Below are 113,899 nucleotides of genomic sequence, written 5' to 3'. Positions count from 1 at the left end.
CTGCTGACCGCGCGCAGCTTGCCGCGCAGCGGCCCGGCCGCGGCTTCGCCGGCGGCAATCAGCAGGCGGTAGGCGGTGGGCGAGCCGGCCAGGTTGGTGATGCCGTACTTGTTGATGACGCGGCAGGTGCTTTCGATGCTGAAGGGGCCGTCGTAGAAGGTGGTCGGGTGGCCCAGCGCCAGCGGCCCGGTCACGGCGTAGTACAGGCCGTAGGCCCAGCCGGGATCGGCCAGGTTCCAGAAGGCGTCCTCGGGGCGCAGGTCGACGGCGTCGCGCATGTAGCCGGCGAAGGCGGCGATGGCCTTGAGCGGCACCAGCAGCGGCTTGGCCGGGCCGGTGGTGCCGGAGGTGAACATCATCAGGAAGGGGTCGTCGCCGCGGCGCATGACCGGCGCGAAATCGGCGGGACGGCGCTCGACCTCGGCCCAGAAGCTGAAGTCGCCGCGTACCAGGCCGCGGCCCTTGGCGCCGGCCACGGTCACCACGGCGGGGCAGCCCTCGACCTCGTCGAGCTTGGCGCGGTTGGCGCCGTCGGTCACCACCAGGCGCGCGCCCGAACTCTGCACGCGGTGCTCGATGGCCTTGGGCCCGAAGGCGGTGAACAGCGGCTGGTAGACCGCGCCGGCGCGCCAGGTGCCGAGGATGGTGACCAGCAGCTCGGGCGTGCGCGGCAGCAGGCCTGCCACGCGGTCGCCGGGCTGCACGCCCTGCTCCTGGAGGAAGTTGGCGAAGCGCGCCGAGAGCTGGTCGAGCTGGGTGAAGGTCCAGCTCTCGCTGCTGCCGTCGCGGCTTTCCCAGAACAGCGCGATACGCCCGGGCAGGGCATGGCGGCTGCAGCATTCGACGCAGGCATTGATGGCGTCGAGCGTGCCGCTCACCCGCTCGGCAAAGGCGTCCTGGTAATTGAAGCCGGCGATGGCCTCGGCGTAGTCGCGCATGATGGTCTCCACTGGGGTCGTCCCGGCCGCGGTCGGCGCGGGCGACTTGTCTGCTTTGTCGGTGGCCGACAGTGTGATTTAGCGCCGGATGGGGGGCAATGGCCGAAGGCTCCAGCTGTGGCGACCTGATTTGCCACTCCCGCTCCGCGCCGGCCGGCGGCCGTGGCGGCGCGGCGGTAAGATGCGGTATCCGGCGCCCCGCCGGCCCGGCCCGCCGTCCCCTGTGCCGGGTTTCATGTCCAGCCAGAGGAGAGTCTCCCCATGACCAGCAGCCAGCCCCCTTCCGACGCACGCCGCGTGGCGCCCGCGGCGGAGCGCAACCGGGATCCCATCCTGGAGGTGCTGCGGCGCGTGCTGCCGGCCTCCGGCCTGGTGCTGGAGATCGCCAGCGGCACCGGCCAGCATGCCGTGCATTGCGCCGGGGCGCTGCCGGGCCTGACCTGGCAGCCGAGCGATCCCGACGAGGCTGCGCGCGACTCGATCGCCGCCTGGACGGCGCATGCCGGCCTGGCCAATGTGCGCGCGCCGCTGGCGCTGGACGTGCGGCTGCAGCCCTGGGGCGTGGAGTCGGCGCAGGCGGTGGTGTGCATCAACATGGTCCACATCTCGCCCTGGGCCTCCACGCAGGCGCTCTTCCTCGGCGCCGGCCGCCTGCTCGCGCCGGGCGGCGTGCTCTACCTGTACGGCCCCTACCGCCGCGACGGCGCGCATACGGCGCCCAGCAACGCGGCCTTCGACGCCCAGCTGCGCGCGGCCGACCCCGACTGGGGCGTGCGCGACATGGAGGCGGTGGTGGCGCTGGGCGAGGGCGCCGGCCTGCTGCTGGAGGAGGTGGTAGCGATGCCGGCCAACAACTTCAGCCTGGTGTTCCGGCGCGCCTAGTCCATTGCGTCAGGGACAGCGCATCCGGGCGGCGGTGCATGCCGCTCGCAGGCCGGGTGCAAAGAGCCCGGAGGCGCTGTCGATCGGGGGCTCTGGAATGACGCGGTGGACCAGGGACCGCGATGCGCCCATCCCCCCACACCGCGCCCGCTCGATCATGCGGCCCCGGCCTGCCGGTGGCGACCCGTTTGCTGGAGCGTGGTGGCGCCGTCGGCGCCGCCGGATTGTCGGAGAGCCTTGGAGAGCCGCCCTGAACGGTTCGTTTGGCCGGCTCGTCGAACGCGGTTGCGGCCCTCCAGCAAGGACCGGGCGGGTTGGCCCTCTTCGTGCCAGCCCGCTGCGAAAAACCGCAAGATCTGCAAATCCAGCAAGGCTACATTGCTCCATAAGGAGCCCGCAATTGAAACCCCAGACCCGCACCCAATACGCCCGCCGCATGGACCCCGTCCTGCGCTGGCTGGCAAGCAACCCCGACGCCGCCCCGGATCTGTATCTGCTGGCCGACCTCGCCTGCTTGTCGCCGTATCACTTTCACCGCGTCTACCGTGCGATGATGGGTGAATCGGTGAACGCCACCGTGCAGCGCATCCGCATGCATCGTGCGGCGGTCGTGCTGGGCGGCACCGGGGTGCCATTGCGCGATGTCGCGCTGCGTGCCGGTTACGCGTCGGACGCCGCCTTCAACCGCGCGTTCGGCGCCACCTTCGGCATCTCGCCGGGGCGTTACCGCGCGGCCCGCTCCCGTCCCTTCAACCCCGAGGAGCTAGGCATGTACCCCATCACCATCGAAACCTTCCCCGGCACCGTGCTGGCCGCCTTGCCGCACCATGGCAGCTATCAGGAAATCGGTCCGGTCTTCACCCGCGTCTTCATGCTGGCCGCCGGCCGTGGCCTGGCCCGCCCCGATGCCATCGGCTTCGGCGTCTATTTCGACGATCCCGGGCAGGTGCCGGCTGGCCAGCTGCGTTCGATGGCGGGCATGCCGGTCGCGCCCGACGCAGACCTGGGCGACGAACTGGAACGCTTCGAGATCCCTGCCATCCGCTGCGCGATGCTGACCTACACCGGACCGTACAACGAGATGGACAAGCCGTACGGTTGGATGTTCTCCGAATGGCTGCCCCGCAGCGGCATGGAGCCCGCGGACTTCCCCATGTTCGAGCAATACCTGAACGACCCGCGTACCACACTGCCCGCCCAATTGCAGACGCGCATCTGCCTGCCACTGCGATAGGCTTCGCGCAGCCGGATGGATCCAGGCGGGGGCAAGAGGACCTCCCGTTTGCATCCCGTTGCCATGAAGAGGAATAGGAAGACGAATGCGAACAGGGCCGGGAGGCGCCAGCCAGCGCCGGTCACACAGCCCTGGAGCCTCCTCGGCGGACGGGCGATGACGGATAGGTCCGGCCTGGCGGGGCGGGCCGCCGCTTCCCCGCGCCGGCGGCCCGCCCCGGCCGGAACGTGTCAGGCGCGGGCGTGGCGCGCCAGCGCCGCCACCGACTGCAGCACCGCCACGCGGGTCTGGCCGTAGACCTGGCCTTTCCAGTCGGGGCTGTCGCAGTAGAAGGCGTCGCGCAGGCCTTGGCGGATCTCCGCGCGGGTGTCGGCCGGCACGTCGGGATGGCGGTGCATCCAGTGGTCCGCGCGCAGGGCCTGCATCACTTGCATCGAATCGAGGGTGCCGAACTCGAGCGCCATGATGGTCTTCTCGATGCCCGGGTACTGCGTGTAGGCGAGATTCACCAGCGCCCCTTCCACCACCGACGAAACCGAGCCCGGCGCCGTGATCGGCAGCACGTCGGCGCCCCAGGTGGCGTTGGCGCGTGCCAGCTCGGCGGCGTCGCTGCCGACGAAGATCTTCTCGCCGTGGCCGTACGGGCCCAGGCCGGTATGGACGTCGATCCACACCATCGCGGCGAAGCGCGGCAGGTGGCGCGCCAGGAGCTCGCCCATCTGCCGGGTGCTCCAGCAGGGCGCGCTGCCGCCGTAGAACATGCCGTCGGGCACGCGGTACTGGCCGCCGGTCATGGCGTCGCGCAGCGCCTGCATGCCGCGCGTGGCGATGAACTGGTTGAGCGCGGCCTGGTCGGCCGGGCCGGGAGGCCAGGTCGCCGGCAGCAGCAGCGGGTCGACTTCCAGGTAGGCCGGGTTGCTGGCGGCCGCCGCGGCGAAGTTGGCGCTGTTGCGGTTCAGGTCGACGTTGTCCTCGTTGACGCGCCGCAGGTGGGCAAAGCCGTAGGGGTTGACCGCATGCACCAGCAGCAGCGCCACGCGCGCCTCGGTGAGCTTGGTGAACAGCAGATCATCGCCGAGCAGGCCGACCTGGCAGCCCGAGCCGCAGAAGCCTTCGACGCCGTGCGTGCCCGAGGTGACGACCAGCACCGAGCGGGCGCCGTCCGGCGCGAACAGCGCGCTGTCGATCGACAGCGGCTCGCCGTCCGGGCCGGTTTGCCCGGGGTGGATGGCCCGTTCGATCTCCAGGCCGCGGGCGCGCGCGGCCGCGGTGAATTTCTCGCGGGCCTCGGCATAGGTCTCGGCGAAATGTCGTGCGACGTCCATCGGTCTGTCTCGCTTGTGTCGTGATGGGGAAGGGGCAGGGCTAAGGGGCAGGGCGGCGGCGCCGGAGTGCCGACGGCAATGATCGACCGGCACCGGCGCTTGCACAAGACAAGAATTCTGGAAGGCGATCAGGTTTTCTTATCACCCGCCGGGGCATGGCCTACACTGCGGCTTTGCCTTCTGTCTTCCGCCCACCGCCTGCCGTATCCCTCCGACCGCCTCAGGCGGGATGCCGGCGAGCCAGCGAGCCAGCGCCAGCGATGAAGCCACAGCAACTGCAGGTCTTTCTCTCGGTCGTCGAACAGGGCAGCCTGCACGGCGCGGCACGCGCGCTCGGGCTGTCGCAGCCGGCGGTCACCTTCACCCTGCGCGAACTGGAAAAGAGCCTGGGCGTGCCGCTGCTGCTGCGTTCGGTGTCGGGCGTGCGGCTGACCGAGTATGGCGAGGCCTTCCTGGTGCGGGCGCGGCTGCTGGTGGAAGACATGCGGCGCGCGCGCGAGGACCTGATCGCGATGCGCGACGGCGCCGGCGGCCATGTCACCGCGACGGTGTCGTCGGCGGTGGCGCGCGCGATGATTCCACAGGCATTCGCGGCGTTCCGGCGCGCCGACGCCAAGACCACGGTGAGCTTCCGCGAGGCGGCCTTGTCCCAGGCGCTGCAGGCCCTGCGCGACGGCCAGACGGATTTCGCCGTGGTCAACAGCGTGCCGGGCATGCGCTGGCCGGACTATGCGCAGCACCGCACCCTGCTGCCGATGCGCCTGCTGGTGGCGGCACGGCGCGGCCATCCGCTGGCGCGCGTGCGCACGCTGGCCAGGCTGCAGGAGGCGGAGTGGCTGCTGGCCAGCGAGCCGGGCGACGATTTCGACCGCGGTTTCGCCCGTTTCTTCGCCGACAACGGGCTGGCCGCGCCGGAACGCATCTTGCGATGCCAGTCGCTGGCGCCGACCGTGGCCCTGCTGAAGACCACCGACGTGGTGGCGCTGGTGACCGAGCCGACCTTCGCGCTGGAACTGCGCCAGCAGCCGATCGTGGCGATCGGCGTGCGCGAGGCGCTGCCGGAGATCGAGGCCGGCATCGTGGTGCGGCGCGACCGCCCGCTGACCTCGGCAGCGGCGCGCCTGCTGGCCTGCATGGAGGCGGCGGCGCAGTCGTTCCGCGCCGGGTGAAGCGGGGCGCGGATGCGTGGATGCGCGGAGGGGAAGTCCTGCCCCTCCGGCCGGCATGAACTGCGCACTAACCGAGAATTAACCGCGCGCCAGGATCGACATCGTGATGCGCGAGATGCAGACCGGCTTGCCTTCCTCGTTGCGGATATCGATGGACCAGACGTGGGTGGAGCGTCCGACGTGGATCGGCGTGGCCTTGCCGATCACGTAGCCCGAGGTGACCGAGCGCAGGTGGTTGGCATTGATGTCGAGCCCGACGCAGTAGTGCGTCTGCGGATCCAGGCACAGGCTGGCGGCGCAGCTGCCGAGCGTTTCCGCCAGCAGTACCGAGGCGCCGCCGTGCAGGATGCCGAAGGGCTGCACGGTGCGCCGGTCGACCGGCATGCGGGCGGTGAGCGAGTCTTCGCCGATCTCGAGAAACTCGATGCCGAGATGTGTCACGGCGGTGTCCTTGTGCAGGGCCTGCAGGTCGGCCAGGTTCGGTGCTGCTTTCCAGAGCATTGTCTTTGTCTTCCTCATGGTCTCGGGATGTGCCGGCCGCGGCCGGCGCCGGCCCATTGTACTGGGGGGCCGCGCGCGCTGCAGGGGCGCCGCCGGGGTAGCCGGGCCGGCTCAGGCGGGCCGCGTCGCGGCGCCGCCGGCTTCCCCCCAGCGCTGCTTGTCGCGCAGCGGCGGCGCGCCGAACAGGCGGCTGTACTCGCGGCTGAACTGCGAGGCGCTTTCGTAGCCCACCGCGCGCGCGGCGCGCGCCACGCCCACGTCGCCGGTCAGCATCAGGCGGCGCGCTTCCTGCAGGCGCAGGTGCTTCTGGTACTGCAGCGGGCTCATGGCGGTGACTTCCTTGAAATGGAAATGCAGCGAAGAGACGCTCATGTGCACGTCGCGCGCGATCTCGTCGACGCGCAACGGCTGCGCGAAGCGCTCGCGCAGCAGGCGGATGGCCTTGGCCACGCGGCTGACCTGGCTGTCGTGCAGCGCCATCTGGCGCAGCCGCGCGCCCTGGCCGTTCATCAGCAGGCGGTAGAGGATCTCGCGCTTGATCATCGGCGCCAGGATGGGGATGTCGCGCGGGGTATCGAGCAGGCGCAGCAGCCGCAGCACCACATCGAGCAGTGCCGGGTCGAGCGGGTGCACGTACATGCCGCGCGCCGGCTCGCTGCGCTCCGGCGGCGGCAGCTTGGCGTCGCCGATGAGGGCCCGGATCGCCTCGGTGTCCAGTTCCAGGCGCAGTCCCAGGTAGGGTTCGCAGGCGCTGGCCGTGGATACCTGCGCCACCACCGGCAGGTCGACCGAGGAGACCAGGTAGTGCATGGGGTCGTACTCGTAGGCTTCGTCGGCGATCAGCAGGCGCTTGGAGCCCTGCGCGATCACGGCGAAGGCGGCGGTCTGGATCGCATGGTGGGGCCCGGTGGGGTGCTGCATGCGATGGATGCGCAGTCCCGGCACGGCGGTTTCCCGCGTGCCTTCGAGCGTGCCGGTGTGGCGCTCCAGCAGTGCGACCAGCTCGCGGCGCGGCAGTGCCAGCGGGTCATGCGCGGCTTGCGCGTCGTGCGCGTCGTGCGCTTCATGCGGGGCTGGCCGGGTCTCCGGCGCAGTGGCGGGCTCGGCGATCGAGGCGGTGGCGGGGCGGTCGGGCAGGGCAGTCATGGCGCGGCGGCGGGACGGTACCGGTGCCAGCTTACTCCGTTCTTCCGGTTGCCTGTTTCTCCGGCGGCACAGGGTGGTGACAATCGGAGAATCAGGCAGGAATCCCGCAGGATCGGGTATGGCGCGACGGGCGCCGGAAGCGCGCCTGAGCGCGGGGCAGGAGGAAACATCACAACGGAATGGCTGTCCGTGCACATGCGCCCGCCCATGACGGGCGAGGTTCGCGCCGGCGCTCATCCCGGTGCGTAGGAATAGGCAGGAAAGCGCGAGAATCCGGCAGCGCCGGATCGGCTGACGGATTGCATAATCCTCCAGCGATGCAGCGGCCGCGGAACGCGCGGCACAGGCCGGCGGGAACCTGCCGGCACGCTGCCAGTCCTGCGCCCGGGCGAGCTCGTCCGGGCGCCAATCCTACGATCCAGGAGTCTCGACCATGCGTTACAGGAAACTCGGCAATACCGGCTTGTTCGTCTCGGAGCTGTGCCTGGGCACCATGACCTTCGGCGGGGAAGGGCAGCTCTGGAGCCAGATCGGCGACGTCCAGCAGGCCGACGCGGAGCGGCTGGTGGCGGCCGCGCTGGAGGCCGGCATCAACTTCATCGACACCGCCGATGTCTACTCCGAGGGCCGTTCGGAGATCATCACGGGGCAGGCCCTGAAGAACCTCAAGGTCAGGCGCGACGACGTGGTGGTGGCGACCAAGGTGTTCGGCGAGACCGGCAAGGGGCCCAATGCGCGCGGCTTGTCGCGCTACCACATCATGGAAGGCGTCAAGGCCAGCCTGTCGCGGCTGCAGCTCGACCATATCGACCTGTACCAGGTGCATGGCTTCGATCCGGCCACGCCGGTGGAAGAGACGCTGCGCGCGCTGGACACGCTGGTGCAGCAGGGGCACGTGCGCTACATCGGCGTGTCGAACTGGGCCGCCTGGCAGATCATGAAGGCGCTGGGCATCGCCGAGCGGCTCGGCCTGTCGCGCTTCGCCTCGCTGCAGGCCTACTACACCGTGGCCGGGCGCGACCTCGAGCGCGAGCTGGTGCCCATGCTGCAGAGCGAAGGCGTGGGGCTGATGGTGTGGAGCCCGCTGGCCGGCGGCCTGCTGAGCGGCAAGTACGGCCGCCAGGCGAAGGGGGAGGCCGGCAGCCGCCGCACCGTGTTCGACTTCCCGCCGGTCGAGCTGGAGCGTGCCTATGACGTGATCGATGCCATGCAGGGCATGGCCAGCGTGCGCGGCGTCTCGGTGGCGCAGGTGGCGCTGGCATGGCTGCTGCACCAGAAGGTGGTCAGCAGCGTGATCATCGGCGCCAGGCGCCTGGAGCAGCTGCAGGACAACATCGCCGCCACCGGCATCGCGCTGAGCGCCGAGGAACTGGCCGTGCTGGACCAGGCCAGCGCCTTGCCGTCCGAGTACCCGGGTTGGATGTTCCGGCGCCAGGGCGAGGTGCGGCGCCGGCAGCTGGCCGAGGCCGGCCTGGCCTGAGGCGGCGGTCGGCGGGCAGCGGCGGTGCGGCGGTGCGGCGGGTGGCGTCGCCTGCACGGCTTGCTGCATCGCAATATAATGACCGGCCTGCACTGCGGGCCGACCCGGTCCGCAGCCGCCCCGCCGGCGGCCGCCTGACCGGCGGGCCCGCCACATTGCGTTTTCCACAAGGCCCACCCCCGATGCAGCCCCCCGCACCAGCCCGCACCCCCGCCGATGTCCGACCCGAAGGCGCCACGGACCGCGCGCCGCCGCAGCGGGTCGGCCTGGTGCTGTTCGCGCTGGCCGTGGGCGGCTTCGCCATCGGCACCACCGAGTTCGCCACCATGAGCCTGCTGCCTGCCTTCGCGCAGAGCCTGGGCATCGACGCGCCGACGGCCGGCCACGTCATCAGCGCCTACGCGCTGGGCGTGGTGGTGGGCGCGCCCGTGATGGCGGTGCTGGGCGCGCGGCTCGCCCGCCGCACCCAGCTGATCCTGCTGATGGCCATGTTCAGCGTCGGCAACGCCTTGAGCGCCGTCGCCCCGGACTACCACTGGATGCTGCTGTTCCGCTTCCTGAGCGGCCTGCCGCACGGCGCCTACTTCGGCATCGCCGCCTTGACGGCGGCCTCGCTGGTGCCGGCCCACCGGCGCACGCTGGTGGTGGGGCGCATCTTCCTCGGCCTCACCTGCGCCACCGTGATCGGCGTGCCGCTGGCCAACTGGCTGGGCCAGGCGGTCGGCTGGCGCTGGAGCTTCGGCCTGGTGGCCGCGCTGGGCGTGCTGACCATGACCTGCGTGCGGCTGTTCGCGCCCAGCACGCCGGCAGATCCGTCCGCGAGCCCGCTGCGCGAGCTGGGCGCGCTGACACGCCTGCAGGTGTGGCTGACGCTGGGCATCGGCGCCGTCGGCTTCGGCGGCCTGTTCGCGGTCTACACCTACCTGGCCGACATCCTGGCCCAAGTGACGCACGTCTCGGCGAGCACGGCGCCGCTGGTGCTGAGCGTGTTCGGCCTGGGGCTGACCGCCGGCAATATGGTGGTGCCGCTGTTCGCCGACCGCGCGCTGATGCGCACCGCCGGTGTGCTGCTGCTGTGGAGCGCCGCCATGCTGGCCCTGTTCCCGCTGATGGCCGGCAACGTCTGGGCCATCTCGCTGAGTGTCTTCCTGATCGGCCTCGGCGGCTCGCTGGCCACGGTGCTGCAGACACGCCTGATGGACGTGGCCGAAGACGCGCAGAGCCTGGCGGCGGCGCTGAACCACTCCGCCTTCAACATGGCCAATGCGCTCGGGCCCTTCCTCGGCGGCCTGGCCATTGCGGCCGGGCATGGCTGGACCTCGCCGGGCTGGGTCGGCAGCCTGCTGGCCCTGGGTGGCTTTGCGCTGTGGGCGGCTTCCGCGGCGCTGGCGCGCAAGGGCCGACGCGCCGTGCCGGCGGCAGGCGACACGGCCCGCTGAGCGCGGCAGCGAAGCGCTTGTCCAGAGCGTCACGCTTCACCGCCTTCTCCTTCTCTTTGCTGCGGGTGGGAACCCGCAAACATCCGCATCGCACGGGCGGCCCTCGACCGCCCCGCCCGGGCCGCCGAGCACAGTGTCGCGCACAGTCTCGCGCACAGTCTCGCGCATGCAGCGGCAGCACGCCGCGTGCCGCGCCGGCCCTCTGAACCCCAGAGCCCCTGAGCCCCTGAATCACTGAGACCGCCCGGTGCCCGCGACCTCATGCGGGCACGCCGAGCCGTTGCCGAGGCGCACCGGCGTGCCGCCATGGCGGCCCATGCGCGCGATGCCCGGCGCCGCCCCGCATCGCATCGACCGCCTCTCCCTCATCCCCGATCTCCATGATCCAGCGGCCGGCCGCCGATGCCGGCGCTGCGTCGGGCGAGCCGGTGCCAGCCGTACAAGGCAATGTCCGAAGGAGGCGAATTTCTTCCGAGTGATTTTCAGAATGTCCTGATGGACGCGCCCGGAGGCCATCGCTGACCATTGTCCCCAGAAATTCCACCGCCTTTTCCGGCCCGTCGGGCCGATCCACCGTACCCACATAGCAGCACTGGCGGGCATCGCCAGCGATTCCAGATGGTCGCATTCTTCACTCTCGAGCGGCCGCGCGTACCGCCTCACGGCAGGGATGATTCCGGTGTTTCCTGAACACTTCGAACGCGAACTCGCCGTTCCGCATCCCGCTGTCAGCGGTGCCGTCGGCACCATCTCATTCCGCGTGAGCCTGCGTGGCTACACGCCTTTGCGCCCCCCCGCGCGTGCCGCGCGTCCGCCGGGCCTGTCGCTGCTTTGGCGGGCCGGCGTGGCGCTGCTGCTTCCCTTGCCGGCGCACGCCCAGGTGCCGAACGCCGGGCAGGCGATGCGTGACATCGAAACCGCTCGGCCAGTCCTGCCGGCCGCGCCGGTGCCCGAGATCAAGATCACAACCCCCCAGCCCGATGCGGATGTCACGCCGGACAGCGGGCCGCGCATGTTCGTGCAGGCATTCACCCTCGAAGGCAACCAGGTGTTCCATGCCGATGAGCTGCTGCCGCAGCTGGCGGACCTCGCCGGCCGCGAGCTGGGCTTCGCCGACCTGCAGCAGGCCGCCGCACGGATCACCGCCTACTACCGCGAGCGTGGCTACGTGCTGGCCCGCGCCTACCTGCCCCACCAGGAGATCGACGGTGGTGTCGTGCGTATCGCGGTGGTGGAGGGGCGCTACGGCCGCATCGTGCTGAACAACCGCTCGCGCGTCAGCGACGGCGCGCTGCAGCAGCCGCTCTCCGCCCTCCGGCCGGGAGCAGTGGTGCGCGGCGCCGACCTCGAGCGCACCCTGCAGTTGCTCGACGACCTGGCCGGCGCCACCGCGCGCGGCACGCTGCGCGCGGGCATCGAGCCCGGCACGACCGACCTGGTGGTCGATGTCGAAGGCGGGCCCCTCGTTACCGGATCGCTCGACTTCGACAACTTCGGCGACACGTCGTCGGGCCGCTATCGCTTCAGCGGCAGCGTCAACCTCAATTCGCCGCTGGGGCTGGGCGACCAGCTGAGCCTGCGCGGCCTCGCCAGCGACGAGCGGCAGAGCTACTACCGCGCGGCCTACCAGTTGCCGCTGGGACCGGTGTCGACGCGCGTCGGCGTGGCCTATTCGGAGATGCGCTACCACCTCACCGGCAGCTTCGCGGAGCTCGACTACCGCGGCAGCGCGAGCGTGCAGAGCGCCTTCGTCGCGCAGCCGCTGCTGCGCAGCCGCAATCTGAACGTCACGGCGCAGGTCCAGTACGACAACAAGGACCTGAAGGATACCTACGGCCAGTTCGACGTGCGCAACGACAAGAACGTCGGCCTGTGGAGCGTCTCTGTCAGCGGCAATGGCGAGGACGGCTGGTTCGGCGGCGGCCGCAGCGCGCTGTCCATGACGCTGGGCCTCGGCCGGTTGCGTGGCAATGATGCACTCGGCTCGGACCGGTACACCAAGGCCATGGGCAGCTTCACCAAGCTGAACGTGAGCGCGCTGCGCCTGCAGGCGCTCGGCCGCCGCTTCCAGCTCTACACGCAGTTCAGCGGACAACTTGCCTCGCGCAACCTCGACGGCTCGGAGAAATTCAGCCTGGGCGGCCCTTACGGCGTGCGCGCCTACGCGCTAGGCGCCGGCAGCGGCGACCAGGGCTGGCAGGCGAGCGCCGAGCTGCGCTACCTGCCCGCGCCGCGCTGGCAGCTCAGTGCCTTCGTCGACGCCGGCCAGGTGCAGTTCAACAAGCATCCGTGGACGCGCGAGCGCAACACCCAGCAGCTGCAGGCGGCCGGCGTCGGCGCCGGCTGGAGCGACGGCAAGCGGCAGGCCACCCTGACCGCGGCCTGGCCGCTCAGTTCGGCTGCGGGCTCGCCGGCGCGCGCGCCCAGCGTATGGCTTCAGGCGACTCAGTACTTCTGAGGCGCTCTGTCGTACCTCGTCCTGTGGACGGGATTCCTACTGACGTGAATGACAAGAAGGGAAACCAGCATGAACAAGACCTACGCATTGGTGTGGAACGACGCCCAGGGTACCTGGGCGGTGGTCGGGGAAACCGCGCGCCGGCATGGCAAGTCGGGCGGCGGCAAGCGGCTCGCGGCCGCCTCCCTGTCGCTGCTGGGGCTGGCGGCGCTGCCGGCCTTCGCGCTGCCGACCGGGGAAGCCATCGTGTCGGGGCAGGCGGACATCTCGCGCTCGGCGGACGGCAAGTCGATGTCGATCCAGCAGCAGACCGACCGCCTGGTCACCAACTGGCAGGACTTCAGCGTGGGCGGCGGTGAGCGCGTGGCGTTCCACCAGCCGACCAACCAGTCGATCGCGCTGAACCGCGTGATCGGCAACAACGGCAGCCAGATCCAGGGGCAGATCGACGCCAACGGCAAGGTGTTCCTGGTCAACCCGAACGGCGTGGTGTTCGGCGCGGGTTCGCAGGTGAACGTGGGCGGCCTGGTGGCGTCGACGAAGAACATCTCGGATGCGGATTTCCTGGCGGGCAACTACCGCTTCGCGGGTGCCTCGGGCCAGTCGGTGGAGAACGCCGGCACGATCACGGCGGCCGAAGGCGGCAGCGTGGCGCTGCTGGGCGCGCGCGTGTCGAACACGGGCGTGATCCGGGCGCAGGCGGGCCGCGTGGCGCTGGGCGCGGGTGAGGCGTTCCACGTGAACTTCGACGGCAAGGGCCTGCTGAACCTGCAGGTGGAAGGCGGCGCGATGGACGCGCAGGCCAGCAACGGCGGCCTGCTGAAGGCGGACGGCGGCGAGGTGCTGATGACGGCGCGCGCGGCCAACGGCCTGCTGAACGCGGTGGTGAACAACAGCGGCACCATCGAAGCGCAGGGCCTGAGCGCGCGTGACGGCAAGATCGTGCTGGACGGCGGCCTGGTGAAGGTCGGCGGCAAGCTGAACGCGGCCGGCGGCACGGTGGCGACGCGCGGCGAGCGCGTGCAGGTGGCGGACGATGCGCAGGTCGATACGCGCAGTGCCGCGGGCCGCACCGGCACGTGGACGATCGAGTCGGCGAACGCGAACGTCGAGGGCGCGGACAGCGCGATCGGCGCGCAGACGCTGTCGCGTGCGCTGGGCACGAGCAATGTGGCGCTGACCAACACATCGGGCGACCTGTCGGTGAACGGCGCGGTGAACTGGTCGAGCGACCACGCGCTGACGCTGACGTCGCAGCAGGGCGACGTGGCGCTGCAGCAGGCGCTGACGGCGAGCGGGGCGAAGGCGGGCGTGGCGGTGAACGCGGCCGGCGGCATCCGCGTGGACGACAAGCTGGCGCTGACGGGCGAGCAGGCCGCGCTGGCGCTGAACTCGGCGCAGGGCCACCGCTTCACGCAGGACAAGGCATCGGTGACGCTGTCGGGCCGCAATGCCTCGTTCTCGGCGAACGGTGACGCCTACCAGGTGATCCACGACGTGGCGGACCTGCGCAACGTGGACCGTGACCTGAAGGGACGCTACGTGCTGGGCAACGCGGTCGACGGCAAGGGCGCGGCGTTCCGGAGCATCGGCGCGCGCGGCGCCTTCGACGGCGTGTTCGATGGACTTGGCAACACCATCAGCGATCTGTCGGTTTCCAATCAGGGCAGCAATGCCGTCGGTCTCTTCGCCGTCAACTCCGGCCATATCGCCAACCTCGGTCTGGACAAGGTGTCGGCTCAAGCTGTCGTGCCGTACGGCTGGTCGCCGGCCAGCGTCGGCACGCTGGCCGGCTACAACACTGGCACCATCTCGGATGTGAAGGCGACGAACGTCTATGTGGGAGGCGAGGGGCGCACCTTCGTCGGCGGGCTCGTCGGCAGCAACTGGGGTGGATCGATCGAGCGCGCAGCCGTGATGGGGCGCGTCGTCGGTGGCAGGGATGCGCAGGCCGTCGGAGGCCTGGTCGGTGAGAATATCTCGTTCATGGCGCCGGGCTCCGACGACGCGATGATCCGCAACAGCCGTGCCGACGTGCAGGTCGTCAGTTACTCGACCGGCAACGCAGGCGGGCTGGTCGGGGAAAACCGTGGTGTCGTCGATGCGTCGACGGTCACGGGCACCGTGGCAGCGCTCGGCGCCGGCGGCCGCATCGGTGGACTGGTCGGCAGCAACGCCGGCGGCGTGGTCAAGGGATCGACGGGCTTCGCGGACGTGGAGGCCAGGCACATTGCGACCGTGGGCGGTCTCGTCGGCCACAATGCCGGACGGGTGGATGCGTCCGGGTTCAACGGGCTCGTGAAAGCTGGCGACATGGCTCGCGTGGGCGGCCTGGCCGGTGAGAATCGCGGCGTCATCCACGCATCGACGGCAGCCGGCAGGGTGACGGCCGGTGCGTCGAACGTCGGCGGCCTCGTCGGTGCCAATTTCGCGAGCCTGCGCGAGTTGACGTCCAGCGTCACCGTGGAGGCCGGTGCTGCCGGCGTGGCCGGGGGCCTGGTCGGGCATAACGCCGGCAAGGTCGACGCGTCGAGCGCAAGCGGCAACGTCATGGTGGGCAGGGGCGGCATCGCAGGCGGGCTGGTCGGCCGCAATGCGGCGAGCGGCGAAGTGCTCGCGTCGTCGGCTGGCGGCGAGGTGGTCGGGGGTGACTTCGCGACGGCGGGCGGTCTGGTCGGCGTGAACGACGGCGCGATCCGCGCGTCGTCGTCGCAGGCCAGCGTGATGGCCGGCATGATGTCGCGGGCCGGCGGGCTGGTCGGTGCCAATGCGGGCACCGTGAAGGCATCGGCGTCGACGGGTTCGGTCACCGGCGATTTCGAGAGCGTCATCGGCGGCCTCGCGGCGACCAATAGCGGCACCGTCGACGGATCAACTGCGTCGGGCAAGGTCCTGGCCATGTTTGACAGCGTCGCCGGCGGGCTCGTCGGCCGCAACACGGGTTCGGTGCTCGGCTCCGATGCGAAGGGCTCGGTCACCGTGGTGGGCTCGGGCAAGGTCGGCGGCCTGGTCGGCTTGAACGCCGGCCGCGTGTCGTCGTCGAGCGCATCCGGTGACGTCGCGGGCGACCAGCGCGCCTATGTCGGCGGTCTGATCGGTGAGAACTACATGGGCGCATCGGTGGAGAAGTCCAGCTCGACCGGTTCGGCGAGCGGAAGCCACAGCAGCCAAGTCGGCGGCCTGGTCGGCTTCAACGGCGGGGCGATCGCATCGTCTTCGTCGGCCGGCACGGTTTCCGGTGGCTACTACGCACGGCTGGGTGGCCTGGCGGGCGCGAATTTCGGCACGATCGAGCGCTCGACGACGACGACCCGCGTCGCGCAGGTGCCGGCTTACGCCCAGCAATATGGCACGCTCGTTGGCTTGAACTTCGGCCTCGTGAAGAGCAGCAGCTCGAGCGGCAATGCCGCGTGGATGCCGCTTGCCGGCGTCAACTACGGCAGCATCCGCGACTGACCGGCATCCGGCGTGCCGGACGCAGGGTGACGGCCTGAGCGGGACTGGCGGCCGTCGCCTTCGGGCACGTTGCCCGGCTGGAGCGGAGGCGGGCGAATCGCATCGCGCGCGCCGCTCCGGCCGGCCTCTTTCCCTGGGCCATTTCGTCCATTCGTCCTTTCGTCCTTTCGCCCTTTCACCTTGTGGTCGCGGCAGGCTTCGTCGCGGCGTAAGCCGCTCGCATCGAGGCCTGCCCGCGCCACGCACGAACGGGGCCGCCGCTCCAGGCCGCCCCGTTCGCCTATTTCCCTTCGATCACCCACAGCCGGGAGCCCGCAAGTCGGGCCGCCCGCTTCTTTCCGGGCAGCGTGTGGAGCGCAGGAAGATACAATGCGGCTGCGCGCGCTGCGCTCCTCCCGCAGCGCGGCCTTGTCGCTCCATTCCGCATCTCCCGCCATGTCCGATTCTTCCCGGGCCTTCCTGCTCGGTCCGCTCCTGAAGGGCGTCTCGCGCTCCTTCTACCTGACGCTGCGCGTCCTGCCGCATGGCATGCGCGATCCGGTCGGCCTGGCCTACCTGCTGGCGCGGGCCGCCGATACCATCGCCGACACCTCGCTGATTCCGCCGGAGCAACGGCTGGCCCTGCTGTTGTCGCTGCGCGAGCGGGTCAACGGCGCCGCCGACGACGGCACGCTGGTGCGGCGCCTGGCCGAGGAAGTCGGCGCCCAGCAGGCGCAGTCGGACGAGCGCGTCCTGCTGGAATCGCTGGGACCCGCATTGGACGTGCTGGCGCAGCTCGATGCCGACGACCGTCAGGCCGTGCGCGGGATCGTGTCCACACTCACCGAGGGCATGGAATTCGACCTGCGCACCTTTCCCGACGAGCGCTCGGGCCGCATCGTCGCGCTGCAGGCAGCGGCGGAACTCGATACCTACACTTACCTGGTGGCCGGTTGCGTGGGGGAGTTCTGGACCCGGATGACGTACGCTCACCTGCCCGGCACGCTCAAGGACGAACCGGCCGTCATGCTGGCGCGCGGTGTGCGCTTCGGCAAGGCGCTGCAGCTCGTCAACGTGCTGCGCGACTGCGGCAAGGACCTGCGCATCGGGCGCTGCTACCTGCCGCAGCCGATGCTGGCGCGCTGCGGCCTGCAGCCGCAGGACCTGCTGCAGCCGGAGGCGTCGCGGCAAGCCCGGCCCTTGCTGCAGGAGCTGCTGCGTACCGCGCTGGCGCATTTCCGCGCAGCGATCGACTACACGCTGGCCATTCCCGCCACCGCGCTGCGTCTGCGCCTGGCCTGCCTGTGGCCTATCCTGATCGGACTGGAGACCCTGGAGCTGCTGGCCGCCAATCCGGCCTGGCTGGATCCGGCCAGTGCATCCAAGCTGCCGCGCAGCGGCGTCTACCGCATCCTCGCCTGCTCGCTGCCGCTGGCGCCGCTGGATCCGGCCCTGCGCCTCTGGTTTTCCCGCCTGACGGCCCGCATCGAAGCGCAGCTGGACGACTGAGCGGCGCGCCGCTTTCCGGGCCGGCGCCGACAGGGTTCTCCGGGGGGCGCCCGCCATGCCGGTGCCGGGACGTTCACACCAGATCGGGCGCGGCGCGGCGGCATGGCATAGTGTCGCCCTGTCCGTTGATGCACGCCGGAGTGCGCCGCGCCATGACCCTGCTCGATCAGTTCCTGCCCCGTTTCGATTTCCACGAGCGCCACGCCATCACCATCGACGCGCCGGCAGGCATCGTGCTGGACCATGCCGCGCGCCAGCGCGCCCAGGACGATCCCTTCATCCGCACGGCCATCCGCCTGCGCGAACTGCCGACGCGGCTGTTCGGGCTGTCGCAGCGGCAGCCGCTCGACCTGGACGATTTCACCTTTCTCGGTCGCGACGGTGACCGCGGGCTCGCCTTCGGCCTGACGGGGGCGTTCTGGCGCCCCGACTACGGCCTGGTGGAGATCCGCTCGCCCGAGCAGTTCCGCATGCACGGCCGCAACGATGTGTGCAGCCTGGTGATGTGCTTCGACACCGGCAGCGACGCCGCCGGGCGCACGGTGCTGCGTACCGAGACGCGTGTGTTCTGTCCGACGGCGGCGGTGCGGCGTCAGTTCGCGCCGTACTGGTACCTGATCCGGCCGGTCAGCGGGATGATCCGGCGCCGCATGCTGGCGCGCGTGCGGCAGCATGCCGAGAGCGAGGTGGCGCGGCGCGGGCGCGCCGGCTGAAACGGGGCAGGCGGGCGGGGAAGGCCGCGCCGGCATCCCCGCGGGGCACCGGCGCGGCCTCGCTGCCGTGCCTCAGTTCTCTCAGTTCTTCTTCTGGCCGGTCAGGCCGCCCAGCAGGTTGGTGACCGGCGCCAGCGGGCTGGCGGTCGAGCCACTGCTGCTGCCACTGCTGCCGCTGCCGCTGCCGCTCAGGCCGCTGGTCAGGCCGCCGACCAGGTTGGTGACCGGCGCCAGCAGGTTGGCGGGACTGTTGGTGCCGCCGCCGCTACCGCTGCCGGCGCCGCTGCCGCCGGCCACCCCGCTGAGCAGGTTGGTGACGGGGGCGAGCGGATTGCTGCCGCTGCTGCTGCCGCCGTTCTGCAGTCCGCCGGTCAGGCCTCCCAGCAGGTTGGTGACCGGCGCCAGCGGACCGCTGCTGCTGCCGCTGCTCCCGCCGAGCGTGCCGCCGAGGCTGCCGAGCAGGCTGGTGACCGGTGCCAGGGGATTGCTGCCGGTGCCGCCTGTACCACCGGTGCCGCCGGTGGGCGCATTGAGCAGGCCGCCGAGCGATGCCACCGTGGCGCCGGTGGTGCTGACGACACCGCCCAGGGTGGAGACGATCGGTGCATTGGTCTGGGTGAGCTGGTTGCCGACCTGGCCGACCGCGCCGCCCACGGTGGTGAGCAGGTTGTTGACCGGCGCACCCAGTCCGGTGGCCTGGCCCAGGGTCTGGGTGGTGCTGACCAGCGCGGAGGTGAGGGGCTCGATAGCCTTGCCGACCGTGGTGGTCAGCTGGGTGACCGGGGCGGTCACGGACTGCGGGCTCAGGTTGCCGACCAGGCCGCCGACCTGGCTGACCACCGAACCCACCGGCTGGGTGACCGGCGCCAGCGCGCCCTGGCCCAGGTTGCTGACCGCGCTGCCGACGCCGCCGATGGTGGTGCCGAGCTGGTTGAGCGCCGAGGGGCCGGTGGCGCCCGTGGCGCCGGTGGAGCCAGTGGATCCGGTCGTGCCGGTGGACCCGGTGGACCCGGTCGTGCCCGATGGCCCGGAGGGGCCGGTGGCGCCGGTGGACCCCGTGGCGCCGGTCGGTCCGGTGGCGCCGCTGCCACCCGTCGCGCCGGTGCCACCGGTGGCGCCGGTCCCGCCGGTGCTGCCCGACGGTCCGGTCGCTCCGGTCGAACCCGTGGTGCCGGTGGTGCCGGTGGTGCCGGTCGCGCCCGAGGCACCGGTGGTGCCATTGCTGCCATTGTTGCCGGTGGCCCCGGTGGTGCCTTGCGGGCCTGCGTTGCCGGTGGCGCCGGTAGTGCCCTGGCTGCCGGCGGTGCCCGCCGTGCCGGCCGGGCCGGTTGCGCCCATGGCGCCGTCACTGCCGTTGGCGCAGCCGCCGAGCAGGACCAGGGTGCCGACAGTGATGCCGAGCAGGAGATGCGGATTGCGCACGGTAATTCCCCTCTAAGATCGTTGTTTGACTCGGAGAGGTCGGACTGCAATTGGCGTGCCCGTGGCCTCGGGCTGTCGCGCGGCGCCGGCCGCGCTGCCTTCGATTGCCCACAATCCCTTGTGGCGCAAGGATCCGCGGGTGGAGGCGGGGATTGGCACGGGCCGTCGCCGGAGCCCGTTCAGGGCGCTTCCCGCGTTACGGTGTCCGTAACGCGCCCGTAACGCCGTCCGCCATGCTGTCCGTTATCTCCCCTGTCCAGCGGAGCCTTCGTCACGTGGCGGCTCGGCCGGCCGGCTGGCGGCGCTGCGGCGCTTCCGTTCCCGCCCGCACTTGACAATGCCGGGGCGCGCTGACGGCTGCGAGCGGCGCCGGCGCCATCGCGCTCGGCACGCACCTGAGCGCCATCGCGCTGTCGCCTTGATGCCCTGAAATCCTGATGTCTTGATGTCTCCGGCGCGGCGGCCTGGGCTTCAGGGCCGCGCCTGCCCGGGACTCCCGCGATGTTCGCGGTATTCACTGGGGCTCAGGCCGGTGTGCGCGCGGAAGGCGCGGCTGAAGTGCGACAGGTTGCCGAAGCCCCAGGACAGCGCGATCTCGGTGATCGAGCGGCCCGCCAGCTGCGGCGCGCGCAGGTCGCGCATGCAGCCTTCCAGGCGCTGGCGCTGGATGCGCTCGGCGGGCGTCTCGCCGCTGCCGGAGAAGGCGTTGTACAGGTGGCGGCGGCTGCAGTTCAGCAGCTGCGCCAGCCGCTCCGGGGTGAAACCCGGGTCGCGCAGGTGCGCGCCGATGGCCTGGCGGATGCGGTCCAGCAGCAGCGCGCGCTGGCTGGGCGCGCTCTCCACGCCCTGCAGTTCCAGCAGCGACAGCTGCACCAGTTGCAGCAGCATTTCGCCGGCGCCGTGTGCGGCCGCATCGCTCATGTGCGGCAGCTCGCGGAAGGTGTGGCGCATCGATTCGAGCGCCACGCGCGAGATCCCGGCCGCGCCGCCGACCTGGCGCGCCATCAGCGCGTCGAGGCGCAGGCCAGAGGCGGCGATGCGTTCCTTGGGCACCATCACGACCAGGTGTTCGCACGCGAGCGGGTTCGAGACGGCGTAGGGCGCCGTGGTGTCATAGATGGCCCAGGCGCCGGCGCCCACCTGCGCGGTGCGTCCGGCCTGCTCGACCTCGGCCACGCCAAGCGCGGGCGCCACGATCTTCAGGTAAGGCTGCTCGCTCTGGCGGGCCAGGGCGCGGCTGCGCAGCACGCGGTGGCGGTCGGCGCGCAGGCGCGTGAGGATCACGCCGCCGGCGTGGCAGGCGCACAGGCTGCCGCGGAAGCCCGCGCTATCTGTGCGATCAGCGTGATCGGTGCTTTCGCCAGCGCCGTAGAGATCCGACTGCAGCCCGCCGAAATGCTCGTGCATCCACTGCCGCCACGCCGCAGCGCGCTCGCGCGGGGCGAGCGGTTCGGTGGTCAGGGTGGTGACGGTCTGCATGAGGATGGGCGTTCGTGGTGGCGTTCGCGGGGGCTGCCGTGCGTCCGGCCATGGCCGGATCCGCTGCATTATAGGGCTGCCCCGCGCACCGGCCGCGGCGGCCCGCTCGGGGTTAACCCCGGCCGGCTTGCACGCCGCGCACAGCCCGAAGTGCACGCCCGGCACAGCGGCGCGCGCCGGCCTTGCCTACCATCGCCTGCGTGGCACGGCACCGCCGGCCAGGGCCGGCGCAGCGTCGCGCCGCCTTCACGGCGCCATCACGAACCAGGAGACGAGGACAGCCATGCAGGATATCCAGATGCTGATCGGCGGCGCCATGCGCGCGGCCGCCAACGGCGCCACCTTCGCGCGGCGCAATCCGCTCGACCAGAGCGTGGCCACGCGCGCGCCCGCCGCCACGCCCGAGGACGCGGTGGCGGCGGTCGAGGCTGCCGCGCAGGCGTTCCCGGCCTGGGCCGCGCTGGGCCCGGGCGAGCGGCGCGCGCTGCTGATGCGCGCCGCCAAGGCGCTGGAAGCGCGCGCCGAGGACTTCACCGCCGCCATGGCGGCCGAGACCGGCGCGTCCGCCATCTGGGCCGGCTTCAATGTGCACCTGGCCGCCGGCATGCTGCTGGAGGCCGCCGCCCTGACCACGCAGATCGCCGGCGAGGTGATTCCCTCCGACGTGCCCGGCAGCCTGGCCATGGCAGTGCGCCAGCCGGCCGGCGTGGTCCTCGGCATCGCGCCGTGGAACGCGCCGGTGATCCTCGCCGTGCGCGCCATCGCCACCCCGCTGGCCTGCGGCAATACCGTGGTGCTGAAAGGCTCGGAGCTGTGCCCGGCCACCCACGGGCTGATCATCGAAGCGCTGCAGGAGGCGGGCCTGCCGCCCGGCGTGGTCAACTTCGTCACCAACGCGCCGGCCGACGCCGGCGCCGTGGTCGAGGCCATGGTGGCCCACCCGGCGCTGCGCCGCGTCAACTTCACCGGCTCCACGCGCGTGGGCCGGCTGATCGCGCAGACCTGCGCCAAGTACTTGAAGCCGGTCGTGCTGGAACTGGGCGGCAAGGCGCCGATGGTGATCCTCGACGACGCCGACCTCGATGCCGCGGTGGCCGCGGCGGCCTTCGGCGCCTTCGCCAATTCCGGGCAGATCTGCATGTCCACCGAGCGCATCGTGGTCGATGAGGCGGTGGCCGACGAGTTTGTCGCCAGGTTCGCCGCCAAGGCGCGCAGCCTGCCGCTGGGCGACCCGCGCCAGGGCCCGGTGGTACTGGGCTCGGTGGTGGACCTGGCCACGGTGGAGCGCTGCAATGCCCTGATCGACGACGCGCTGGCGCAGGGCGCCACGCTGGTGTGCGGCGGCAAGGCCGACAGCACGCTGATGCCGGCCACCGTGCTCGACCATGTCACGCCGTCGATGCGGATCTTCCGCGAGGAGTCCTTCGCGCCGGTCAAGGCGGTGGTGCGCGTCAAGGGGGTGGAGGCCGCCATCGCCACGGCCAACGACAACGAGTTCGGCCTCTCCTCGGCCGTGTTCGGCCGCGATATCGCACGCGCCTGGCAGGTGGCGGCGCGCATCGAGGCGGGCATCTGCCATATCAACGGCCCCACCGTGCATGACGAAGCGCAGATGCCGTTCGGCGGCATGAAGCATTCCGGCTACGGCCGCTTCGGCGGCAAGGCCGGCATCGATGCCTTCACCGAACTGCGCTGGGTGACGGTGCAGACGGCGCCGCGCCACTACCCGTTCTGACGTCCGGTGCGTTCGGGGCCGCCACGGCGCGGCGGCCTCAGCCGCGCACCAGCATCACCAGCGCGATCGCCAGCAGGCACATGGCGAACAGCGCGCGCAGGCGCCGCTCGGGGAGCCGGTGCGCCAGCGCGACGCCCCAGGAGATGGTCAGCATGCCGCCCAGCGAGAGCGGCAGGCCCGCCGCCCAGTCGACCTGGCCGGCGTGCGCGTAGGCGGCCAGCGCCACCAGCGCGCCCGGCGTGACCAAGGCCAGCGCCAGCCCCTGCGCGGCGGCCTGGCGCTGGCCGAACAGCCCCACCAGGGCCGGGGCCGCCACCACGCCGCCGCCCACGCTGAAGAAACCGGAGAAGGCCCCGCCCACCACGCCGACCAGCGGCAGCCAGCGCGGCGACAGCCGCGCCCGCTGCGCCGTGGCGGCGCGCCCCGGCAGCAGGCGCCACCAGAAGTAGAGCGCCAGTCCGATCAGGAAGGCGGCGAAGATGCGGCGCAGCAGCGCGGCATCCAGCGCGGTGGCCAGGCGTGCCGCGGCGTAGGTGGCGAGCACGGCCGACATGCCCAGCAGCAGCGCGGTACGCAGCGGGATCTCGGCGCGCCGCCGGTACTGCCAGAAGCCGATCAGCACATTGGGCGCGATCATCACCAGCGCCGTGCCCTGCGCCAGCTGCTGGTCCATGCCGTACAGCAGCCCCAGCGCCGGGATGGCGATCAGCCCGCCGCCGATGCCGAACAGTCCGCCGACCGCGCCGAGCAGGCCGCCGAGGGTGAAGAGGGCGAGGAAGGGCAGTATTGAATAGGTGGACATCGTCGGGAGATCGAAGCGAGGGGGCGCGCGGGGGGGGGCAGTGGACCGACATGGCCCCGGCGAGGTGGCGGGGCCGCCGGGCCGCGCGCTGAGCAGGGGCGCCGTTCGGCCTGGGTCAGGATCCAGGATTCAAAGTCTTAATCATAAAACATTGTTGCGCCGGAGCCGCTGCAGGCAAGCGCTGCGCTGATGCCGGGTGATGCCTGCTACCCGGATGACAGGCACGCGGCCGTGCTGCGGCCGGTGCGGCCGGTGCGGGAATGCGACGCGGCAACGTATTTCCTTGTCAGTTTGAAAGCTGTTTGTAATCATCTGCGGTTTAAATCTCGCAGGGACCGTCGGGCGCAGTCCACTCTGGCGAAATCCGCCGGAATTCCATCGCGTAGCCGGCGGATGGCGGCAGCTGGATGAAAATTCACTGCGAAGTGCGCCATACATCTCTTTAGTTTTGCGCGATCCCGCATCCACCTTCTGATTCGAACCCAAGCCTTCTGATCGTGCGTTTTTCCCTGACTTGTGCGTCTTCCGCCGCCCTGATCGCCGTCGCCGCCAGCGCGCACGCGGGCAGCGGGCCCCTGCCGCCGGACGGCCCCTGCCTGCCGCCGCCGGCCAAGGCCGCCCTGACCCTGGCCCAGGCCAGGCTCGACGCCTTGCGCTGCAACCGCGACATCATCGCGGCGCGCCGCGGCGAGGAAGCCAGCCAGGCCGATATCCAGGTGGCTTCGCAGCGGCCCAATCCGGTCTTGAGCCTGGGCATGGCCAACATCAACCCGCACCTCGGGGTCGGCAGCGGCGGCCCGCGCAGCAAGACCGTGGATTCCACCTTCCGCATCGACCAGCTCATCGAGACCGCCAACAAGGGCGGCCTGCGCGAGCAGACCGCCCGGCGCGCCAGCGCCGCCGCCGGCGAGATGCTGCAGGCCGTCACCGCGCAGCAGTCCACGGCGGTGGAGCAGGCCTTCTACGATGCGGCGGCCAGCCAGGAGCGCGTGGCCGTGCTGACGGAAACGGTGGCGCTGTACGGCCGCACCCAGCAGGCCAACGAGACCCGCCTCAAGGCCGGCGACGTGTCGCGCGCCGACGTGACCAAGCTGCAGCTCGACGTGCTGCGCGCGCAGGCCGACCTGCGCCAGGCCAGCGCCGACCACCTGCGCGACAAGGCCATGCTGGCGCAGGCCATCGGCGTGCCCGGCACGCTGCAGAGCAATCGCCTGGTGCCCGACTGGCCCGCGCTGGACGCACCGGCGCCGGCGGTCGCCCCCGACACCCTGGAACGCCGCCCCGACGTCACCGCGGCCGAGGCCCGCCTGGCCGCCGCCGCGTCCGCGCGCGACCTGGCCCGCGCCGGCCGCGTGCCCGATGTCACCATCGGCGCCCAGGCCGAGCACTACCCGGTGTCCGAGACGAATACCACCGGCAGCGGCAACAGCTATGGCGTGTTCATCTCGATCCCGCTGTTCGTGCGCCACAGCTTCGGCGGCGAGGCGCGCCGCGCCGAGGTGGATTACTACGCCGCGCTCGACGATCGCAACCGCGTGCTGCTCGAGGCGCAGAACGAGATCGGGCGCCTGCACGACCAGGTCGAGGCGGCGCGCCAGTCGCTGCGCCAGATGCGCGAGGCGGTGCTGCCGGCCGCCGAGAGCGTGGCCGCCAGCGCCGAGTTCGCCTACAACAAGGGCGCCTCCGGGGTGCTCGACCTGCTCGATGCGCGCCGCGCGCTGCGCCAGACGCGCCTCGACGCGGTCGGCGTGCAGAGCGAGTTCGCCAAGGCGCTGTCGGCCTATCGCGCCGCGCTGCAGCGTTCCAGCACGCCCCCGGCGGAGGCCGCCGGCACCACCAGCCCCGCCAGCCTGCCGAGCCAGGCCCTTCCTTCCACGAATTCCCAGGTCAGTACCGATGCGCCGCGTCCTTGATCCGCAGTCCCTGTCCCAACGCCAGCCCCAGCCTCGGCTCCAGCCGCTGCCGCCGTCGGCGCCGAGCGCCGCCGCCCGGCTGGCCGCGCTGTCGCTGGCAGCCCTGGCCCTGACCCTGGCCGCCTGCGGCAAGGGCGAGGCGCCCAAGGCCGACGATGAGCCCAAGGTCAGCGGCGCCACCGTGACCTTCCCGGCCAGCGTCAAGGCCCTGCCCGGCATCGCCGGCGAGGCGGTCAAGCGCGGCGGCGAACGCGTGGTGAGCCTGCCCGGCCGCCTGGTTTGGGACGAGGACCGCACCGTGCGCGTGGCCTCTCCCTTCGCCGGCCGCGTCACCGGGATCCTGGTCCAGCCCGGTACCACCGTGAAGGCCGGCGAGGCGCTCGCCACGCTGACCTCGCCGGATTTCGGCGCGGCCCAGGCCGACGCGCGCAAGGCCGCCGCGGATCATGCGGTGGCGGCCAAGGCGCTGACGCGCCAGCGCGAACTCTACGAGGCCGGCATCGTCGCCCAGAAGGAACTGGAGCAGAGCCAGGCCGACGCCGCGCGCGCCGCCGCCGACCTGCAGCGTACCCAGGCGGCCCTGCGCCAGTACGGCCAGGCCGGCGCCGACGTGGTCAACCAGCGCTTCGCGCTGCGCAGCCCGATCGCGGGCCTGGTGGTGGAGCGCAACATCAATCCCGGCATGGAACTGCGCCCCGACCAGCCCCCCGCCGCGCCGCTGTTCCTGGTGACCGACCCGACCGCGCTGTGGGCCCAGCTCGATGCCGCCGAGGCCGACATCGGCCTGTTCCAGCCCGGTGTCGACGTCAAGCTGGTGTCGGCCGCCTACCCTGGCGAGACCTTCACCGGCAAGGTGGTCAAGGTGGCCGACTATGTCGATCCCACCGCGCGCAGCGTCAAGGTGCGCCTGGCCGTGCCCAATCCGGACCGCCGCCTGAAGGCGGAGATGTTCGTCACCGCCAAGCTGCGCGCCGCCTCCTTCGACGGCATCGCGGTGCCCGCCAAGGCCGTGTTCCTGGCCGATAACCGCAACTATGTGTTCGTGCGCACCGCGCCGAATATCTTCGAGCGGCGCCAGATCCGCGTCGGCCTGTCGCTGCCCGGCATCACCGAGGTGCGCGAGGGCCTCAAGGACGGCGAGGTGGTGGTGACCGAAGGCAACCTCTACCTGCAGGACATCCTGCGCGACGCCACCGCGGTCAACGCCGCGCGCGCGGCGGAGCAGGGCCGGCCGGCCGCCGGCTCGGACGCGAAGCACTGAGGACGGCCGCCCCATGATTTCGCGCATCGTCAATTTCGCCCTGCACCAGAAGCTGTTCGTCTGGCTCGGCCTGCTGATCTTCGTCGGCGGCGGCCTGGCCGCCTTCAAGAACCTGCCCATCGAAGCCTTCCCGGACGTCTCCGACATCCAGGTCAACGTCATCACGCTCTATCCCGGCCGCGCCGCCGAGGAGGTCGAGCGCCAGGTCACCATCCCGATCGAGACCGCGCTGGCCGGCACCCCTAACTCGGTGCGGGTGTTCTCGCACACGCAGTTCGGGCTGTCCTTCCTGATGGTCACCTTCAACGACCGCGCCACCGACGTCACCGCGCGCCAGCAGGTGATCGAGCGCCTGCGCAGCGTCGACCTGCCGGACGGCGTGCATCCCGACCTGGCGCCGCTGTCCACCGCGATCGGCGAGATCTTCCGCTTCCGCCTGGCCGGCAAGGGCTATACGCCGCAGGAACTGCGCACGCTGCAGGACTGGGTGGTGGAGAAGAACCTGCGCCAGGTGCCCGGCGTGGCCGACGTGGTCACCATCGGCGGCAGCATCAAACAGTACGAGGTGAACCCCAACCTGGGCAAGATGCGCGATTACAAGATCTCGCTGGCCCAGCTCTTCACCGCGCTGCAGCGTGGCAACGCCAATGCCGGCGGCGGCGCCGTCGCGCACGGCCGCCAGCAGTACCTGCTGCGCTCGCTCGGCAGCTTCCGCACCTCGGCGGATATCGCCAACGTGGTGGTGGCGGAGAACAACGGCACGCCCATCCTGGTCAAGGACATCGCCGAGGTGAAGATCGGCGCGGCGCCGCCGCAGGGCCTGATGGGCCAGGACGACGAGGACGACATCGTCTCGGGCATCGTGGTGATGCGCAAGGGCGAGAACCCCTCGCTGGTGCTGGAAGCGCTGAAGAAGAAGATCGACCTGCTCGACGACCAGATCCTGCCGCGCGGCGTCAGGATCGTGCCGTACTACGATCGCTCCACGCTGATCGACAAGACCCTGCACACGGTGTTCGGCAACCTGGTGGAAGGCGCGCTGCTGGTGATGGCGGTGCTCTACCTGTTCCTGGCCAACGTGCGCGCCGCCGCCATCGTGGCGCTGGTGATCCCGCTGGCGCTGCTGTCGACCTTCATCGGCTTGACCTGGGTCGGCATTCCCGCCAACCTGCTGTCGCTGGGCGCGATGGACTTCGGCATCATCGTCGACGGCGCGGTGATCGTGGTGGAGAACATCTTCAAGCGCCTGGGCGAGTTCAAGGAGCAGCAGATCCAGGACAACAAGGCGCGCATGCACGCCATCCTGCAGGCCACCACCGAAGTGGGCCGGCCGACCGTGTTCTCGATGATCATCATCATCGCGGCCCATATTCCCATCTTCACGTTGCAGCGCCACGAGGGCAAGATCTTCGCGCCCATGGCCTACACCGTGACGGGCGCGCTGGTGGGCTCGCTGATCGTCTCGCTGACGGTGGTGCCGCTGCTGTGCTACCTGCTGCTGAAGAAGAACATCGCCCACGACGACAACTTCGTGGTGCGCTTCTGCAAGGGGCTTTATGAACCGATGCTGGCCTGGGCGCTGGACCACAAGCGCTCGGTGGTGGGCATCGCGGTCGGCCTGCTGGTGGCCACCGTCGGCGTGGGCAAGTTCCTCGGCAGCGAGTTCCTGCCCGAGCTGGACGAAGGCTCGATGTGGGTCAGTTTCGACCTGCCCGCCTCGGTCTCGCTCGACGAGGCGCGCGACCAGGCGCGCCGGCTGCGCGGCGTGATCCGGCAGACGCCGGAGGTCAACTCCACCATCTCCAAGGTGGGCCGCCCCGACGACGGCACCGACCCGAAGCTGATCAACACCGTCGAGATCCTGGTCGACCTCAAGCCGGACAAGCTGTGGCGCGCCGGCTACGACAAGCGCAAGATCATCAACGAGATCAACCGCAACCTGCGCCGGCTGCCCGGCATCGAGCCCAATTTCTCGCAGCCGGTGCGCGACAACATCCTGGAGAGCATCTCGCAGATCAAGGGCCAGATCGTCATCAAGGTGCAGAGCGACAGCCTGGAGCACAACAAGGCGGTGGCCGACCAGATCCTGGCCAATGTGCAGTCGGTCCGGGGCGTGATGCGTGCCTTCATCGACCGCGACGGCGAGCTGCCGCAGTATGTGCTCGACTTCGACCGCGCCCAGGCCGCGCGCTACGGCATCAACGTGGCCGACGTGCAGGACCTGATGGAGACCGCGCTGGCCGGCAAGGCCGCGACCGAGCTGTGGGAGGGCGAGAAGCACTTCAGCGTGGCCGTGCGCCTGAAGCCGGGCGAGCGCGAGCTGCCCAACCTGCCCAACATCTTCATGCAGACGGCCGATGGCGCGCAGGTGCCGCTGTCGCAGCTGGTGAGCTTCCGCGCCGCCTCCGGCGCGATGAACATCAGCCGCGAGAACGGCCAGCGCACCACCTCGATCGGCATCTTCATCCACGACCGCGACATGGGCAGCGTGGTCAAGGACATGCAGGCGCTGGTGGCCAAGAACGTCAAGGCGGACGACGTCAAGATCAACTGGTCGGGCGAGTTCGAGAACCAGGAGCGCGCCATGGCGCGGCTGTCGATCGTGGTGCCGCTGTCGGTGCTGCTGATCTTCCTGCTGCTGTTCAACGCCTTCAAGTCGTTCAAGAGCGCCACGCTGATCATCTCGAACATCCCGTTCGCCCTGATCGGCGGCGTGTTCGCGCTGTTCCTGACCGGCATTCCGCTGTCGGTGTCGGCCGCCATCGGCTTCATCGCGCTGTTCGGCCAGGCGGTGCTCAACGGCGTGGTGATGGTGACCTACTTCAACCAGTTGCGCGAGGAAGGCATGCCGGTCCGCCAGGCCGTGCTGACCGGCTCCATGGACCGCCTGCGCACGGTCCTGATGACCGCGCTGCTGGCCATGCTGGGCCTGTTCCCGATGGCCATCTCGCGCGCCATCGGTTCGGAGACCCAGCGTCCGCTGGCCATCGTCATCATCGGCGGCCTGATCACCGCCACACTGCTGACGCTGATCGTGCTGCCCACGCTTTACGAATGGATGGTCGGCCGCAGCTGGCCGGATGAGGAAGTGGGCGAACACAACCGCCTGTCGGGCGCGCTGCCCGAGTAAGCGCGGCGCGGACGCGGCGAGACCCGCCATTGCCCCCGGGCGATGGCGGGTCTTTTTCCATCGGGGCCGGGGAGGGCCGGGCACCGCCTCCGGCGCATGCCGCCGGCGGCTTCAGAGGAAAGGGTTCGCCAGCACCGGCCCGCCCTCGACGGCGGGGCCGTGATGCATGGCTTCGCTGTAGAGCGTCTCGCAGCCCTCGAGCGACGCACAAGCCACGATGCAGGCGTCATAGAACGCCAGGCCGTACCGCGCGGCGAGACGCCGCGCCAGGTCGTGCATGTCCACGGTCAACGGCGCGATGCGGCACAGGCTCTTGACCAGCGTTAGGAACTCGTCGACTTCGTCCCAGCGCATGCCGAGCTTGCGCACGCAGACGTGGGTGACTTCGTTCAGCACCTGGACGCTGATGACCGGCCTGCTGCGCAGCAGCGCTTCGGCGCGGTCGGCCTTGGCGGCATCGGCCGACAGCAGGTAGAGCAGGACATTGCTGTCAAGGAATCCTTCGGCCTTGCCGCGACCCGCTGCGCGGGAGGACTCAATCCCGCCCATCGCCCCGCTCGTTGGCATCGTCGCGGCTGAACTTGAAGTCGGCCGGGAGCCGGCCGCGGAATCGGCGCAGGCGCTGCAGCAGTTCATCCGTTCCCGGCTTCCTGCGGATGGCGAAGGTGCGGGAATGCTCGACCACGATCTCGATATCGTCGCCCTCGCGCAATTCCAGCGCTTCCACCACGCTTGCCGGCAGGCGCACGGCGAGGCTGTTACCCCACTTCGCGACTTGCATTGCAACCTCCTGCTTGGATATACATCCGGAATTGTATATCCAGTCCGGCGCCGGCGCATGCCGGCGCGGGCCTACATGGCGCGGAACAGGTCCGCGTACAGCCGGCTCACGCTCAGTGTGTCGCCATGGCCGCGCAGGTGCAGCGTGAGCCGGCCGGCGTCGTCGCGCACCGCGCTGGCGATGGCGGTGCAGCGCACGATGGTGCTGCGGTGGACCTGCCAGAACACGGCCGGATCCAGCCGCAGCTGTAGCTCGCGCAAGGTCATGCGGATCAGGTGCTCGTGCGTGGCCGTGACCACCCGCACGTACTTGTCGGCGGCTTCGAAATAGATGACCTCGTCGACGGGCACCAGGGAAATGGTGTTGCCGGCGCTGGCCTGGATCACCTGCAGCGGGGCCGGCCGCGCGGGCGGCTGCGCCACGCCGGCCTGCAGCAGCGCGCGCAGCTGGTCCAGCGGCGCCTCCCAGGCGGCGGCGCCTTGCGCCTGCGCGCGCCGTCCCAGCGCCGCCTGCAGGCGCGCGCAGGTCTTGGCCAGCCGCTCGGGCTGGGCCGGCTTGAGCACGTAGTCGGCGGCGGCGTGCTCGAAGGCGGGCAGGGCGTAGTTGTCGTAGGCGGTGACGAAGACGATCAGCGGGAACGGCCGGCCGCCGTCGGGCCAGTCCTCGGCCAGCGCCTGCGCGGCTTCCAGGCCGCTCATGCCGGGCATGCGGATGTCGAGGAAGAGCAGGTCCGGCTGCAGCGCCAGCGCGCGCTCGGCCGCGCTGGCGCCGTCGCCGACGGTCGCCACGATCTCCAGCCCGGGCCACAGCCGGAGCAATTGTGCGCGCAGGTCGGCGGCGAGCAGGGCTTCGTCTTCGGCGATGAGGGCGGTGGCGTGCATCGAAGGGTCAATGGCTGTTGTGAGGGGAGCGGGTGGCGTGGGCGGCGCCGGTGGCGCGCGCGGTCGCGGCAGGGCCAGGGTGGCGGGCCGCGCGGCCGTCCGGCGCGGCAGTGTCCGCCAGCGGCAGGCGCACGATGGCCAGCGTGCCGCCGTCGCCATCATCGGCCGCGCGCAATTCCAGCGCCGCGCGCTCGCCGAACAGGTGGGCCAGGCGCTCCCGTACCTGCGCGGTGCCGAAGCAGCCGGGGTCGGGCGGCAGCGCGCCCAGCCCCACGCCGGTGTCGCGCACGGTCAGTACCAGGCAGTCATCCTCGCGGTGTGCGGCGAGGCGGATCCAGCCGCCGCCCACGGCGGGTTCGAGCCCGTGCTTGATGGCGTTCTCCACCAGCGGCTGCAGCAGCAGCGGCGGCACCGGCAGCGCCGCCAGCGCGGGCGGCAGCTCGGTCTCGACACGAAGCCGCTCGCCCATGCGGATCTGCATCAGGGCCAGGTAGTCGCCGATGCGGGCGAACTCCGTGGCAAGCGGATGGGTGCCGGCGCGCGAGGCGTCGAGGGTGGCGCGCAGGAAGGCGATCACGTGATTGAGCATGTCCTGCGCGCGCTGCGGATCCTGGCCGATCAGCACGCGCAGGTTGGCCAGCGTGTTGAACAGCATGTGCGGCTCCAGCTGCGACTGCAGCAGCCGCAGCTGGGTCTCGGCGGCGCTGCGCTGCGCGGCCTGCGCGCGCGCCTCGGTGGCCGCCAGGCGTGCGCGCGTGTAGTGGAAGTAGGTGATGCCGAGCGACAGCGCCAGCACCACGCACAGGCTCAGCAGCAGCGCGCGCGGGTTGCCCTCGACCAGCAGGCTCGGGTCCTGGGCGCCGCTCAGCCAGGCGGCGATGGCATGGCCGCCGACGTAGCCGAGCACCCCGGACAGCACGATCCAGGGCAGCATCAGCTTCCAGTGCGGCCAGCTGCGCTCGCGCGCGGCGCCGAGCTCGACTTCGCTGCGGCCCGCTTCGAACCAGCGCAGGATGGCGAAGCGGCCGGCGCGGATCAGCAGCTGGATGGTGGCGGTGATGCAGGCCGCGTAGAGCAGGTTGGTGGCGAACGGCTCGCGGAACATTGTGCTGAAGAACAGCGCGCAGGACAGCGAGATGACCGCGCAGAAGACCAGCTCGCGCAGCAGCCGCATGCGCCAGGTGGCGGGCTGGAGAAGGCCGGCCATGCCATCAGCTCCCGCTCGGGCCATGTGCCGTCGCCGGCAACGCCGCTCCGGTGTGGCCGCTGCCCGCGATCGCGCCCGCACCCGCGCCGCCGGCATCGCGCCGCGCGCGCAGCGCTTCCGTGGTCTCGCCCGGGCCGTCGGGCGACCAGCCCGGCGGCAGGAACAGGTAGCCCAGCACGGCGCGCAGGCTGCGCGCTGCCGCCAGGTCGCGCAGCAGCGCGCGCCACTGGGCGAACTCGACGTGCAGCGGGTTGTAGCTGGTCATGGGGTGCACCAGGCCGTAGCGGCAGGGCAGGTCGGCGCGCTCCGGCACGTAGGTGCCGAAGAGCCGGTCGAACACCACCAGCACGCCGCCGTAGTTCGCGTCGAGGTAGTCCAGGTTGGAGGCATGGTGCACGCGGTGCGCCGAGGGCGTGTTGAGGATGCCCTCCAGCCAGCCCAGGCGGGGAATCCAGGTGGCGTGGAGCCAGAACTGGTAGAGCAGGTTGAGCGACAGCACGGCGAATACGGTGGCCAGTGGAAAGCCCAGCCAGGCCAGCGGCACGAAGAACAGGGCGGTGCCGCTGGCCTTGCCCAGCACACCGATGCGGAAGGCCGCCGACAGGTTGAGTTCGTTGGGCGAGTGGTGGACCGCGTGGTTGCACCAGAACCAGCGCATGCGGTGGGCGGCGCGGTGATACCAGTAGTAGCAGAACTCCTGGCCGAGGAAGAGCAGCGGCACGGCGGCCCAGTTGTCCAGGGGCAGCGTGGCGACGCGGTGCGCGTGGGCCGCGTGCACCAGCGGCGCCGCGATCGACAGCGGCAGGAAGATGCCGACCGCCAGCCGCGCCGCCAGGTCGAAGGTGGAGACGCAGAAGGCGCGCCAGTCGTAGCGCTGCCGGCGCGACAGCACGATGGCCTCGAGCAGCGCGAGCAGGAAGACGGCGGGAACGGCCGTATGGAGCAGGAAGCGGTCCAGGTCGTGCATGGTGGGCGGCTGGTCTCGTTGGGGGGGCGCGGTCCGTGGCGGCGGGATGGCCGGTGGCGGGCTGGGCGTCCGCCCGGCCCGCCCAGCCTGCTCAGCCCGGCAGGCCCTGCGGCAGCGCGCTGCGCATCAGCCTCCAGGCCTGCAGCCCGCGAGCCAGAAAGATACCGCTGACCCCACCATAGGCGAAAGCGAAGACAATCCCTAGGTCGCTGCGCAGGGCCAGGGCCGGGTCGCGCGCCAGGGCGACGCCGGCGGCGAAGCGGATGGCGAACAGGCACAGGATCAGCGCCAGCGGCAGCCAGCTGCCCGGCAGCAACAGGTGGCGTGCCGACGGCGCCCGCCGCATGCCGCGCCACAGGCCGAGCCCGCGCGCCAGGCCGAGGGCCGCCGCCGCGCTGGCGGCCCAGGCGGCCAGCGCCAGCGGCTGGTGGGGAAAGGCCGCCGCCAGGCCGCTCCCGGACAGCACCGCCATCACCAGCGGGGCCGCCATCGCGCGGGCGGCCGATACCTGCTTCGGCGTGGTCTGGGCCAGGCCGTAGGCGACCAGGGCCGCGAGCAGCAGCCAGACCCAGGCGGGCGTGTGTTGCAGGATGGCGATCAGCATGGCATGTCTCCGGGGTGGCGGCGCGCTCCCCAGGGCAAGGGAGGCCTGGTGGCGGGCGCCGTGGTGGGGCGATGCGGCATCATCGCCGGCCGGGCGCCACGGCGCCCGGCCGCTGCGACGGAATGCGGGCGGTTGTCGTGAAATGCGGAAGAACGGCGACGAAACGCCAACGAAACGCCAACGGGCAAGGCTGTGCAAGCCCGCCCAGAACGTGCTGTATCGGCAACCCTGCGTGCGCCGCGCCTGCCGCGCCTGCCGCGCCTGCCGCGCCTGCCGGGCCTGGCGTCCTGCCTTGCCCAGGCGCCGGCTCAGTCCGCCGCGAGCCCGTCGAGCGCCGGCCCGTGCCGCTCGCGGGCGGTACGGAACAGCCACGCGGTGAAGGCGCCCAGCGCGCGGTCGCCGGCATCGTCGCGGTACAGGCAGTGGTAGGGCGGTCCTTCCAGGCGCACCTCGGGGAACAGCGCCACCAGCCGGCCATGTTCGATGTCGTCCTGCACCACCGCGCGCGGTGCCAGGCAGACACCCAGCCCGCTCTGCGCGGCCTTGACCACCAGCAAGAACTCCTCGTAGAAAGGCCCGCGCAGGGTCTCGCCGGCGGCCACGCCGGCCTGGTGGAACCAGTACTGCCAGGCGCGCGCGATGCCGGCGTAGTGCAGCAGCGGCGCGTGGCGCAGATCGGCCGGGGCGCGCCAGTCCGGCAAGGCCGGGTGATGCGGCGAGCAGACCGGCACCGCGGCATTGGCCAGCAGGGGCCGCGAGACGAAGCCCTGGCGGCGCAGTTCGGGCGTGTAGCGGCGGATCACCACGTCGCAGCCTTCTTCGATGCGCTCGCTGTCGCGGTCGGGCGTGGCCACCACCTGGACCTCGATACCCGGGTGTGCCGCGTGGAAGCGCGCCAGCAGCGGCAGCAGCCAGCCATGCGCGAACGACACCGAGCTGTTGACGCGCACCTGGCGGCGGTCGGGGGCGTCGAACATCTGCTCGGAGGCCTCGGCCAGGCGTCCGATGCAGCTCGCCACGTCGACGTGGTAGTGCTGGGCGCGCTGGGTCAGGCGCAAGGAGCGGCCATCGCGCTCGAACAGCTTTTGGCCGAAGAAGGCTTCCAGTACGCGGATCTGCTGCGCCACCGCGCTTTGCGTGACGTGGAGTTCCTCGGCGGCCAGGGTCAGGCTGTTCAGGCGTCCGGCGGCTTCGAAGCTGCGCAGGGCGTTCAGTGGCGGCAGGCGTCGCATTGGGCGTGGTTCGTCGTTCCTGTGGTTGGCGGTAGTGGATGGCGAAGCAAATCTAAAGCGTCGGTCAAGAAAACTCGTTTGTGGCGGCCGGGGCGGCTCCCTATCATGGCGCGTCTGGACAGCCCCCGACAATCCCGATGCGGATCATATCGCCGTCTCCCGCGCCCGCGGCATCGAAGTGGCGCACCATGGCAGCCGGCGCAGGCCGGCGCGCCTGCCTGGCCGCCGTCATCCTGCTGGCCGCCTGCGCCGACCCACCCGCCAACGAACGCCAGATCGGCAGCGGCGGCAACCTGGTGCGCTACAGCTCCAGCCAGGTCGAGGTCGACCTGAGCGAGGCCGAGCGGCAGACCCTGCAGGGTCTGCGCGACCGCGTTTTCACCGGCGCCACGCCGGAGCGGACCCTCGACGCCGTGGCCGGTGCCCTGACCGCGCTGGGCTTCGCCCCGGTCTCGGTGGACAAGGAAACCGGGCTGGTGGAAGCGGGCCGCAGCCAGACCCTGTTGCCGAAATGGCGCCAGCTGCTGCGCGGCGCCATCAAGCAGCGCGCCGGCATGCTCCCGGCCAAGCCCGACCACGAGCGGCTGGCCGCCATCGTGCTGGTGCGCGCCGGACACGGCGGCCGTGCCACCCTGGTGCGGGCGCGCTTCGAGCGCACGGTCTGGGACAGCAATGGCGACTCCCGTACCAAGACGGTGCTCGAACGGGAGATCTACGACGGCTTCTTCGTGCAGACCGGCAAGGCGCTGTGCGCGCCGGCCTGCGCCGAGTGAGGCGCGGGCGCCGGCCGCGCGCCAGGCGTCAGGCGCCGGCTTCCTGCAGCCAGCGCGCCACCGCCAGCGGCGTGCGGTCTTCCAGCAGCGGCCCCACCACCTGCACCCCCAGCGGCAGGCCCTGCGCATCGGTGGCCACGGGCACCACGGTCGCGGGCAGGCCGGGCAGGGTGGCCAGCCCGGCCCAGGCGAGCTGCTCGCGGTAGAGCGCGGGCTCGCCGTCCAGGTCCAGCGTGGTGGCGTCCCAGTCGACGCTGTCGATGTGGGGGAAGGCGGCGCTGCCGAACGGTGGCATCAGTACCACGTCGAAGGCTTCGAACAGCCGTCGGCAGCGGTTCTGCCACTGCATGCGCCGGTCCATCAGGCCCAGCCATTCGTGCGCGGAGATGGAGGGCGGCGGGTTCGGGCCGCCGCGCGTGGTGATGGTGAACAGGATCCGGGCGTAGTCCTCGTGCAGCGCGGCCAGGTCGGGCAGCCATTCGCTGTGGCGTGCCACTTCGGCACCGCCGGTGGCGAGGCGCTCCGCGGCGCTGGCCACCGCGCCACGCACGGCCGCGCTGGCGCGTGCCAGCGGGTGGGCATCCAGGGCCAGCACGCGCAGGCCGCGCATGTCGCCGTCGCGGCGCGCCGGCGGCAAGGCCAGGCGGTAGGCGGCCGCGGCCTCGCGGTCGGGGCCGGCCAGTACCTCCAGCGCCAGTTCCAGGTCCGTCACCCGGCGTGCCAGCGGACCCGCCACCGACAGCACGTCGGGGGCGCTGGGGTAGCCGGGAAAGTCGTGGCCGCGCGTGGGTACCAGGCCGTGGCTGGGTTTGTGGCCGCACACCCCGCAGAAGTGCGCCGGCACGCGGATCGAGCCGCCGATGTCGGAGCCCAGTTCGAGCGGCACGAAGCCCGCCGCCAGCGCGGCCGCGGCACCCCCGGAAGAGCCGCCCGGCGTGCGCGACGGGTCGTGCGGATGGCGGGTGAGGCCGTAGACCGGGTTGCGGCTCTGGTAGTCGGCCAGCACCACCGGCACATTGGTCTTGCCCAGGAGGACGGCGCCGGCGGCCTTGAGGCGCGCCACGGCGACGGCGTCTTCGGTGACGCGCGCCTGTGGCGCGATGGCCAGGCCCCAGGTGCTGGGCAGGCCCGCCACCCCGAACGATTCCTTGACGGTGATCGGCACGCCCAGCAGCGGCCGGCGCTCGCCGCGCGCCAGCGCCGCGTCGGCCGCGCGCGCCTGCGCGCGGGCACGCTCGAAATCGCGCACCACCACGGCATTGATGGCGCCGTCGCCGGCCTCGATGCGGGCGATGGCGGCATCGCAGGCGGCGAGCGCGCTCACGTGCCCGGCGGCCAGGGCCCGGGCCAGTTCCGCGGCCCCGAGGGGGGCCAGGTCCGGCAGGCCGGCGCTGTTTGCTTGCATGGCATTCCCTCCGCGGGGATCTTGGCAAGCCGTCATCTTACGGTGGCGCCGAGGCGGCGCGCACCCGTCGCCAGCAGGGCATGCGCGGCGCCAGGTCGCCACGTGCAGGGGAAATCCCTAGGTAGCGAGTAAGCCATCTGTAACCGCGCGGAAAGGTCGCTGAAAGCTGTACTTGCGATAAATGCAGCACAAAAGAGAAAAGAAGGGAAGAACGCGTGTTGAAGCAGATGACGCCCGCCGGCCTGGCGACGGGGGTACTGGCTTTGCTGGCGCAGCTCGGCCAGCCGGCCTTTGCCATCGAACTGAAAGACGATACCGATCCTGCCGCCGTGATGCGCGGCGGCCGGAGCGCGCCGGCGAGCCGCGCTGGAGCGGGCCCGCTGTCCGGCTGGGACCGCATTGCCGCACCGGCCGCGCCCAAGGCGGCGACGACGACTGCGGCGGCAGCGGCCGACGGCGCCGCAGCGCGCGCGGCCGGGCGCCCCGCCGAGGCTGCCGTGCAGGATGCAGCCGCGGGCGTGATCGGCCCCGGCTTCTCGCTGTGGGAACTGACGCAGGAACTGCGCGCCAACAACCCGCAGCTGATCCAGGCACGCGCGCTGTACCAGGCCGCCAAGGCCCAGGTGCCGCAGATCGCCGCGCCCAACAACCCGCAGGTCGGCTTCATCTGGAACAACCTGCCCAAGAACAGCCCGCTGGCCTTTGCCCGCGCCGAGCAGTTCAGCTACACGCTGACGCAGTCCTTCCCCTTCCCCGGCAAGAAGGCGCTGGCGGCGGAGATCGCCGACACCCAGGCCGAGTCGCTGGACGCGCAGCGCGACGCGCTGTTCCTCGAGCTCTACGCCCAGCTCAGCACCACCTACTTCCAGTCGCTGTCGCAGAAGGCCCAGCTCGAGGTGCTGCGGCTCAACCTGAAGCGGCTCGAACAGGTCAAGCAGGTGGCGCGCATCCGCTACGCCAACAATGCGGCCGGCTATGTCGACTACCTGAACGCGCAGGTGGCGCAGAGCAGCGCGCAGAACGATGCCTTCACGCTGGAGCGGCAGTACGAGAACGGCCTGAAGTCGATCAACACGCTGATCGGCAAGGCGCCGGCCTTCCCGCTGGAACTGCGCCAGGACAGCAGCGCGACGCGGCTGCCGGCCGCGCCGCTGCCGGAGCTGGAGGAGATGGCGCTGCGCGAGCACCCGGGCGTGCGCGCCTCGCGCTACCTGGTGGAGGCCGCCGAGAAGGGCGTGCGGCTGGCGCGCAAGGCCTACCTGCCGGACTTCCAGGTGATCGGCACCTTCAACGGCAACAATCCGCCGCTGGGCTTCCGGCCGGCCAGCTACGGCATCGAATTCGACATCATCATTCCCCTGTTCTTCTTCACCAAGGAACGCTACGGGGTGGATGAGGCGGTGGCCAACAAGGTGGCCTCCGACGCCAACGAACAATCCGTGCGCCAGCAGACCCTGCTGGGCGTGAACACCGCGCACAACACCCTGCGCCAGGCCGTCAACCAGATGGAGTTCCTGCGCCGCCGGCAGCTTCCCGAGGCGATGGCCGCCTACAAGATGGCCTTCACCAACTACGCCAACAACAACGCCGCTTTCACCGACCTGCTGACGGCCAGCACCGCCTTGAAGAACGCGGAGCTGGCGGTGGCGCAGGCGGAGGCGGACGCGCGCCAGGCGTACTACACGCTGGCGGCGGCGGTGGGCCGGGAATCTCTTTGATGGAATGCAGGATTAGCGGGATCTGAGCGGATGAACAAGAACCTGATGATGGGCGCCGGCCTGGTGGTGGCGCTGGCATGCGGCGCCGTGGGCGGCAATTTCTGGGCGCAGCGCAATGCCGGACAGGTGCCGGGCGCTGCCGGCAAGCCGACGGCGCTGGCCGACGCGGCGGCCGGACAGGCCGCGCAGCCGCGCGCGCGCGCCATCCCCACCACGCTGGCGCTGCCCGAAGGCGGCTTCGACCCGAAGATCGTGCAGAGCGCGACCTTCAGCGCGCAGCCGGTGCGGGTGGACATGCCGACGCCGGGCCGGCTGGCCTACAACGTGCAGCAGGCCAAGCTGGCCTCGGCGCGGGTGGCGGGCCGGGTGGAACGCATCCTGGTGTACGAGGGCGCCAAGGTGCGCGCCGGCCAGCCGCTGGCCGAGCTGTACTCGCCCGACTACATCGCGGCGCAGAACGAGTTCCTGCTGTCGCACAATGCCTACCACACCTTGTCGAGCAGCGACCTGAAGGAGCTGCTGGACGATGCGCGCCAGACCATGCAGTCGGCCGAGAACAAGCTGCGCGTGCTGGGCGCGAGCAGCGAGGACATCGCGCGCATCCGCGAGCGCGGCACGGTCAGCGAGACGCTGACGATCCGGGCGCCGATCAGCGGCACCATCGTCAAGCGTGAGATGGACCAGGGTTCCTACCTGAACGTGGGCGACGCGCTGATGAGCGTGATCGACACCAGCTCGGTCTGGTTCACCGGCAACCTGTACGAGCACGATATCCGCAACGTCAAGCTGGGCCAGGCCATCGAGATCGAGACGGCGGCCTACCCGGGGCGGCGCTACACCGGCCGGGTGAGCTTCATCGCGCCGAACGTCGATGCCGACACGCATACGCTGCAGGTGCGCTGCGACGTGCCCAACCCGGACGGGCTGCTCAAGCCGGAGATGTACGCCACCGCGCGCATCGTGACCGGCAGCCGGCAGGCGCTGGTGGTGCCGCAGTCGGCCATCGTCAAGGACCAGGGCAAGCTGGTGCTGCTGACGCAGCCGGACGCGCAGCACGTGCGCCGGCAGGTGGTGCAGGGCATGCCGCAGGGTGACGGCATGTTCGCCGTGACCGACGGCGTGCCGCTGGCGCAGCCGCTCAAGGTGTTCACGCAAGGGGGCATGCTGCTCAACGAGATGCTGCTCAAGCAGGAGTCCTGAGATGGCCTTCTCGCCGATTCAAGCCATCATCAAGCGGCGCCTGATGATCGTCTTCCTGGCCGTCGCCTTGCTGGTGGCCGGGGTCCTGAGTTTCCTGCGCCTGCCGCTGCAGGCCTATCCCGGCGTGGCGCCGGTGACGGTGCAGGCCATCACGCAATGGCCGGGCCGCAGCACGGTGGAGGTGGAGCAGCAGATCACCATCCCGGTGGAGAACGCGCTGGCCAGCGTGCCGGACGTGCAGTCCTTCCGCTCGGTGTCGCTGTTCGGGCTGTCGGTGGTGACGGTGAAGTTCAAGGAGGGCGTCGACAGCTTCAAGGCGCGCCAGAACTTCGTCACCTACCTGTCGCAGGCCAACCTGCCGCAGGGCGTGCAGTCGGATCTCTCTCCGGACGGCGACGCCACCGGCGAGATCCTGCGCTACCGCATCGAAGGCAACGGCGTGGACGTCACCACGCTGAAGACGCTGCAGGACTACAGCGTCTACAAGGAGATCAAGCACGTTCCCGGCGTGGCCGACATCACGGCCTTCGGCGGCATGGTCAAGCAGTACCAGATCGTGCCGACGCCGGAGAAGATGCAGGCCTACGGCCTCACGCTCAAGCAGGTCATCGACGCGGTGACCAATGCCAACGCCAACACCGGCGGCGGGCTGATGAAGGCCGGCGAGCAGCAGTTCGTGGTGCGCGGCGTGGGCCTGCTGCAGACGCTGGACGATATCCGCAACGTCACCGTGGCGGCGACCAACGGCGTGCCGGTGCGCGTGCGCGACATCGCCGAGGTGCGCGAGGGCCATGCGCAGCGCCTGGGCATGGTGCAGTTCGACCAGCATGACGACATCGTGCAGGGCATCGTGCTGATGAAGCGCGGCGAGAATGCCACCGAGGTGCTGGCGCGCGTGCGCGACAAGATCGACGAGATCAACCGCAACGTGCTGCCGCCCGACGTCAAGGTCAAGACCTTCTACGACCGGCAGAACCTGCTCGACCTCACCATGGGCACGGTGGAGCATGCGCTGTTCGTCGGCATCTCGCTGGTGCTGGTGGTGCTGTTCATCTTCCTCGGCAGCTTCCGCGCGGCCGCGGTGGTGGCGGCGGTGATTCCGCTGGCGCTGTGCGTGTCCTTCATCAACATGGATCACTTCAAGGTGCCGGCCAACCTGATCTCGCTGGGCGCCATCGACTTCGGCCTGATCGTGGACGCGGCGGTGATCGTGATGGAAAACATCATGCGCCACCTGGAGGAGGGCAAGGCCAAGCCGCAGGACGCCATCGTCAAGGCCACCGGCGAAGTGCAGCGGGCCATGATCTTCTCCACCGGCATCATCATCGTGGCCTACTCGCCACTGTTCTTCATGGGCGGGGTGGAGGGCATCATCTTCAAGCCGATGGCCTTCACCATGGGCTTCGCGCTGCTGGCCTCGATCGTGCTGGCGCTGACCTTCGTGCCGGCGGTGACCTCCTTCGTCTTCAGCGGTTCGCTGCGGCCGCACTCGCCGCGCTTCATCGAGATCATCCTCAACGGCTACAAGCCGCTGCTGCGCGCCCTGCTCAAGCGCCCCGGCATGGTCTTCCTGGCCGCCGCGCTCGGCCTGGGCGCCACCCTGTACAGCTCGCGCTACCTGGGCACCGAGTTCCTGCCCACGCTGGAAGAGAACAACCTGTGGCTGCGCGTGACGCTGCCGGTGACCACCGACCTCGACTACTCGGCCGGCGTCGCCAAGGAGCTGCGCGCCTATTTCCGCGAGCAGCCCGAAGTCGCCACCGTGGCGGTGCAGATCGGCCGTCCCGATGACGGTACCGATTCGGGCGGTGTCTACAACCAGGAATACGCGCTCTACTTCAAGCCGCGCGACGCCTGGCCCAAGGGCACGACCAAGCAGCAGGTGGTGGAGCGCCTGAGCGCGCGGCTGGACCGCGTGCCGGGCATCGAGTACAACTTCTCGCAGTACATCCAGGACAACGTCAACGAGGCGCTGTCCGGGGTCAAGGGCGAGAACTCGGTCAAGATCTTCGGCTCCGACCTGCTTGCCCTGCAGGACAAGGCCAAGGAGGTGGAGGCGGTGCTGAAGAAGGTGCCGGGCCTGGCCGATGTGGGCATCTTCAAGGAACTGGGCCAGCCCACGCTGAACATCTCGGTGGACCGCGAGAAGATGGCGCGCTTCGGCCTCAGCGTCGACGACCTGCAGACCGTGGTGCAGTACGCCATCGGCGGCGACCCGGTCACGCAGATCCTCGACGGCGAGAAGACCTTCGGCCTGACCGTGCGCCTGAACGACAGCGCGCGCAGCAGCCCGGACGTGATCAACCGCCTGCTGGTGGACACGCCCGACGGGCAGCGCATCCCGCTGTCGATGGTGGCCAAGGTGGAGGCCACCGACGGTCCCTTCTTCATCTACCGCGAATCCGGCAAGCGCTATATCGCCATCAAGTTCAGCGTGCGCGAGCGCGATCTCGGCAGCGCGGTGGCCGAAGCGCAGGCCGAGGTCAAGCGCGCCGTGGCGCTGCCGGCCGGCTACACCATCTTCTGGGACGGCCAGTTCAACCAGATGAAGATCGCCCAGGGCAAGCTGGCGGTGATCGTGCCGGTGACCATCCTGGTGATCTTCCTGCTGCTGTACAGCACCTTCGGCAACTTCAAGGACGCGCTGATGGTGGTGCTGAACGTGCCGTTCGCGGCCATCGGCGGCCTGCTGTCGCTGCATATCGCCGGCGAGACGCTGAGCATCTCCGCGGGCATCGGCTTCCTGTCGCTGTTCGGCATCGCCATCCAGGACGGGGTGATCCTGATCTCCTACATCAACCGCCTGTCGCAGTCCGGCGCGGACGACTTGCATGAAGCGGTGGTGGAGGGCGCCTCGCTGCGGCTGCGCCCGGTGGTGATGACGGCCATGCTGGCCGGCCTGGGCCTGCTGCCGGCGGCGCTGTCGCACGGCATCGGCTCGGAGGCGCAGCGGCCGCTGGCGCTGGTGATCGTGGGCGGCATGGTGACCACCACGCTGCTGACGCTGCTGGTGCTGCCGGTGGTGTTCGCCTGGGTCAACCGCCGCCGCAATGGTGGTGGCAACGGTGGGGGCAACGGCGGCAACAACGGCAATCATGGTGGCGACTATGCTGGCGCCGAGCCCGGCGCGCTGGCGGGGGCCGCGAGCGCCTGATGGCGGCGGTGCCGGAGGCTTGCCGGCACCTGCCGGCACTTGTGCAGCCGCTCCGCCGGGGCCACCATCGGCTTGACGATCTTGCCCGCGCGCCCCACCCGGCGCGCGGGCCCGCAGGGAGAAGGAAGATGAACGGAACCAAGACGACGCCGGGACGCCTGGCCGTGGCCATGATGGCCTGCTGTCTCGCGTTGGCCCCGGCGCTGGCGGGGGCCTCGGCCAGGTCCGCCGGCGGCGGTGCGCAGAAGCCGGCCAAGCCGGCCAAATCGGATAACCGGAACTCCGTGCTGCCGGGCAATGCGCGCCGCTGAGCGTAGCGGAGCACGCGGCGGAGCACGCGGCGGAGCACGCAGCAAAGAGCGCGGCACGGGCAGGACGGCGGCGGATGACGGCGCCACGGCGCTGATGCACTGGCGCCCCAGCGTCGCCGACGAGGCGGCCGACCAGGCGCTGGCCGGCTTTCTCGAGGCGGCCTGGCGCCGCCTGCGCTCGGACAGCCGGCAGCCGCCGTCCTGCCCGCGCTGCGGCACGCAGGGCGCGAGCCCGTGCGGCCACGACAGCTCGGGCTTGCCGCAGTTCCTGTGCCACGCCTGCCGGCGCCGCTTCAACCGGCTGACCGGCACGCCGATGGCGCGGCTGCGTCCGCAGGACAAGCTGCGCGCCTTCTTCGGAATCGCCTCGCACCACTGGTCGGTCGCCGACGCTGCCCGCCAGCTCGGCGTGAGCAGCGAGACCGTGCTGCACTGGTCGCTGCAGACGCGGCTCTGGCTGCTGGAACTCGACCCCTCAGGCACCTGGGAGCGGCGCGTGCAACTGGGCGTGCACTACCGCTTTGTGCCGGCCACGGTCCCGGCCGTGGCCGGCTGCCGCTGCGAGCCGCCGGCCGCGGAGACTGCCGGCGCCTTGCAGGACGGGGGGCTGCAGCGCATCTGTCCCCTGTGCGAACAGGCGAAGCATGCCTGAGTTGTCTTGCGCCTGACACCTGGCGTGCCAGGTCTGCCTGGCGCACGCGGCGGCGTTGCGTGCCGCCTGTCCCTCGCCTAGATTGGTTGCATCCGGGCCACGTCCCCGGCCTTCGGCGTGGACGTGCCTGCGGCCCGGCATCCCGCGCGCCGGCATCTGCCGCGCGGCAGACGGGGACGGGAGGAGACCATGGCGCGCCAATCGAAGTGGTGGAACCTCCTGGCCGGCCAGCCGCTCGATCCGCTCGCCCCGGGCACGCGGCACGCGATCGCCGTGGTGCCGCTGCTGGCGTGGGTGGGACTCGGTGCCGACGGCCTGTCCTCTTCCTGCTACGGTCCCGAGGAAGCCTTCCTGGCGCTGGGCGCGCATACGCCGCTGGCGCTGTTCCTGGCGGTGGCCACCGCCACCACGGTCTTCATCATCGCCGTCGGCTACAACCAGGTCATCGAACTGTTCCCCAGCGGCGGGGGTGGTTACCGGGTCTCGACCGCGCTGCTGGGGCCGGTGCCCGGCCTGGTCTCGGGCGCGGCCCTGCTGGTCGACTACGTGCTGACGGTCAGCACCTCGCTGGCCAGCGGCGTCGACGCCTTCTTCAGCCTGCTGCCGGTCGGGGCGCAGGGTTTCAAGCTGGCCACCGAGCTGCTGATCGTGGTGCTGATGACCGGCCTGAACTTCCGCGGCATGAAGGAATCGATCCTGGTCCTGATGCCGATCTTCCTCGCCTTCGTCGTGCTGCACCTGGGCCTGATCGTCTACGGCGTCGCCGCGCACGGGCAGCGCCTGGCCGCCGTGGTGCCGGATGCGGTGGGCGAGGCCTCGCACCTGTCGCAGACCATGGGCACCATGGTGGTGGCGGCGCTGCTGATGCGCGCCTTCTCGCTCGGGGGCGGCACCTATACCGGCCTGGAAGCGGTCTCGAACAATGTCAACATGCTGGCCGAGCCGCGCGTGGCCAACGGCAAATGGACCATGTTCTACATGGCCAGCTCGCTGGCCTTCACCGCCGGCGGCATCATCCTGCTGTACATGCTGTGGCATGCCGCGCCGCAGGAAGGGCAGACCCTCAACGCGGTGGTCTTCCGCAGCGTGATCGGCAATCTCGGGCTGGGCTCGGACGCGCTCGCGCACGGCCTGCTGGCGCTGGTGCTGGCTTCGGAGGCGGGGCTGCTGCTGGTGGGCGCGCAGACCGGCTTCCTCGACGGGCCCGCGGTGCTTTCCAATATGGCGGGCGATTACTGGGTGCCGCGCCATTTCCGCGACCTGTCCGCGCGCCTGGTGCGCCAGAACGGCGTAGTGGTGATGGGCGTCGCCAGCCTGCTGATCCTGCTGTGGACGCGCGGCGAGGTGTCGGTGCTGGTGGTGCTCTACAGCATCAACGTCTTCCTGACCTTCAGCATGTCGCTGTTCGGCCTGTGCGTGTACTGGTGGCGCCATCGCACGCAGCCGCGCTGGCTGGTGCGCTTCGCGCTGTCGCTGCTGGGCTTTTCGGTGACCGCCTCGGTGCTGGTCATCACGCTGGTGGAGAAGTTCGGCGCCGGCGGCTGGCTGACGGTGCTGGTGACCGGGCTGGTGATCGCGCTGTGCCTGGGCGTGAAGCGCCACTACACCACCACCCGCGCCGAGCTGGCGCGCGCCGATGCGCTCTTCGCCGGCAGCGCGCCGCTGGTCGATGCCGAGCGCGTGCGGCCGCTGGACCCGGCCGCGCCGACCGCGGTGCTGCTGGTGGGCAAGCACCGGGGCGCCAGCATGCATGCGCTGCTATGGGTGCAGCGCCTGTTCCCCGGGCACTTCAAGAACGTGGTCTTCCTGGCCGTGGGCGAGGTCGACGCGCAGAGCTATGAAGGCCAGGAGACGCTGCAGCGGCTGCAGCAGGCCGTGGGAGAATCGCTGCGCTACTACGTGGCCTGCAGCCAGCGCCACGGGCTCGCGGCGGAAGCGCGCGCGGCCTACGGGACCAATCCGGTGCGCGAGTTCATCGGCCTGGTCGACGCCGTGACCGCCCAGTACCCCAACAGCGTCTGCTTCGCCAGCAAGCTGATCTTCCGCCGCGTGAACTTCCTCACCGCCTGGCTGCACAACCAGACCCCGGTGGAACTGCAGGAGCGGCTGCACCTGCAGGGCAAGCAGATGGTGCTGCTGCCGATGAACGTGCAGTGAGAGGGGCGATGGCGCGCGGCGCGGCGGGCGGGGCGCGCAGCCGCCCGGCCTACCTGACCAGTGTCACCGGCACGCGCGACAGGCGCAGCAGCCGGTTGGAGAGGTGGCCGGCGAAGAGGGCGCCCATCGGCGAGCGCGCGGCGGTGCCCATCACGATGGCGTCGCAATCGTTGGCGGCGGCGGTGTCGGCGATGGTGCGGGCGATGTCGCCCACCTTGACCTGGGCGACATAGGGGGTGCCGGCGTCTTCCAGGATGCGGCGGGCCTCCTGCAGGGCGGCCTCGCCATCGCGCGCCTCGAGCCGGCGCAGGGCGTCGAGGCGGTGGAAGGCCGCGGCGCGGCCCGCTTCCAGCGGCTCCTGCACATTCAGCAGGACGATATCGGACACGCACTTGTCCCGGTACATGAAGGCCGCGTGCCGCACGGCGTCCAGGGCATGCTTCGAGCCGTTGACCGGTACCAGTACCTTGAGCATGGCTTTCTCTCCCGTTTGCCTGCGCTTGTCTTGCCTCTTTCCTCTAGCCTCTAGCCTCTTGAGGGGGGCGGGGGCTGGCGTGCCGTCCCGCCACACCTCTATCTAATCCCCGGCGGTGCAAAGATTGTGTAAAGAGTGGCGCGCGCGGCCTTGCGGTCGGGGCCATGCGGTACCGGACAGGGACGGCTGCCGGCGGCACCGGGGGTGGACCGCCACGGGCCGGTCGGGCTGGCCTGGTGCTCAGCGCTCAGCGCCCTGCCAGGCCGCCGCCGCCGTCGACGCCGAGCACCTGCCCGGTGATGAAGCCGGCATCGGCAGACAGCAGGAAGCACACCGCCGCCGCTACTTCATCCGGCTGGCCCATGCGGCCCATCGGGATGCCGGCCAGCACCCGCCGTTCCGCCTCGCTGCCGACCGGGCGCGAGCGGCGGAACAGTTCCGTCTCGACCGGTCCGGGCGAGACGGCGTTGACGGTGATGCCGTGCGGCGCCAGTTCCAGCGCCCAGGTGCGGGTGCAGCCGACCAGCGCGCTCTTGGCGGCCGAGTAGGCGGTGCGGTCGCGCGCGCCGAGGATCGCGCGGCTGCAGATGTTGACGATGCGGCCATGGCCGCGCTGGCGCATCGCCTCGACGAAGGCCTGCGTGACCTGCACCGCGACGCGCACATTGAGGTCGAACACCGTCTGCAGCGCGGACAGGTCGATGCCGCCGAGCGGCTGCGGCGCCACCAGGCCGACGTTGTTGACCAGTCCCACGATGTCGAAGCGGGCGCTTACCTGTGCCAGCACCGCGTCGGTCTCGTCGACGCGCGACAAGTCGCAGGGCAGCAGCGTGCCCGGGAAATCCGCCTCCGCCGCGCCGCGCGCCAGCCCGACCACATGCCGGCCGCTTGCCGCCAGCCGTTGCGCGATCGCCAGGCCGATGCCCTTCGAGGCGCCTGTCACCAGTACCGCTTCCTGCTTCATGCCGTGTTCTCCTCCGTGTCGGGCCCGCCGGCGGCGGGCAGTGTGGGTCACCGCGCATGCTACCGCTGTCGTCCGCTCCCTGCTGGCGGCCGACGCGGCGAACAGATGCCGGATGCGGCGCACCCGGGTCTTGGAATTGCGCAATGCATCACACGACATGCCATTGTCTGAAGCGGGTTCTCAGAGTTTTTCTATAATCAATGTTGCGGTGCCGCATATCACTGCCGGCGGCCGCCGTGCGGCACGAGGGACGCGGGGCCGGCAAGGAGACAGCAGATGCCACCATGCGAGCGATGCCATGAACAGGCGGGCCGGCCAGGGCACTTCCCGCCGCACCGCGACCTCGTGCCCGGCCCGGTGCTGCGCGACGAGGCGGGCCAGAAGGTCTACACCTACCGCTGCCGCCGCTGCGGCCAGGCCATGCTGCTGCAGGCGCCCTCGGCCGACCTGCCGGACCGCTGGAGCTTCGGCGGGCGGACCTGCAGGTTCTAGTTGGAACGGCTTGCGCAACGGATCGAAGACTCCGGGCGCCAGGACTCCGGGCACCGCTTCCGCAACGGGTATCGGGCCCCGAGCGCATGCGCGGACAGGCCATCGCACGCCGCCGCCGGGCGGCGCAGGATTTACAATCGCGCTTTTACCCGGCGCGGATCCTCCGGCCCGGGCGACCTGACTGAGCAGACAGACCTGATATGAGCCACATCGGAACCCCCCTCTCTCCCTGCGCGACCAAAGTGATGCTGCTCGGCTCGGGCGAACTCGGCAAGGAAGTGCTGATCGCCCTGCAGCGCCTCGGCGTCGAGACCATCGCGGTCGACCGCTATGCCGACGCGCCGGGGCAGCAGGTGGCCCACCATGCGCGCACCATCGCCATGAGCGACGCCGACCAGCTCAAGGCGCTGATCGAGGCGGAGAAGCCCGACCTGGTGGTGCCGGAGATCGAGGCCATCGCCACGCCCGCGCTGGAAGCGCTGGAAGCGGCCGGCGTGGCGCGGGTGGTGCCGACCGCGCGCGCCGCGCGCCTGACCATGGATCGCGAGGGCATCCGCCGCCTCGCCGCCGAGACCCTGGGCCTGCCCACCAGCCCCTACCGCTTCTGCGATTCGCTGGAAGAGCTGCAGGCCGCCATCGACGGCGGCATCGGCTATCCCTGCGTGGTCAAGCCGGTGATGAGCAGCTCGGGCAAGGGCCAGAGCAAGATCGACGGCCCCGACGGCGTGCGCGCCGCCTGGGACTACGCCATGGCCGGCGGCCGCGTCAGCCACGGCCGCATCATTGTCGAAGGCTTCATCGACTTCGACTACGAGATCACGCTGCTGACGGTGCGCGCGCGCGGCGCCGGCGGTGAGGTCGAGACGCAGTTCTGCGAGCCGATCGGCCACGTACAGGTCAGCGGCGACTACGTCGAGAGCTGGCAGCCCCACCCGATGCATCCGGCGGCGCTGCGGAAGGCGCAGCAGATCGCCGCCGCCGTGACCGCTGACCTGGGCGGGCAGGGCATCTTCGGCGTGGAGCTGTTCGTCAAGGGTGAGCAGGTCTGGTTCAGCGAGGTCAGCCCGCGTCCGCACGACACCGGCATGGTGACCATGATCACGCAGTGGCAGAACGAGTTCGAGCTGCACGCGCGCGCCATCCTCGGCCTGCCGGTCAGCACCGCGCTCAAGAGCCCGGGCGCCAGCGCGGTGATCTACGGTGGCGTGGACGCCAAGGCCGTGGTCTTCGAGGGCGTCGACGAAGCGCTGCGCGTGCCGCAGACCGACCTGCGCCTGTTCGGCAAGCCGGAGAGCTTCGTCAAGCGGCGCATGGGTGTGGCCCTGGCGCACGCCGCCGACGTCGACACCGCCCGCGAGCGCGCCAAGGAGGCGGCCGCCAAGGTCAAGGTGCGCGCGGCCGGCTGATGCAGCGCCGCATCACGAGGTCCTGACGAGGGGCGGGGCGCCGCGCCCGCGTCTGCAGGCTTGGTGCAGTTGAGGCATCATGCAGTGCTTTGCTGCATTGCCACAAGGATGCCGCCGGGGCACGCGCCTGCTGTCTGCGACGCCCTCCCGTGCCGGACCGCCATGACCTCGCCCAGCCCCTCCTCCTGCCACACCAGCCAGGCCAACCAGGCCAGCCAGACCTGCCAGAGCGCCTTGTCTTCCACCCCAGCCGCCGCCGGTGCGCACGCGGGGCCGGTCGGCGGCGCCGCCTGGATGACACCGCTGCTGGCCGCCGCCTGCGGCCTGGTGGTCGCCAATCTCTACTATGCCCAGCCCCTGATCGGGCCGATCGGCCAGGCGCTCGGCCTGACGCCGCAGGCGGCCGGCCTGATCGTCACGCTGATTCAGCTCGGCTACGGCCTGGGCCTGCTGCTGATCGTGCCGCTGGGCGACATCGTCGAGAACCGCCTGCTGATCGTGTCGCTGCTGGGCGCCAGCGCGCTGGCCCTGGCGCTGGCCGCCGTCGCCAGCCATACCGCGCCTTTCCTGGTGGCCGCCGGCGCCATCGGCCTGTGCTCGGTGGCGGCGCAGGTACTGGTGCCCTTCGCCGCCCACCTGGCGCCGGCAGCCTCGCGCGGCCGCGTGGTCGGCAACGTGATGAGCGGGCTGATGCTGGGCATCATGCTGGCGCGCCCGGTCGCCAGCCTGGTGGCCGATCGCTGGGGCTGGCACGCCATCTTCGCCGCCTCGGCGTTCGGCATGGCCGTGCTGGCGGTGGTGCTGCGGCGCCTGCTGCCGCGCCGCCAGCCGTCGCCGACGGTGCGCTACGGCGACCTGCTGCGCTCGATGGCGACCCTGCTGGCCACGCAGCCCGTGCTGCGCCGGCGCGCCGCCTACCAGGCCTGCATGTTCGGTGCCTTCAGCCTGTTCTGGACCACGGTGCCGCTGTGGCTGGCCAGCCCGGCCTTCGGCCTGTCGCAGCGCGGCATCGCGCTGTTCGCGCTGGCCGGGGTGGCGGGCGCCATCGCCGCGCCGATCGGCGGCCGCCTGGCCGACCGCGGGCGCAGCCGGCAGATGACCGCGCTGGCCATGGTGCTGGCCGCCGGCGCCTTTGCCTGCGGCGATATCAGCCCGAGCGGCCTGAGCGGCCCGCTGCTGGCGCTGGGTGTGCTGACGGCGGCGGCCATCGTGCTCGACTTCGGCGTGGCCGCCAACCTGGTGGTCGGCCAGCGCGCCATCTTCGCGCTCAGCGCCGAGCACCGCAGCCGCCTCAACGGCCTCTTCATGGCTCTGTTCTTCGTCGGCGGCGCGGCCGGCTCGGCGCTCGGTGCCTGGGCCTACGCCACCGGCGGCTGGACCCTGGCGAGCCGCTTCGGGCTGGCGCTGCCGCTGCTGGCGCTGGCGTATTTCGCCACCGAGCGGCGCGCGGCGCGGTAGGCGAACAGCCGCCGCCAGTGCGGGCGCGCCGCGGCAACCCCGGACAAAGAAAAGGGCCGGCGCAATGCCGGCCCTGTCGCTTGCGGCCGCCCGCCGCGGGGGCCGCGGGGGCGGTAGCGGCGCGCGCATGACGCGCGTCGGAATGCGGCTTCGCTGTGCCTCAGCGCACCGTGCCGACCACGCGCACGTACTTGTAGATATCGTCCGCGGTGCTGGAGCGGATCTCCAGGTTGCGCTGGTCGCCGGCCTGGTTGAAGGCGGCGAAGCCGGCGCCGATGCAGCTTTCGCCCGCGGACGAGCCCACCATGTCCGGCTTCAGCGTGATGGTCTTCACATTGCGCGGCAGGTAGTTTGCCTGCGCATACATGCGCTGCGGCAGCGGCGAAGCGGGTGTGACACCGAAGGCGGAGGCCTGGTCGACCGGCTCGTCGGTGACATCGTTGCTCCAGGCCACGTCGACGGTGGGCTGGAAGCCGGTCTTGTCGCTGCCGGCGGTGACGAAGCCCAGGCTCGCCGCGGCGATGCCGTTCCACGACAGCTGCGCCAGGCGCGCGGGCGGTACCACGCCGCTGCCCGCCATGGTGGTGAAGACCACGTCAGGCGCGGCCGCCAGCGCACCGTCGTAGTAGCCGCCGCCGATGGGGCGGTTCCAGACCTCGAAGCGGTAGCGCCCGAATTCCGGCAGCGCGGCGAACTGCGCGTCGCTGAGCGGTGTGGCCGGGTAGGACGCGCTGGTAGCCAGGCGGCTCCAGTCGAGCGTGTCGCCGGCACGCAGCGGGCTGGCCGCCAGCACCACGTGGGTGGTGTTCTGGGCGGTGGTCTGGATGGTCTTGTTCGGCGAGATCGGATCGTCTGCCGCATAGGTGAGGCTGCCGCGGGTGTTCTGCACCGACAGGTAGCCATTGGTGCCGCACACGCGCGAGCGCGCCAGCACCACGCCGGCGGCCGGCAGGCCGGGGCCGCTCACGCGCACGACCTGGGCCTGGGCGGCGGGGCCCCGGTTCGGGTTGAAGAACACGCGCAGGCCGGTCTCGTAGCGGGAGACCACGCCGGCGGCCGGGTTCAGCTCGGTGACGCGGGTGATGCGCGGCGCCACCGAGGCATCGTAGTCGTGCTGGTTGCCGGTCAGCTCCCATTTGGCCGGGGCACCGGCGGCGGCGCGGTTGGTGGCCAGGCGCGTCAGGTGGCCGGTGCTCTTCTCGCTGTCGTTGCGCACATAGGGCAGGCGCAGCAGGGCGGTCGGCTGGCTGGCGGCATTGGTCGCGTGGAAGACGATCTGCGGGGTGCCGAAACGGGCGCCGGTCATGTCGTCGCGGGAGAACAGGCCGCTGAGGTCGTCCGACAGGTTGTAGCTGCTGTTCTTGTAGTCGGCAGCGAAGGCCGCCTGGCAGCTGCCGAGCACGGTGCTGCCGCTCCGGCGGGTCTCGGGCTTGCCGGCGAAGCAGGCTTGCAGCGCGGCGCGGATGGCTTCGAAGTCGGCGGCCCTGGTCTTGATCTCGGGCTTGGCCAGCGGGGCCGGCGGCTTGGCCAGCGATTCCTGCGTCAGCAGGACCTGAGCCGCGCTGCTGTCGGCGTCGAGGGGCAGGCCGATATTGACCAGGCGCGCTCCGTTGCCGGTCAGTGCCACCTTGACCAGGTCCAGCACGGCGTCGGCCCCTTCACCCTGGCGCGTCAGCGGCGTGGCGATCGGGTCGAACTGCGCCGGGTCGAGGCCGGCTTCCTTGGCCACGTTCTGCAGGACCTGGCGCAGCAGCGCCACGGCGCGCTGTACCTGGTCGGCGTTCGCCTTGCTGCCGAGTACTTCGGGCCGGGCCAGGGCGAGCGGGTCGCCGCCAGCCAGCAGGGCAGCGATGGCGGTGGTCAGCGGTGTCGTGTTGACGGTGGCAGTGGTGCTGCCCGACGGCTTCGCCGGCAGCACCGAGACGTGGGTGGTGCCACCAAGCTGGGCGATCACCGCGAACGGCGCGCGGAAGCTGCCGAGGTCGAAGCGGTAAGCGCCGTTGGCATCCGCGACCTGGGTGCCGACCAGCTTGCCGTCGGCGTCATAGACCGTGACCTTGGCGCCGCCCATGAAGGCACCGGTGGCCGCCGTGCCTTGCAGTGCCGCCTGGGGCTGCGCGTTGCCGCCGCTGCTGCTGCTGCTGCCACCATCACCACCACCGCAGGCCACCAATGCCGCGACCGCAGCCGCCAGCGCGGGCCAAAGCAGGCCCTTGCCGGCCAGCGGCCGGTTCTCCCTGTTTGCTTTCATCGAGATCCCTTCGTTCTTGTTGTGTTCAGGCTCGGATAGCCTGCGCCGGATCGGCGCAACCCCGTCCTTTGTGTTGTACGGCAGACATGGAGTGACGCACCAGCGCCGCCGCGAGCACATCTTAGCGACGCGCATCCGGCGGCCGGCCCCTACCGAAGAAGGGAGGGGGGGCGAAACAGGGGCCGGGCGTTGGTTTGTAATTTTTTGTCCACGCCGTCAACGCCATATATTTCATTGCGTTACAGTCAATTACAGAAGTGCTGCGCCAGTTACAAAAATCCCGGTGCTGAACGGGGGTGTGGCGGCGCGGCGACAGGCGGCCCGGGAGGAGGCCGCCGGATCTGAGGTGTCGCATCAAGGCGGCAGGCGAACAGACCGGAAACCGGCACCGCCCGCCGTGGCAACAGGGGAGCGTTCAATCGTGCAAGAACCTTTGTCGAGCCTGTCATGGCTCGCCAGCGGGCCGCACGCCAGGGGACTGGCGTCCTGGGCTGGCCCGCTTTTGTATTGTCGGTACCTGGGGACCGTGGCCAATGTCTCGGCGGCCTGCCATCCGGTCGGCGTGCGCCGCTGGTGGCTCAAGCGGCTCAAGCTGATCGGGCGTGCCGCCTTCCGCGCCATGGCGGTGCTGTCCTGGCTGCGCGCGGCGGCATCCTGCGCCCTGCTGCGGCGCGTGGCGTCGGCGCGGCCGGTGCTGCTGGAGCGGCCGTTCCGCCCGCTGGCCCGCTTCGGGCTCGGCTTCGACGAGCGCGCGCGCGTGCTGCTGGAGCACTACCGCCTGATGCACGACAAGCTGCCGGCGGCCGTCAGCGAGCGCATCTACCTCGACGGCGGCCTGCGCTGGGCGCTGCCCGACGTGCCCTACGCGCTGCGCCTGGCCGACTCCGGCCCCAATCCGAAGGAGGGCGAGCTGGCCTTCTACTGGATGGACCTCGCGCGCGGGACCTGCCTGGCACAGCTCAGCTTCTACCTGGCGCAGGGCCAGCACGGCATCGAGCTGTTCGTCGGCGGCCTGCAGGGGCCGGCCGGCCCCGACAGCCGCGACGCGATCCGCGAGGCGACGCGCGCCTGCGACGGGCTGCGTCCCAAGGATGCCGTGATGGAGGCGCTGCTGGCGCTGGGCGCCGCGCTCGGCGCCGAGCGCGTGGTGGCGGTGTCGCGCCGCAACCATGTCGGCCGCCAGCGCCGCACGCCGCGCGCCATCCAGGCCGACTACGAGAGCTTCTGGACCGAGGCCGGCGGGCAGGGACTGCCCTGCGGCAATGTCTCGGTGCCGGTGGCGCAGCCGCGCCGTGATCTGGCCACCGTGCCGTCGAAGAAGCGTGCCGCCTACCGGCGCAAGCAGGCGCGCGGCGAAGCGATCGAGGCGGCGGTGCGCGCCTGGCTCGCGGTGCCGGCCGGCGTGGCGGCGGACGTCCCCGCCACCGGCGCGTCGACCGCGCCCGCGTTGGCCTTTGCCTAGTTTCTCACCTGGTTCTCTGCCTGGTCCTGGGCCTCGGCCTGCGCCGACCGCCCGGGCCGGCGCTCAGATCTCCGCGCGCAGCCCGATGAAGAAGCGCCGCCCCGGCGCCGGCTCGAAGTAGCGCCCATTGCTCTCGTTGACGATGACCGAGCCGATGTAGCGGCGGTCGACCAGGTTGTCGAGGCGCCCGTAGGCGTACCAGCGCGTGCCGGCGGCGCGGAAGGCATAGCCGGCACGCAGGTTGAAGGTGGCGTAGGCGGGCGCGGCCTGGGTGTTGAGGTCGTCGGCGAAGACGCGGCTTTCCACGCGTACGCCGGCGCCCAGCACCAGCCCCGGCAGCGCCTCGACGCTGGCCTCGGCGGCCAGGCTTTGGCGCGCCGTGCCCGGCAGCCGGTTGCCGGCCGCCACCAGCAGGCCCTGGGCGTTGCGGAAGGCCTGGCCGAAGAAGGCGTCCAGCCAGGTATAGCTGAGCGCCGCGCCGAAGCGGTCGGCGGGGCCGAAGCGCCCGCTCCAGCCCAGTTCCAGCCCGCGCCGCCGCACTCCGTCGACGTTCTGGTAGGTGGTGCGGCCGTTGTCGCTGGAGAGCGGCACGATCTCGCTATGGCTGTCGGCGTCGAACACCGTCGCTTCGAGCCGCTGGGTGCCGCGCTGCCACTTGAGGCCGAGCTCGCCCTGGCGGCTGGTGGATGGCTGCAGCCCCAGGTTGGCGCCGCTGCCGCCGGGGCCGTAGGCGACCTCGGTGAGCGTCGGCGTTTCCAGCCCGCGGCCGAGGTTGGCGTAGAGGTTGAGCGAGTCGAGCGCGTGCCACACCACGCCCAGCACGGGATTGACCCGGCGGTAGGTGGCGCTGCCGCTGTCGTCGGGGCTGGCGGCGGTGATGTAGTGGTCGTCGATGGAGAGCCGGACCTGGCTGGCGCGCAGGCCGCCGACCAGGCGCCAGGACGGGTGCACGGTCCAGTCGAACTGGGCGTAGGCGCCCAGGCTGCTGGCACGGTCGGTCTCGTCGCGCCGCAGCGCACCCTGCGTGCCGTTCTGGTTCACGTAGCCGGTGCGTGCGTCGCGCATGCCGTCGGCCTCCAGGCCGGCGCTCCATTGCAGCGGCAGCCCGGCCAGCCGCGTCTCGTGCTGCCAGGACAGTGCGCCGCCGCCGTAGCTGCGGCCGATGTCGACGATGCCGCCGGCCGAGCTGGGCGCGGCGCCGCTCATGCCGAGGTACTGGGTGAGCTGGCGGGTGCCGCCGTAGAGCCGGAAGGACAGGCTGTCCTGCGCGCCCAGCCGGTGCTCGACCACCACGCCGCCCTGGTTCTGCTCGATCTGCTTGCGCGTGTTGAACTGGTCGGCCAGGGCGATGGCCTGGCGCGGGTTGGCGTCGGCCTGGGCGCGCGTGAGCCCCAGCGGATCCTGCGCCAGCGGCTGGCTGAACACATTGAGCAGGGCCGTCACGCGCGTGCCGGCGGCCGGCTCGGCCACCACCTTGGCGTTGAGCTGGCGGCGGCGCGCCGCGCTGTGCCCGCGGTAGCCGTCGGTGGTGAAGGTCCAGGCATCGACGCTGGCGCCGAGCGCGCCGGTGCCGCCGGCGGCGCTGACGCCGGCCATCCACTGGCCGTCCGATCCCATGCCGGTGGTGGCGCGCGCCGTCGCGCTGTCCTTGGGCGGATCGGGCGAGAAGACCTGCACCACGCCGCCGGAGGCATTGCCGTACAGCGCGGCGAAGGGGCCGCGCAGCACCTCGATGCGGCTGGCGTTGGCCAGGTCGGCGGTGGCCGCCTGGCCCTGTCCGTCCGGCATGGTGGCGGGGATGCCGTCGACCAGCAGGCGCACGCCGCGCACGCCGAAGGTGGAGCGGCTGCCGAAGCCGCGCACGGCGAGCTGCAGGTCCTGCGCGTAGTTCTGCCGCTCGCGCGCGCTGAGGCCCGGCACGCCGCCGAGCACCTCGGAGAGGTTGACCAGCGGCGTGGGCGAGGCGAGCGGGTCGAGCGTCACCGCGTCGATGGCGGCCGGCGCGTCGAAGCGCTTCTGCTCGGCGCGGCTGGCGCTGACCACCACGTCCGACAGGGTGGCCTCGTCGGCCCAGGCCGCGGCCGGGGCCGCGGCGAAGGGCATGGCGGCCGGCGTGGCGAGCAGCGCGCCGGCCAGCCAGCGGCGACGCCGGCCGGCGCGTACCGCCTTCCTCACGGCTTGGGTCGCACGGCGTCGGCCGTCGCCTGGATGAAGGCCTTGATCTTCTCCACGTCATCCATGCTCAGCTTGCCGGTGAAGTCCGGCATGCCGCGCGACATCGCCGGCCCCTTGAAGATGAACTTGTCCAGGTTCTGGATGTAGGCCGTGTGCATGTAGCCGAGGTTGGGAATGTTGCCGCCGCGGTCGACGCCGGGCACGCCGTGGCACAGCACGCAGTTGCTGACGTACAGCATGGTGCCCGCCTGCACGTTGGCCGGGTCGTACTTCACGCCCGACAGCAGCGCGCCCTGCTGGTAGGCGACGAAGGCCGGCAGCGGCGCCTTGCCGCCCACGGCGAAGGTGTAGACCGTGCCCGGGCCCTTGCGCTCGGTGGCGCGCTGCGCCTCGCCGTAGACGCCGCCCCAGCCCACCGCGATCGACACGTACTGCTTGCCGTCGACCAGGTAGGTCACCGGCGCGGCGATCACGCCGGTGCCGGTGGGCGTCTCCCACAGCTTCTCGCCGCTGGTGGCGTCGTAGGCGAGGAAGCGCCCGTCGGCGGTGCCCTGGAACACCAGGTTGCCGGCCGTGGTCAGCGTGCCGCCGTTCCAGGGCGAGACGTAGTCCTGCGTCCAGGCGGCCTTCTGGCGCACCGGGTCCCAGGCGATCAGGCGGCCGAAGGGCTGGCTCTTGGGCGGCTCGGCATTGAGGAACTTGGCCGTGTTCCAGCCCAGGTTGCCGTGCGGCTGGCCGGGCTGGCTGCCGTTGAAGGTCCAGTTCTTGTCGTCGATCAGGTTGATGGGCACGTGCTGGGCCGGCAGGTAGACCAGCCCGGTCTGCGGGTTGAACGACATCGGGTGCCAGTTGTGCGCGCCGTAGGGCCCGGGGATGGCATCGTAGGGCTTGGCGCCGTCGCGCGCGGCCGGCAGCTCGATCGGGCGGCCGTCCTTGTCGTAGCCGCTGGCCCAGTTGACGTCGACGAAGTTCCTGGCCGAGATGAACTTGCCGTTGGTGCGGTCGATGACGAAGAAGAAGCCGTTCTTGGGCGCGTGCAGGATGACCTTGCGCGGCTGGCCGTCGAGCTGCAGGTCGGCCAGGATCATCGGCTGGGTCGAGGTGTAGTCCCAGTTGTCGCCCGGGGTCTCCTGGTAGTGCCACACGTACTTGCCGGTGTCGGGGTCGAGCGCGACCACGGAGGCCAGGTAGAGGTTGTCGCCGCCGGCCGGGCTGCGCCGGCTGCGCGACCACGGCGAGCCGTTGCCGGTGCCGATGTAGAGCAGGTTCAGTTCGGGATCGAAGGCCATGGTGTCCCACACCGTGCCGCCGCCGCCGGCTTCCCACCACTTGCCGGCCGGGTCCCAGGTCTTGGCGGCGCGTTCCAGCGCCTCGTCCTCGAACGGCTTGGCGGGGTCGCCCGGCACCGTGAACCAGCGCCACTTCTGCTCGCCGGTGTCGGCGTCGTAGGCGGTCACGTAGCCGCGCACGCCGTACTCGGCGCCGCCGTTGCCGATGATGACCTTGCCCTTGACCACGCGCGGCGCGCCGGTGATGGTGTAGGAGTGCTTGTGGTCGATGATGGTGTCCTTCTCCCACAGCTTGCGGCCGGTGGCCGCGTCCAGCGCGACCAGGCGGCCGTCGTAGGCGCCTACGTAGACCTTGCCCTGGTAGATCGCCACGCCGCGGTTGACCACGTCGCAGCAGCCGCGGTAGCCGATCGAGCGGTCCACCTTGGGATCGAAGCTCCACAGGCGGCGGCCGGTGCGTGTGTCGATGGCGTGCACCACGCTCCAGGAGGCGGTGACATACATGATGCCGTCCACCACCAGCGGGGTGGCTTCGACCCCGCGTGTCGACTCCAGGTTGTAGGACCACACCAGGCCGAGCTGCTTCACATTGCCGCTGTCGATCTGCTTGAGCTTGCTGAAGCGGCTTTCCGCGTAGTCGAGGCCGTAGCTGGGCCAGTCGCCGGTCTTGGCCGCATTGGCCTGGATGAAGGCGCCGTCGACGGCGCCGGTGGCGGCGCGGATGCGCGCGGCCTTGTCGTGGGTCCTGCCCTGGGCCTTGCCCGGCGCCTTGTCCTGGGCCGTGGCGGCCGGGGCCGCGGCGATGGCCAGGGCGAGCGGGGCGACGATGGCGGCCACGCGGGCGAGGCGCCGCGCGGCGGGCTGCGATGCTGGGGTCATGATGTCTCCTGGGGTTCGGTCTTTGTTCTTGTTGCCGTGCTGCTTCTTGCCGCCGTTCCCGTTGCGGACACGGCGCCTGCCGCCGCCATGGCTGCAGCGGCCGCGGGTCGACTGCTCAGGACTGCTCAGGACTGCTCAGGACTGCTCAGGACTGCTCAGGACTGCTCAGGCTGCGGGGCACTGCACCGCGGTCCTCCCGGTGCCGCGGGTTTGCCGCGCTCCCGCGAGGGGAGCGCCGGGGAAAGCTGCCGGCCGCCGCGCAGCCGGCGACCGGCCGGAGATCGGCCGGTCAATCGTCAATAGGCCATGCAGACCGACTTGAGCTCGGTGTAGGCATCGATGGCCGAGCGGCCGTGCTCGCGGCCCACGCCCGAGGCCTTGTAGCCGCCGAACGGCAGGTTGGGGTCGACCACGTTGTGCGTGTTGACCCACACCGTGCCGGCGTGCAGCCCGTCCACCAGGCGCTGCACCGCGCGCAGGTTGTTGCTCCAGATGCTGGCGCCGAGGCCGTATTCGCTGCGGTTGGCCTCGGCCAGCACTGCCTCGGGATCGTCGAAGGGCATGGCCACCACGACCGGGCCGAACACTTCCTCGCGCACCAGCGTCAGGTCCTTGCATGCGCTGTTGGCCACCACCGTGGGGCGCACGAAATAGCCTTCGCGCTCCAGCGCGGTGCCGCCGGCGACGATCTCCGCGCCTTCGGCGCGGCCGCCGCCGATCAGCCCCATCACTTTGTCGCGGTGGCGCGACGACACCAGCGGGCCCATCTGGCTGGCGGGGTCGAAGCCCGAGCCCAGCACGGTGGCGTCGGCCACCCGGCCCAGGCCCTCGACCACCTGCTCGTAGTGCCTGCGCGCCACGTACAGGCGCGAGCCGGCCGTGCAGACCTGGCCCTGGTTGAAGAAGATGGCGCCGGCCGCGCCCTGGATGGCCATGGCCGGATCGCAGTCGTCGAGCACGATCACCGGGCTCTTGCCGCCCAGCTCCAGCGCCACGCGGCGGATGTCCTGGCCGCAGCGCGCGCCGATCAGGCGGCCGACCTCGGTCGAGCCGGTGAAGGTGATCTTGTCCACGCCGGGGTGGGCCACCAGCGCCGCGCCGGGCACGCCGTCGCCGGTCACCACATTGAGCACGCCCGGCGGGAAGCCGGCTTCCAGCGCCAGTTCGCCCAGGCGCAGCGCGGTCAGCGGCGTCTCCTCGGCGGGCTTGAGCACCACCGTGCAGCCGCAGGCCAGCGCCGGCGCGATCTTCCACACCGCCATCAGCAGCGGGAAGTTCCACGGCACGATGGCGCCCACCACGCCGACCGGCGCGCGCCGCGTCATCGCGCTGTAGCGGGTGCCCGGCGGGAACGGCACCGAGACCTCCAGCGTGCTGCCCTCGATCTTGGTGGCCCAGCCCGCCATATAGCGCAGCCATTGCACCGCGCCGGGCACTTCCATGCCCTGCGAATGGGCCAGCAGCTTGCCGTTGTTCAGCGTCTCCAGGCGCGCGAGTTCCTCGCCGTGCTGCTCCACCAGGTCGGCCAGCTTGAGCAGCAGGCGCTCGCGCTGGGCCGGCAGCGTGTCGCGCCAGGCCGCGCCCTCGAAGGCGCGCCGCGCCGCGGCGACGGCGGCATCGATGTCGGCCTGGGCGCCCGCCGGCACGCGCGCGATCTCGCTGCCGCTGGCGGGGTCGAACACGGCGAAGGTCTCGCCGCTGGCTGCCTGGCACCAGGCGCCGTCGATCAGCATGGCATTGCGGATGGCCCGCTCCAGGCCCTGGTGTCCCTGCATCGGTGCGTTCATCTCTGTCTCCTGTCGTTCTCGGCATGTGCCTGTTCGGGAGCGGCAAAAGTAGCACCCGCTCGCGGCGCTGGCTTGCCTGCCGGTGCACACCGCTTGCCGCTGCGTGCAACGATGCCCGCGCGCCGTGGGTGCCACCTCAGGCGCGCGTGGCGGCGTGGCGCTGGCGCCATTGCGACGGGCTCATGCCGAAGCGCTCGTGGAACACGCGGCTGAAGTGGGCCGCGTCGGCAAAGCCGAGCGCGAAGGCGACTTCGGTGATGCTGCGCTGCACCCCGCCGTCCTGCGCGAGCCGCAGCGCGGCCTGCCGCAGCCGGCGCGACTGGATATAGGCGTGCGGGGTCTGGCCGATCTCGCGGAACAGGTTGTAGAGCGTGCGGCGGGAGATATTGAGCGCGGCCGCGAGGTGCTGGGCCGACAGTTCGGGCTCGTGCAGGCGCGCGTCCACCAGTTCGTGGATGCGCTGCAGGCGCGCTTCGTCGGCGCGCGAGGGCGCCAGCGCGGGCTGGCCGCCGCTGCCGCCGCTGCGCAGGGCCGTCTCCATCAGTGCCACCACCGAGTCCTGCAGCACCCGCTGCGCGTGGGCGTCGAGCGGATGGCCGGTGCTGCTGTCGTGCAGCAGCGCGCCCAGCGCCGACATGGCGATGCGCGCGGCGCCCTCGCCGCGCTGCGCCTGGCCGCCCATCGCCGTGGCGGCGTCGCGCCAGCCGTAGGCCTGGTCCTGCGGCACCAGCAGCACCATCGCGCGGGCGCCGTCGTCCAGTTCGATGCTGTAGGGCTGGGCAGTGTCGTAGAGGGTCCACATGCCGGGATCGAGCGCGGCCTGGTGCTCGCGCTGCGCCACCCGGCTGCGCCCGTGCAGTTGCCAGAAGACCTTGAAGAAGCCGGCATCGGAGTCCTCGGCATGCCGGCGCAGGCGCGCCACGCGGTGCGCGCTGACCTGCATGTCCGCCACCGCGCAGGCGCCGAAGCGGGCGTAGCTGACCTCGCAGTGGAAGCGGCCGTGCGACTCGCGCGCATAGTCCAGCGGCAGGAAGCGGGTGTCGATGATCTCGCGCCACTGGTCGAAGCTCGACACGGTCAGGCGCGTGGCATGCGGCGACGGCATCGGGTCAAGGGGCTGCATCGCGTCTCCAGTAGCCGGCGGCGGTGCGGGAGGGCCGCGCGGGTGCCAGGGGGAGGCCCAGCCTAATGCATGCCCCGGGTTCGGACAATGGGAACAAGTGCGGAGCCCGCCGCCGCGCCGGCGGGCCGGTCCTGCGGTTAACCCTAGTGGTCTAGGTATGTAGACCTTAATAGAGTGAGGGGTCATCCGGAGTTGCCGGGCTGCGGTGCGGACGCTGTTCCGCGCCGGGCCGCGCCACGCCGCACCACACCACGCCATCCCGGGCCACCATCCCTTGCCGCCGCAACCACCCGCCAACGACCTGCTGTCGCGCAGCCGCGCACCGGTCTACCTGCAGCTCGCCACCATCTTCCGGCGCCGCATCGAAAGCGGCGAGTGGGCACTGGCGCAGCGCATTCCTTCGCTCGATGCGCTGAGCCGGCAGTTCGGCGTGGCCCGCATGACCATGCACAACGCGCTCTCCGTGCTGGAGGATGAGGGGCTGATCGAGCGGGCGCGCGGGCAGGGCACCTTTGTCAAGGCACGCTGCCGCGAACGGCGGCCGCTGAACCTGCCGACCAGCTGGCACCAGGCGGTGGCGGTGGGCGAGCGGCTGGCCACGCAGGCGCTGCATGAGTCGGACGGCGAGGTGGCCCTGCCGGCCGAGCTCGGCATGCCGTGCGCGGCCGCGCGTGCCCCGGCCTACCGCTTCCTGCGCCGCCTGCACACGCAGCAAGGGCGGCCCTTCGCCATCGGCGAGGTGTTCATCGAGGCGGGCGTGTTCGCGCGCGACCCGGAGGCTTTCCGCCAGGGCGCCTCGGTGCCGGTGCTGGACCGCTTCCCGGGGCTGCAGGTGAACGCCGCCCGCCAGCGGCTGCAGATCGTCGCCGCCGGCGCCGACTCCGCCGCCCGGCTGCAACTGCCGGTGGGCGCGCCGCTGGCCGAACTGCGGCGCTATGCCTGCGTCGACGACGTGATCGTCTACTACGCCCGCATCGAATTCCCGACCGAGTATGTCTGCCTCGATTTTGACCTGCTCGATCCCGGGGGCGCACGCCCCTGAGGCGCGCTCGCGCCCCGGCCGCGCTTGGCTTTTCCTCCCTCCCACCTACCACCGCAAGAACAACATGGACACCAACGAACCGATGAATGGCGCCGAAAGCCTGGTCAAGACCCTGCTGGCCAGCGGCGTCGACACCTGCTTCGCCAACCCCGGCACCAGCGAGATGCACTTTGTCGCCGCGCTCGACCGCATTCCCGGCATGCGCTGCGTGCTCGGCCTGTTCGAGGGCGTGGTCACCGGCGCCGCCGACGGCTACGCGCGCATGGCCGACAAGCCGGCGGCGACGCTGCTGCACTGCGGCCCCGGCCTGGCCAACGGTCTCGCCAACCTGCACAACGCGCGCCGGGCCAACACGCCGGTGGTCAATATCGTCGGCGACCAGGCCACCTATCACCGTCCGCTCGATGCGCCGCTGACCGCCGATACCGAAGGCTGGGCGCGCCCGGTCTCGGTCTGGACCCGCACCGCCACCCGCGCCGCCTCGGTCGGCGCCGACGCTGCCGCCGCGGTGCAGGCCGCGCGTGGCGCGCCGGGCGGCGTGGCCACGCTGGTGCTGCCCTCCGACGTGTGCTGGGACGCCGGTGGCCGCGTGGCCGCCCCGCTGCCCGACCTGCCGGTGCCCAAGGTCTCGCCCGATGCCGTGCAGCAGGCCGCGCGCGTGCTGCGTTCGGGCCAGCCCACGCTGATCGTGCTCGCCGGCGCGGCGCTGCGCGAGGCCGCGCTGGCCGATGCGCACCGCATCGCCGCCGCCACCGACGCGCGCCTGATCACGCCGATGTCGAACGCGCGCGTGGCGCGCGGGCGCGGCCGTCTCGCCGTCGAGCGCATTCCCTATTCGGGCGAGGCGGCGCGCACCAGGCTGGCCGGCATCCGCAACGTGATCCTGGTCGGCGCGCCGCCGCCCGTGACCTTCTTTGCCTATCCCGGCCAGTCGCCGCGCCCTTATCCCGAGGATGCGGTCATCCACGTGCTGGCGCGTCCCGAGGAAGACCTCGGCGAAGCCCTGGCGCGGCTGGCGGATGAGCTCGGCGCGCCCAAGGTGCAGCCGTCGGCCGGTGGCCCGCGCGCGGAGATCGCGCGCGGCGCGGTGACCTCGGAGGCGGTGGCGCAGACGCTGACCGCGCTGCTGCCCGAACAGGCGGTGGTGGTGGAGGAGAGCGTCAGCTTCGGCCGTGCCTTCTATCCCGGCACCGTGCACGCGGCCCCGCACGACTGGCTGCAACTCACCGGTGGCGCCATCGGCGACGGCCTGCCGCTGGCCACCGGCGCCGCCGTGGCCGTGCCCGGACGGCGCGTGGTGGCGCTGCAGGCGGACGGCTCCGGCATGTACACGCTGCAGTCGCTGTGGACCATGGCGCGCGAGCGGCTCGACGTCACCGTGGTGGTGCTGGCCAACCGCAAGTACGCCATCCTGCTGGGTGAGCTGGCCGGCGTCGGCGCCAACCCCGGCAAGACCGCGCTCGACATGCTGGACCTGGGCAATCCTGACCTCGACTGGGTCAAGCTGGCCAACGGCATGGGCGTGGAAGCCGCGCGCGCGGCCGACATGGAGAGCTTCGCCGACCTGTTCCGCTCGGCCAACCAGCGCAAGGGCCCGTTCCTGATCGAACTGGTGATCTGAAGCGGCGGCCGTCCGCTTGCCGGCGCGGCATTCTGCCCCGCGGCCCCGGGTATTGCCGGCGGCAGCGCTCCCCTGCGCTGCCGCCGGCCGCTCCGCCCCGGTCGGACTCCACCACACCCTGCCTGCATCCCTCCTGCGACAAAAGGTAGCATTGATAATCACCGGAAGCTGTGTACAAAGCCGCCCGGTTTATATTTCCTGATTAATTTATTTTCCCTTTTATTCGGCTGCAGGCTGTACAGACATTATTGTGTCTGTCAATCAATCGGAAAAATATTTTTTAAAATCAATAAATCCAATTGTCAGTCGCGCCAGCCGCCCGCTAACATACGCCGCGTTATGCCCTTGCCCGCTCGCCTGGTGATTGCAGTTCACCGCCGGCCGCGCCGGGACGGGGGCCGGGCGCCGGTCGTCGGGCCGCCTGTAGCCCGCCTGTAGTCCGCCTCTAGCCCGCTTGCAGCCTGCCTTGTGGCCCGGGTCTTGATTCGTCGAAGCATCAAGGCTGTCGAGAGGCCGCACCGGGCCAGGAAGGCAGCGCGCGGCTCGTCGGCGGACTGAGTCAAGGTATTCCTGATTCAGGGCGCCAGGTCTTTCTCGCCGTATTCCATTGCCACCACGCAGCCAGGCCTTACCGGCCAGGCTGTGCGGCAGCGTGCGCGCGCCATCCGGCGACGCGCCGGCAGCGGGCAGGGCGTTATCAACGCTTTGCCGATTTTGTCTTTCACCTTGAAAGGAATGCCGCATGTCCAGCAAAACCCTCAGTGCCATCCTTCTCGCGCTCGGTCTTTCGGCCTGTGCCAGCCTGCCACCGCCGGACACCGGCGCTGCCGGCAGTGCCGGTACCCTGTCGCTCGTGACGCAAAGCCGCACGCTCCACCTCGCCAGCCGGCCGGGCTTCAGCCCGGCGCGCTATGACGGGTTGGCAGTCGGCCGCATCGACATCCGCCGCCCCGCGCAGCTGGATGACCAGGACCAGGCCGGCTACGAGACGCTGCGCGCGGCGCTGGCGGAGCAACTCGCCAAGACGTCGGCCGCGCCGGGTACGTCGGGTACGCCGGCCGCGCCGGCGAAGAACGCCTTGCGCATGGATGTCGCGCTGTACGATGTCCAGCCGGTCAGCCCCGCGCTGAACGTGCTTTCGGCCGCCGCGCTGTTCCTGCCGCTGGATACCGGCGCCGTGACGCTGGAAGCGACCTTCACCGATGCCGACGGCACCGTCCAGGCGCGCCGCACGGAACGCCTGAGCGGCGATGTGACCAGCATCCTGAGCGGATTCTCGCGCTATGAACGGTTGAAGGAGGCCCTCGTCGATTGGGCCGCGCGCTGTGGCAGCTGGGACAAGCAGGCCTGCGCCACGGCGGCAAGCGGAAGCTGAAGGCGAGGGTGGCCGCGTTGGTCTGCTCCCCTCTCCCGCGTGCGGGAGAGGGGCCGGGGGAGAGGGCAGGCGCTGGCTGTGCCGTGGCGGCTGGGATCGCACCATCCGCTTCGTTTCCGTGCTCGCGGGCTGGATCACACCGAAGGCTTCGTTTCCGTGCTCGTGGGCTGGATCACACCGACGGCTTCGCCTGGGCGCTCGCGTGCTGGACCACACCGTTGGCTTCGCTGGATGTGGCGCCTTGCTGAACCACCCCTCACCCCCGCCCTCTCCCCATGCGGGGAGAGGGAGCCAAGACCGTGTGCTTGGCGATCGGTGTTGGCGCATCTAGCACGATCGCCTGTCCGTGTGGCGTGCGCCGCGCGGCCGCATCCCATTGCTGGCGGCGCTGTTCGAGCATGCCGTCGGTGACCAGTCCCTTCTCGGCGCTGATGCGTTCCAGCGCGGTCAGCCAGTGCTCGTAATAGGTGTCGCCGAGATCGGGGTCGCCGGCCTGCTGGGCGTCGAGGATGGCGCGGTTCAGGTGTGCCGCCCATTCGCTCCAGGTGAAGGCGCCGCGCTGGTGCAGTGCCAGCGTCATGGCGAAGGCCTGCGCCTGCCAGGGCGCGCCGAACACGGGGCCTTCGCTGCCGCAGGGCAGGTCGGGCAGGCTGGCGCGCAGGGTGTCGAGTTCGCTTGGCTTCATGCGTCCACCGCTTCCAGATAGGGTTCCCAGCAGTCGACGTGCACGCACGATGCCGTGGTGTCCGTGCCCCACAGCTCCGCGGCCTCGAAGCGCACCGTGTACAGCCATTGGGGCTGCTCGCCCTGGCCGATGGCGTTGGTGTCGGGAAAGACATGGGCGCCATGCACGCTGACGATGTGTCCGCGCCGGCCGCGGCAGTAGCGTGGCAGGCGGGTGTGCGTGGCCGGGTGGAGCTGGCGCGTGCGTACCGCATCGCCGACGGCGAAGCGTGCCGGCCCGGGGGCGGGGCGCTCGCTGGGGCCGCCGCGCAGCATCGCCGCGCTGACCTGGTCGGCCGCCAGCACGCGCGCCACCGGCACCGGCTCGACCTGGCGCCTGCCGCTCTCGATCTCCGCGGGCGTGGCCATGCCGTTGGCGAGCAGCAGCCGCTTCAGGCCCTCGAACCAGATTTCGTAGTAGCTGCTGGACAGGTATTGCGCCGGCGGCAGGCTTTCGCGCGCGGCGCGCGAGGCGTCGAGGTTCCACTTGCCGCAGGCACCCATGGCCACGGTGATGGCCAGCGTGCGGCGTTCCCAGTCGGCATGGAAGGGGTGCGGGTCGGGGGCGGGGCGCACCGGGCCGAAGCCCTGCATGCCGCCCAGGTCCTGGGCGCCGTTCATGGCCGTGCTCCCGGCGCCTGCGTGGCGATGGAAGACGGCGCGAGCGCCACGCCGGTGCCGATCATGGCATCGCGCGTGACCAGCCCGGCCAGTGCCGCCTGGTCCCAGCCCTCGGTGCCCGCGGGCCGCATCGGCAGCACCAGGTAGCGCAGTTCGGCGGTGGAGTCCCACACGCGCACCTCGGTGTCGGCCGGCAGCGAGACGCCGAAATCGCCGAGCACGCCGCGCGGATCGATGACGGCGCGCGAGCGGTAGGGCGCCGACTTGTACCAGACCGGCGGCAGGCCGAGCACCGGCCACGGGTAGCACGAGCAGAGGGTGCAGACCACCAGGTTGTGCACCGCGGGCGTGTTCTCCAGCACCTGCATGTGCTCGCCCTGGCGGCCGCTGTAGCCGAGCGAGGCGATGGCCGCGGTGGCGTCCGCCAGCAGCCATTGCCGGTAGGCCGGTTCCGCCCAGGCCTTGGCGACCACGCGGGCGCCGTTGTGCGGGCCGACCTGTTTCTCGTAGGTTTCGATCAGGACGTCGAGGGCCTTGGGATCTATATAGCCCTTGTCGACCAGCAGCGATTCCAGCGCGCGCACGCGCAGGTCCATCTCGGCGAGCGGGCTGCCGCCGTGGTCGTGATCATGCTCATCGGCATGATCGTGCTCATGGTCATGGTCATGGTCGTGCGCGTGGCTCATCGGAAACCCGCCCGGGTGGGATGGCGATAGCGCACAGTATGGTGCCGGCCCGCGCCGATGGCAATCGGCACGGGGGAGGGCGAAAAGGGGGGAGCGGCGTGCATGCCGCTGCCCTCCCGGCCCGCCGCGGGCGCCGTCAGGCCGTCAGGCCGCCATCACCTGCGTATAGCGCTGCAGGTGGTAGTCGCTGTCGCCGAGCAGCGGGTCGATCATGGTCAGGCGCTTGAAGTAGTCGCCCACCGCCAGCTCGTCGGTCATGCCCATGCCGCCGTGCAGCTGCACCGCCTGCTGGCCGACGAAGCGGCCGGCCTTGGCCACCGTGACCTTGGCGGCCGAGAGCATGCGGCGGCGCTGCGCCGGGTCGGCCTCGCCCAGCGCCTGGGCGGCGACGTAGGCCATCGACATGGCGAGCTCCTTCTGTACCAGCATGTCGGCCACGCGGTGCTGCAGCGCCTGGAAGGCGGCCAGCGGCTTGCCGAACTGCTGGCGCGTGCCCAGGTACTCGGCGGTGATCTCGATCAGCTTTTCCATGGCGCCGGCGGCCTCGGCGCACAGCGCCGCGATGCCGTGCGACAGGCCCAGGTCGAGCGCGGCCAGGCCGTCGCCCGGCTGGCCCACCAGGGCGTCGGCCGGCACAGCCACGTCGGCCAGCTTCACGTCGGCGGCGCGCAGGCCGTCCATGGTCGGATAGCCGCTCACGCTCAGGCCGGCGCTGTCGCGCGGCACCAGGAACAGGGCGATCTCGTCGCTGCCGGCGACGCGCGCGGTCAGCAGGAAGGCATCGGCCGCCTCGCCGTGCCAGGCCAGGCTCTTGGTGCCGTTGAGCACGTAGCCGCCGCCGCTGCGGCTGGCGCTGGCGCGCGCCGCCTCGGGGCGGTAGCGCGTGCCCGGCTCCAGGTAGGCCAGCGTGACGATGCGCTCGCCGGCGGCGATGGCGGGCAGCCAGTCCTGCTTCTGCGCGGCGCTGCCGTAGGCGCCGAGCACCGCCGCGGCCATCACGCTGCTGGGCGTGACCGGCTCCAGCACCAGGCCGCGGCCCAGTTCGCGCTGCACCACGAGCTGGCTGGTGGCGCCCTCGCCGAAGCCGCCGTATTCGCTGTCGATGGTCAGGCCCAGCACGCCCATCTCGGCGAGGCCCTTCCACACCGCGCGGTCCAGGCTGCCGCCGCCGCGTGCGCTCTTGCGGCGCGCCTCGAAGCCGTACTCGGCATCGATGAAGCGGCGCAGGCTGTCGGCCAGCATCCGCTGTTCTTCGCTGTAGGTGAAATCCATGTGCGCTGCTTCCTTCAGAATCCGATGATCATCTTGGAGATGATGTTCTTCTGCACCTCGGTGGCGCCGCCGTAGATTGTGGTCTTGCGCATGTCGAAGTAGGTGGAGGCGGCGGGCGCGGCCCAGTCGGGGCCGGCCACCGGCTGGGTGGCGCCTGGCTCGAGCCACTCCGGCGCATAGGGCCAGGCGTCGGGGCCGGCCACTTCCATCTGCAGCATGGCGAGGTCCTGCTGGATCTCCGAGCCGCGGATCTTGACGATGGAGGCTTCGGGACCGGGGCCCTGGCCGGCTGCATCGGCGGTGGCCACGCGCAGCAGCAGCATCTCCAGCGCCATGATGTCCATCTCGATGCGGGCGATCTTGTCGCGCATGCGCACGTCCTCGATCAGCGGACGGCCGGCGCCATCGGTGGCCAGGCTGGCGTAGTGCTTGAGCTGGCGCAGCTCGCGGTTGCAGTGGCCGATGCCGGCGATGCCGGTGCGCTCGTGGCCGAGCAGGTACTTGGCGTAGGTCCAGCCGCGGTTCTCCTCGCCCAGCAGGTTCGCCACCGGCACTTCCACGTCCTCGAACCAGGTCTCGTTGACGTCGTGGCCGCCGTCGAGCGTCTTGATCGGGCGCACCGTCACGCCGGGCGACTTCATGTCGATCAGCAGCATCGAGATGCCTTCCTGCGCCTTGGCCTCGGGGTCGGTGCGCACCAGGCAGAAGATCCAGTCGGCGAAGTGGGCCATGGTGGTCCAGGTCTTCTGGCCGTTGACGATGAACTTGTCGCCGCGGCGCACCGCGCGCGTCTTCAGCGAAGCCAGGTCGGAGCCCGAGCCAGGTTCCGAATAGCCCTGGCACCAGAAGTCCTCGACGGTCGGGATGCGCGGCAGGAAGCGGGCCTGGTGCTCGGGGCTGCCGTACTTCATCAGCACCGGGCCGATCATGGTCAGGCCGAACGGCAGCAGGCGCGGCGCGCCGGCGCGGAAGGCCTCGATCTCGAAGATCAGGCGCTGCAGCGCGTTCCAGCCGGTGCCGCCGTGCTGCTTCGGCCAGCTCGGCGCGCCCCAGCCGTGCGCGTGCAGGATACGGTGCCAGCGTACGTAGTCGTCCTTCTCGATGCGCTGGTGGCCCAGCACCTTGGCGCGGATATCGGCCGGCAGCTTGGCCTGCACGAAGCCGCGCACTTCCTCGCGGAACGCCTGTTCCGCAGCGGTGAAACGCAAATCCATCTGCTTGTCCCCTGAGTGTCGGAGACGGCGCGCAGGCCGTCTCGCCATGGTGGGCCGATTGTATGGGCGGCGTGCCGTTCGCTTCTTCCGCAATGGCAAAGCGCCTCTTCGCAGCAGCGAAACCATCGCCCGCCAGGCCTTGCGGGACGGGCGCTTCCGTCCAGGCCAAAGGTGGCCTTAGTCAAATCGGAATGGCAAGGGGGCAGGCCCTGCCGCACACTGCGGCGGTGCCTCCCCGACGGGGCATGCCGTGCCGCAGCCGAGGGCATGACGACATGACGCGCCGCAACGAGCGCGCAACCTGGAGACAAACCGATGGCCCGCTGGACCTCTCGCGCGCTGGCGCTGGGAATCTCGCTGCTGGCACTGGCCGCAGGCGGCCTGCCTGCGGCGTCACATGCCGCCGCGCCCGCCGCAGCCTCCTACCCCGACAAGCCGCTGCGCCTGGTCGTGCCCTTCCCGCCGGGCGGCGCCACCGACCTGCTGGCGCGCGAGATCGGCAATGCGCTGGGGGCGCGCCTGCACCAGTCGGTGGTGATCGACAACCGGCCCGGCGCCGGCGGCAACCTCGCGGCGATGGCGGTGGCACGCGCGCCGGCCGACGGCTACACGCTGCTGTTCGGCACCTTCGGCTCGCTGGCGGTCAACAAGAGCCTGTACGACAAGCCGGGCTACGACCCGCTCAAGGATTTCGCCCCGGTTGCCTCGGTGGCCTACCTGCCCAATGTGCTGGTGGTCAATCCGTCGGTGCCGGCACGCAATATCGACGAACTGCTGGCGCTCGCGCGCCGCGACCCGGGCAAGCTGACCTATGGCTCCTTCGGCATCGGCTCGTCCTCGCACCTGGCCGGCGAACTGTTCACCCACCTGGCCGGCGTCGACATCCGCCACGTGCCCTACAAGGGCAGCGCCGCCTCGATGACCGACCTGCTGGGCGGGCGCATCACCATGATGTTCGACAGCATCTCCACCGCGCTGCCCTTCGTGCGCGAAGGCCGTGTGCGCGCGCTGGCCGTCACCACCGAGCGGCCGTCCGACCAGTTGCCGGGCGTGCCGACGCTGGCGCAGGCCGGCGTCAAGGGCTACGAGCTGACCGCCTGGTTCGGCGTGGCGGCGCCGGCCGGGACGCCGCGCGCGGTGATCGATCGCCTCAATGCCGACATCGTGGCCTCGCTGCGCCAGCCCGACCTGGCCGCGCGGCTGGCTCAGCAGGGCACCGTGCCGTTCCCCTCCACGCCGGAGCAGTTCGGCGCCTATATGCGCACGCAGTACGAGAAGTGGGACGGGCTGATCCGCTCGGCCCATATCCGTGCCGACTGAACCGAGCCGGCTGAGCCGCACCGACTGAACTGCATCGACTGAATACCCGCCGGCCATCCCGGCCCTGTCTTACGCATCCTTGCCATCCCGGAGCACCATGTCGTCCTTCCGTCCCGAGTTCATCCACGAGATTCCCCGCCACTGGGCCGTGCAGGCACCGCAGGCGCCCTGCCTGCGCGAGGCCGGCGGCATCGTCAGCTACGGCGAGCTGTGGCGGCGCATCGAGGCCGCGCGCGACTGGCTGGCGGCGCAAGGCGTGGGCGCGGGCGACCGGGTGCTGGTGGCCGGCGAGAACTGCAACGAGATGGTGGTCATGCTGTTCGCCTGCAGCGCGCTGCACGCCTGGCCGATCCAGGTCAACGCCCGCCTGTCGGCGCGCGAGATCGACACCATCCGCGCCCATGCCGAGCCGCTGCTGACCTTCTTCACCGGCCACGTCTCCGAGGTGGCGGCGGCGCACGGGCAGCGCCTGGGCGCGCAGCCCAGCGGCTGCCCGGTGTTCGATGCCGGCATGCACGTGCTGCGCGCCGCCACCGTGCCGCAGCGCGTGGCGGCGGAGGAGGCGCGCCAGGTGGCGACGCTGATCTACACCTCGGGCACCACCGGCGCGCCCAAGGGCGTGATGGTGCCGCATGCCGGCCTGACGCACTTCGCCCGCATCTCGGCCACCTCGCGCGAGCTGGGGCCGGCCGACATCGCCTACGGCGCGCTGCCGATGTCGCACATCTTCGGCATCGCCACCGTGCTGATGGCCACGCTGTACGCGGGCGCCAGCCTGATCCTGCGGCCGCGCTTCGATGCCGGCGAGGTGTTCGACGCGCTGGCCGAGCCCGGCATCACCATCCTGCAGGGGGTGCCGACCATGTTCACGCGGCTGATGGCGGTGGCGCCCGGGCGCGCGCACCCGGCCGGCGGCTATCCGCGCCTGCGCTACCTGTACACCGGCGGCGCGCCGCTCGATCCCACCCTCAAGCGCGAGGTCGAGCAATGGTTCGGGCAGCCGCTGCACCATGGCTACGGCATCACGGAGTACGCCGGCTCGCTGTTCATCACCCGCATGGAAGCGCCGCGTGCCGACTGCTCGGCTGGCTACATCGTCGAAGGCGTCGAGATTGCCATCACCGACGGCGAAGGCAAGCCGCTGCCGGCGGGCGGGCGCGGCCAGATCCGCGTGCGCGGCCCGGGCGTGATGGCCGGCTACTTCCGCAACCCGGAGCAGACCGCGGAGGCGCTGCTGCCCGGCGGCTGGCTCAATACCGGCGACCTGGGCTACCTGGCGGACGACGGCGCGCTGTTCATCTCGGGGCGCTCCAAGGACCTGATCATCCGCTCGGGCTTCAACGTCTACCCGATCGAGGTCGAGGCCGTCATCAACGCCTTCCCGGGCGTGCGGCAGTCGGCGGTGGTCGGGCGCACGGCCGCCGACGGCAACGAGGAAGTGGTGGCCTTCGTCGAGCCGCAGGAAGGTGCCGTGCCGGACCAGGCGGCGCTCGATGCCTACCTGCGCGAGAACCTGGCGCCCTACAAGCGGCCGGCCGAGATCCGCGTGATCGACAGCATTCCCACCACCGCCAGCGGCAAGCTGCTCAAGCAGCCGCTGCGGGCGTTGCTGGGCTGAGACGGAACCGACGAACCGACGAACCGACGAACCGACGAGCCGACGACAAGAGCGGCAAGCGTGCCGCCGGCGCCCCGACGAGTTCCCGCAGCAACGCGCACAGACCGCGGAGACCGCAGGGAACCGTACAAGACCCGAAGGACATCAAAGGAGAAGACAGATGAAGCGATGGATGGCCGCGGCAGCGGCATTGCTGACGATCGTGCAGGGCAGTGCCTGGGCGGAGAGCTACCCGAGCCGGCCGATCCGGCTGCTGGTGGGCTATGCGCCGGGTGGCCCGGTGGACACCGCGGCACGCATCTACGCCGACCAGCTCGGCCGCGTGCTGAAGCAGCCGGTGGTGGTGGACAACCGTGCCGGCGCCAGCGGCGCGATCGCCGCCGACCTGACCGCCAAGGGCAAGCCGGACGGCTACACGCTGTACTTCGTCGCCAGCCCGACCATGACCATGACGCCGCTGATCCAGAAGACGGTGAACTTCAACCCGACCAAGGATTTCAGCTACATCGGGCTGATCACCGACTACACCAACGTGCTGGTGATCAACAAGGACTTCCCGGCCAAGAACGTCAAGGAGCTGGTCGAGTACGCGCGCAAGCATCCCGATGGCGTTTCCTTCGGCTCGGCCGGCATCGGCGCCTCCAACCACCTGTCCGCCGAACTGCTGGCGCAGATGAGCGGCGTCAAGATGCTGCACGTGCCCTACAAGGGCAACGCGCCGGCGATGACCGACGTGATGGGCGGCAAGGTCACCTTCATGTTCGACATCACCGGCACCGCCATCGGCCATATCCAGGGCGGCAAGGTGCGCGCGCTGGCGGTGACCTCGCGCACGCGCAACCCGGCGCTGCCGGACGTGCCCACGCTGATCGAGTCGGGCCTGAAGGACTATGACCTGACCGGCTGGTATGCGCTGGTCGGCCCGCCCAAGCTGCCGGCCGAGGTGGTCGACAAGCTGGTGGCCGCGCAGAAGGCCGTCGGCGAGGTGCCGGAGTTCAAGCACCGCATGAGCGAAGTCGGCTACGACCTCGACGTGACCGGTCCCAAGCCGCTGGCCGACCGCATCCAGCGCGAGCTGGCGCTGTGGGGCAAGGTGGTGAAGACAGCCGGGATCGAGACGCAATGAGCGCGTGATCCGATGGCCGCGTGACCGCGTGATCGCATGACTGTATGACCGCAAGGAGGGTCCCGCCGCGGGCGGGGCCTTTGCCACCAGCTTAGGCGTGGGGCGGGACGGGCCGGCTGGTCGGTCCCGCCCCGTTTTTTTGGGCGGCGCGCGGCGGGCGTGTGCCGTTCAGCAGGTGGGGGTGCCTTGCCCCGGCAGCAGCTCGCGATAGAAGTTCGGCAGCGCGAACTGGGCCTGGTGGACGGCGCCGTTGTAGTAGCGCAGCGCGCCGATGCCGCGCGTGCGGATGCGCTCGTCGATGGTCTCCGCCGGCACGGCGAGCGGGTCCAGCCTGTCGGAGACGCAGGCCATGCCCCAGTAGCAGCCGTACAGCGGCACGTAGAGCCCGAAGGGGCGCACGTGCGCGAAGAGCCGGCCCAGCAGGGCGAGCTGGCGCGCCACCTGCTCGCGCTGGAACACCGGCGAGCCGATGTGCAGGGTCAGTGCGCCGCCGGGCGCCAGCAGTTGCCCGGCCACGCGCAGCGCCGTCTCGCCGTAGAGCGGATGCGCGGGCGTGTCGGGATCGGTCAGGTCGAGCACGATCAGGTCGAAGCGCTCGCCCTGCGGGTCGGCCGCCTGGGCCTCCATATAGGCCAGTCCGTCGCCGATGCGCAGCGCCAGCCGCGCATCCTCGAAGGCGCCGCGATGGATGGCGTGCAGGTGCTTGCGCGCCAGGCGCACCACTTCGGCATCGAGTTCGGCCAGCACCAGCCGTTCCAGGCCGGGATGCTTGAGCAGTTCCTCGCTGCAGCCGCCGTCGCCGCCGCCCAGCACCAGCGCGCTGCGCGGCGTCGGGTGCGCCAGCGCGGCGGCATGGGCCATGGGTTCGTGATAGAAGAACTCGTCGCGCTCGGAGGTCATGTAGCGGCCGTCGATGCGCAGCAGGCGGCCCCATTGCGGGGTGTCGAACACCTCCAGCAACTGGTGCGCCGAGCGCAGCGTTTCCAGCCGCCGGGTGGCGCGGAAGCCGTAGGCGCAGTCCGCGTTCAGCCATTCCAGCAGCAGTTCGTTGGCGTTGTCCTGCGGCTCGTCGCTGCCGCGCAGGATGCGGTTGGTGCTCTGTTGCGCGGGCGCGAAGGCGACCAGCAGCGCGTCGAGCAGGGCCTCGGCCTTGGGCGAGTTGTTGGCGGAGAAGTTGCAGACGTAGACGTCGAGGGTGACGCCGCCGCGCTCGGGCCAGGTGTGCACCGCCAGGTGGGATTCCGCCAGCAGGCAGGCGCCGGTGACGCCGCCGGGCTGGCCGCGCCAGCGCGGGAAGGGGTGGTATTTCTGCGCCACCAGGCTCAGGCCGGCGCCGGCGACGGCCTGCCGGCACAGTTCGGCGAGCGCCGTTTCGTCGGTCAGCAGCGCGGGGTCGCACTGGCAGCCGTAGAGATCCGCGGTGAGGTGCAGGCCATGCATGTCGGTGAGCGTCCTCCTGTGCAGGGCGGCCCGAGGCCAGGCTGGCGGGCCGGCGGGCCGGATGGTGTCGGGCGGCGCGCGTTCCTCGGGGAGGAGAGGGCACGCGCCGCCCGGCACGGTGTCGCGGGGAGGGGAGGATCCCCGCGCCGGAGAACGACGCAGTATAGCCGGCGAAGCCTGGGGTAGCCAGCCGATGTACGGGAATTGTGAAATTTCCCGCCGCCGGCGCTCATGCCGGTTCAGCCGGCCGGGCGCTTGCGCAGCAGGTAGCGCTGCTCGCCATCCATCACCAGCTCGCCGCGCTGGTTATGGACGGTGCTGCGCAGCGCCAGCACGCCGGTGCTGCGGTTGGGCGACAGCTCGCAGACTTCCAGCGCGGCGTAGAGCGTGTCGCCGACGAAGACGGGATGCAGGAAGCGGCTGCGCTGCTCGATGAAACCCATCAGCGAATCCTCCACCATGTGCGGAAACAGGCCGGCGCCGGCGGCGGTCTGGATCAGCACCTGGTAGCCGTGGGCCAGCATGTGCGGCATGCCGCGCGCGCGGCAGTACTCGGCATCGTAGTGGACCGGGTGGTTGTCGCCGCTGGCGAGCTGGAAGGCGGCGAACAGCGCTTCGGTCATGGTGCGCGACGGCAGCACGAAGCGCTCGCCGAGACGGAAGTCGTCGAAGTAGCGCGATTCGCACAGGCGGTGGGCGCGCGGGTCGAAGGGGATGTCGGTCGGGGCGGTGCTCATGCTGCGTGGCGGTCCGGAAGTGTGAAGTGTGGGCCGCGCCGGGGCCGGCGCGGGCGGAGACCGGCGGGGCGCGCAGGGGCGTCCGGCCGCCGGGGGGCTTGCGCCGTCAATCGGCGCGGATGCCGAGCCGTTCCACCAGCGCTTTCTCCTCGGCGATCTGCTGCAGGGCGAAGCGGGTATAGGCCGCGCTGTCGAGATACATGGGCTCCTGGTCCATGCGCTTGAGCGTGGCGAGGTAGCGCGGGTCCTCGGTGGCCCGGCGCAGCGCGTCCTGCAGCACGGCGACCACCTGCGGTGCCATGCCCTTGGGGCCGGCGACGCCGTAGGGCGAGCTGGAAACCATGTCGTAGCCGAGCTCGCGCAGTGTCGGCGCGTCCGGCCAGCGCGGCGAGCGCTGCGCGGTCCACAGGTTGAGCCAGCGCAGCTTGCCGGCATCGACCAGCGCTCCAGCGGCGCTGCCGGCCGCGCACAGCTGGACGTGGTTGCCCATCAGCGCGTTCAGGCAGTCGGCATCGCCCTTGAAGGGGATGTGGTTGACGTCGAGCTTTTCCTTGGCGGCCAGCTCCAGCATGGTGACATGGGGCGAACTGTACTGGCCCGGCGAGCCATAGCTGATGCCGCCGGGGCGCGCGCGGGCGTCGCGCAGGAAGTCGGCCCAACCGCGCCAGGGCGAGTCGGCGCGTACCACCACGCCAAAGATGTAGCCCGTGATGCGCGACAGGTAGGTGAAATCGCGCGCGGGATCGAAAGCGGTCTTCTGGATGAAGGGCTGGCGGAAGACCGTGACAGGCATCAGCGACAGCGTATAGCCGTCTGGCGCTGCCTGGCGCAGCGCCAGCGCGCCCATGGTGCCGGCGACGCCCGGCTTGTTTTCCACCACCACGCTCTGGCCGAGCGCGCCCTGCAGCGACTGGGCGAACTGGCGTGCCACCACGTCGGTGGTGCCGCCCGGGGCGTAGGGCACGATCAGCGTGAGCGGGCGCGTGGGGTAGGCCGGCTGTCCCTCGGCCCTTGCCGCCGGGGCGCAGGCCAGGACCATGGCAAGCGCTGCGCCGGCCGTCCGGGCCGTGCGCAGGGTGAAGCGTGCTGCTGTCATCGGATGTCTCCTCCTGTGCATTGGCTCGCCCTGTTATCGCGGCGCCCGCGCGCTTGTTCTGGGGCCATGGCGCGGTGCGCCGGCTGGCGCGGTGCGCCGGCTGGCGCGGGGCGATCAGCCCGCCAGCTCCGCCCAGGCTTCCATCGCCTGGCCGCCGGTGTCGTCGCCGGTCCACAGCACGACGCGGCCGGGCCGGTCCGGATCGGGCGTGCCGCCGACGGTGACGGTGTCGTGGTCGAACAGCGGCGCCACGCCGCGGAAGCCGAAGCGGGCCACGCGCGCCTGCGGCTGCTCGCGCGCCAGCAGGTCGAGCGTCAGCACGGCCTGCAGCGGGCCGTGCACCACCAGGCCGGGATAGCCTTCCACGTCGCGCACGTAGTCGTGGTCGTAGTGGATGCGGTGGCCGTTGAAGGTCAGTGCCGAGAAGCGGAACAGCATGACCGGGTCGGCGTGCAGGCTGCGCTGCCAGCGCGGCGCGTGTTGCAGGCGCGGGCGCGGCGGCAGGGGCTGGCCCGGCTCGGGCATGGCGCGGTAGACGAGGTCCTGGCGTTCGCTCAGCACGCTTTCGCCGTCCACGGTGAGGTCATGCTCCACGGTGGCGAACCACAGTTCGCCGCTGCGCCCGGACTTGTGCTGGACGTCGGCGATGGTGGAGGTGCGCGTGACGGTGTCGCCGACGCGCAGCGGACGCTTGAACGCGAGCTCGCCGCCGGCCCACATGCGGCGCGGCAGCGGCATCGGCGGCATGAAGCCGCCCAGCGCGGGGTGGCCGTCGCCGCCGATCTCGTGCTGGGGCGCGCGCGGGAGGAAATAGAGCCAGTGCCACAGCGGCGGCAGCGCGCCGCGCACGATGGCGTCGCCATCGAGGTCCAGCGTGGCGGCCAGGCCGATCACGGGTTCGGGGGCGAGCGTCTCGGTGCGGCTTTCGCTGCGGCCGATCCACTGGCGCAGGTGTTCGAGGGGGCTGTCTTGGGTCATGGCGGTCGGTTGTGGAGAGGGCCGCGCGCGAGCGCGGCCCGGTAGGTGGGTGGCGGTCAGCTGGAGGCTGGCGCGGACAGCAGGGCCAGCAGGCGCTTGGCCTGCTCGATCACCGGGCGGTCGACCATCTTGCCGTCGACCTGCACCGCATGGCTGCCGGCGGCGGTGGCGGCGAGCACGCGGCGCGCCCAGTCCGCCTGCTCGGGCGTGGGCAGGAAGCCGGCACGCACCGCCTGCAGCTGCGCCGGATGGATGCACAGCTTGGCGCCGAAGCCCAGCGCGCGCGCGTAGGCCACGTCGTCGGCCAGCACGGCCTCGTCCTTGAGCGCGGTGGTGACGCCATCCACCGGCTGGGCCAGCCCGGCCACGCGCGAGGCCAGCACGATGCGGGCGCGCGCATGGGCCAGGGCCTCGCGCACGTGGGCGCAGCCCAGGTCCACGGCATAGTCGAGCGAGCCGAAGGCCAGCCGCGCGACGCCGTCGGCCGCCGCCACCTCGTCCACGCGATGCAGGCCGAGCGCGGTCTCGATGATGGCCACCAGCGTGCCTTGCGGGGCGATCTGGCGCAGGGCGTCGGCGATCCCGGCCAGCGCGGCGGCGTCTTCCGCCTTCGGCACCATCAGGCCGGCCAGGCGCGTGCCGGCCGGCAGCGCGCGCAGCCAGGCCAGGTCTGCCGGGAAGGCCGGCGAGGCCGCGTCATTGATGCGCACCAGGGCGGCCGGGCCGGGGCCGCGTGTGGCCAGCCAGGCGGCGATGGCCTCGCGCGCCGCGGGCTTCGCGTCCGGATGCACGGCGTCCTCGAGGTCGAGGACCATCACATCGGGGGCGGCCGCGGCGGCCTTGTCGAAGCGTTCCGGACGGTCGCCCGGCACGAACAGGTAGGAAATGGCGTTCTGCATGGACATGGCGCGATGGATCAGCGGGCGGCGGGCAGCCAGTCCTTGACGTCGGGGGCGGCTTCCAGGGCCCACACGCGCGCGATGATGGCGCGCATCTCGGCCTCGGAAGCACCGTGGCGGAAGGCGCCGAGCTGGATCGCCTTGGCCTCCAGTTCGGGGCGCGACAGCGTGTTGTCAGGGTCGCCCTTGGGCACGTCGACGCGGCCTTCCAGCGTGCGCCCGTCGGTGGTGCGCACGGTCACGCGGCCGATCCACTGGCGCGGGTAGGCGTTGTTGATCTCGTCGTCGAGCGCCATCGCCACCTTGGCGCGGAAGGCCGCCACCTTGGCGTCCTGCAGCGCGTGGTCCTCGAATTCGCCGAGGCCGGCGTGCGCGTGCACGGCCACCAGGCCCAGCACCGTGCCCATCGAGAACTTGGCCTGGTGGATGGTGACCGGGTTGACCACCGGGCCGAGCACGTCGATGGCGCCCTGGTGCACGTGCGCGGTGACGCTGGCGATGTCCTCGGCGCGCAGCCCTTCGCGCACCATCACCGCCTTGAGCGCATCGGCCGCCGGGTGGGTGTGGCGGCAGGAGGCGAAGAACTTGAACGAGGTCTCGGCGGTGGCCCAGCGTGTGCCCAGGCCGTCGGTCAGGCGCGACGGGTCGGCATCGCTCGACATGCCCGCGGCCATGCCCTGCGCGCCTTCGAGGATCTGGCGCGCGCCGGTGAAGCCGGCACGGGCGAGCCAGGCCGACTGCAGGCCGTCGGCGGCCGCCTTGGCGGTGTGGAGCTGCTTGGAGTCGGCGGCGTCGCGCAGGAATTCCCACAGGCCGGCGGCCTGCGTGCCGGCCGAGCCCAGCGCCTGGTTGATGCCCTCGGCGTCCAGGCCGTAGAGCTTGGCCACCGCAGCGGCGGCGGCCAGCGTGCCGACCGTGCCGGTGGTGTGGAAGATGCGGTAGTGCGAGCGGCCGAGGAACTCGCCGATGCGGATGCCGGCCTCGTAGCCGGCGATCGAGGCCAGCAGCACCTCGGCGCCGCTCTTGCCCTCGGCCTGTGCCGCGGCCACCACGGCCGGAAACACCACGGCGGCGGGATGCAGCACCGAGCTGTTGTGCACGTCATCCTGCTCGACCACGTGCGAGGACGCGCCGTTGATCAGCGCGGCGAAGTAGGGCGAGGTGCGGCGGCGGTCGACGAAGACTTCGCTGTCGCCCTGCTGCGGACCCATGGCCGCGGCGAACTCCTGGATGCGGCGCACGGCCGGCGCATCCTTGCCGGCGATGGCCGAGGCGATCCAGTCGAGGAAGAGGTCCTTGGTGCGCTCCACCACCGGGGTGGGCACGTCGGCCAGCGTGAAGCGCGCGAGGAACTCGCACAGCTGGCGGGTCGGGTAGGAATGGTCTGCGGGTTGGCTCATGCCGGCTCCGGAGGAGGGTTGTCTGTTCGGGTGCTGCACTGTGTCCTGCGATCTGTCTGCGGCCCGGCTTCCGGGGACAAGCGGAAGGGGGCATATGCTGGTGGGGGAGAGAGGGCCGGCCTTCGCCGGTACGACGGTGTTCACTCCGCGCTGGCGCCCGTCCTCACCCGCACCCCACTCCCACCAGTGTGAGCGGGGCGAAAACCTGGCGGTCGACGCTGCGTTCCCGCGCACGCCCGCCTGCCCGTCACACCACCTTGCGCTGCATCATGTCGTCGATCTGCGCCACGCCATAGCCCAGCTCCGCCAGCACGGCGCGCGTGTGCGCGCCCAGCGCCGGCACGTCGCCCATCACCGGGTCCACGCCCGACAGGTTGGCGGGCGGCAGCAGGGCGCCGATCGGGCCGCCGGGGCAGCCGACTTCGCGCCAGCGCTTGCGCGCGGCCAGCTGCGGGTGGTTCCAGACCGCTTCGATGTCGTTCATCGGTGCGTTGGCGATCTGCGCGGCATCCAGCAGCGCTTCCACCTCGCCGACGCTCAGCTCGGCGAAGCGCGCCTCGATCAGCGCGGTGAGCGCGTCGCGGTGCTTGACGCGCCCCGAGTTGCTGGCGAAGCGCTCGTCCTGCAGCAGTTCAGGCTGGCCCAGCACCTTGTCGCAGAAGGCCTGCCATTCGCGCTCGTTCTGCAGGCCGAAGATGACGCTGCCGCCGCCTCCGGTGCGGTGCACGCCGTAGGGCGCGATGGCCGGATGGGAGGCGCCGAAGCGGGCCGGCGGCGTGCCGCCGTAGTGGCCGAAGTAGAGCGCGTAGTTCATCCACTCGGCCAGCGCTTCGAGCATGGTGACCTCGACGCGCAGGCCTGCGCCGGTGCGGCCGCGCTGCAGCAGCGCGGACAGGATGCCGCTGTAGGCATACATGCCGGCGGCGATGTCGGCGATCGAGATGCCGGCGCGCGAGGGTTCTTCCGCGCTGCCGGTGATGCCGATCAGGCCGGCCGCGGCCTGGATCAGCAGGTCGTAGGCCTTCTTGTCGCGGTAGGGACCGGAGTCGCCGTAGCCGGAGATGTCGCACACGATCAGCTTGCGGTAGCGGCCGTGCAGGGTGTCGAAGTCCAGGCCCATGCGCGCGGCGGCGCCGGGGGCGAGGTTCTGCACCAGCACGTCGGCCTCGGCCAGCAGCTTGTGCAGCACGGCCTGCGCTTCCTCCTGCTTCAGGTCCAGCGTCAGGCTCTGCTTGCCGCGGTTGAGCCAGACGAAGTGCGAGGCCTGGCCGTGCACGGTTTCATCGTAGCCGCGCGCGAAGTCGCCCGCGCCGGGCCGTTCGATCTTGATCACGCTGGCGCCGAGGTCGGCCAGCTGGCGGGTGGCGAAGGGCGCGGCCACGGCGTGCTCCAGCGAAACCACGCGGATGCCGTCGAGGGGGCGGATGCCGGGAATTGTCATGTCAGGGTAGGGGGGCTTAGAACGAACGCGGCAGTTCGAGCACGTGCTCGGCCACGTAGGACAGGATCATGTTGGTGGAGATCGGTGCCACCTGGTACAGGCGCGTCTCGCGGAACTTGCGCTCGATGTCGTACTCGGCGGCGAAGCCGAAGCCGCCGTGCGTCTGCAGGCAGGCGTTGGCCGCTTCCCAGGAAGCGTCGGCGGCCAGCAGCTTGGCGATATTGGCTTCCTTGCCGCAGGGCTGGCCGGCATCGAAGAGCTCGGCGGCCTTGTAGCGCATCAAACTGGCGGCCTCGACGTTGCAATAGGCGCGCGCGATGGGGAACTGGATGCCCTGGTTCTGGCCGATCGGGCGCTCGAACACCACGCGCTCGCGCGCGTAGCCGCTGGCGCGCTCGGTGAACCAGTAGCCGTCTCCGATGCACTCGGCCGCGATCAGGATGCGTTCGGCGTTGAGGCCGTCGAGGATGTACCTGAGTCCCTGGCCTTCCTCGCCGACCAGGTTCTCGGCGGGCACCTCCAGGTTGTCGAAGAACAGCTCGTTGGTCTCGTGGTTGACCATGTTGCGGATGGGGCGGACGGTCAGGCCGCGGCCGAACGCCTCGCGCAGGTCGACCACGAACACCGACAGGCCCTCGGACTTGCGCTTGACCTGGTCCAGCGGCGTGGTGCGCGCCAGCAACAGCAGCAGGTCGGAGTGCTGCACGCGCGAGATCCACACCTTCTGCCCGTTGACTACGTACTTGTCGCCGCGCCGCACCGCGGTGGTCTTGAGCTTGGTGGTGTCGGTGCCGGTGGTCGGCTCGGTCACCGCCATCGACTGCATGCGCAGCTCGCCCGAGGCGATGGCGGGCAGCCAGCGGTGCTTCTGCGCTTCCGAGCCGTGCCGCAGCAGGCAGCCCATCACGTACATCTGGCCGTGGCAGGCGCCGGAATTGCCGCCGGAGCGATTGATCTCCTCCATGATCACCGAGGCGGCGCTCAGCGGCAGGCCGGAGCCGCCGTAGGCCTCGGGGATCAGCGCCGACAGCCAGCCGGCTTGCGTCAGCGCCTGCACAAAGGCCTCGGGGAAGGCGTTCTGCTCTTCCACGCGCTGCCAGTAGGCGGAGTCGAAGCCGGCGCACAGGCCGCGCACGGCTTCGCGGATATCGGGATAGCTCTGGTCTTGTACCGCTGCGGCAGCCATGGGCGGATGCATTCGATGCTGGAGAGGGAATGCGGCCATTATTCCCGAGGGGTTCCGGCGCCGAAATTCGGATTTGCGAAAGAGCGGCTTAGGGGAGCCGGAATTCTGCTGCCGTTCCCGGGGCGGTAGCCAGGGCAACCAGGGCAACCAGGGCGGCCTAGGGTTGACCCCGCTTCATGCGCGCCTTGTCCTGCCTTCGGCAAATGCGAATGGCGCGCGCGCGTGATTCGTCCGACCCTTGGCTTCGCACCTGCCGGCGGCATGGCGCCCGCCGGAAACCAGATCCGTAACGAAGCAGCGAAGCCACGAAGAACAGGACAGAACAGGACCGAGGAGACCAGGCATGAAGCACTTCCTAGCGAGGCATCCGGCAGCATCCGCGCAGCGTCGACACACCCAGACAACCGCCGGCGCGGCGGCGGGCGGCGGCCGGGCGGGCTGGACGGGCTGGGCTGACTGGCTGATGGGCGCGGCACTGGCCGCGCTGCTGGCGCTGCCGCTGCCTGGCGCGGCGGCCGATGCCTACCCCAGCCGTCCCATCGCCATGGTGGTGCCGTTCGCGGCGGGCGGGCCGACCGACGTGGTGGCGCGTACCCTGGCCGCCTCGATGTCGAAGACCCTGGGCCAGAGCGTGGTGGTGGAGAACCGGCTCGGCGCGGGCGGCACCGTGTCGGCGGCCTATGTGGCCAAGGCGGCGCCGGACGGCTACACCATCCTGATCCACCACAATGGCATGGCCACGGCACCGGCGCTGTACCCCAGGCTGCCCTACCATCCGCTGACCGACTTCAGCTTCGTCGGCCAGGTCGCCGACGTGCCGATGACCCTGCTGGGCCGCCATGACCTGCCGGCCGCCAACCTGGCCGAGCTGGTCCGCTACATCCGCCAGAACCCGGGCAAGGTCAACCTCGCCAACGCCGGCCTGGGCGCGGTCTCGCAGTTGTGCGGCATGCTGTTCCAGAAGGCCATCGGGGTCGAGCTGACGGCCATCCCCTATCAAGGCACGGCGCCCGCGCTGACGGCCTTGCTCGGCAGCCAGGTCGACATCCTGTGCGACCAGACCACGCAGACGCTGCCCCATATCAAGGCCAGCCGCGTCAGGCTCTACGGTGTCACCACGACCGCGCGCATCCAGGCCCTGCCGGACGCGCCGACCCTGGCCGAAGGCGGCCTCAAGGGCTTCGAGGTCAAGGTGTGGCACGGCATCTACGCGCCCAAGGGCACGCCGCCCGCGGTGATCGCCCGGCTCAACGGCGCGCTGCGCGCCGCGCTCAAGGACCCGGCGGTGGCCGCGCGGCTGGCCGACCTGGGCGCGCAGATCGTGCCGGAGGACAAGCAGACGCCGGAGGGCCTGCGTACCTGGCTGCAGTCCGAGATCGAGAAATGGTCGCCGATCATCAAGGCGGCAGGCGTGAAGGCGGACTGAGGAGGTCCGGGGCGGACCGAGGCGGGCGGAGCAGGGCGCGCGGTAAGATCACGGCTATCGTGTCTTCCCGCCCATGCCCGCCGCTGCCTGCCCCTGCCTGCCCGCTCAGCGGCGGCGGTTTCCGGAGCCCGCCTTGTTCGACGACATCAGGCAACACTTCCCCCGCCTGCGTACCGGCGCCGACTTCCACGCGCTGCGCGCCGTGCGCGAACGCGGTGAATACTGCGCCATGCGGCGCGGCGTGGCCGAGCCGCCGCGCCTGAACGACGACGCCGGTGCCATGCTGAGCGTGCGCGTGGGTGGAGCCGAGGCCTATGCCGCCACCGCGGACCTGAGCCAGTCCGGCCTGCAGGCCGCGCTGGAGCGGGCCGAGGCGCTGGCGCGGCGCCTGGCCGCCCACATGCTGGTCGACGCGCGCGGCCTGCCGCCGCCGCAGGGGCGCTCGCACTATGCGTCGCCCGGCGCGGGCAGCTCGTTTCCCTCGCTGGCGGAGCGCTTCGCCCTGCTGGCCGACGAATCGGCGCGCCTGCCGGCCGATGCGCGGCTGGTGAACTGGCAGCTCTACCTCGATCACCGCAGTGTCGAGCAGCTCTACCTGAACAGCGCCGGCGCCGAGCAGTGGCAGTCGCTGCGTTTCGTCTATCCCGGCATCAGCGTGACCGCCTTCGACGGCAGGGACAGCCAGACGCGCACCTTCGGCGGCTTCGGCAGCGGCCGCCAGGGCGGCGTGGAGGTGCTCGACGCGCTGGGCTTCGCTGGCGCCGCGCCGCGCGTGGCGGAGGAGGCGCTGCAGTTGCTGGCGGCGCCCAACGCGCCCGCCGGACGGCGCGACCTGCTGCTGATGCCCGAGCAGATGATGCTGCAGATCCACGAGTCCATCGGCCATCCGCTGGAACTGGACCGCATCCTGGGCGACGAGCGCAACTATGCCGGCACCAGCTTCGTGCGGCAGGAGGATTTCGGCCACTACCAGTACGGCTCGGCATTGCTCAACGTGACCTTCGATCCCGGCATCGCCGAGGAGCTGGCCAGCTACGGCCACGATGACGATGGCTCGCCGGCGGACAAGGCCTACCTGATCCGTGCCGGCCGCCTGCTGCGGCCGCTGGGCGGCGCGCTGTCGCAGCACCGCACCGGCATGCCCGGCGTGGCCAACAGCCGCGCCAGCGGCTGGAACCGCGCACCCATCGACCGCATGGCCAACCTCAACCTGGAGCCCGGCGACCGCAGCCTGGCGCAGCTGGTGGGCGGCATCGAGCGCGGCATCCTGATGACCACCAACCGCTCGTGGTCGATCGACGACGCGCGCAACAAGTTCCAGTTCGGCTGCGAATGGGGGCGGCTGATCGAGAACGGCGAACTCAAGGGCGTGGTCAAGAACCCCAACTACCGCGGCATCTCGGCCAGCTTCTGGCGCAGCCTGGCGGCGGTGGGCGATACCAGTACCTTCGAGGTCCACGGCACGCCCTTCTGCGGCAAGGGCGAGCCCAACCAGATCGTGCGGGTCGGCCATGCCTCGCCGGCCTGCGTGTTCAGCGACGTGGAAGTGTTCGGAGGGGCGGCATGAGCGGCATGAGCGGCATGAGCGGCATGGCAAGGATCCCGGCCAGGGCGGTCGATGGCGCGGACGGCGCCGAAGCCGCCTTCGCGCGGCTGGCCGACGATGCCCGCGCCGCGCTGCGGCCCGGCGAGGACTTCACGCTGTGGTACAGCGCCGAGGTCTCCGAGTTCGTGCGCTTCAACCGCGCGCGCGTGCGCCAGGCCGGGCAGGTCAGCCAGGCGGTGGCGCGGCTGCAGCTGATCCGCGACGAGCGCCACGCGGAGATCGTGCTGACGCTGGGCGGCGGGCCCGAGGTTGACCGCCTGCGCCTGCAGGAGGGCCTGGCGCGGCTGCGCGAGGCCATCGGGCAGCTTCATCCCGATCCCTACCTGATGATCCCGCGCGAGGCCTGGCAGCGGCGCCGCGTCGAGGCCGACGGCGCCGCGCCGGACAGCACGGCGGCGCTGGCGCAGATCGCCGGACTGGCGGCCGGCCTCGACCTGGTGGGCATCTACGCGGCGGGGCCGCTGCTGCGCGGCTATGCCAACAGCTTCGGCGCCTACGGCTGGCACGCGGTGCCGGCCTGCCATTTCGACTGGAGCCTGTTCCACGCCAACGGGCAGGCGGTCAAGGCCGACTATGCCGCCGCGCGCTGGGACACCCAGGCCTTCGCCGCGCGCTTCGCGCAGGCGCGCGCGCAGCTCGATCACCTCGGCAAGCCGGCGCGCACGCTGGCGCCCGGCGCCTACCGCGCCTACCTGGCGCCGGCGGCGCTGGACGAAGTGGCCGGCATGCTGGGCTGGGGCGCCTTTTCGGCGCGCGGGCTGGCCGACAAGGAAAGCCCGTTGCAGCGTCTCTACGACGGCGGCGCGCGCCTGAGCCCGCTCGTGCAGCTGGACGAGACGGCCAGCGGCGCGCTGGCGCCGGCCTTCGGCCCGCAGGGCCTGCCGCGCGCCGACGTGGCCCTGGTGCGCGACGGCGCGGCGGCGGGCCGGCTGGTCTATCCGCGCAGCGCGCGCGAGTACGGCCTGCAGGCCAACTGCGCCGACGCCGACGAGTCGCCGCAGTCGCTGGCCATGGCCGGCGGCACGCTGGCGCAGGCGGACGTGCTGTCCGCGCTGGGCACCGGGCTCTACATCGGCAACCTGTGGTACCTGAACTGGTCGGATGCGCCGGCGGCGCGCCTGACCGGCATGACGCGCTTCGCCACCTTCTGGGTGGAAGACGGGCGCATCCAGGGCCCGGTCGGCACCATGCGCTTCGACGACAGCCTCTACGATTTCCTCGGCACGCACCTGGAGGCGCTGACGCGCGAGCAGGACCTGCGGGTGTCGAGCAGCACCTATGGCGAGCGGCAGACGCAGTCCGCGCTGCTGCCAGGGGCGCTGACCAGCCGGCTGGTGCTGACGCTGTAGCAGGAAGGGGAGACCCCGACCGTCACCGGGGCCGGGCCGGTGCGGACCGCCCCGGCCCGGCTCAACGGCTCAACGGCTCAACGGCTCAACGGCTCATCGGCTCAACGGCTCAACGGCGCATCCGCCCGGCAGATCAGACCGGCTCGCGTGCCGCGTCCTTCAGGTATTCGATCAGCGTTTCCGCGAACTGCGGCAGCTCGCGTCCCGGGCGCCGCACCAGGCGCAGCTCGCGCCGGGCCCATTCGTCCTCGAGCGGGATGAAGCGCAGCACCTTGCGGCTGGCGTAGCGGCGCGCGCAGCTGTTGGGCACGATGGCGATGCCGGCGCCGGCCTCGACCATGCGGCACACGGCGTCGAAGCTGCCCACCTGGATGCGCAGGCTGATGCGCTTGCCCATGCCGGCCGCGATGCGGTCGAGGAAGGACTGGATGGCGCTGAACTGGTTCAGGCCGACGAAGCGGCAGGTATCGAGCAGGTCGGCGAAATGCAGGCGCTTGAACTGCGGCAGCGGGTGGTTGACCGGGGCGATGACGATCAGCTCGTCGCTGCACAGCTGCATCGCGTCGAGGTCGTCGGTGGCCACTTCGCCGGCCACGATGCCGAGGTCGGCGGCGCCCGCGCCGATGGCCGAGACGATCTCGGCCGACAGGTGTTCTTCCAGCTCCACGTCCACGTCCGGGTTCTCGGACAGGAAGCGCGACAGCGCCGTGGCCAGGAAGGAGTTGGTGGCCGTGGTATTGGCCAGCAGGCGCACCCGGCCCTTGACGCCCTTGGCATAGGGGCTCAGGTCCGAATGCAGGCATTCGAGCTCGCGGAATACTTCGCGCGCATGGCGCAGCAGCGCCTCGCCCGCGGGGGTCAGGCGCACGCCCTTGACCTGGCGGATCAGCAACTGGGTCTGGAAGGCCTCTTCGAGCTGCTTGATGCGCGTGCTGGCGGCGGGCAGCGACAGGAAGCTGCGTTCCGCGGCGCGGGTCAGGTTCTCGGTTTCACCGACATTGAGGAACAGGCGCAGGTCGGTCAGATCGTAATGCATGCGTTTCGTCGGGCCAAAGGCCGCTTTTGTGAATGGTGAATTCCCATGTCTCCGCCGCCAATTTATCGTATCTGGCGGTTCAATAGAACAATGCAAAGACAATGCGGCGTCGCCGGGGCAGCAAGGCGGGCGATAGCCGGACAAGGAGACACGGCATGACAAGTGGCACGGGCGGCGCGCGGCGCCGGGGGCGCCTGCGGCTGGCCAGGGCCCTGGGCCTGGCGGCCGGGGTGGCGGCAACGGCGTTCTGCATGGCGGGCGCGGGTGTGGCCCGGGCCGCCTATCCCGACCGGCCGATCCGCCTGATCGTGCCGGCCGCGGCCGGCGGCACCACCGACATCGCCGCGCGCCTGGTCGGCAAGCGCATGGCTGACCTGCTCGGCCAGCCGGTGGTGGTGGACAACCGCGCCGGCGGCGCCGGCATCATCGGCTCGCAGGCGCTCAAGCAGGCGCCGGCCGACGGTTACACGCTGATGATGGGCAATATCGGTCCCAATGCCATCAACTACGCGCTGTACCGCCAGTTGCCGTACAAGCCGGAAGACTTCGTGCCGATCACCCTGGTGGTGTCGGTGCCCAACGTGCTGGTGGTCAATCCCAAGGTGCCGGCGCACAACGTGGCCGAACTGGTGGCGCTGGCCAAGGCCAGCCCGGGCCGGCTCTCCTTCGGCTCCTCGGGCACCGGCCAGTCGGTGCACCTGTCGGGCGAGCTGTTCAAGAAGCGCGCCGGCATCGACATCATCCACGTGCCCTACAAGGGCGCCGCCCCGGCCGTGGCCGACCTGGTGGCGGGGCAGGTGACCATGATGGTCGACAACCTGCCCAGTTCGCTGCCGCAGATCCAGGCCGGCAAGCTGCGCGCGCTGGCCGTGACCAGCGCCGCGCGCCTGCCCGAGCTGGCCGAGGTGCCGACCATGAAGGAAGCCGGCTTCGACGACTTCCAGGTCACCGCCTGGTTCGGCCTGGTGGCGCGAGCCGGCACGCCCCCGGCGGTGATCGCGCAGCTGTACAAGGCCGCCGCCGCGGCGCTGGCCGACCCCGAGGTGAAGGCGCGCCTGGCCGACCTGGGCGGCCAGGCCGGCGGCGACACGCCCGAACACTTCGGCCGCTTCATCGACCAGGAGCGGCAGCGCTGGGCGCGCGTGGTCAAGGACACCGGCATTCCGCTGCAGTGACGGGCGGCCAGCGCATGGAGACGGCATGATCGACAAGACAGTGGATTCCCTGGACACCGCGGTGGCCGGGATCTCCGACGGCGCCACGGTGCTGGTCAGCGGCTTCGGCGGCTCGGGTATTCCCGGCGCGCTGCTCGACGCGCTGCTGGCCCAGGGCGCGCGTGAACTCACCATCGTCAACAACAACGCCGGCAACGGCGACACCGGCATCGCCGCGCTGATCCGCGCCGGCCGCGTGCGCAAGGTGATCTGCTCGCACCCGCGCTCGAACAATGCCGAGGCCTTCATCGAGGCCTACCGCGCCGGCAAGGTGGCGCTGGAGTGCGTGCCGCAGGGCACGCTGGTGGAGCGCATGCGCGCCGCCGGCGCCGGCCTGGGCCCCTTCTTCACGCCCACGGCCTACGGCACGGCGCTGGCCGAAGGCAAGGAAAGCCGCGTCATCGACGGCGTCGGCTACGTGCTGGAGCAGCCGCTGGGCGCTGACTTCGCCCTGGTCAAGGCGCACCGCGCCGACCGCTGGGGCAACCTGACCTACCGCTACGCGGGCCGCAATTTCGGCCCGGTGATGTGCACCGCCGCGCGCCATACCATCGTGCAGGTCGACGAGATCGTGCCGCTCGGCGAGATGCCGCCGCAGCAGGTGATGACGCCGGGCATCTTCGTGCAGGCCGTGGTGCTGGCCGCCTCGGGAGCTTGCCATGCCGCATGACGCCAAGCCGGACCTGTCCCGCCTGCCGCGCCTGAGCCGCGCCGCCATGGCTCGCCTCGTCGCCCACGATATTCCCGACGGCAGCGTCGTCAACCTCGGCATCGGCATGCCCACGCTGGTGTCGGACCAGCTTCCCGCCGACCGCGAGATCGTGCTGCACAGCGAGAACGGCATCCTCGGCATGGGCGCGGTGATCCGCGCGGGCGCGACCGACCCGGACCTGATCAATGCCAGCAAGGAGCCGATCGGCCTGCTGCCAGGCGCCTCGATCTCGGACCACGCGCTCTCCTTCACCATGATGCGTGGCGGCCACATCGACATCACGGTGCTGGGCGGCTTCCAGGTGTCCGCCAGCGGCGACCTGGCCAACTGGTCGACCGGCGAGCCCGATGCGATTCCCGCCGTGGGCGGTGCCATGGACCTGGTGGTGGGCGCCGCGCGCCTGTTCGTCATGATGGAGCACGTGACGCGCGACGGGCAGCCCAAGCTGGTCGAGCGCTGCAGCTACCCGCTGACCGGCCTCGGCGTGGTCGACCGCATCTATACCGACCTGGCCGTGATCGACGTCCGGCCCGGCGGCGGGCTGCTGGTGACCGGCCTGGCCGAAGGCGTGCCGTTCGCCGCGGTACAGGCGCTGAGCGCCGCGCCGCTGGCGCTGGCCGACGATTGCCGCGTGCTGCGGGCGCTTGCCTGAGCGGCCCGCGGCATCCAGTGGAAAGACGATGCCCGCGTGGAGCCGGCATCGGCAAGACAAGCAGGTCAGCGCGCGGCGGCAGCGCCGCGCAACCGGACCCGAACCCGTGTATTCGACAGGAGTGGAAGCAATGAGTGGACTGATGGCAGGCAAGGTGGCGCTGGTGACCGGCGCGGGCGGTGGCATCGGGCGCGGCATCGCGCTGGAACTGGCGGCGGCCGGCGCCAAGGTGGTGGTCAACGACCTGGGCGTGTCGCTGACCGGCGAGGGCGGCGACAAGGGCCCCGCCGAACGCGTGGTCGAGGAGATCCGCGCCGCTGGCGGCGAGGCCGTGGCCAATACCGACAGCGTGTCGAGCTGGAACGGCGCCAACGCCATCGTGCAGTGCGCGCTCGACAACTTCGGCCGCATCGATGCCGTGGTCAACAACGCCGGCAACCTGCGCGACCGCATGTTCTTCAAGATGAACGAGGAAGAGTGGCGCGCCGTGATCGACGTGCACCTGAACGGCACCTTCTTCGTCAGCCGTGCCGCCGCCAACTACTTCAAGGACCAGGAGAGCGGCGCCTACGTGCACATGACCTCGACCTCGGGCCTGATCGGCAACCTGGGCCAGGCCAACTACTCGGCGGCCAAGCTGGGCATCGCCGCGCTGTCGAAGTCGATCGCGCTGGACATGGCGCGCTTCAACGTGCGTTCGAACTGCATCGCGCCGTTCGCCTGGAGCCGCATGACCAGCTCGATCCCGTCGGAGACGCCGGAAGAGAAGGCGCGCGTGGCCAAGCTGCAGAAGATGGAAGCCGGCAAGGTGGCGCCGATGGCGGTGTTCCTGGCCAGCGACGCCGCGCGCGAGGTCAATGCGCAGATCTTCGCCGTGCGCGCCAACGAGATCATGCTGATGAGCCAGCCGCGCCCGGTGCGCTCGGTGCACCTGTCGGAAGGCTGGACCCCGGAGTCGATCGCCGAGATCGCGCTGCCGGCGATGCGCAACAGCTTCTTCAAGCTGGAGCGCTCGCCCGACGTGATCAACTGGGACCCGATCTGAGATGGCGCTCGACTACGCCCGCATCAAGCACTGGGCCTTCCCCGAGATCCGCCAGAGCTACGCCGCGAAGGACTCCATCTTCTACGCGCTGGGCCTGGGGCTGGGGGAGGACCCGGTCGACGCGCGCCAGCTCCGCTATGTGTACGAGGACGGCCTCAAGGCCTTCCCCACGCAGGCCGTGGTGCTGGCCTATCCCGGCTTCTGGATGCAGAACCCCGAGACCGGCATCGACTGGGTCAAGGTGGTGCACGGCGAGCAGCGCCTGCGCCTGCACCGGCCGCTGCCGGCGGCCGGCACCGTGCGCGCGCGCGCCCATGTCTCGCACGTGATCGACAAGGGCGCCGGCAAGGGCGCGCTGGTGATCACCGAGCGCACGCTGGTCGATGACGCCACCGGCGAGGCCCTGGCCACGCTGGCGCAGACCACGTTCTGCCGCGCCGACGGCGGCTTCGGCCAGGGCGATGCCCCGCCCGAGCCGCTGCCGGCCGTGCCGGAGCGCGCGCCGGACGCCGTGCGCGAGATCGCCATCCTGCCGCAGGCGGCGCTGCTGTATCGCCTGAACGCCGATCCCAACCCGCTCCATGCCGACCCGGCGGTGGCGCGCGCGGCCGGCTTCGAGCGCCCCATCCTGCATGGGCTGTGTACCTATGGCGTGGCCGCGCGGGCGCTGCTCGACGCCTTTGCCGGCGGCGACGGCGACCGCCTGGCCGAGCTGAACGTGCGCTTCTCGCGTCCGGTCTTTCCCGGCGAAACGCTGCAGGTGCGCATGTGGCGCGAGGCCGATGGCCGTGTGCGGTTCGACGCCCGCATCCCCGCGCGCGACGTGACTGTGCTCAGCCATGGCGTGGCGGAGTTGCGTCCATGAGCGCGGCCGACGGCAAGACTGCAGCGGCTGCGCCGTCCGCTGCCCCGTCCGCCGCTCCATCGACGGCGCGCGCGCTCGACGGCGTGCGCGTGCTCGACCTGTCGCGCATCCTGGCCGGCCCGTGGTGCGCGCAGAACCTGGCCGACCTCGGCGCCGAGGTGATCAAGGTGGAGCGCCCGCGCGTGGGCGACGACACCCGCTCCTGGGGCCCGCCCTGGCTGCCGGACGGCGAAGGCAATCCCTCCGGGGACGCCACCTACTACGCCGGCGCCAACCGCGGCAAGCGCTCGCTCACGCTGGACATCGCCAGCGCCGAGGGCCAGGCCATCGTGCGCGAACTCGCGGCGCGCTCGCACATCGTGCTGGAGAACTACAAGGTCGGCGACCTGAAGCGCTACGGGCTGGACTTCGACAGCCTCAAGGCCATCAATCCCGCCCTGGTCTACTGCTCGATCACCGGCTACGGGCAGCAGGGCCCGAGCGCGCACAAGCCCGGCTACGACTTCATCTTCCAGGGCCTGGGCGGGCTGATGAGCATCACCGGCGAGCGCGACGACCTGCCCGGCGGCGGCCCGCAGAAGGTCGGCGTGGCCGTGGTCGACATCTTCACCGGCATGTATGCCACGGTGGCGGTGCTGGGCGCGCTGCGGCATGCCGAGCGCACCGGCGAAGGCCAGCATCTCGACATCGCCCTGCTCGACGCGGCGGTCGCGGTGGGCGCCACGCCCATCATCGGCCAGCGCATCACCGGCAAGGTGCCCGGGCGCTTCGGCAATGCCCACGCCAATATGGTGCCCTACCACGTGTTCGCCACCGCCGACGGCTACATGATCGTGGCCGCCGGCAACGACGGGCAATGGCAGGCCTACTGCCGCGGCGTCGACCGGCCCGACCTGGCCGCCGACGAGCGCTTCCGCAGCGGCCCCGGCCGCCTGGTCAACCGCGACGCGCTGGTCCCCCTGCTGGAGGCCCATATGCGTACCCAACCCACCGCCTTCTGGGTGGAGGCGCTGGAGCGCGAGGGCATCCCGTGCGGGCCGATCAACGACTACGCGCAGGTGCTCGAAGACCCGCAGGTACGCCACCGCGAACTGCAGGTCGACCTGACGCGCAGCGACGGCGGCCTGTGCCCGACGGTCAAGAGCCCGCTGCGGCTGTCGGCCACGCCGGTGCGCTACGACGCGCCGCCGCCGCGCCTGGGCGAGCACACCGAGGCGGTACTGTCCGGCGTGCTGGGCAAGAGCCCGGAAGAGATCGCCGCGCTGCGCGAGCGTGGTGTGATCTGAGCGGAAGGCCGGCGCTGGAGGACGGTGGTCCGCGCCAGCGCCGGCCGTCCGCCGGGCCCCGGCCATGCGGAAGCTTGGCGGCCCCGAAGCCGAATTTTCGCACTCCTGTTTCCTCTCCCTCTCCCTAACATCGTGCCCAGCGCGGGCTTGCGCCGCGCGAGGATCCGCCTCGCGCGCGACACCGCGCGATACAAGGAGCACAAATGGATCGAAGAGCTTTTCTGGTGGCGGGCGGCCTGGCTCCGCTGGTGCTCGGCGGCTGCGTCACCTCGTCCCTTTACCAGGAAATCGAGCGTCCGGAGTATGAGAGCTACCGGGAGACCATCAGCCAGATCCTGGTCTCGCGCGATGGCAAGGCCATCGTCATCCTGGGCGACAAGTACCACTACATCTTCGACGCCGACAGCGATCTGCTGGCCGCCATCTCGTCCGATCTCCATCCGCGCCTGAAGGCGCGTTTCGGCCGTTTTGACGTGGACACGGAAGGCAAGATCCGCGGCAGCCTGTACCTGGGGCTGGACGACGCTGTGAGCGACGAAGCGCGCAGCCAGGCCGCCGCGCTCGGTTTCAAGGCCGGGGGGCAGGGCGACAAGCCGTCGCTCACGCGTGCCTACCACTTGAGCGGCACGCGCTATTCCGCGGCGAAGTTCGAGCTGCCCGGCGAGGCCAAGCAGCTCAACCAGGCCTACGAGGTCCACGTGAGTGCGGCGAAGTCCATCGGCGCCAAGAAGGCCCTGGTACTGCTGACCCCGGTCACGGTGGCGGCGGACGGCGTGCTGTCCCTGCTTTCGATTCCGCTGATACCGGTCGTCATCGGGTTGCTTGGCAGCAGAACCTGGCCCTGACACCGCCCGGCGTGCTGCTGCCGCCCGCATTCCCGCTCAAGCCGGCTCCAACTGCGTCAGCGCGGCCATGCGCACCGCGGCATTGGCCGCCCCGTAGCCGCGGTAGCCGTCGCGCTGCACGATCTCGAAGAAGAAGCGCTGCTGGAAGGGCGCCGTATAGGCGTGCAGGAAGTCGCCGTGCGCGTCGCGGTCGTAGAGCATGCCCAGGCGCTGCAGCCGTGCCAGCAGCGTGTCGTCGAGCGCGAGCCGGGCGGCCACGTCGTCGTAGTAGTTGGCGGGCACCGGCAGCATGCCGGCGCGCCGGCGGTCGATGGCCTGCACCGTGCCCTCGATCCCCGTGGAGCGGAAGGCGATGTGATGGACGCCCGCGCCGGCGTGGGCCTGCACGCAGCGCCCGGTGGTGGTCAGGCCGCTGTCGGACACATTGAGGGGGATACGCACCCGCCCGTCCGCGCTGACCATGGCGCGGCTGCGCACGAGACCGTAGGGGTCGGCGATTTCGTGCAGCGCCTCGGCCTGCATGCCGAACACTGTGCGGTAGAACAGCACGAAGCTGTCGAAGCGATGGGCCGGCAGCGCCTGCGCCAGGTGGTCGACGCCGGCCAGGCCGGCATGTCCGCTGTCCGCGTTGGCAGTGTCCGCCACAGGGACGGCGCCCGTACGGGTCCAGTCCGCCAGCGCGAAATCGCTTTCGTAGATGCTGCGCTCGTCGCCATGGTCGTCGATCAGGTGGAACAGCATGCCGTCGGGCGCGCGCAGCGCCGGGATGGTGCGCTCGCCGGGCCCGGTGGGCTCGCGCCACTCCGGGCAGCGCAGCGCGCGGGCGCGCGCCATGGCGCGGCCGGCGTCGTCGACCTTGAGGCCGATCGCGCATACCGAGGGGCCGTGCTGGGCGAAATGCCCGGCGGCGGCGGTATCTGGCTCGGCGTTCAGGATCAGGTTGACGTCGCCTTGCCGGTACAGCTCGACCGCCTTGCTGCGATGCCGGCCCGCATGGGCGAAGCCCAGCGCCTGCAGCCGTTGCGCCAGCGCCTGGCCGGCGGCGGCATCGACGGCGAATTCGAGGAAGTCGACGCCGGCCAGCGCGGGCGGCGCGGGCAGCGCGGCGCCGCCCGCCTCGGATTCCAGCCAGATCAGCGAGCGCAGCCCGTCCTCGGCGGTCAGCCGTGCCGGGGCGGCGCGGAAGCCGTCGTTGAAGACCTCCAGCGAGAGCGGCCCGGCATAGCCGGCGCGCAGCACGGCGTTGGTGAAAGCGGTCACCGGCAGTTCGCCCTGGCCGGGAAAGTTGCGGTAGTGGCGGCTCCACGACAGCACGTCCATCGACAGGCGCGGCGCATCGGCGAGCTGGACGAAGAAGAGCTTGTCGGCCGGTACCGCGTCGAGACCGTCGAGGGTGTCGCCGAGCGCGAGCGTATGGAAGCTGTCCAGCACCAGCCCCAGCGCCGGATGGTCGGCCTGCCGCACGATCTGCCAGGCCTCGCGCCAGCGGCGCGTGTGACGGCCCCAGGCGAGTGCCTCGAAGCCCACGCGCAGGCCGCGCCGGGCGGCGGCCTCGGCCATCCGGCGCAGGTCGTCGGCAGCGCGCGCAGGATCGTCACTGGCGGCCTCCTGCACATTGCTGCACACCAGCACCATGCCGGCGCCGAGCTGCTCCATGACGTCGAACTTGCGCTCGGCGCGCGCCAGGTTGCGCGCGAACTGCTCGCGCGGCATGGCCTCGAAGTCGCGCAGCGGCTGGTAGAGGAAGACCTGCAGGCCCAGCCCGGCCGCGATCCCGCGCACTTCGGCCGGGGAGCCGCCGAAGTGCAGCAGGTCGTTCTCGAAGATCTCCACGCCATCGAAGCCGGCGGCCGCGGCGGCCTCCAGCTTTTCCGGCAGCGTGCCGGAGAGGGAAACGGTGGCGATGGATTTGGGCAGGGGGCGGGATGCGGTGGTCATGGCGGTCAGCTGGGGAAACAGGGGTGGCAGGTTCAGCAGGGGCGGCAGGTTCAGCAGGGGCGGCAGGTTCAGCAGGGGCGGCAGGGGCAGCGAAGGGGGTCAACAAAGGCTGGGTCACGCGCCGAAGATTAGGAAACATCCCTGCGGCCAACAATCACCATTCGCGCCTTGGCGTGCGACAATCGCTCGTTAATGAGCGGCATTCGCTCTTTACCAGGGTTAACCACATGGACAAGGAACCGTTGAACCGGCGCGACTGGATCGCCGGGCTGGAGAAGGGGCTTGCCATCCTCGAAGCCTTCGACAACGACCATCCGCGCCTCACGCCCACGCAGGCGGCGCAGCTCACCGGCCTCACGCGCACGGCCGCGCGGCGCTACCTGCTGACGCTGGAGCACCTGGGCTACACCACCAGCGACGGCACGCTGTTCAGCCTGACGCCGCGCGTGCTCAAGGTGGGCTGGTCCTATTTCGATTCGGCGCGCCTGCCACGCACGGTGCAGCCCTTCCTGCAGCAGATCACCGCGCAGCTCGGCGAGGCCGCCTACCTGAGCGTGCTCGATGGCTGGGAGCTGGTCTTCATCGCCCGCACCAGCGCCAGCCGTGTGATGAGCACCGGTTTCGTGCTGGGCGCGCGGGTGCCGGCGCCGCTCGGCTCGGCCGGCGTGATGATGCTGGCCTCGCGGCCGGAGGAAGCGGTGCGCGAGTGGCTGGAGAGCTGCGTGCTCGCCCCCTACACGCCTTACACCATCATGCAGAGCGACCGTCTGCTGGAGGAGATCCGCAAGGCTGGCCAGCGGGGCTATGCCATGCTGGAGCAGCAGTTGCAGACCGGCGTGCGCGGCATCGCGGTGCCGCTGCGGGATCGCCACGGCAAGGTGATCGCCGCGCTGTCGGTCAATATGCCGATCGGGGACGAGACCGCCGAGCAGGCGCTGGAGCGCGTGCTGCAGGTGATGCAGGACACGGCGCTGCTGATCATGCGGGTACTCTAGCCGGGGCCACCGGTCCGCCGCGCCGGGCCCCCTCCGGGGGCGCGGCGGCATCCGTCTATTTTCCGTTGATTCCCGGCGACTTCCCCTCTTGCGCGGCCACGCCCGCGAGCTGCGCCAGCGCGGCGATCGCCAGGCCGTAGCCCTGGACTCCCAGCCCCGCCATCACGGCCCGCGCTACCGGGGAGACCCAGGAGTGGTGGCGGAAGGCCTCGCGGGCGTGCACATTGCTGATGTGGTACTCGATCACCGGCAGCGCGGTGCCGCGGATGGCATCGTGCAGGGCGATCGACGTATGCGTGAACGCGCCGGCATTGAGCACGACCCCGATCCCTTCGCCTTGCGCGTACAAGCGGCCCGCTTCGTGGATCCAGTCGATCAGCACGCCTTCGTGGTTGCTCTGCCGGCACGCTGCGCGCAGGCCGAAGCGTTGCGCGGCATCCTGGCAGATGCGCTCGACGTCGGCCAGCGACTCGCTGCCATATACCGCCGGCTCGCGCGAGCCGAGCAGGTTGAGGTTGGGACCGTTCAGCACCAGCACCGATGGCATGGCATCTCCTGATTCAGATGAAACGACGATAGAAGGTGCGGCGCGCCGTCAGAACTTGTGGCGCATGCCTGCCATCACGCCCAGGCGGGTGCCGTTGCCATAGGTATTGCCGCTGTTGGCGAAGGCCGGCGCGCTGTTGAGGGCGATCCACTGGCCCTGCAGGTTGGTGTAGTCCACTTCCAGGTAGACGTCGGTGCGCTTGCTGAAGCTGTACATCAGCATGCCGGCGGTGGTGAGCCGCTTGCCGCCCTGGCCAGCATGGCGCAGCCAGTCGTACTGCACGGTGCCGATCAGGGCCAGCGCATCGTTCAGGTTGTAGCGCGCGCCGGCGTAGGCGGCCTGGTTGCGGTAGTCGGCCACGTCGAGCCGGTTGTTGGTGTAGCCCAGGTAGTACTGCGCGCGCGCGGCCTTCCAGGTGCCGCCCAGGCCCCACACGGTCTGCTTGCTGGCCAGCGCGGCCGGCACCGCGCCGAAGTAGGCGCTGGTGACGTTCTGCGTCTGCTGGTAGACCGCGCCCACCTCGAAGGGGCCGGAGCCGTAGACCAGCGAGCCGGCCGCGGCCGAGCCGGTCTTCAGGCTGCCCGGCACCTCGCCGAAGGTATAGGCCGCCGCCGCCTGCAGCCCGCCGAAGGACTTGATGTACTTGATGGTGTTGTCGTAGCGCAGGCCGGTGTAGTTGCCGCCCTGGTAGCCGACGATGGAGTTGTTGGCGAAGGCCATGGCCTCGTAGGAGGACAGCACCTCGTGCGCCAGCGTGTACTGGCGGCCCAGCGCCAGCTTGCCGTAGCCGCCCTCCAGGCCGACCGCCGCGGTGCGGCCGAACAGGCGGCCGCCCTGCTGGCTGCCGCCGGTGTCGGGGAAGAAGCCGGATTCGAGGATGAACCAGGCCTTGGTGCCGCCGCCGAGGTCTTCGCTGCCGCGCACGCCCCAGCGGCTGCCGGTCAGCGCGCCGTCGCCGAGCTGGGTGCGGCTGTTGCCGGCGGCGTCCTCGTGGGTGCTGTAGCGGACAGCCGTGTCGATCAGGCCGTAGAGGGTCACGCCGCCGGCAGTCTGGGCGGCCGCGGGCACGCTGCCCGCGCCCAGCGCGAGCAGCGCCATCATCGTCTTCTTCATGCTTGGTGTCTCGGAGTCTTGTGGTGTGATCGGTGGGGCGGTGGTGCGGGGCGTCAGGCGGCGCCGGCCACCTTGCGCGGGGCGAGGATGAACAGCCAGGCCAGCGCGATGAAGTAGGCGCAGGGGATCATGGTGAAGAGCACCGTGTAGTTGTCGTGCGTGGCGGTGAGCACGTAGCCGACCAGCTGGGTCATGAACATGCCGCCGATGGCGCCGATCATGCCGCCGAAGCCGAACACCGAGCTGATCACGTGCTTGGGCGTGTAATCCATCACCAGGCTCCAGATATTGGCGGTCCAGGCCTGGTGAGCGCCGATCGCGACCGAGATCGCGGCCACCGCCATCCACAGGCTGCTGGCGCCGGCGGCCATGACGATGGAAGTGATGCACAGGGCGAAGGCCAGCATCGACAGCAGGCGTGCGCGCACCGCCGGCATGCCGCGGGCGATCAGCCAGGAGGAGAGCGCGCCGCCGCCGACGCTGCCGATGTCGGCGCACAGGTAGATGACGATCAGCGGGATGCCCATCTGGGTGACGCTGATGCCGAGGTGGTACTGCTGGTTGAGGAAGGGCGGCAGCCAGTACAGGTAGAACCAGAACACCGGCGCGGTGATGGCGTAGGCCAGCGCGAAGGCCCAGGTGCCGCGCATGCGCAGGATGCGCGAGTAGGGAATGCGCTGCGGGGCGGGCTCGATGTCGCGCGTGACGTGGGCCAGCTCGGCCTGGCTGACCGTGGGGTGCTCGTCGGGGTTGTGGTAGCGCACCAGCCACAGCACCAGCCACAGGGCGCCGAAGGAGGCGATGACGAGGAAGGCGGCCTGCCAGCCCCACGCCTCCAGGATCAGCGGCAGCATCAGCGGCGTCAGCATGGCGCCGACATTGGTGCCGGCGTTGAAGATGCCAGTGGCGATGGCGCGCTCACCCGCCGGGAACCACAGGCGCGTGGTCTTGACGCAGGCCGGGTAATTGGCTGCCTCGGACAGGCCGAGGAAGAAGCGGCAGATCATGAAGCCCACCGCGGAGGCCGCGAAGGCATGCGCGCCGCAGGCGATGCTCCACAGCAGCACCGCCAGCGCGAAGGCCCGCTTGACGCCGACCATGTCGATGAAGCGGCCTTGCAGCGCGAAGCCGATGGCATAGCCGACCTGGAACCAGAAGTTGATGTTGGCGTAGTCCTGCGCGGTCCAGGCCATGGCCTTGGCCAGAACCGGCTGCAGCACGCCCAGCGCGGCGCGGTCGATGTAGTTCAGCGTGGTCGCGAAGAACACCAGGGCGAGCATGCCCCAGCGCACCTTGCCGGCGGCGAAGGCCGCGCGGATCTTGCCGCCGAGCGAGGCGCCCGGGGTGGCCGCCATGGGCAGCTCCTTGTGTGTCGTGGTCATTCGATTGTCTCCACCAGTAGATGAGAATGGCTGGCCGGCGTGCCTTTGTCACGTGCGCATGGCAACGCTCGGCGGGGTTTCTTGGGGGCGATTGGGGCGATTGGGGCGATTGGGGGGGCGGGGGCGCCCTCAATAGCGGATGCGGGACACCGCGCGCAGCGCGTCGGGCGTGGCGGTACCGAATCCGAAGAACTCCAGGTAGGCCGGGATCATCTCGAACAGCATGTCGGTGCCGACCTGGACGGTGCAGCCGCGCGCCAGGGCGGCGGCCAGGAACGGGGTGACCTCGGCGCGCATCACGACCTCGCCGACGATCGCCGCCGGTGCGATGCGCGTGACGTCGAAGGGCAGCGGATCGTCGGCGCGCATGCCGAGCGGAGTGGCGTTGACGATGATGTCGAAGCCGTGCGGATCGCCGCAGCCGGTGCGCACGGCCAGGCCCGGATAGTGCTCGGTGAGGCGCAGGCCAAGCGCCTCGGCGACGGCCGGGCGTGTATCGGACAGGGCCAGTTCGGTCACGCCCTCGGCGGCCAGCGAAGCAGCGATGGCGCTGCCCACGCCGCCGCAGCCCGAGATGATGGCGCGCGCGCCGGCGAGCCGGGCGCCCTTGCGGCGCAGGCCGCGCACGAAGCCGGCGCCGTCGAACTGGTCGCCCAGCAGGGTGCCGTCGGCGCGCCGCAGCACGGCATTGCAGGCGCCCGCGATGCGCGCGGTCGGGGTCAGCTCGTCGACCAGTTCGACCGTGGCCACCTTGTGCGGCATGGTGACCAGCGCGCCGCGCAGGTTGCTGAGCCGGAACAGCGCGCGGAACACGTCCGGGTAGTCATCCGGCCGCACCCCCAGCGGGACCACCACGGCGTCGATGCCCTGCTGTTCGAACCAGGGGTTGTAGATCATCGGCGCCTTGAAGGACTCGGTGGGATAGCCGAGATGCGCGATGACGGTGGTCTTGCCATTGATCATGATGTGCGGGAATCCGGAAGCGGCGTGCCGGCTGCTGTCGAGGTGCCGGCCGCGGGTTGGGTTGCGACGACCGGAGATTAGTGGCCGGCCGCGGGTCAGCCAAGCAACTCAAGGGGCACATTGCGCGATCATCGTACGAAGATGCGCGATGATGATTCGCAGTACGGGTTTCCACGAGGTGGGCCGGATGGCCTCGCCGCGGCGGCAGGGCAGACGCGCGTTGCTAAGATGCGGAGCGTCGCCGCCCGCCACGGGCGAACCCCGCCATCCCCCCGACGCCACCGCACAGGAACCATGACGATGCACCCCGCACAGGCCGCTTCCGCGCGCGTCGACGCGCCCCAGCACTGGGACAACCCGCTCGGCATCCAGGGCTATGAATTCGTGGAGTTCGCCGCGCCCGATCCCGCCGCGCTGGGCCGCACGCTGGAGCGCTTCGGCTTTGCCGCGATCGCCCGCCACCGGCACAAGGCCGTGACCTTGTACCGCCAGGGCGAGATGAATTTCATCCTTGACGCCGAGCCCGGCTCGTTCGCGGCCCGCTATGCCGGCGAGTACGGCTTGTCGATCTGCGCGCTCGGCCTGCGCGTGGACGATGCCGCCGGCGCTTTCGCCCGCGCGCTGGATGCCGGCGCGTGGCCCTTCGAGGGCGGCGCGATCGGGCCGATGGAACTCAATATCCCCGCCATCCAGGGTATCGGCCAGTCGGTGCTGTACTTCATCGACCGCTGGCGCGGCAAGGAAGGGCAAGCGGGCGATGTCGGCGATATCTCGATCTACGACGTGGACTTCCGCTCCCTGCCGCGTCAGTCCCGCGCGCCGGGCGCGGGACTGACGCGCGTGGACCACCTGACCCAGGCGGTCGAGCCCGGGCACCTGGCGGAATGGCTGGAGTTCTATCGCAAGGTGCTGGGCTTCCGCGCAGTGGGCGCGGCCGACGGCACCGGCCCGGCACATGCCCTGGTCTCGCCCTGCGGCGGCATCCGCATCCCGCTCTATGAGAAGGGCACCGAGCGCCATGACCAGATGCGCGGCTACCTGTCCGAGCAGCACGGCGAAGGCATCCAGCACATCGCGCTGGCCACCGGCGACATCCTGGCCAGCGCGGCCGCGCTGGCGCAAGGCGGGGTCGAGTTCGTGCAGCCGCCGGCGGCCTACTACGATACCGTGGACGCGCGCCTGCCGGGCCATGGCCTCGACCTGGCGGCCTTGCGCCGCTACGGCATCCTGGCCGACGGCGCATCGCACGCGGACGGCAGCCCGGACCGCTTGCTGCAGGCCTTCGCCAGGCGCGAGGCCGGTGAGTTCTTTTTCGAGATCGTGCAGCGCGACGGACGCGCGCAAGGCTTCGGCGAGGGCAACCTGCCGGTGCTGGCGGCGCTGGCCGGGCGCTGAACGCAGCCAGCACCGGGCGGCGCGTGCGTCAGCCTGACACGGCCTGCATCACGCGGCGCAGGCCCGCCTTGCCTTCGAAGCCGATGCCCGGCAGGTCCGGCAGGGTGCCGTTGCCGTAGCGCCCGGTGGCCTCGCTGGGGACCTGGCGCAGCATCGCTGCATCCTCCACCGGCTGAACGAAGATGCTCCCGCCGTCTGGCGCTTCCGCCAGCGCGGGCGCAATGAAGTGGTGAAGGTCTAGGGCATGCTGTCGCGCATCGATGGCCGAACGATGGCGGCATCGTGCCCGGCTGGGCGCTGGTTGTCGCGCGGGTTGTCACGGCATCCTGATCCGCGTTGGCGAGCGTGTCGATGCCGCATCGCATCATCGCGCGCGCCGGGAACCTCATCGATCTTCGCGCGTCGCAGGCCGCGCGGGAAAGCGGGTTTCTCCCTATGTTCTCCTCATGCGACTTGCGAGAGTCTAGCTGCACGGATGCGCACAAACAGCTGTCCGCGCCGTGCAGGTGTACCGTCAGCGTGTGGTGCTAAATCGCGGAGGTGAACATGGAAGCCAGCAAAAAGGTAGTCCGCAATCGCCAAGTCGGGTTTGCCCTGTTGTTCTTGTGCGCCTTCTCGACTTACCTGAATGTCGGCCTGATCGCTGTGGGCCTGCTCAATATCTCCGATCTCGTGTGGGTGCCGTCCGAAGTGCTGGGCGCGATCGCACTGGTCACCGGGCTGGCGGGTGGTTTCTACCTGAGCCGCCGTTCGGTGAACCTGCATCTCCCTGCGATGGCTTGAGGCGCTGAAGCGCTGAGTCGGTAGGCGCTGAGTCAACGCCGCGCGGCGCGGGGCAGCAGCCCGGCACCGCGCGCCGCCGCCACGCACCGGCTTGCCGCGCCGCGGCCTGCGCCGGTGTGCGGCGAGGCCGGAGCCCCAGGCGGCGGCCCGTTCTTCCTGTCCTGTCCCTGCCTCTTCGCTTGTCCGCGGCCCTCGCGGGAGACGCCGGGCGTCTCTGCCCGGCTCGAGCGCTCTTGTCGCTGATCGCCTTACTTCTTGCCGCGCTGGCCTGACGCATCGCCGCCCGCGCCGTTGACCGGCTCGCGCGACGCCGCGGGTGCAGTCGCCTGCGCCACCGCATCGAGGATTTCCGCCGTGCGCATCAGCGCATCGCCACGCTTCGCGAGCCGGCCCATGGCGGCATCGAATGCCCCCGACAGCGTGGGGCCGCGCCCCAGCACGACTTCCACGCCGGTGACGAAGTCCGCGCGCCGCAGCAGCACCCATTCGATCTCGTAGCCCTGGTCGACGCGCCGGCTGACGCAGGTGGCGAACGCATCGTGCACCTCGGCCCAGAGCAGGCGCCGCTGGTCTTCGGCAGACCACCCCCAGAATGCCTCTGCCACTGATTCCATTGCCGGCTGTCGATCCTTGGGCAAGGCGCGCCGCCATCGCGGTGCGCAGAAGAAAAATGGCGGCGCCGGTGCGCCGCCAGATCCAGGTGGATACAGCGAGTCGGGTACCTCGCCGGCACGCGAAGTCAGGCGTGCTACGGCACAAATTTATGGGCAGGCCCGGCTTGGCGTTACCCGCCGATTGTGGGGAGCCTGAGGCGGGCATGCCGGCGCCCGGCGCACCTTGGCAGGGTTTTTGTCGCGCTGCGTCATGGCCGGCGCGAAGGGATGCATCACGACCCGCGGGTGGCAGCGCGCCGGGGAAGCCCGCGGCCTGCAGGACGGCGCGCCGGCCCGCATCTAGAAGACGTGCTTGACCCCGGCCATCGCGCCGAACTGCCTGGCGCCGGCAACAGGATTGGTGCCGGCCTGCCCGCTGTTGACGGAGAGCGCGAGATCGCCACCGTTGACGATATAGCCGAGCGTGCCGTAGGCGGCAGTGCGCTTGGTGAAGGCATAGGTGGCGCGGCTGGCGAACAGCCAGACCTTGTTCGGGCTGTGGTGGAAGCGCTGGTAGAAGGCTTCGGCTTCGAGCGTCAGCGCCGCGGTGACGGGATAGGCAGCGCCGCCGTAGAAGAGATCGCTGCGCGGCGCGGTGGGGCTTGCCTGGTTGTCGCGCCGCAGCCAGCCGCCGCCGATCTTGGCCTTGCCCAGCATCACGAAGCCGTTGACCGACAGGCGGTCATCGCGCAGCGCGCTGCGCGTGAGGCCGGCGAAGGCACCCGGGCCGCCGCGCAGCGAATCGTAGGCGACCGCGAGGCTCCAGGCCGCGGCGTCGTACTTCAGCATGGCCGACCACTCGCGGCAGGCGCGGGTATCGGCGGGATTCTCGCCCGCGCAGTTGGTGCCGGCCGGGCTCGGGCCGGCGTTCACGGTGTCGCGGCCGAAGCTGTAGGTCGCGCCCACCGTGAAGCTGCCGAAGGTGCCCTTGTAGGACACCGCGTTGTCGGCGCGCGTATTGGGAATGTAGCTGTCGATCGAGCCGGAACCGAAGATGTTGGGGCCGAGGATGTCGGGCTCCGCCATGGCCCAGAACAGCATGGTGTACTGGCGGCCCAGCGCCACCTGTCCCCAGCCGCCGGCGAGGCCGACCAGCGCCTGCCGGCCGAACAGGCGCCCGCCCTGGTTGGCCGTGCCGCTGTCCGCGGCGAAGCCCGATTCGAGCCAGAAGATGGCCTTGTTGCCGCCGCCGATGTCCTCGCTGCCGCGCAGTCCCCAGCGCGAGGGCACGGTGCCGGTGATGTTCGGCATCAGGGCGGCGCTGTCACGGTTTGCACCGATGCCGTTGACGTAGGCGATGCCGGTGTCGACGACGCCGTACAGGGTGACGCTGTCCTGCGCCTGCGCGAAGGCAGGCAGCGCGGCCGCGCAGGCGGCCGCGAGCATGGGGAACTTCATGGATGTCTCCTCTCGGTGGTGCTCGATCAGTCGAGCCGGGAATGACGTGGGTGGTGTGGGTGGCGGGGATGGCAGGGATGGCGGCTTTGACCGGGATGGCGTTCGCAGGCCTGCCGGCGGCCGATGGGCCGGGCGGGGCTACTGCACGTCCAGCAGGATCTTTCCCGCCAGGTCGCCGCGCTCCAGCGCGGCGTGGGCTTCGCCGGCCTGCGCCAGCGGCAGGCGCAAGGCGATCTGCGGCCGGATCCTGGTGCCGACCACCGGCCAGGCCCGCGCCAGCAGCCAGCGGGCGATTTCCGCCTTCTCGGCGTCCGGCAGCGGGCGCAGCAGGGAGCCTGTCACCACCGCCTCCTTGCGCATCAGTTCGCGCAGCGGCAAGGCGATATCGGCGTTGCCGCCCGGCGCCAGGTGCACCACGCGGCCGCGGCGTGCGAGGGCCGCCACGTTGCGGCGGCCGTAGTCCGGGCCCGCCATGTCCAGGATCACGTCGACACCGCGGCCGCCGGTCGCGGCCAGCACGGCCTGTTCGAAGGCGGTCTCGCGGTAGTTGAAGGCCTGCGCCGCGCCGAGCGCCTCGGCCATGGCGCATTTCGCGTCGCTGCCGCAGGTCGTGTAGACGCGATGGCCGAGCCAGCTCAGCAACTGGATCGCCAGCGTGCCGACGCCGCTGGTGCCGCCATGGATCAGCACGGACTCGCCGGGTGCCAGCCTGGCCACGTTGAAGAAGTTGTGCACGGTGGTGAAGAGCGCCTCGGGCAGGGCGGCCGCATCGCGCAGGGACATTGCCGCCGGCACCGGCAGCACCTGTCCGGCATCGGCCAGCGCGTATTGCGCATAGCCGCCGCCATCGACCAGGGCGCAGACTTCGTCACCGGCCGCCACGCCGGCCACCTGCGCGCCGGTGCGCACGACCACGCCGGAGACTTCCAGCCCGGGGACGGGACGATGGGACGGGTCCGGTCCGCGCCGGCGCTGGTTGATATCGTGGCGGTTCACGCCGGCGCAGGCCACGCGGATCAGCACCTCGCCGGGGCCGCACGCGGGCACCGGCAAGGTGGCGGGAAGCAGGACCTCGGGGCCGCCGGCGGCGCTGATCAGGATGCCGGTCTGCTGTGCCGGCACGGTATCGGGAAAAGGCATGGCTATCTCTTTGGCGGGAGTGGGTAAGGCAGGCGAAGGGGGGGGCGACATCGCCCGGCGTTAGGCCAGGCCGACGGGATCGGCCTGGCTGGCCGCGGCCCGGCCGCTGCGCGCCAGCAGCAGCACGAACACCGCCGCGACCGCCAGCACGCCCCCGTACAGGCGATAGAGTTGCGCCGGGGTCCAGCCGAAGGTCAGCATGTAACCGGTCCAGACCGGCACCAGCACCGATACCGCGCGCCCGAAGCCGAGCATCAGGCCGACCGCGGTGCCGCGCACGAAGGCCGGGTAGAGGGACGGGCTGACCGCGTAGAAGGCCGCCACGCCGCCACTGGCGCACAGCCCGACCAGCATCGACAGCGGTACCGCCACGTCGAGCTGCCGGAAGCAGGCGGCGTAGAGCGAGAAGACCGCCGCGCCGGCGAGCAGGATCAGGGCCGTGACCAGCAAGGGGGGCAAGCGAAGCGACAGCGCGGCGAACACCAGCGCACCCGCCACGCCGCCGATCATGATCAGCATGCCGACGTGCACGCCCAGCGCGGCATCGCCGCTGGCGTCGGCGATCAGCTTGGCGGTCCAGGTATTGGCGAAGTAGAAGGCGGCGATCAGGCCGGCGTAGCCCAGCCACAGGCAGGCGGTACGGCGCAGCATGGCCTGGCCGAAGATGGCGCGCAGGGCCGCGGCAACGGCCGGGCCGTCCCCCCTGCGTGCCGGCGCGGGCAGTTCGCGCGCCGGCGCATAGCCGAGCCAGGCGGCGATCCTGTTGTATTTTTCCAGGGCGCGGCGGGGGCGGCGCTCGATCAGGTATTCGACCGATTCCGGCAGCAGCGGAAACACGATCGCGGCCATGGCGAGGGTGAGCAGCCCGCCGCAGGCAAGCGGGCCGCGCCAGCCGAAGTGGGCCACCAACGGCGCGATGGCGCTGCCCGCCAGCGCGGAGCCCAGCGGCAGCCCGATGCCGTACAGGCCCATCACCACGCCGCGGCGCTTCTCCGAGCTGTATTCGGAGACCAGTACATTGATGCTGGCGATGACGCCACCGATGAACAGCCCGGCAAAGGCGCGGCACATGATCAGTTCGTCGAGCCGTTGCGCGCTGGCCGACAGCAGCATGCCGCCGCTGATCAGCAGCAGGCACAGCAGGATGTGCGCGCGCCGGCCGATGCGGTCGGCCAGCGGCGAGATCACCACCGCGCCGATCGCCATGCCGAGCACGCTGGCGCTGAGCAGGTAGCCGACCTCGACCGGGCCCAGCCCCCAGGCCTTCGCCAGATGGGGCATGACGAAGGGCATGACGATGATTTCGTAGCCGTCGATCATGGTCAGCATGATGCAGATGGCCACGACGGCGATCTGCGGCCATCGCATCGGACGGTCGTGGATGGCTTGGCGGATGTCCATGGTGTTGTCTCCTCGGATCCTCGGATCCTCGTTGTTCTCGGTGTTGTTGTTGTGCGTTCTTGTCGCGCGTCTTCGCGCGCTGGCGCCCGCCCCGTGGGGGCGAGCGCTTCCCCGCGCCGGTCGATCGCGTCGGCAGCCCGCTGGCGCGGACCTTCGGCTCGGGGGGGGCCGCCGCCTGCGGGCGGCAGGCTTATTCGGCGCGCACCGGGTTGCGCAGCACGCCCAGCTTGCTCACTTCGACCTCGACCACGTCGCCGTCCTTCATGAAGACCGGCGGATTGCGCTTGGCGCCGACGCCGCCCGGGGTGCCGGTGACGATCACGTCGCCGGGAGCGAGCGTGACGAAGCTGGAGCAGTAGGCGATCAGCGTGGGGATGGAGAAAATCAGCATGTCCGTGGTGGCGTGCTGCATGACCTGGCCGTTGAGGCGCGTCTCGAGCGTCAGCACCTCGTTCTCGCCGATCTCGTCGCGCGTGACCAGCGCCGGACCGAAGGCGCCGGTGGACTGGAAGTTCTTGCCGGGCCCCCATTGCGAGGTGTGCAACTGCCAGTCACGGATGCTGCCATCGTTGTAGCAGGCGAAGCCGGCGATGTGCGCGTAGGCCTTGTCCTCGGCGATGCGGCGGCCGCCCTTGCCGATCACCACGGCGATCTCGCCTTCATAGTCGAGGCGTTCCGATTCCGGCGGCAGCACGATGGCTTGCTCGTGGCCGGTCTGCGAGGCGGCCACGCGCAGGAAGATCGTCGGGCGCTCGGTGCGCTGCTTCCTGGTTTCCTGCACGTGCTCGTCGTAGTTGAGGCCGGCGCACAGGATCTTGTCGGGGTCGGCCACCACCGGGCGGAAGGCGTCGATCTCGGCCAGGGCGAAGTCGGCCGGCGACCTGGCTGCCAGTTCCTGGATGGCATCGAGGCCGGACTGGCGCAGGGCGGCGCCGAGCTCGGCCAGGCCGAGACGCGCGCCCAGGTCGACCACGCCCTCGTTGACGACGGCGCCGAAGCTGTTGGCGCCCTGGCGGGAAAAGCTGATGAGTTTCATCTGGATATCTCCGGTTGCGGATAGGTGATTGCGGTTCGTAATTGCGGATCGTGATGCTCGGGACGCGAAGCCCGGGCGGCAGGCCAGGGCGATGAGAGGGTTTGCGGGGGCGGCGGCGGTGGGGGAGGCCGTGCGGGCTGTCAGGGCCGTCAGGCGGCGAGCGCCTGCGCGTCCGGGCGCAGGGCCTGCCCCAGGCTTGCCAGCAGGGCCTGCAGGCCAGGCAGGTCCGCTGCCGCGCCGTAGACGTAGCGGTCAGGGCGGATCACCAGCGCAGCGGCCTGCAGCGCATCCAGGCACGCCTGCACGGGCGCGCTGCCGTCGGTGATGACGGCGAGCGGATAGGGCAGCCGCTGCTGCAGGGCCGCCGCGGTATCGGCTGGCAGCAGGCCAGGCCTGGCCAGCACGGCGAAGGACTGCGCCGCGGCGCAGTCGAGGCGCTGTCCGTCGGCCAGCAGGGGCTGGGCGGCAACCGTGCCGCTGGCCGGCTGCGCCAGGCGCAGCGCGCTCGGGCCGAGGCGCGGGCTGAGGCTGCGCAGCAGGCGCGGCGCCGATGCCAGGGTGCGGTCGCGTTCGGCGACTTCGTCCGGGTCGCGGGCCTGGATGATACGGCCCAGCTCGACGGCCAGCCGGATGTATTCGCCGACGTGGGGCGCGCGTTCCTCCTGGTAGCTGTCGAGCAGCGTCTCCGGAGCGCCATGGCGCAGGACCGCGGCGAGCTTCCAGGCCAGGTTGGCGGCATCGCGCAGGCCGGCGCACAGGCCCTGCCCGAGGAAGGGCGGCGTCTGGTGCGCGGAGTCGCCTGCCAGCAGCAGCCGGCCGTGGCGCCAGCGCTGCGCCACCAGCGCGTGGAAGGTGTAGACCGTGGCGCGTTCGAGGTCGGCATCCTCCGGCGTCATCCAGCGCGAGATCAGCGACCAGACCGTCTCCGGCCGCGCCATCTCGGCGGCGTCCTCGCCCGCATGCAGCATGATCTCGAAGCGGCGGCGCTCGCCCACGCCGCGTACGTAGGTGGCGGGGCGGGCCGGATCGCAGAACTGCACGCTGTGGTCGCCCAGCACCGACCAGGGGCGCTTGAGCAGCGCGTCGAACACCAGCCACCGCTCATGCAGGCCCAGGTCCTCCATCTCGCTGCCGATCAGCCGGCGCACCAGCGAGCGGGCGCCATCGGCGCCGATCACGTAGGCCGCCTCGATCGCCGCGAGCCTGCCGCAGCGCAGGTCTTCGTACCGGACCGTGGCACGCTCGGCGGCCGCTTCGATCGCGTAGACCTCGCAGCGCAGGTGGACCGTGGCCCCCGGCTGTGCGGCGAGGCGGGCGCGCAGGATGCGTTCCAGGTCCGGCTGGTGGAAGCGATAGCTCGCATGCCAGCCCTGCGCGCCGACCTCCGGCGGCCGGGGCCAATCCACCAGCAGCTGCCCGCCGGCATTGAGGAACTTCATGCCGGGCGACACATGGCAGGCGGCGCCGACTTCCCCGGCGACGCCGATCGCGTCGAACACCCGCATGCATTCGGCGTCGAAGTGCACCGCCCGGGGCAGCGCATAGGGGGTTGCTTCGCGCTCCAGCACCGCGACCGACAGCCCATAGGCGGCCAGCAGGTTGGCTAGCGTGGCGCCGACCGGGCCCAGCCCGATGACTGCGACATCAAACATCATGCACCGTCTCCGTATTCGTATACTATCACAATACGATAACAATACACAATTGATACGAATGAAGTCAATGTAAACGTGCTAAAGTATCAATATACGATTCCAAAGGAGATCATTGATGCGCCCGGGACTGAGTTTCAGCCATGTCGGCCTCTATGTCAGGGAGCTGGCGGCCATGACCCGCTTCTATACGGAGCTGCTCGAATTCACCATCACGGACTCCGGCCAGTTGAGCGGACCGCATGGTCCGGTGGAGCTGGTGTTCCTCAGCCGCGACCCGGACGAGCACCACCAGATCGTGCTGGCCACCGGACGGCCGGAGCACATCGATTTCAACGTCATCAACCAGGTCTCGCTGCGGGCCGACAGCCTCGCCACGCTGAAGGCGCTGTACGGGCGCCTGGCGGCGGCCGGCGCGACGGACATCCAGCCGATCACGCACGGCAACGCCGTCTCGGTCTATGCGCGCGACCCCGAGGGCAACCGTCTCGAACTGTTTGTCGATACGCCGTGGTACGTCAGCCAGCCGATGCGGGTGCCGCTGGACTTCTCGCTGGACGACGGCGTGCTGATGGAGGTGGTGGAGAAGCACGCGCGAGCGCTGCCGGGATTCGAGCCGCGGGCGGCCTGGCGGGCGCGCATGGCCGCGAAGATGGGCGTGGCCTGACCTGGGTGGCGGAGGGCGCAGGGGCAGCGGGGGCGCCAGGCGCTTTCGCTACAATGCGGGCTGTTCCCGGGCGGGCCTGCCCCCGCCCGCCGTCCTGTCCTCCGGCACCGCTTCCATGTCCAGCTCCTCCAAGATGCTCTCGATCCTCGACCTCTTCTCGGTCGAGAGTCCGGTGTGGTCATCGGATGCCATCTGCGGGGTGATCGGTTGCTCGGCGCCGACCGGCTATCG

93 protein-coding genes (2 of these 93 only partly in view) are annotated in these 113,899 nt (G+C 71.0%); 45 read left to right on the top strand and 48 right to left on the bottom strand.

Annotation, left to right across the window (positions count from 1 at the left end; translation table 11 throughout):
- Positions 1-938, bottom strand: the 5' portion of a protein-coding gene (locus tag BKK81_RS19195; RefSeq protein ID WP_071016840.1) for an acyl-CoA synthetase. The gene continues 712 nt to the left of window position 1, outside the view; the window shows 938 of its 1,650 coding nt (coding positions 1-938); its start codon is at positions 936-938; its stop codon lies beyond the left edge, outside the window.
- A 261-nt stretch (positions 939-1,199) separates the two neighbouring features.
- Here BKK81_RS19195 and BKK81_RS19190 point away from each other — a divergent pair, with 261 nt between their 5' ends.
- A complete protein-coding gene (locus tag BKK81_RS19190; RefSeq protein WP_071016839.1) occupies positions 1,200-1,820 on the top strand; it encodes a DUF938 domain-containing protein in 621 nt (206 codons plus the stop codon).
- 400 nt (positions 1,821-2,220) lie between these two features.
- Positions 2,221-3,054: an AraC family transcriptional regulator gene (locus BKK81_RS19185; protein ID WP_071016837.1), complete on the top strand. Its 834-nt coding sequence runs from the start codon at positions 2,221-2,223 to the stop codon at positions 3,052-3,054.
- A 230-nt stretch (positions 3,055-3,284) separates the two neighbouring features.
- Here BKK81_RS19185 and BKK81_RS19180 read toward each other — a convergent pair whose 3' ends face one another.
- The gene (locus BKK81_RS19180) at positions 3,285-4,379 is read right to left on the bottom strand and encodes a M14 family metallopeptidase (protein ID WP_071016835.1); all 1,095 of its coding nucleotides are present in this window, start codon (positions 4,377-4,379) and stop codon (positions 3,285-3,287) included.
- A gap of 260 nt (positions 4,380-4,639) precedes the next feature.
- Between BKK81_RS19180 and BKK81_RS19175 the strand changes: the two genes are divergently transcribed.
- Positions 4,640-5,548: a LysR substrate-binding domain-containing protein gene (locus BKK81_RS19175; RefSeq protein WP_071016833.1), complete on the top strand. Its 909-nt coding sequence runs from the start codon at positions 4,640-4,642 to the stop codon at positions 5,546-5,548.
- A gap of 78 nt (positions 5,549-5,626) precedes the next feature.
- Here the strand turns inward: BKK81_RS19175 and BKK81_RS19170 are convergent, their stop codons facing one another.
- Entirely contained in the window at positions 5,627-6,049 is a 423-nt protein-coding gene (locus tag BKK81_RS19170; protein WP_071016831.1) for a hotdog fold thioesterase, read from the bottom strand.
- 111 nt (positions 6,050-6,160) lie between these two features.
- The gene (locus BKK81_RS19165; RefSeq protein WP_083384258.1) at positions 6,161-7,195 is read right to left on the bottom strand and encodes an AraC family transcriptional regulator; all 1,035 of its coding nucleotides are present in this window, start codon (positions 7,193-7,195) and stop codon (positions 6,161-6,163) included.
- Between the two features lie 433 nt (positions 7,196-7,628).
- Between BKK81_RS19165 and BKK81_RS19160 the strand changes: the two genes are divergently transcribed.
- The 6 genes from BKK81_RS19160 (at position 7,629) to BKK81_RS19135 (ending at position 18,229) form a co-directional block, all read left to right on the top strand.
- A complete protein-coding gene (locus tag BKK81_RS19160) occupies positions 7,629-8,675 on the top strand; it encodes an aldo/keto reductase (protein ID WP_071016829.1) in 1,047 nt (348 codons plus the stop codon).
- A 182-nt stretch (positions 8,676-8,857) separates the two neighbouring features.
- Complete coding sequence (locus BKK81_RS19155) at positions 8,858-10,114, top strand: MFS transporter (RefSeq protein WP_083384257.1); 1,257 nt, start codon at positions 8,858-8,860, stop codon at positions 10,112-10,114.
- A gap of 901 nt (positions 10,115-11,015) precedes the next feature.
- Entirely contained in the window at positions 11,016-12,572 is a 1,557-nt protein-coding gene (locus BKK81_RS19150; protein ID WP_083384707.1) for a ShlB/FhaC/HecB family hemolysin secretion/activation protein, read from the top strand.
- Between the two features lie 69 nt (positions 12,573-12,641).
- On the top strand, positions 12,642-16,028 hold the full coding sequence (locus BKK81_RS19145; RefSeq protein ID WP_071016827.1) for a two-partner secretion domain-containing protein: 3,387 nt from the start codon (positions 12,642-12,644) through the stop codon (positions 16,026-16,028).
- A gap of 435 nt (positions 16,029-16,463) precedes the next feature.
- On the top strand, positions 16,464-17,516 hold the full coding sequence (locus BKK81_RS19140; protein WP_071021821.1) for a phytoene/squalene synthase family protein: 1,053 nt from the start codon (positions 16,464-16,466) through the stop codon (positions 17,514-17,516).
- Positions 17,517-17,668: 152 nt separating this feature from the next.
- Positions 17,669-18,229 carry a DUF2867 domain-containing protein gene (locus tag BKK81_RS19135; protein ID WP_071021818.1) on the top strand — a complete coding sequence of 187 codons (561 nt, stop codon included), beginning with the start codon at positions 17,669-17,671 and terminating at the stop codon, positions 18,227-18,229.
- Positions 18,230-18,310: 81 nt separating this feature from the next.
- Here BKK81_RS19135 and BKK81_RS19130 read toward each other — a convergent pair whose 3' ends face one another.
- Together BKK81_RS19130 and BKK81_RS19125 are read right to left on the bottom strand one after the other, a co-directional pair.
- Positions 18,311-19,651: a collagen-like triple helix repeat-containing protein gene (locus tag BKK81_RS19130; RefSeq protein WP_071016825.1), complete on the bottom strand. Its 1,341-nt coding sequence runs from the start codon at positions 19,649-19,651 to the stop codon at positions 18,311-18,313.
- 471 nt (positions 19,652-20,122) lie between these two features.
- On the bottom strand, positions 20,123-21,130 hold the full coding sequence (locus BKK81_RS19125) for a helix-turn-helix domain-containing protein (RefSeq protein ID WP_071016823.1): 1,008 nt from the start codon (positions 21,128-21,130) through the stop codon (positions 20,123-20,125).
- Positions 21,131-21,413: 283 nt separating this feature from the next.
- Between BKK81_RS19125 and BKK81_RS19120 the strand changes: the two genes are divergently transcribed.
- Entirely contained in the window at positions 21,414-22,865 is a 1,452-nt protein-coding gene (locus tag BKK81_RS19120) for an aldehyde dehydrogenase (RefSeq protein ID WP_071016821.1), read from the top strand.
- A gap of 37 nt (positions 22,866-22,902) precedes the next feature.
- Here the strand turns inward: BKK81_RS19120 and BKK81_RS19115 are convergent, their stop codons facing one another.
- Entirely contained in the window at positions 22,903-23,667 is a 765-nt protein-coding gene (locus BKK81_RS19115; protein ID WP_071016819.1) for a sulfite exporter TauE/SafE family protein, read from the bottom strand.
- Between the two features lie 533 nt (positions 23,668-24,200).
- On the opposite strand from BKK81_RS19115, the gene BKK81_RS19110 reads away from it, so the two are divergent.
- The 3 genes from BKK81_RS19110 to BKK81_RS19100 are packed head-to-tail and all read left to right on the top strand — an operon-like array spanning position 24,201 to position 29,971.
- On the top strand, positions 24,201-25,580 hold the full coding sequence (locus BKK81_RS19110; RefSeq protein ID WP_231908263.1) for a TolC family protein: 1,380 nt from the start codon (positions 24,201-24,203) through the stop codon (positions 25,578-25,580).
- Positions 25,564-26,841 (top strand): efflux RND transporter periplasmic adaptor subunit, encoded by a 1,278-nt coding sequence (locus BKK81_RS19105; RefSeq protein WP_083384255.1) that lies wholly within the window; start codon positions 25,564-25,566, stop codon positions 26,839-26,841. Before BKK81_RS19110 ends, BKK81_RS19105 begins: the two co-directional genes overlap by 17 nt.
- 13 nt (positions 26,842-26,854) lie before the next feature.
- Complete coding sequence (locus BKK81_RS19100; protein WP_071016818.1) at positions 26,855-29,971, top strand: efflux RND transporter permease subunit; 3,117 nt, start codon at positions 26,855-26,857, stop codon at positions 29,969-29,971.
- 111 nt (positions 29,972-30,082) lie between these two features.
- Here BKK81_RS19100 and BKK81_RS19095 read toward each other — a convergent pair whose 3' ends face one another.
- The 7 genes from BKK81_RS19095 to BKK81_RS19065 all read right to left on the bottom strand — a co-directional run bounded on the left by BKK81_RS19095 (position 30,083) and on the right by BKK81_RS19065 (position 35,643).
- Positions 30,083-30,520, bottom strand: a complete 438-nt coding sequence (locus BKK81_RS19095) for a PIN domain-containing protein (RefSeq protein ID WP_071016816.1) — start codon at positions 30,518-30,520, stop codon at positions 30,083-30,085.
- Positions 30,507-30,752, bottom strand: coding sequence for an AbrB/MazE/SpoVT family DNA-binding domain-containing protein (locus BKK81_RS19090; RefSeq protein WP_071016815.1), 246 nt, complete (start codon positions 30,750-30,752; stop codon positions 30,507-30,509). The genes BKK81_RS19095 and BKK81_RS19090 overlap by 14 nt, the downstream gene beginning before the upstream one ends.
- A 71-nt stretch (positions 30,753-30,823) precedes the next feature.
- The gene (locus BKK81_RS19085; RefSeq protein WP_071016813.1) at positions 30,824-31,633 is read right to left on the bottom strand and encodes a LytR/AlgR family response regulator transcription factor; all 810 of its coding nucleotides are present in this window, start codon (positions 31,631-31,633) and stop codon (positions 30,824-30,826) included.
- Positions 31,634-31,640: 7 nt separating this feature from the next.
- Positions 31,641-32,840 (bottom strand): sensor histidine kinase, encoded by a 1,200-nt coding sequence (locus BKK81_RS19080; RefSeq protein ID WP_071016812.1) that lies wholly within the window; start codon positions 32,838-32,840, stop codon positions 31,641-31,643.
- Positions 32,841-32,844: 4 nt separating this feature from the next.
- On the bottom strand, positions 32,845-33,807 hold the full coding sequence (locus tag BKK81_RS19075) for a sterol desaturase family protein (protein WP_071016810.1): 963 nt from the start codon (positions 33,805-33,807) through the stop codon (positions 32,845-32,847).
- A gap of 91 nt (positions 33,808-33,898) precedes the next feature.
- Positions 33,899-34,411, bottom strand: coding sequence for a DUF6622 family protein (locus tag BKK81_RS19070; RefSeq protein ID WP_071016808.1), 513 nt, complete (start codon positions 34,409-34,411; stop codon positions 33,899-33,901).
- Positions 34,412-34,719: 308 nt separating this feature from the next.
- On the bottom strand, positions 34,720-35,643 hold the full coding sequence (locus tag BKK81_RS19065) for a LysR substrate-binding domain-containing protein (protein ID WP_071016807.1): 924 nt from the start codon (positions 35,641-35,643) through the stop codon (positions 34,720-34,722).
- Positions 35,644-35,831: 188 nt separating this feature from the next.
- Here BKK81_RS19065 and BKK81_RS19060 point away from each other — a divergent pair, with 188 nt between their 5' ends.
- Positions 35,832-36,416: a hypothetical protein gene (locus BKK81_RS19060; RefSeq protein WP_231908170.1), complete on the top strand. Its 585-nt coding sequence runs from the start codon at positions 35,832-35,834 to the stop codon at positions 36,414-36,416.
- Between the two features lie 28 nt (positions 36,417-36,444).
- Here the strand turns inward: BKK81_RS19060 and BKK81_RS19055 are convergent, their stop codons facing one another.
- Positions 36,445-37,821 carry an amidase family protein gene (locus BKK81_RS19055; RefSeq protein WP_071016805.1) on the bottom strand — a complete coding sequence of 459 codons (1,377 nt, stop codon included), beginning with the start codon at positions 37,819-37,821 and terminating at the stop codon, positions 36,445-36,447.
- Positions 37,822-38,036: 215 nt separating this feature from the next.
- On the opposite strand from BKK81_RS19055, the gene BKK81_RS19050 reads away from it, so the two are divergent.
- The 6 genes from BKK81_RS19050 (at position 38,037) to BKK81_RS19025 (ending at position 47,013) form a co-directional block, all read left to right on the top strand.
- A complete protein-coding gene (locus BKK81_RS19050; RefSeq protein WP_231908169.1) occupies positions 38,037-39,539 on the top strand; it encodes a TolC family protein in 1,503 nt (500 codons plus the stop codon).
- A gap of 30 nt (positions 39,540-39,569) precedes the next feature.
- Entirely contained in the window at positions 39,570-40,739 is a 1,170-nt protein-coding gene (locus BKK81_RS19045; protein WP_071016803.1) for an efflux RND transporter periplasmic adaptor subunit, read from the top strand.
- Position 40,740: 1 nt separating this feature from the next.
- Entirely contained in the window at positions 40,741-43,893 is a 3,153-nt protein-coding gene (locus BKK81_RS19040; RefSeq protein ID WP_083384254.1) for an efflux RND transporter permease subunit, read from the top strand.
- A 128-nt stretch (positions 43,894-44,021) separates the two neighbouring features.
- Complete coding sequence (locus BKK81_RS19035; RefSeq protein ID WP_071016802.1) at positions 44,022-44,204, top strand: hypothetical protein; 183 nt, start codon at positions 44,022-44,024, stop codon at positions 44,202-44,204.
- Positions 44,205-44,298: 94 nt separating this feature from the next.
- Positions 44,299-44,856 carry a DUF746 domain-containing protein gene (locus BKK81_RS19030; RefSeq protein ID WP_197524020.1) on the top strand — a complete coding sequence of 186 codons (558 nt, stop codon included), beginning with the start codon at positions 44,299-44,301 and terminating at the stop codon, positions 44,854-44,856.
- A 189-nt stretch (positions 44,857-45,045) separates the two neighbouring features.
- Complete coding sequence (locus tag BKK81_RS19025) at positions 45,046-47,013, top strand: APC family permease (RefSeq protein ID WP_071016798.1); 1,968 nt, start codon at positions 45,046-45,048, stop codon at positions 47,011-47,013.
- A 49-nt stretch (positions 47,014-47,062) separates the two neighbouring features.
- Here the strand turns inward: BKK81_RS19025 and BKK81_RS19020 are convergent, their stop codons facing one another.
- Together BKK81_RS19020 and BKK81_RS19015 are read right to left on the bottom strand one after the other, a co-directional pair.
- On the bottom strand, positions 47,063-47,488 hold the full coding sequence (locus BKK81_RS19020; protein WP_071016796.1) for a universal stress protein: 426 nt from the start codon (positions 47,486-47,488) through the stop codon (positions 47,063-47,065).
- 247 nt (positions 47,489-47,735) lie between these two features.
- Positions 47,736-48,452 (bottom strand): SDR family oxidoreductase, encoded by a 717-nt coding sequence (locus tag BKK81_RS19015; protein ID WP_071016794.1) that lies wholly within the window; start codon positions 48,450-48,452, stop codon positions 47,736-47,738.
- Positions 48,453-48,728: 276 nt separating this feature from the next.
- Between BKK81_RS19015 and BKK81_RS19010 the strand changes: the two genes are divergently transcribed.
- The 3 genes from BKK81_RS19010 (at position 48,729) to BKK81_RS18995 (ending at position 51,808) form a co-directional block, all read left to right on the top strand.
- Entirely contained in the window at positions 48,729-48,944 is a 216-nt protein-coding gene (locus BKK81_RS19010) for a hypothetical protein (RefSeq protein ID WP_071016793.1), read from the top strand.
- 200 nt (positions 48,945-49,144) lie between these two features.
- Entirely contained in the window at positions 49,145-50,350 is a 1,206-nt protein-coding gene (gene purT, locus BKK81_RS19005) for a formate-dependent phosphoribosylglycinamide formyltransferase (RefSeq protein ID WP_071016791.1), read from the top strand.
- A 294-nt stretch (positions 50,351-50,644) separates the two neighbouring features.
- Positions 50,645-51,808 (top strand): MFS transporter, encoded by a 1,164-nt coding sequence (locus BKK81_RS18995; protein ID WP_071016787.1) that lies wholly within the window; start codon positions 50,645-50,647, stop codon positions 51,806-51,808.
- Between the two features lie 160 nt (positions 51,809-51,968).
- Here the strand turns inward: BKK81_RS18995 and BKK81_RS18990 are convergent, their stop codons facing one another.
- Entirely contained in the window at positions 51,969-54,059 is a 2,091-nt protein-coding gene (locus BKK81_RS18990) for a hypothetical protein (protein ID WP_071016785.1), read from the bottom strand.
- A 526-nt stretch (positions 54,060-54,585) separates the two neighbouring features.
- Here BKK81_RS18990 and BKK81_RS18985 point away from each other — a divergent pair.
- On the top strand, positions 54,586-55,521 hold the full coding sequence (locus BKK81_RS18985; protein ID WP_071016783.1) for a DUF535 family protein: 936 nt from the start codon (positions 54,586-54,588) through the stop codon (positions 55,519-55,521).
- Positions 55,522-55,584: 63 nt separating this feature from the next.
- Here BKK81_RS18985 and BKK81_RS18980 read toward each other — a convergent pair whose 3' ends face one another.
- The 4 genes from BKK81_RS18980 to BKK81_RS18965 all read right to left on the bottom strand — a co-directional run bounded on the left by BKK81_RS18980 (position 55,585) and on the right by BKK81_RS18965 (position 62,774).
- A complete protein-coding gene (locus BKK81_RS18980) occupies positions 55,585-57,696 on the bottom strand; it encodes a TonB-dependent receptor family protein (protein WP_071016781.1) in 2,112 nt (703 codons plus the stop codon).
- Positions 57,693-59,864 (bottom strand): PQQ-dependent dehydrogenase, methanol/ethanol family, encoded by a 2,172-nt coding sequence (locus tag BKK81_RS18975; protein WP_071016779.1) that lies wholly within the window; start codon positions 59,862-59,864, stop codon positions 57,693-57,695. The genes BKK81_RS18980 and BKK81_RS18975 overlap by 4 nt, the downstream gene beginning before the upstream one ends.
- Positions 59,865-60,160: 296 nt before the next feature.
- Positions 60,161-61,651 (bottom strand): phenylacetaldehyde dehydrogenase StyD, encoded by a 1,491-nt coding sequence (gene styD, locus BKK81_RS18970; protein WP_071016777.1) that lies wholly within the window; start codon positions 61,649-61,651, stop codon positions 60,161-60,163.
- A gap of 136 nt (positions 61,652-61,787) precedes the next feature.
- On the bottom strand, positions 61,788-62,774 hold the full coding sequence (locus tag BKK81_RS18965; RefSeq protein WP_197524018.1) for a helix-turn-helix domain-containing protein: 987 nt from the start codon (positions 62,772-62,774) through the stop codon (positions 61,788-61,790).
- Between the two features lie 274 nt (positions 62,775-63,048).
- On the opposite strand from BKK81_RS18965, the gene BKK81_RS18960 reads away from it, so the two are divergent.
- The 3 genes from BKK81_RS18960 to BKK81_RS18950 all read left to right on the top strand — a co-directional run bounded on the left by BKK81_RS18960 (position 63,049) and on the right by BKK81_RS18950 (position 66,812).
- Entirely contained in the window at positions 63,049-63,816 is a 768-nt protein-coding gene (locus BKK81_RS18960; protein ID WP_197524058.1) for a GntR family transcriptional regulator, read from the top strand.
- Positions 63,817-63,898: 82 nt separating this feature from the next.
- Positions 63,899-65,437 (top strand): acetolactate synthase large subunit, encoded by a 1,539-nt coding sequence (locus tag BKK81_RS18955; RefSeq protein ID WP_071021802.1) that lies wholly within the window; start codon positions 63,899-63,901, stop codon positions 65,435-65,437.
- Between the two features lie 742 nt (positions 65,438-66,179).
- Positions 66,180-66,812 carry a DUF3313 family protein gene (locus BKK81_RS18950; RefSeq protein ID WP_071016774.1) on the top strand — a complete coding sequence of 211 codons (633 nt, stop codon included), beginning with the start codon at positions 66,180-66,182 and terminating at the stop codon, positions 66,810-66,812.
- Between the two features lie 256 nt (positions 66,813-67,068).
- Here the strand turns inward: BKK81_RS18950 and BKK81_RS18945 are convergent, their stop codons facing one another.
- The 5 genes from BKK81_RS18945 to BKK81_RS18925 all read right to left on the bottom strand — a co-directional run bounded on the left by BKK81_RS18945 (position 67,069) and on the right by BKK81_RS18925 (position 71,328).
- Positions 67,069-67,497, bottom strand: a complete 429-nt coding sequence (locus BKK81_RS18945) for a nitrile hydratase accessory protein (RefSeq protein ID WP_083384252.1) — start codon at positions 67,495-67,497, stop codon at positions 67,069-67,071.
- Entirely contained in the window at positions 67,494-68,156 is a 663-nt protein-coding gene (gene nthB, locus BKK81_RS18940) for a nitrile hydratase subunit beta (RefSeq protein WP_071016773.1), read from the bottom strand. The genes BKK81_RS18945 and nthB overlap by 4 nt, the downstream gene beginning before the upstream one ends.
- On the bottom strand, positions 68,153-68,842 hold the full coding sequence (gene nthA, locus BKK81_RS18935; RefSeq protein WP_071016771.1) for a nitrile hydratase subunit alpha: 690 nt from the start codon (positions 68,840-68,842) through the stop codon (positions 68,153-68,155). Before nthA ends, nthB begins: the two co-directional genes overlap by 4 nt.
- Positions 68,843-68,986: 144 nt before the next feature.
- The gene (locus BKK81_RS18930) at positions 68,987-70,114 is read right to left on the bottom strand and encodes an acyl-CoA dehydrogenase family protein (protein WP_071016770.1); all 1,128 of its coding nucleotides are present in this window, start codon (positions 70,112-70,114) and stop codon (positions 68,987-68,989) included.
- 14 nt (positions 70,115-70,128) lie between these two features.
- On the bottom strand, positions 70,129-71,328 hold the full coding sequence (locus BKK81_RS18925; RefSeq protein ID WP_071016768.1) for an acyl-CoA dehydrogenase family protein: 1,200 nt from the start codon (positions 71,326-71,328) through the stop codon (positions 70,129-70,131).
- A 315-nt stretch (positions 71,329-71,643) separates the two neighbouring features.
- Here BKK81_RS18925 and BKK81_RS18920 point away from each other — a divergent pair, with 315 nt between their 5' ends.
- The 3 genes from BKK81_RS18920 (at position 71,644) to BKK81_RS18910 (ending at position 75,392) form a co-directional block, all read left to right on the top strand.
- A complete protein-coding gene (locus tag BKK81_RS18920; protein ID WP_071016766.1) occupies positions 71,644-72,648 on the top strand; it encodes a tripartite tricarboxylate transporter substrate binding protein in 1,005 nt (334 codons plus the stop codon).
- Positions 72,649-72,745: 97 nt separating this feature from the next.
- Positions 72,746-74,266 carry a class I adenylate-forming enzyme family protein gene (locus BKK81_RS18915; RefSeq protein ID WP_071016764.1) on the top strand — a complete coding sequence of 507 codons (1,521 nt, stop codon included), beginning with the start codon at positions 72,746-72,748 and terminating at the stop codon, positions 74,264-74,266.
- A gap of 160 nt (positions 74,267-74,426) precedes the next feature.
- Positions 74,427-75,392, top strand: a complete 966-nt coding sequence (locus BKK81_RS18910) for a Bug family tripartite tricarboxylate transporter substrate binding protein (protein WP_071016762.1) — start codon at positions 74,427-74,429, stop codon at positions 75,390-75,392.
- A 168-nt stretch (positions 75,393-75,560) separates the two neighbouring features.
- On the opposite strand, the gene speE is transcribed toward BKK81_RS18910, so the two are convergent.
- From speE to BKK81_RS18870, 8 genes are all read right to left on the bottom strand, one after another.
- Positions 75,561-76,832 (bottom strand): polyamine aminopropyltransferase, encoded by a 1,272-nt coding sequence (gene speE, locus BKK81_RS18905; RefSeq protein ID WP_071016760.1) that lies wholly within the window; start codon positions 76,830-76,832, stop codon positions 75,561-75,563.
- 239 nt (positions 76,833-77,071) lie between these two features.
- Entirely contained in the window at positions 77,072-77,569 is a 498-nt protein-coding gene (locus tag BKK81_RS18900) for a MaoC family dehydratase (protein WP_071016759.1), read from the bottom strand.
- A gap of 106 nt (positions 77,570-77,675) precedes the next feature.
- Complete coding sequence (locus BKK81_RS18895) at positions 77,676-78,665, bottom strand: Bug family tripartite tricarboxylate transporter substrate binding protein (RefSeq protein WP_071016757.1); 990 nt, start codon at positions 78,663-78,665, stop codon at positions 77,676-77,678.
- A gap of 114 nt (positions 78,666-78,779) precedes the next feature.
- Positions 78,780-79,643: an FAS1-like dehydratase domain-containing protein gene (locus BKK81_RS18890; RefSeq protein ID WP_071016755.1), complete on the bottom strand. Its 864-nt coding sequence runs from the start codon at positions 79,641-79,643 to the stop codon at positions 78,780-78,782.
- A 56-nt stretch (positions 79,644-79,699) separates the two neighbouring features.
- The gene (locus BKK81_RS18885) at positions 79,700-80,542 is read right to left on the bottom strand and encodes an HpcH/HpaI aldolase/citrate lyase family protein (RefSeq protein WP_071021799.1); all 843 of its coding nucleotides are present in this window, start codon (positions 80,540-80,542) and stop codon (positions 79,700-79,702) included.
- 17 nt (positions 80,543-80,559) lie between these two features.
- Positions 80,560-81,942 carry an MmgE/PrpD family protein gene (locus tag BKK81_RS18880; RefSeq protein ID WP_071016753.1) on the bottom strand — a complete coding sequence of 461 codons (1,383 nt, stop codon included), beginning with the start codon at positions 81,940-81,942 and terminating at the stop codon, positions 80,560-80,562.
- A gap of 247 nt (positions 81,943-82,189) precedes the next feature.
- Positions 82,190-83,383 (bottom strand): CaiB/BaiF CoA transferase family protein, encoded by a 1,194-nt coding sequence (locus BKK81_RS18875; protein ID WP_071016751.1) that lies wholly within the window; start codon positions 83,381-83,383, stop codon positions 82,190-82,192.
- 16 nt (positions 83,384-83,399) lie between these two features.
- Positions 83,400-84,569: an acyl-CoA dehydrogenase family protein gene (locus BKK81_RS18870; RefSeq protein ID WP_071016749.1), complete on the bottom strand. Its 1,170-nt coding sequence runs from the start codon at positions 84,567-84,569 to the stop codon at positions 83,400-83,402.
- Between the two features lie 463 nt (positions 84,570-85,032).
- Between BKK81_RS18870 and BKK81_RS18865 the strand changes: the two genes are divergently transcribed.
- The 3 genes from BKK81_RS18865 (at position 85,033) to BKK81_RS18855 (ending at position 88,950) form a co-directional block, all read left to right on the top strand.
- Positions 85,033-85,995 (top strand): tripartite tricarboxylate transporter substrate-binding protein, encoded by a 963-nt coding sequence (locus BKK81_RS18865; protein ID WP_071016747.1) that lies wholly within the window; start codon positions 85,033-85,035, stop codon positions 85,993-85,995.
- A gap of 133 nt (positions 85,996-86,128) precedes the next feature.
- Positions 86,129-87,562, top strand: a complete 1,434-nt coding sequence (locus tag BKK81_RS18860; RefSeq protein WP_071016744.1) for a TldD/PmbA family protein — start codon at positions 86,129-86,131, stop codon at positions 87,560-87,562.
- The gene (locus BKK81_RS18855) at positions 87,559-88,950 is read left to right on the top strand and encodes a metallopeptidase TldD-related protein (RefSeq protein ID WP_231908168.1); all 1,392 of its coding nucleotides are present in this window, start codon (positions 87,559-87,561) and stop codon (positions 88,948-88,950) included. Before BKK81_RS18860 ends, BKK81_RS18855 begins: the two co-directional genes overlap by 4 nt.
- Before the next feature lie 133 nt (positions 88,951-89,083).
- Here the strand turns inward: BKK81_RS18855 and BKK81_RS18850 are convergent, their stop codons facing one another.
- Positions 89,084-89,986 (bottom strand): LysR family transcriptional regulator, encoded by a 903-nt coding sequence (locus BKK81_RS18850; RefSeq protein ID WP_071016742.1) that lies wholly within the window; start codon positions 89,984-89,986, stop codon positions 89,084-89,086.
- A 155-nt stretch (positions 89,987-90,141) separates the two neighbouring features.
- Here BKK81_RS18850 and BKK81_RS18845 point away from each other — a divergent pair, with 155 nt between their 5' ends.
- The 7 genes from BKK81_RS18845 (at position 90,142) to BKK81_RS18815 (ending at position 96,605) form a co-directional block, all read left to right on the top strand.
- Positions 90,142-91,161, top strand: coding sequence for a tripartite tricarboxylate transporter substrate binding protein (locus tag BKK81_RS18845; RefSeq protein ID WP_083384250.1), 1,020 nt, complete (start codon positions 90,142-90,144; stop codon positions 91,159-91,161).
- A gap of 25 nt (positions 91,162-91,186) precedes the next feature.
- Positions 91,187-91,870, top strand: coding sequence for a 3-oxoacid CoA-transferase subunit A (locus tag BKK81_RS18840; protein WP_071016740.1), 684 nt, complete (start codon positions 91,187-91,189; stop codon positions 91,868-91,870).
- On the top strand, positions 91,860-92,564 hold the full coding sequence (locus tag BKK81_RS18835) for a 3-oxoacid CoA-transferase subunit B (RefSeq protein ID WP_071016739.1): 705 nt from the start codon (positions 91,860-91,862) through the stop codon (positions 92,562-92,564). Before BKK81_RS18840 ends, BKK81_RS18835 begins: the two co-directional genes overlap by 11 nt.
- A 130-nt stretch (positions 92,565-92,694) precedes the next feature.
- Positions 92,695-93,609, top strand: a complete 915-nt coding sequence (locus BKK81_RS18830) for an SDR family NAD(P)-dependent oxidoreductase (protein WP_071016737.1) — start codon at positions 92,695-92,697, stop codon at positions 93,607-93,609.
- A gap of 1 nt (position 93,610) precedes the next feature.
- A complete protein-coding gene (locus BKK81_RS18825) occupies positions 93,611-94,474 on the top strand; it encodes a MaoC/PaaZ C-terminal domain-containing protein (RefSeq protein ID WP_071016735.1) in 864 nt (287 codons plus the stop codon).
- Positions 94,471-95,760 (top strand): CaiB/BaiF CoA transferase family protein, encoded by a 1,290-nt coding sequence (locus BKK81_RS18820; RefSeq protein WP_083384249.1) that lies wholly within the window; start codon positions 94,471-94,473, stop codon positions 95,758-95,760. Before BKK81_RS18825 ends, BKK81_RS18820 begins: the two co-directional genes overlap by 4 nt.
- A 203-nt stretch (positions 95,761-95,963) precedes the next feature.
- On the top strand, positions 95,964-96,605 hold the full coding sequence (locus tag BKK81_RS18815) for a hypothetical protein (RefSeq protein ID WP_156811389.1): 642 nt from the start codon (positions 95,964-95,966) through the stop codon (positions 96,603-96,605).
- Positions 96,606-96,641: 36 nt separating this feature from the next.
- Here the strand turns inward: BKK81_RS18815 and BKK81_RS18810 are convergent, their stop codons facing one another.
- Complete coding sequence (locus tag BKK81_RS18810; protein ID WP_071016731.1) at positions 96,642-98,543, bottom strand: bifunctional sugar phosphate isomerase/epimerase/4-hydroxyphenylpyruvate dioxygenase family protein; 1,902 nt, start codon at positions 98,541-98,543, stop codon at positions 96,642-96,644.
- A 227-nt stretch (positions 98,544-98,770) separates the two neighbouring features.
- On the opposite strand from BKK81_RS18810, the gene BKK81_RS18805 reads away from it, so the two are divergent.
- Entirely contained in the window at positions 98,771-99,538 is a 768-nt protein-coding gene (locus tag BKK81_RS18805) for an IclR family transcriptional regulator domain-containing protein (protein WP_071016729.1), read from the top strand.
- 55 nt (positions 99,539-99,593) lie between these two features.
- Here the strand turns inward: BKK81_RS18805 and aroQ are convergent, their stop codons facing one another.
- From aroQ to BKK81_RS18785, 4 genes are all read right to left on the bottom strand, one after another.
- Positions 99,594-100,085 carry a type II 3-dehydroquinate dehydratase gene (gene aroQ, locus BKK81_RS18800; RefSeq protein WP_071016727.1) on the bottom strand — a complete coding sequence of 164 codons (492 nt, stop codon included), beginning with the start codon at positions 100,083-100,085 and terminating at the stop codon, positions 99,594-99,596.
- 48 nt (positions 100,086-100,133) lie between these two features.
- A complete protein-coding gene (locus tag BKK81_RS18795) occupies positions 100,134-101,198 on the bottom strand; it encodes a porin (RefSeq protein WP_071016725.1) in 1,065 nt (354 codons plus the stop codon).
- A 53-nt stretch (positions 101,199-101,251) separates the two neighbouring features.
- A complete protein-coding gene (locus tag BKK81_RS18790) occupies positions 101,252-102,580 on the bottom strand; it encodes an MFS transporter (RefSeq protein ID WP_071016723.1) in 1,329 nt (442 codons plus the stop codon).
- 129 nt (positions 102,581-102,709) lie between these two features.
- Positions 102,710-103,543 carry a shikimate dehydrogenase family protein gene (locus tag BKK81_RS18785; RefSeq protein WP_071016721.1) on the bottom strand — a complete coding sequence of 278 codons (834 nt, stop codon included), beginning with the start codon at positions 103,541-103,543 and terminating at the stop codon, positions 102,710-102,712.
- Positions 103,544-103,843: 300 nt separating this feature from the next.
- Between BKK81_RS18785 and BKK81_RS18780 the strand changes: the two genes are divergently transcribed.
- Positions 103,844-104,938, top strand: coding sequence for a 4-hydroxyphenylpyruvate dioxygenase family protein (locus BKK81_RS18780; protein WP_071016719.1), 1,095 nt, complete (start codon positions 103,844-103,846; stop codon positions 104,936-104,938).
- Between the two features lie 28 nt (positions 104,939-104,966).
- Here BKK81_RS18780 and BKK81_RS36780 read toward each other — a convergent pair whose 3' ends face one another.
- On the bottom strand, positions 104,967-105,092 hold the full coding sequence (locus tag BKK81_RS36780) for a hypothetical protein (RefSeq protein WP_257786835.1): 126 nt from the start codon (positions 105,090-105,092) through the stop codon (positions 104,967-104,969).
- 392 nt (positions 105,093-105,484) lie between these two features.
- Here BKK81_RS36780 and BKK81_RS18775 point away from each other — a divergent pair, with 392 nt between their 5' ends.
- Positions 105,485-105,721, top strand: coding sequence for a hypothetical protein (locus BKK81_RS18775; protein WP_071016718.1), 237 nt, complete (start codon positions 105,485-105,487; stop codon positions 105,719-105,721).
- A 248-nt stretch (positions 105,722-105,969) separates the two neighbouring features.
- Here BKK81_RS18775 and BKK81_RS18770 read toward each other — a convergent pair whose 3' ends face one another.
- The 6 genes from BKK81_RS18770 to mhpA all read right to left on the bottom strand — a co-directional run bounded on the left by BKK81_RS18770 (position 105,970) and on the right by mhpA (position 113,001).
- On the bottom strand, positions 105,970-106,335 hold the full coding sequence (locus BKK81_RS18770) for a hypothetical protein (RefSeq protein WP_071016716.1): 366 nt from the start codon (positions 106,333-106,335) through the stop codon (positions 105,970-105,972).
- Positions 106,336-106,674: 339 nt separating this feature from the next.
- Positions 106,675-107,772: a porin gene (locus BKK81_RS18765; RefSeq protein WP_071016714.1), complete on the bottom strand. Its 1,098-nt coding sequence runs from the start codon at positions 107,770-107,772 to the stop codon at positions 106,675-106,677.
- A 138-nt stretch (positions 107,773-107,910) separates the two neighbouring features.
- Positions 107,911-108,912, bottom strand: coding sequence for an NAD(P)H-quinone oxidoreductase (locus tag BKK81_RS18760; RefSeq protein WP_071016712.1), 1,002 nt, complete (start codon positions 108,910-108,912; stop codon positions 107,911-107,913).
- Between the two features lie 60 nt (positions 108,913-108,972).
- On the bottom strand, positions 108,973-110,313 hold the full coding sequence (locus tag BKK81_RS18755) for an MFS transporter (RefSeq protein WP_071016710.1): 1,341 nt from the start codon (positions 110,311-110,313) through the stop codon (positions 108,973-108,975).
- Between the two features lie 190 nt (positions 110,314-110,503).
- Complete coding sequence (locus tag BKK81_RS18750) at positions 110,504-111,349, bottom strand: fumarylacetoacetate hydrolase family protein (protein ID WP_071016708.1); 846 nt, start codon at positions 111,347-111,349, stop codon at positions 110,504-110,506.
- Positions 111,350-111,498: 149 nt separating this feature from the next.
- Positions 111,499-113,001 carry a bifunctional 3-(3-hydroxy-phenyl)propionate/3-hydroxycinnamic acid hydroxylase MhpA gene (mhpA, locus tag BKK81_RS18745; protein WP_071021790.1) on the bottom strand — a complete coding sequence of 501 codons (1,503 nt, stop codon included), beginning with the start codon at positions 112,999-113,001 and terminating at the stop codon, positions 111,499-111,501.
- A 118-nt stretch (positions 113,002-113,119) separates the two neighbouring features.
- Between mhpA and BKK81_RS18740 the strand changes: the two genes are divergently transcribed.
- Together BKK81_RS18740 and BKK81_RS18735 are read left to right on the top strand one after the other, a co-directional pair.
- Positions 113,120-113,668 carry a VOC family protein gene (locus tag BKK81_RS18740; protein WP_071016705.1) on the top strand — a complete coding sequence of 183 codons (549 nt, stop codon included), beginning with the start codon at positions 113,120-113,122 and terminating at the stop codon, positions 113,666-113,668.
- A gap of 115 nt (positions 113,669-113,783) precedes the next feature.
- A protein-coding gene (locus tag BKK81_RS18735) for an IclR family transcriptional regulator (protein ID WP_071016703.1) crosses the window boundary here: on the top strand, positions 113,784-113,899 show its beginning. It continues 652 nt past the right edge of the window; 116 of the gene's 768 nt are visible here — the first part of the coding sequence; its start codon is at positions 113,784-113,786; its stop codon lies off the right edge, out of view.

It is taken from the genome of Cupriavidus sp. USMAHM13 (assembly GCF_001854285.1).
GTDB lineage: Bacteria > Pseudomonadota > Gammaproteobacteria > Burkholderiales > Burkholderiaceae > Cupriavidus > Cupriavidus malaysiensis.
Note: the sequence above shows the minus strand (reverse complement) of the source record. Positions and strands in the feature narration are given on the sequence as shown.

Bases quoted from the DNA above. Each gene is read 5' to 3' on its own strand.
- BKK81_RS19190 (WP_071016839.1), top strand. From the start codon at position 1,200: ATGACCAGCAGCCAGCCCCCTTCCGACGCACGCCGCGTGGCGCCCGCG.
- BKK81_RS19180 (WP_071016835.1), bottom strand. From the start codon at position 4,379: ATGGACGTCGCACGACATTTCGCCGAGACCTATGCCGAGGCCCGCGAG.
- BKK81_RS19175 (WP_071016833.1), top strand. From the start codon at position 4,640: ATGAAGCCACAGCAACTGCAGGTCTTTCTCTCGGTCGTCGAACAGGGC.
- BKK81_RS19170 (WP_071016831.1), bottom strand. From the start codon at position 6,049: ATGCTCTGGAAAGCAGCACCGAACCTGGCCGACCTGCAGGCCCTGCAC.
- BKK81_RS19165 (WP_083384258.1), bottom strand. From the start codon at position 7,195: ATGACTGCCCTGCCCGACCGCCCCGCCACCGCCTCGATCGCCGAGCCC.
- BKK81_RS19160 (WP_071016829.1), top strand. From the start codon at position 7,629: ATGCGTTACAGGAAACTCGGCAATACCGGCTTGTTCGTCTCGGAGCTG.
- BKK81_RS19155 (WP_083384257.1), top strand. From the start codon at position 8,858: ATGCAGCCCCCCGCACCAGCCCGCACCCCCGCCGATGTCCGACCCGAA.
- BKK81_RS19150 (WP_083384707.1), top strand. From the start codon at position 11,016: ATGCGTGACATCGAAACCGCTCGGCCAGTCCTGCCGGCCGCGCCGGTG.
- BKK81_RS19145 (WP_071016827.1), top strand. From the start codon at position 12,642: ATGAACAAGACCTACGCATTGGTGTGGAACGACGCCCAGGGTACCTGG.
- BKK81_RS19140 (WP_071021821.1), top strand. From the start codon at position 16,464: ATGTCCGATTCTTCCCGGGCCTTCCTGCTCGGTCCGCTCCTGAAGGGC.
- BKK81_RS19135 (WP_071021818.1), top strand. From the start codon at position 17,669: ATGACCCTGCTCGATCAGTTCCTGCCCCGTTTCGATTTCCACGAGCGC.
- BKK81_RS19125 (WP_071016823.1), bottom strand. From the start codon at position 21,130: ATGCAGACCGTCACCACCCTGACCACCGAACCGCTCGCCCCGCGCGAG.
- BKK81_RS19120 (WP_071016821.1), top strand. From the start codon at position 21,414: ATGCAGGATATCCAGATGCTGATCGGCGGCGCCATGCGCGCGGCCGCC.
- BKK81_RS19115 (WP_071016819.1), bottom strand. From the start codon at position 23,667: ATGTCCACCTATTCAATACTGCCCTTCCTCGCCCTCTTCACCCTCGGC.
- BKK81_RS19105 (WP_083384255.1), top strand. From the start codon at position 25,564: ATGCGCCGCGTCCTTGATCCGCAGTCCCTGTCCCAACGCCAGCCCCAG.
- BKK81_RS19100 (WP_071016818.1), top strand. From the start codon at position 26,855: ATGATTTCGCGCATCGTCAATTTCGCCCTGCACCAGAAGCTGTTCGTC.
- BKK81_RS19095 (WP_071016816.1), bottom strand. From the start codon at position 30,520: ATGGGCGGGATTGAGTCCTCCCGCGCAGCGGGTCGCGGCAAGGCCGAA.
- BKK81_RS19090 (WP_071016815.1), bottom strand. From the start codon at position 30,752: ATGCAAGTCGCGAAGTGGGGTAACAGCCTCGCCGTGCGCCTGCCGGCA.
- BKK81_RS19085 (WP_071016813.1), bottom strand. From the start codon at position 31,633: ATGCACGCCACCGCCCTCATCGCCGAAGACGAAGCCCTGCTCGCCGCC.
- BKK81_RS19080 (WP_071016812.1), bottom strand. From the start codon at position 32,840: ATGGCCGGCCTTCTCCAGCCCGCCACCTGGCGCATGCGGCTGCTGCGC.
- BKK81_RS19075 (WP_071016810.1), bottom strand. From the start codon at position 33,807: ATGCACGACCTGGACCGCTTCCTGCTCCATACGGCCGTTCCCGCCGTC.
- BKK81_RS19070 (WP_071016808.1), bottom strand. From the start codon at position 34,411: ATGCTGATCGCCATCCTGCAACACACGCCCGCCTGGGTCTGGCTGCTG.
- BKK81_RS19065 (WP_071016807.1), bottom strand. From the start codon at position 35,643: ATGCGACGCCTGCCGCCACTGAACGCCCTGCGCAGCTTCGAAGCCGCC.
- BKK81_RS19060 (WP_231908170.1), top strand. From the start codon at position 35,832: ATGGCAGCCGGCGCAGGCCGGCGCGCCTGCCTGGCCGCCGTCATCCTG.
- BKK81_RS19055 (WP_071016805.1), bottom strand. From the start codon at position 37,821: ATGCAAGCAAACAGCGCCGGCCTGCCGGACCTGGCCCCCCTCGGGGCC.
- BKK81_RS19045 (WP_071016803.1), top strand. From the start codon at position 39,570: ATGAACAAGAACCTGATGATGGGCGCCGGCCTGGTGGTGGCGCTGGCA.
- BKK81_RS19040 (WP_083384254.1), top strand. From the start codon at position 40,741: ATGGCCTTCTCGCCGATTCAAGCCATCATCAAGCGGCGCCTGATGATC.
- BKK81_RS19035 (WP_071016802.1), top strand. From the start codon at position 44,022: ATGAACGGAACCAAGACGACGCCGGGACGCCTGGCCGTGGCCATGATG.
- BKK81_RS19030 (WP_197524020.1), top strand. From the start codon at position 44,299: ATGCACTGGCGCCCCAGCGTCGCCGACGAGGCGGCCGACCAGGCGCTG.
- BKK81_RS19025 (WP_071016798.1), top strand. From the start codon at position 45,046: ATGGCGCGCCAATCGAAGTGGTGGAACCTCCTGGCCGGCCAGCCGCTC.
- BKK81_RS19020 (WP_071016796.1), bottom strand. From the start codon at position 47,488: ATGCTCAAGGTACTGGTACCGGTCAACGGCTCGAAGCATGCCCTGGAC.
- BKK81_RS19015 (WP_071016794.1), bottom strand. From the start codon at position 48,452: ATGAAGCAGGAAGCGGTACTGGTGACAGGCGCCTCGAAGGGCATCGGC.
- BKK81_RS19010 (WP_071016793.1), top strand. From the start codon at position 48,729: ATGCCACCATGCGAGCGATGCCATGAACAGGCGGGCCGGCCAGGGCAC.
- purT (WP_071016791.1), top strand. From the start codon at position 49,145: ATGAGCCACATCGGAACCCCCCTCTCTCCCTGCGCGACCAAAGTGATG.
- BKK81_RS18995 (WP_071016787.1), top strand. From the start codon at position 50,645: ATGACACCGCTGCTGGCCGCCGCCTGCGGCCTGGTGGTCGCCAATCTC.
- BKK81_RS18990 (WP_071016785.1), bottom strand. From the start codon at position 54,059: ATGAAAGCAAACAGGGAGAACCGGCCGCTGGCCGGCAAGGGCCTGCTT.
- BKK81_RS18975 (WP_071016779.1), bottom strand. From the start codon at position 59,864: ATGACCCCAGCATCGCAGCCCGCCGCGCGGCGCCTCGCCCGCGTGGCC.
- styD (WP_071016777.1), bottom strand. From the start codon at position 61,651: ATGAACGCACCGATGCAGGGACACCAGGGCCTGGAGCGGGCCATCCGC.
- BKK81_RS18965 (WP_197524018.1), bottom strand. From the start codon at position 62,774: ATGCAGCCCCTTGACCCGATGCCGTCGCCGCATGCCACGCGCCTGACC.
- BKK81_RS18955 (WP_071021802.1), top strand. From the start codon at position 63,899: ATGAATGGCGCCGAAAGCCTGGTCAAGACCCTGCTGGCCAGCGGCGTC.
- BKK81_RS18950 (WP_071016774.1), top strand. From the start codon at position 66,180: ATGTCCAGCAAAACCCTCAGTGCCATCCTTCTCGCGCTCGGTCTTTCG.
- BKK81_RS18945 (WP_083384252.1), bottom strand. From the start codon at position 67,497: ATGAAGCCAAGCGAACTCGACACCCTGCGCGCCAGCCTGCCCGACCTG.
- nthB (WP_071016773.1), bottom strand. From the start codon at position 68,156: ATGAACGGCGCCCAGGACCTGGGCGGCATGCAGGGCTTCGGCCCGGTG.
- nthA (WP_071016771.1), bottom strand. From the start codon at position 68,842: ATGAGCCACGCGCACGACCATGACCATGACCATGAGCACGATCATGCC.
- BKK81_RS18930 (WP_071016770.1), bottom strand. From the start codon at position 70,114: ATGGATTTCACCTACAGCGAAGAACAGCGGATGCTGGCCGACAGCCTG.
- BKK81_RS18925 (WP_071016768.1), bottom strand. From the start codon at position 71,328: ATGGATTTGCGTTTCACCGCTGCGGAACAGGCGTTCCGCGAGGAAGTG.
- BKK81_RS18920 (WP_071016766.1), top strand. From the start codon at position 71,644: ATGGCCCGCTGGACCTCTCGCGCGCTGGCGCTGGGAATCTCGCTGCTG.
- BKK81_RS18915 (WP_071016764.1), top strand. From the start codon at position 72,746: ATGTCGTCCTTCCGTCCCGAGTTCATCCACGAGATTCCCCGCCACTGG.
- BKK81_RS18910 (WP_071016762.1), top strand. From the start codon at position 74,427: ATGAAGCGATGGATGGCCGCGGCAGCGGCATTGCTGACGATCGTGCAG.
- speE (WP_071016760.1), bottom strand. From the start codon at position 76,832: ATGCATGGCCTGCACCTCACCGCGGATCTCTACGGCTGCCAGTGCGAC.
- BKK81_RS18900 (WP_071016759.1), bottom strand. From the start codon at position 77,569: ATGAGCACCGCCCCGACCGACATCCCCTTCGACCCGCGCGCCCACCGC.
- BKK81_RS18895 (WP_071016757.1), bottom strand. From the start codon at position 78,665: ATGACAGCAGCACGCTTCACCCTGCGCACGGCCCGGACGGCCGGCGCA.
- BKK81_RS18890 (WP_071016755.1), bottom strand. From the start codon at position 79,643: ATGACCCAAGACAGCCCCCTCGAACACCTGCGCCAGTGGATCGGCCGC.
- BKK81_RS18885 (WP_071021799.1), bottom strand. From the start codon at position 80,542: ATGCAGAACGCCATTTCCTACCTGTTCGTGCCGGGCGACCGTCCGGAA.
- BKK81_RS18880 (WP_071016753.1), bottom strand. From the start codon at position 81,942: ATGAGCCAACCCGCAGACCATTCCTACCCGACCCGCCAGCTGTGCGAG.
- BKK81_RS18875 (WP_071016751.1), bottom strand. From the start codon at position 83,383: ATGACAATTCCCGGCATCCGCCCCCTCGACGGCATCCGCGTGGTTTCG.
- BKK81_RS18870 (WP_071016749.1), bottom strand. From the start codon at position 84,569: ATGGCTGCCGCAGCGGTACAAGACCAGAGCTATCCCGATATCCGCGAA.
- BKK81_RS18865 (WP_071016747.1), top strand. From the start codon at position 85,033: ATGGGCGCGGCACTGGCCGCGCTGCTGGCGCTGCCGCTGCCTGGCGCG.
- BKK81_RS18855 (WP_231908168.1), top strand. From the start codon at position 87,559: ATGAGCGGCATGAGCGGCATGAGCGGCATGGCAAGGATCCCGGCCAGG.
- BKK81_RS18850 (WP_071016742.1), bottom strand. From the start codon at position 89,986: ATGCATTACGATCTGACCGACCTGCGCCTGTTCCTCAATGTCGGTGAA.
- BKK81_RS18845 (WP_083384250.1), top strand. From the start codon at position 90,142: ATGACAAGTGGCACGGGCGGCGCGCGGCGCCGGGGGCGCCTGCGGCTG.
- BKK81_RS18840 (WP_071016740.1), top strand. From the start codon at position 91,187: ATGATCGACAAGACAGTGGATTCCCTGGACACCGCGGTGGCCGGGATC.
- BKK81_RS18835 (WP_071016739.1), top strand. From the start codon at position 91,860: ATGCCGCATGACGCCAAGCCGGACCTGTCCCGCCTGCCGCGCCTGAGC.
- BKK81_RS18830 (WP_071016737.1), top strand. From the start codon at position 92,695: ATGAGTGGACTGATGGCAGGCAAGGTGGCGCTGGTGACCGGCGCGGGC.
- BKK81_RS18825 (WP_071016735.1), top strand. From the start codon at position 93,611: ATGGCGCTCGACTACGCCCGCATCAAGCACTGGGCCTTCCCCGAGATC.
- BKK81_RS18820 (WP_083384249.1), top strand. From the start codon at position 94,471: ATGAGCGCGGCCGACGGCAAGACTGCAGCGGCTGCGCCGTCCGCTGCC.
- BKK81_RS18815 (WP_156811389.1), top strand. From the start codon at position 95,964: ATGGATCGAAGAGCTTTTCTGGTGGCGGGCGGCCTGGCTCCGCTGGTG.
- BKK81_RS18810 (WP_071016731.1), bottom strand. From the start codon at position 98,543: ATGACCACCGCATCCCGCCCCCTGCCCAAATCCATCGCCACCGTTTCC.
- BKK81_RS18805 (WP_071016729.1), top strand. From the start codon at position 98,771: ATGGACAAGGAACCGTTGAACCGGCGCGACTGGATCGCCGGGCTGGAG.
- aroQ (WP_071016727.1), bottom strand. From the start codon at position 100,085: ATGCCATCGGTGCTGGTGCTGAACGGTCCCAACCTCAACCTGCTCGGC.
- BKK81_RS18795 (WP_071016725.1), bottom strand. From the start codon at position 101,198: ATGAAGAAGACGATGATGGCGCTGCTCGCGCTGGGCGCGGGCAGCGTG.
- BKK81_RS18790 (WP_071016723.1), bottom strand. From the start codon at position 102,580: ATGACCACGACACACAAGGAGCTGCCCATGGCGGCCACCCCGGGCGCC.
- BKK81_RS18785 (WP_071016721.1), bottom strand. From the start codon at position 103,543: ATGATCAATGGCAAGACCACCGTCATCGCGCATCTCGGCTATCCCACC.
- BKK81_RS18780 (WP_071016719.1), top strand. From the start codon at position 103,844: ATGCACCCCGCACAGGCCGCTTCCGCGCGCGTCGACGCGCCCCAGCAC.
- BKK81_RS36780 (WP_257786835.1), bottom strand. From the start codon at position 105,092: ATGCTGCGCCAGGTCCCCAGCGAGGCCACCGGGCGCTACGGCAACGGC.
- BKK81_RS18775 (WP_071016718.1), top strand. From the start codon at position 105,485: ATGGAAGCCAGCAAAAAGGTAGTCCGCAATCGCCAAGTCGGGTTTGCC.
- BKK81_RS18770 (WP_071016716.1), bottom strand. From the start codon at position 106,335: ATGGAATCAGTGGCAGAGGCATTCTGGGGGTGGTCTGCCGAAGACCAG.
- BKK81_RS18765 (WP_071016714.1), bottom strand. From the start codon at position 107,772: ATGAAGTTCCCCATGCTCGCGGCCGCCTGCGCGGCCGCGCTGCCTGCC.
- BKK81_RS18760 (WP_071016712.1), bottom strand. From the start codon at position 108,912: ATGCCTTTTCCCGATACCGTGCCGGCACAGCAGACCGGCATCCTGATC.
- BKK81_RS18755 (WP_071016710.1), bottom strand. From the start codon at position 110,313: ATGGACATCCGCCAAGCCATCCACGACCGTCCGATGCGATGGCCGCAG.
- BKK81_RS18750 (WP_071016708.1), bottom strand. From the start codon at position 111,349: ATGAAACTCATCAGCTTTTCCCGCCAGGGCGCCAACAGCTTCGGCGCC.
- mhpA (WP_071021790.1), bottom strand. From the start codon at position 113,001: ATGTTTGATGTCGCAGTCATCGGGCTGGGCCCGGTCGGCGCCACGCTA.
- BKK81_RS18740 (WP_071016705.1), top strand. From the start codon at position 113,120: ATGCGCCCGGGACTGAGTTTCAGCCATGTCGGCCTCTATGTCAGGGAG.